This window comes from Pseudomonas sp. MWU347 (genome assembly GCF_017947305.1).
GTDB lineage: Bacteria > Pseudomonadota > Gammaproteobacteria > Pseudomonadales > Pseudomonadaceae > Aquipseudomonas > Aquipseudomonas putida_A.
The window spans coordinates 114098-226053 of the sequence record NZ_JAFGZB010000004.1; the positions used below are offsets into that span (position 1 = coordinate 114098).

At 60.6% G+C, this 111956-nt stretch carries 110 protein-coding genes and 2 tRNA genes (1 of these 112 cut by a window edge); 54 read left to right on the forward strand and 58 right to left on the reverse strand.

Translation table 11 applies throughout. The annotated features are described in order from the left end of the window. From KCG87_RS09780 to recX, 13 genes are all read left to right on the forward strand, one after another. Nucleotides 1-418 carry the end of a phage tail protein gene (locus KCG87_RS09780; protein WP_098967506.1) on the forward strand. The gene continues 623 nt to the left of window position 1, outside the view, so the window shows 418 of its 1041 coding nt (coding positions 624-1041); the start codon falls outside the window, past its left edge; its stop codon occupies nucleotides 416-418. A gap of 44 nt (nucleotides 419-462) precedes the next feature. Then, nucleotides 463-1044: a tail fiber assembly protein gene (locus tag KCG87_RS09785; protein WP_003222249.1), complete on the forward strand. Its 582-nt coding sequence runs from the start codon at nucleotides 463-465 to the stop codon at nucleotides 1042-1044. Nucleotides 1045-1124: 80 nt separating this feature from the next. After that, the gene (locus KCG87_RS09790; RefSeq protein WP_210558043.1) at nucleotides 1125-2051 is read left to right on the forward strand and encodes a hypothetical protein; all 927 of its coding nucleotides are present in this window, start codon (nucleotides 1125-1127) and stop codon (nucleotides 2049-2051) included. Continuing rightward, nucleotides 2051-2518: a phage tail assembly chaperone gene (locus KCG87_RS09795; protein ID WP_210558040.1), complete on the forward strand. Its 468-nt coding sequence runs from the start codon at nucleotides 2051-2053 to the stop codon at nucleotides 2516-2518. Before KCG87_RS09790 ends, KCG87_RS09795 begins: the two co-directional genes overlap by 1 nt. A 36-nt stretch (nucleotides 2519-2554) precedes the next feature. After that, nucleotides 2555-3295, forward strand: a complete 741-nt coding sequence (locus KCG87_RS09800; protein WP_210558039.1) for a hypothetical protein — start codon at nucleotides 2555-2557, stop codon at nucleotides 3293-3295. Between the two features lie 2 nt (nucleotides 3296-3297). Continuing rightward, nucleotides 3298-3729: a phage tail assembly chaperone gene (locus KCG87_RS09805; protein WP_210558036.1), complete on the forward strand. Its 432-nt coding sequence runs from the start codon at nucleotides 3298-3300 to the stop codon at nucleotides 3727-3729. Nucleotides 3730-3761: 32 nt separating this feature from the next. Beyond that, on the forward strand, nucleotides 3762-4964 hold the full coding sequence (locus KCG87_RS09810; protein ID WP_210558033.1) for a carbohydrate binding domain-containing protein: 1203 nt from the start codon (nucleotides 3762-3764) through the stop codon (nucleotides 4962-4964). Between the two features lie 9 nt (nucleotides 4965-4973). Beyond that, nucleotides 4974-5192, forward strand: coding sequence for a hypothetical protein (locus KCG87_RS09815; protein WP_210558030.1), 219 nt, complete (start codon nucleotides 4974-4976; stop codon nucleotides 5190-5192). A 33-nt stretch (nucleotides 5193-5225) separates the two neighbouring features. Continuing rightward, nucleotides 5226-5792, forward strand: coding sequence for a glycoside hydrolase family 19 protein (locus KCG87_RS09820; RefSeq protein ID WP_134785566.1), 567 nt, complete (start codon nucleotides 5226-5228; stop codon nucleotides 5790-5792). Next, the gene (locus KCG87_RS09825) at nucleotides 5771-6289 is read left to right on the forward strand and encodes a lysis system i-spanin subunit Rz (RefSeq protein ID WP_098967519.1); all 519 of its coding nucleotides are present in this window, start codon (nucleotides 5771-5773) and stop codon (nucleotides 6287-6289) included. The genes KCG87_RS09820 and KCG87_RS09825 overlap by 22 nt, the downstream gene beginning before the upstream one ends. Nucleotides 6290-6357: 68 nt before the next feature. After that, entirely contained in the window at nucleotides 6358-6858 is a 501-nt protein-coding gene (locus KCG87_RS09830; RefSeq protein WP_096795871.1) for a CinA family protein, read from the forward strand. Between the two features lie 83 nt (nucleotides 6859-6941). Continuing rightward, entirely contained in the window at nucleotides 6942-8000 is a 1059-nt protein-coding gene (recA, locus tag KCG87_RS09835) for a recombinase RecA (RefSeq protein WP_003222269.1), read from the forward strand. Between the two features lie 8 nt (nucleotides 8001-8008). Then, a complete protein-coding gene (gene recX, locus KCG87_RS09840; protein WP_027611085.1) occupies nucleotides 8009-8479 on the forward strand; it encodes a recombination regulator RecX in 471 nt (156 codons plus the stop codon). Between the two features lie 55 nt (nucleotides 8480-8534). Here the strand turns inward: recX and KCG87_RS09845 are convergent, their stop codons facing one another. Beyond that, nucleotides 8535-9653: a TIGR00730 family Rossman fold protein gene (locus tag KCG87_RS09845; protein ID WP_098967521.1), complete on the reverse strand. Its 1119-nt coding sequence runs from the start codon at nucleotides 9651-9653 to the stop codon at nucleotides 8535-8537. Between the two features lie 357 nt (nucleotides 9654-10010). Between KCG87_RS09845 and KCG87_RS09850 the strand changes: the two genes are divergently transcribed. Continuing rightward, the gene (locus KCG87_RS09850; RefSeq protein WP_027611087.1) at nucleotides 10011-10205 is read left to right on the forward strand and encodes a hypothetical protein; all 195 of its coding nucleotides are present in this window, start codon (nucleotides 10011-10013) and stop codon (nucleotides 10203-10205) included. Here KCG87_RS09850 and KCG87_RS09855 read toward each other — a convergent pair whose 3' ends face one another. Next, nucleotides 10206-10631 carry a PA3611 family quorum-sensing-regulated virulence factor gene (locus KCG87_RS09855; RefSeq protein WP_027611088.1) on the reverse strand — a complete coding sequence of 142 codons (426 nt, stop codon included), beginning with the start codon at nucleotides 10629-10631 and terminating at the stop codon, nucleotides 10206-10208. A gap of 189 nt (nucleotides 10632-10820) precedes the next feature. Here KCG87_RS09855 and KCG87_RS09860 point away from each other — a divergent pair, with 189 nt between their 5' ends. The 3 genes from KCG87_RS09860 to KCG87_RS09870 all read left to right on the forward strand — a co-directional run bounded on the left by KCG87_RS09860 (nucleotide 10821) and on the right by KCG87_RS09870 (nucleotide 12879). Then, a complete protein-coding gene (locus tag KCG87_RS09860; protein WP_177408950.1) occupies nucleotides 10821-11567 on the forward strand; it encodes a tRNA-uridine aminocarboxypropyltransferase in 747 nt (248 codons plus the stop codon). 224 nt (nucleotides 11568-11791) lie between these two features. Next, a complete protein-coding gene (erdR, locus tag KCG87_RS09865) occupies nucleotides 11792-12442 on the forward strand; it encodes a response regulator transcription factor ErdR (RefSeq protein ID WP_027611090.1) in 651 nt (216 codons plus the stop codon). A gap of 74 nt (nucleotides 12443-12516) precedes the next feature. Continuing rightward, complete coding sequence (locus KCG87_RS09870) at nucleotides 12517-12879, forward strand: diacylglycerol kinase (RefSeq protein WP_210558028.1); 363 nt, start codon at nucleotides 12517-12519, stop codon at nucleotides 12877-12879. Here the strand turns inward: KCG87_RS09870 and KCG87_RS09875 are convergent. After that, complete coding sequence (locus tag KCG87_RS09875; RefSeq protein WP_210558025.1) at nucleotides 12876-13802, reverse strand: LysR family transcriptional regulator; 927 nt, start codon at nucleotides 13800-13802, stop codon at nucleotides 12876-12878. The genes KCG87_RS09870 and KCG87_RS09875 overlap by 4 nt on opposite strands. A gap of 133 nt (nucleotides 13803-13935) precedes the next feature. On the opposite strand from KCG87_RS09875, the gene fpr reads away from it, so the two are divergent. Next, nucleotides 13936-14715, forward strand: a complete 780-nt coding sequence (fpr, locus tag KCG87_RS09880) for a ferredoxin-NADP reductase (protein WP_007908723.1) — start codon at nucleotides 13936-13938, stop codon at nucleotides 14713-14715. A 171-nt stretch (nucleotides 14716-14886) separates the two neighbouring features. Here fpr and tsaA read toward each other — a convergent pair whose 3' ends face one another. From tsaA to rimO, 5 genes are all read right to left on the reverse strand, one after another. Then, a complete protein-coding gene (tsaA, locus tag KCG87_RS09885; RefSeq protein WP_103367818.1) occupies nucleotides 14887-15585 on the reverse strand; it encodes a tRNA (N6-threonylcarbamoyladenosine(37)-N6)-methyltransferase TrmO in 699 nt (232 codons plus the stop codon). Nucleotides 15586-15770: 185 nt separating this feature from the next. Then, a complete protein-coding gene (locus KCG87_RS09890; RefSeq protein WP_027611093.1) occupies nucleotides 15771-16238 on the reverse strand; it encodes a DUF1456 family protein in 468 nt (155 codons plus the stop codon). 72 nt (nucleotides 16239-16310) lie between these two features. Then, nucleotides 16311-17021, reverse strand: a complete 711-nt coding sequence (locus tag KCG87_RS09895; RefSeq protein ID WP_210558022.1) for an rRNA pseudouridine synthase — start codon at nucleotides 17019-17021, stop codon at nucleotides 16311-16313. A gap of 189 nt (nucleotides 17022-17210) precedes the next feature. Beyond that, nucleotides 17211-17684: a GNAT family N-acetyltransferase gene (locus KCG87_RS09900; RefSeq protein ID WP_027611095.1), complete on the reverse strand. Its 474-nt coding sequence runs from the start codon at nucleotides 17682-17684 to the stop codon at nucleotides 17211-17213. A gap of 320 nt (nucleotides 17685-18004) precedes the next feature. Then, nucleotides 18005-19342, reverse strand: a complete 1338-nt coding sequence (gene rimO, locus KCG87_RS09905; protein WP_024011887.1) for a 30S ribosomal protein S12 methylthiotransferase RimO — start codon at nucleotides 19340-19342, stop codon at nucleotides 18005-18007. 289 nt (nucleotides 19343-19631) lie between these two features. On the opposite strand from rimO, the gene KCG87_RS09910 reads away from it, so the two are divergent. After that, nucleotides 19632-21533, forward strand: coding sequence for a potassium transporter Kup (locus tag KCG87_RS09910; RefSeq protein ID WP_210558020.1), 1902 nt, complete (start codon nucleotides 19632-19634; stop codon nucleotides 21531-21533). Nucleotides 21534-21729: 196 nt separating this feature from the next. On the opposite strand, the gene KCG87_RS09915 is transcribed toward KCG87_RS09910, so the two are convergent. Beyond that, nucleotides 21730-22056, reverse strand: a complete 327-nt coding sequence (locus KCG87_RS09915) for a DUF3077 domain-containing protein (protein ID WP_210558017.1) — start codon at nucleotides 22054-22056, stop codon at nucleotides 21730-21732. 356 nt (nucleotides 22057-22412) lie between these two features. Between KCG87_RS09915 and KCG87_RS09920 the strand changes: the two genes are divergently transcribed. Further along, nucleotides 22413-22574 carry a hypothetical protein gene (locus tag KCG87_RS09920; RefSeq protein WP_167797063.1) on the forward strand — a complete coding sequence of 54 codons (162 nt, stop codon included), beginning with the start codon at nucleotides 22413-22415 and terminating at the stop codon, nucleotides 22572-22574. A 198-nt stretch (nucleotides 22575-22772) separates the two neighbouring features. Here the strand turns inward: KCG87_RS09920 and KCG87_RS09925 are convergent, their stop codons facing one another. The 4 genes from KCG87_RS09925 to KCG87_RS09940 form a co-directional block, all read right to left on the reverse strand. Beyond that, the gene (locus KCG87_RS09925) at nucleotides 22773-24065 is read right to left on the reverse strand and encodes an AcvB/VirJ family lysyl-phosphatidylglycerol hydrolase (RefSeq protein ID WP_027611097.1); all 1293 of its coding nucleotides are present in this window, start codon (nucleotides 24063-24065) and stop codon (nucleotides 22773-22775) included. Beyond that, nucleotides 24065-26704, reverse strand: coding sequence for a bifunctional lysylphosphatidylglycerol flippase/synthetase MprF (mprF, locus tag KCG87_RS09930; RefSeq protein WP_007964392.1), 2640 nt, complete (start codon nucleotides 26702-26704; stop codon nucleotides 24065-24067). The genes KCG87_RS09925 and mprF overlap by 1 nt, the downstream gene beginning before the upstream one ends. Nucleotides 26705-26983: 279 nt before the next feature. Beyond that, nucleotides 26984-27060 (reverse strand) — tRNA-Met (locus KCG87_RS09935). A 220-nt stretch (nucleotides 27061-27280) separates the two neighbouring features. Next, nucleotides 27281-27357 (reverse strand) — tRNA-Met (locus tag KCG87_RS09940). 280 nt (nucleotides 27358-27637) lie between these two features. Between KCG87_RS09940 and dinB the strand changes: the two genes are divergently transcribed. Then, on the forward strand, nucleotides 27638-28699 hold the full coding sequence (gene dinB / locus KCG87_RS09945) for a DNA polymerase IV (protein ID WP_210558013.1): 1062 nt from the start codon (nucleotides 27638-27640) through the stop codon (nucleotides 28697-28699). Between the two features lie 118 nt (nucleotides 28700-28817). Here the strand turns inward: dinB and KCG87_RS09950 are convergent, their stop codons facing one another. The 4 genes from KCG87_RS09950 to KCG87_RS09965 form a co-directional block, all read right to left on the reverse strand. Continuing rightward, a complete protein-coding gene (locus KCG87_RS09950; RefSeq protein WP_210558010.1) occupies nucleotides 28818-29771 on the reverse strand; it encodes a hypothetical protein in 954 nt (317 codons plus the stop codon). 17 nt (nucleotides 29772-29788) lie between these two features. Next, on the reverse strand, nucleotides 29789-31504 hold the full coding sequence (locus tag KCG87_RS09955) for a proline--tRNA ligase (RefSeq protein WP_027614342.1): 1716 nt from the start codon (nucleotides 31502-31504) through the stop codon (nucleotides 29789-29791). A gap of 129 nt (nucleotides 31505-31633) precedes the next feature. Beyond that, the gene (locus tag KCG87_RS09960) at nucleotides 31634-33193 is read right to left on the reverse strand and encodes an AmpG family muropeptide MFS transporter (protein ID WP_210558009.1); all 1560 of its coding nucleotides are present in this window, start codon (nucleotides 33191-33193) and stop codon (nucleotides 31634-31636) included. Nucleotides 33194-33236: 43 nt separating this feature from the next. After that, complete coding sequence (locus KCG87_RS09965) at nucleotides 33237-33590, reverse strand: MGMT family protein (protein WP_135295090.1); 354 nt, start codon at nucleotides 33588-33590, stop codon at nucleotides 33237-33239. A gap of 166 nt (nucleotides 33591-33756) precedes the next feature. Between KCG87_RS09965 and KCG87_RS09970 the strand changes: the two genes are divergently transcribed. Then, nucleotides 33757-34764, forward strand: a complete 1008-nt coding sequence (locus KCG87_RS09970; RefSeq protein ID WP_007961919.1) for a DUF481 domain-containing protein — start codon at nucleotides 33757-33759, stop codon at nucleotides 34762-34764. Between the two features lie 116 nt (nucleotides 34765-34880). Here the strand turns inward: KCG87_RS09970 and KCG87_RS09975 are convergent, their stop codons facing one another. Then, the gene (locus KCG87_RS09975) at nucleotides 34881-35090 is read right to left on the reverse strand and encodes a cold-shock protein (protein ID WP_002554837.1); all 210 of its coding nucleotides are present in this window, start codon (nucleotides 35088-35090) and stop codon (nucleotides 34881-34883) included. Nucleotides 35091-35443: 353 nt separating this feature from the next. Here KCG87_RS09975 and dcd point away from each other — a divergent pair, with 353 nt between their 5' ends. Both dcd and KCG87_RS09985 read left to right on the forward strand, forming a co-directional pair. Then, complete coding sequence (gene dcd / locus KCG87_RS09980) at nucleotides 35444-36010, forward strand: dCTP deaminase (RefSeq protein ID WP_003222308.1); 567 nt, start codon at nucleotides 35444-35446, stop codon at nucleotides 36008-36010. Nucleotides 36011-36112: 102 nt separating this feature from the next. Next, nucleotides 36113-36322 (forward strand): hypothetical protein, encoded by a 210-nt coding sequence (locus tag KCG87_RS09985; RefSeq protein ID WP_027614346.1) that lies wholly within the window; start codon nucleotides 36113-36115, stop codon nucleotides 36320-36322. Between the two features lie 46 nt (nucleotides 36323-36368). Here the strand turns inward: KCG87_RS09985 and pdeM are convergent, their stop codons facing one another. From pdeM to KCG87_RS10035, 10 genes are all read right to left on the reverse strand, one after another. Next, the gene (gene pdeM, locus KCG87_RS09990) at nucleotides 36369-37025 is read right to left on the reverse strand and encodes a ligase-associated DNA damage response endonuclease PdeM (protein WP_098967537.1); all 657 of its coding nucleotides are present in this window, start codon (nucleotides 37023-37025) and stop codon (nucleotides 36369-36371) included. Further along, a complete protein-coding gene (locus KCG87_RS09995; RefSeq protein ID WP_210558006.1) occupies nucleotides 37022-39511 on the reverse strand; it encodes a ligase-associated DNA damage response DEXH box helicase in 2490 nt (829 codons plus the stop codon). Before KCG87_RS09995 ends, pdeM begins: the two co-directional genes overlap by 4 nt. 192 nt (nucleotides 39512-39703) lie before the next feature. Beyond that, nucleotides 39704-40468 carry an ATP-binding cassette domain-containing protein gene (locus tag KCG87_RS10000; protein ID WP_123586990.1) on the reverse strand — a complete coding sequence of 255 codons (765 nt, stop codon included), beginning with the start codon at nucleotides 40466-40468 and terminating at the stop codon, nucleotides 39704-39706. Nucleotides 40469-40481: 13 nt separating this feature from the next. After that, complete coding sequence (locus KCG87_RS10005; protein ID WP_202369512.1) at nucleotides 40482-41600, reverse strand: succinylglutamate desuccinylase/aspartoacylase family protein; 1119 nt, start codon at nucleotides 41598-41600, stop codon at nucleotides 40482-40484. An 11-nt stretch (nucleotides 41601-41611) separates the two neighbouring features. After that, a complete protein-coding gene (locus KCG87_RS10010) occupies nucleotides 41612-42322 on the reverse strand; it encodes an ABC transporter permease (RefSeq protein ID WP_097086541.1) in 711 nt (236 codons plus the stop codon). Next, a complete protein-coding gene (locus tag KCG87_RS10015; protein ID WP_003222319.1) occupies nucleotides 42319-43047 on the reverse strand; it encodes an ABC transporter permease in 729 nt (242 codons plus the stop codon). The genes KCG87_RS10010 and KCG87_RS10015 overlap by 4 nt, the downstream gene beginning before the upstream one ends. A gap of 57 nt (nucleotides 43048-43104) precedes the next feature. Continuing rightward, a complete protein-coding gene (locus tag KCG87_RS10020; RefSeq protein ID WP_003222321.1) occupies nucleotides 43105-43887 on the reverse strand; it encodes a transporter substrate-binding domain-containing protein in 783 nt (260 codons plus the stop codon). 425 nt (nucleotides 43888-44312) lie between these two features. Next, the gene (locus KCG87_RS10025) at nucleotides 44313-46001 is read right to left on the reverse strand and encodes an ATP-dependent DNA ligase (RefSeq protein ID WP_210558003.1); all 1689 of its coding nucleotides are present in this window, start codon (nucleotides 45999-46001) and stop codon (nucleotides 44313-44315) included. Continuing rightward, the gene (locus KCG87_RS10030) at nucleotides 45998-47032 is read right to left on the reverse strand and encodes a ligase-associated DNA damage response exonuclease (RefSeq protein ID WP_097086545.1); all 1035 of its coding nucleotides are present in this window, start codon (nucleotides 47030-47032) and stop codon (nucleotides 45998-46000) included. Before KCG87_RS10030 ends, KCG87_RS10025 begins: the two co-directional genes overlap by 4 nt. A gap of 264 nt (nucleotides 47033-47296) precedes the next feature. Further along, on the reverse strand, nucleotides 47297-49744 hold the full coding sequence (locus KCG87_RS10035) for a penicillin acylase family protein (RefSeq protein WP_210558001.1): 2448 nt from the start codon (nucleotides 49742-49744) through the stop codon (nucleotides 47297-47299). A 342-nt stretch (nucleotides 49745-50086) separates the two neighbouring features. Here KCG87_RS10035 and KCG87_RS10040 point away from each other — a divergent pair, with 342 nt between their 5' ends. Beyond that, nucleotides 50087-50644, forward strand: coding sequence for a cysteine hydrolase family protein (locus tag KCG87_RS10040; protein ID WP_134785583.1), 558 nt, complete (start codon nucleotides 50087-50089; stop codon nucleotides 50642-50644). Between the two features lie 148 nt (nucleotides 50645-50792). On the opposite strand, the gene KCG87_RS10045 is transcribed toward KCG87_RS10040, so the two are convergent. The 4 genes from KCG87_RS10045 to KCG87_RS10060 are packed head-to-tail and all read right to left on the reverse strand — an operon-like array spanning nucleotide 50793 to nucleotide 52509. Continuing rightward, nucleotides 50793-50996 (reverse strand): SEC-C metal-binding domain-containing protein, encoded by a 204-nt coding sequence (locus KCG87_RS10045; RefSeq protein ID WP_003198420.1) that lies wholly within the window; start codon nucleotides 50994-50996, stop codon nucleotides 50793-50795. Beyond that, nucleotides 50993-51487 (reverse strand): LEA type 2 family protein, encoded by a 495-nt coding sequence (locus KCG87_RS10050; protein ID WP_210557998.1) that lies wholly within the window; start codon nucleotides 51485-51487, stop codon nucleotides 50993-50995. Before KCG87_RS10050 ends, KCG87_RS10045 begins: the two co-directional genes overlap by 4 nt. 43 nt (nucleotides 51488-51530) lie before the next feature. Beyond that, entirely contained in the window at nucleotides 51531-52007 is a 477-nt protein-coding gene (locus KCG87_RS10055) for a YchJ family protein (protein ID WP_027614356.1), read from the reverse strand. A gap of 4 nt (nucleotides 52008-52011) precedes the next feature. Continuing rightward, nucleotides 52012-52509, reverse strand: coding sequence for a DUF6231 family protein (locus KCG87_RS10060; protein WP_027614357.1), 498 nt, complete (start codon nucleotides 52507-52509; stop codon nucleotides 52012-52014). A 197-nt stretch (nucleotides 52510-52706) separates the two neighbouring features. Here KCG87_RS10060 and KCG87_RS10065 point away from each other — a divergent pair, with 197 nt between their 5' ends. The 4 genes from KCG87_RS10065 (at nucleotide 52707) to KCG87_RS10080 (ending at nucleotide 55404) form a co-directional block, all read left to right on the forward strand. Further along, nucleotides 52707-53402, forward strand: a complete 696-nt coding sequence (locus tag KCG87_RS10065) for an OmpA family protein (protein WP_098967546.1) — start codon at nucleotides 52707-52709, stop codon at nucleotides 53400-53402. A 90-nt stretch (nucleotides 53403-53492) separates the two neighbouring features. Continuing rightward, the gene (locus KCG87_RS10070; RefSeq protein ID WP_007961895.1) at nucleotides 53493-54215 is read left to right on the forward strand and encodes an OmpA family protein; all 723 of its coding nucleotides are present in this window, start codon (nucleotides 53493-53495) and stop codon (nucleotides 54213-54215) included. Between the two features lie 162 nt (nucleotides 54216-54377). After that, nucleotides 54378-54653: a DUF1145 domain-containing protein gene (locus tag KCG87_RS10075; protein WP_027614360.1), complete on the forward strand. Its 276-nt coding sequence runs from the start codon at nucleotides 54378-54380 to the stop codon at nucleotides 54651-54653. Next, on the forward strand, nucleotides 54646-55404 hold the full coding sequence (locus tag KCG87_RS10080; protein WP_098967549.1) for a hypothetical protein: 759 nt from the start codon (nucleotides 54646-54648) through the stop codon (nucleotides 55402-55404). Before KCG87_RS10075 ends, KCG87_RS10080 begins: the two co-directional genes overlap by 8 nt. Nucleotides 55405-55586: 182 nt before the next feature. Here the strand turns inward: KCG87_RS10080 and KCG87_RS10085 are convergent, their stop codons facing one another. Beyond that, on the reverse strand, nucleotides 55587-56051 hold the full coding sequence (locus tag KCG87_RS10085; protein WP_095138445.1) for a DUF2269 family protein: 465 nt from the start codon (nucleotides 56049-56051) through the stop codon (nucleotides 55587-55589). Between the two features lie 99 nt (nucleotides 56052-56150). Here KCG87_RS10085 and dinG point away from each other — a divergent pair, with 99 nt between their 5' ends. The 5 genes from dinG to pdxH all read left to right on the forward strand — a co-directional run bounded on the left by dinG (nucleotide 56151) and on the right by pdxH (nucleotide 64171). Next, complete coding sequence (gene dinG / locus KCG87_RS10090; protein WP_210557995.1) at nucleotides 56151-58295, forward strand: ATP-dependent DNA helicase DinG; 2145 nt, start codon at nucleotides 56151-56153, stop codon at nucleotides 58293-58295. A gap of 94 nt (nucleotides 58296-58389) precedes the next feature. Next, nucleotides 58390-60885: a beta-galactosidase gene (locus KCG87_RS10095; RefSeq protein ID WP_210557992.1), complete on the forward strand. Its 2496-nt coding sequence runs from the start codon at nucleotides 58390-58392 to the stop codon at nucleotides 60883-60885. Between the two features lie 218 nt (nucleotides 60886-61103). Continuing rightward, on the forward strand, nucleotides 61104-62249 hold the full coding sequence (locus KCG87_RS10100) for a serine hydrolase domain-containing protein (protein ID WP_098967554.1): 1146 nt from the start codon (nucleotides 61104-61106) through the stop codon (nucleotides 62247-62249). 113 nt (nucleotides 62250-62362) lie between these two features. After that, complete coding sequence (locus KCG87_RS10105) at nucleotides 62363-63499, forward strand: OmpA family protein (protein WP_210557989.1); 1137 nt, start codon at nucleotides 62363-62365, stop codon at nucleotides 63497-63499. 24 nt (nucleotides 63500-63523) lie between these two features. Then, nucleotides 63524-64171: a pyridoxamine 5'-phosphate oxidase gene (gene pdxH, locus KCG87_RS10110; RefSeq protein WP_210557986.1), complete on the forward strand. Its 648-nt coding sequence runs from the start codon at nucleotides 63524-63526 to the stop codon at nucleotides 64169-64171. A 5-nt stretch (nucleotides 64172-64176) separates the two neighbouring features. Here pdxH and KCG87_RS10115 read toward each other — a convergent pair whose 3' ends face one another. Beyond that, nucleotides 64177-64413 (reverse strand): hypothetical protein, encoded by a 237-nt coding sequence (locus KCG87_RS10115; protein WP_210557983.1) that lies wholly within the window; start codon nucleotides 64411-64413, stop codon nucleotides 64177-64179. Nucleotides 64414-64580: 167 nt separating this feature from the next. Here KCG87_RS10115 and KCG87_RS10120 point away from each other — a divergent pair, with 167 nt between their 5' ends. Beyond that, nucleotides 64581-65045 carry a glycine zipper 2TM domain-containing protein gene (locus tag KCG87_RS10120; protein WP_007969461.1) on the forward strand — a complete coding sequence of 155 codons (465 nt, stop codon included), beginning with the start codon at nucleotides 64581-64583 and terminating at the stop codon, nucleotides 65043-65045. 71 nt (nucleotides 65046-65116) lie between these two features. Here KCG87_RS10120 and KCG87_RS10125 read toward each other — a convergent pair whose 3' ends face one another. Further along, nucleotides 65117-65371: a colicin E3-like toxin immunity protein gene (locus KCG87_RS10125; protein ID WP_097086746.1), complete on the reverse strand. Its 255-nt coding sequence runs from the start codon at nucleotides 65369-65371 to the stop codon at nucleotides 65117-65119. 8 nt (nucleotides 65372-65379) lie between these two features. Further along, on the reverse strand, nucleotides 65380-66606 hold the full coding sequence (locus KCG87_RS10130) for an S-type pyocin domain-containing protein (RefSeq protein WP_098967559.1): 1227 nt from the start codon (nucleotides 66604-66606) through the stop codon (nucleotides 65380-65382). A gap of 330 nt (nucleotides 66607-66936) precedes the next feature. Between KCG87_RS10130 and KCG87_RS10135 the strand changes: the two genes are divergently transcribed. Beyond that, on the forward strand, nucleotides 66937-68037 hold the full coding sequence (locus KCG87_RS10135; protein WP_210557980.1) for a PLP-dependent cysteine synthase family protein: 1101 nt from the start codon (nucleotides 66937-66939) through the stop codon (nucleotides 68035-68037). 139 nt (nucleotides 68038-68176) lie between these two features. On the opposite strand, the gene KCG87_RS10140 is transcribed toward KCG87_RS10135, so the two are convergent. The 3 genes from KCG87_RS10140 to KCG87_RS10150 all read right to left on the reverse strand — a co-directional run bounded on the left by KCG87_RS10140 (nucleotide 68177) and on the right by KCG87_RS10150 (nucleotide 71200). Next, nucleotides 68177-69790, reverse strand: coding sequence for an NAD(P)/FAD-dependent oxidoreductase (locus tag KCG87_RS10140; RefSeq protein ID WP_003222357.1), 1614 nt, complete (start codon nucleotides 69788-69790; stop codon nucleotides 68177-68179). 97 nt (nucleotides 69791-69887) lie between these two features. Continuing rightward, nucleotides 69888-70541 (reverse strand): hypothetical protein, encoded by a 654-nt coding sequence (locus KCG87_RS10145; protein WP_210557978.1) that lies wholly within the window; start codon nucleotides 70539-70541, stop codon nucleotides 69888-69890. 59 nt (nucleotides 70542-70600) lie between these two features. After that, nucleotides 70601-71200 (reverse strand): short chain dehydrogenase, encoded by a 600-nt coding sequence (locus KCG87_RS10150; RefSeq protein ID WP_210557975.1) that lies wholly within the window; start codon nucleotides 71198-71200, stop codon nucleotides 70601-70603. 103 nt (nucleotides 71201-71303) lie between these two features. Here KCG87_RS10150 and KCG87_RS10155 point away from each other — a divergent pair, with 103 nt between their 5' ends. After that, nucleotides 71304-72218: a LysR family transcriptional regulator gene (locus KCG87_RS10155; protein ID WP_027614374.1), complete on the forward strand. Its 915-nt coding sequence runs from the start codon at nucleotides 71304-71306 to the stop codon at nucleotides 72216-72218. Between the two features lie 107 nt (nucleotides 72219-72325). Here KCG87_RS10155 and KCG87_RS10160 read toward each other — a convergent pair whose 3' ends face one another. The 9 genes from KCG87_RS10160 to KCG87_RS10200 form a co-directional block, all read right to left on the reverse strand. Beyond that, entirely contained in the window at nucleotides 72326-72802 is a 477-nt protein-coding gene (locus KCG87_RS10160; protein WP_210557973.1) for a DoxX family protein, read from the reverse strand. Then, nucleotides 72799-73557, reverse strand: coding sequence for a DNA-binding domain-containing protein (locus tag KCG87_RS10165; RefSeq protein WP_210557971.1), 759 nt, complete (start codon nucleotides 73555-73557; stop codon nucleotides 72799-72801). Before KCG87_RS10165 ends, KCG87_RS10160 begins: the two co-directional genes overlap by 4 nt. Continuing rightward, nucleotides 73554-74441: a DUF692 domain-containing protein gene (locus KCG87_RS10170; protein ID WP_210557968.1), complete on the reverse strand. Its 888-nt coding sequence runs from the start codon at nucleotides 74439-74441 to the stop codon at nucleotides 73554-73556. The genes KCG87_RS10165 and KCG87_RS10170 overlap by 4 nt, the downstream gene beginning before the upstream one ends. Before the next feature lie 25 nt (nucleotides 74442-74466). Beyond that, a complete protein-coding gene (locus tag KCG87_RS10175) occupies nucleotides 74467-74775 on the reverse strand; it encodes a DUF2282 domain-containing protein (RefSeq protein WP_007969475.1) in 309 nt (102 codons plus the stop codon). A gap of 305 nt (nucleotides 74776-75080) precedes the next feature. Then, on the reverse strand, nucleotides 75081-75782 hold the full coding sequence (locus KCG87_RS10180; RefSeq protein ID WP_003222380.1) for an ABC transporter ATP-binding protein: 702 nt from the start codon (nucleotides 75780-75782) through the stop codon (nucleotides 75081-75083). After that, entirely contained in the window at nucleotides 75783-76550 is a 768-nt protein-coding gene (gene livG / locus KCG87_RS10185) for a high-affinity branched-chain amino acid ABC transporter ATP-binding protein LivG (protein WP_007969480.1), read from the reverse strand. Beyond that, a complete protein-coding gene (locus KCG87_RS10190; RefSeq protein ID WP_007969481.1) occupies nucleotides 76547-77803 on the reverse strand; it encodes a high-affinity branched-chain amino acid ABC transporter permease LivM in 1257 nt (418 codons plus the stop codon). The genes livG and KCG87_RS10190 overlap by 4 nt, the downstream gene beginning before the upstream one ends. Beyond that, entirely contained in the window at nucleotides 77800-78723 is a 924-nt protein-coding gene (gene livH, locus KCG87_RS10195; protein WP_027614381.1) for a high-affinity branched-chain amino acid ABC transporter permease LivH, read from the reverse strand. Before livH ends, KCG87_RS10190 begins: the two co-directional genes overlap by 4 nt. 230 nt (nucleotides 78724-78953) lie before the next feature. Beyond that, nucleotides 78954-80081 carry a branched-chain amino acid ABC transporter substrate-binding protein gene (locus KCG87_RS10200; RefSeq protein WP_098967574.1) on the reverse strand — a complete coding sequence of 376 codons (1128 nt, stop codon included), beginning with the start codon at nucleotides 80079-80081 and terminating at the stop codon, nucleotides 78954-78956. Nucleotides 80082-80432: 351 nt separating this feature from the next. Here KCG87_RS10200 and KCG87_RS10205 point away from each other — a divergent pair, with 351 nt between their 5' ends. Continuing rightward, complete coding sequence (locus KCG87_RS10205) at nucleotides 80433-80738, forward strand: DUF2288 domain-containing protein (RefSeq protein WP_047292130.1); 306 nt, start codon at nucleotides 80433-80435, stop codon at nucleotides 80736-80738. Between the two features lie 295 nt (nucleotides 80739-81033). Here KCG87_RS10205 and KCG87_RS10210 read toward each other — a convergent pair whose 3' ends face one another. After that, nucleotides 81034-83232, reverse strand: coding sequence for a hypothetical protein (locus KCG87_RS10210; RefSeq protein ID WP_027614384.1), 2199 nt, complete (start codon nucleotides 83230-83232; stop codon nucleotides 81034-81036). Nucleotides 83233-83427: 195 nt separating this feature from the next. On the opposite strand from KCG87_RS10210, the gene KCG87_RS10215 reads away from it, so the two are divergent. Beyond that, nucleotides 83428-84324 carry an NAD(P)-dependent oxidoreductase gene (locus tag KCG87_RS10215; RefSeq protein ID WP_210557965.1) on the forward strand — a complete coding sequence of 299 codons (897 nt, stop codon included), beginning with the start codon at nucleotides 83428-83430 and terminating at the stop codon, nucleotides 84322-84324. Here KCG87_RS10215 and KCG87_RS10220 read toward each other — a convergent pair. Further along, complete coding sequence (locus tag KCG87_RS10220; RefSeq protein ID WP_210557962.1) at nucleotides 84215-86497, reverse strand: bifunctional diguanylate cyclase/phosphodiesterase; 2283 nt, start codon at nucleotides 86495-86497, stop codon at nucleotides 84215-84217. The genes KCG87_RS10215 and KCG87_RS10220 overlap by 110 nt on opposite strands. 148 nt (nucleotides 86498-86645) lie before the next feature. Further along, the gene (locus tag KCG87_RS10225; protein WP_098967577.1) at nucleotides 86646-87014 is read right to left on the reverse strand and encodes a YkgJ family cysteine cluster protein; all 369 of its coding nucleotides are present in this window, start codon (nucleotides 87012-87014) and stop codon (nucleotides 86646-86648) included. A 301-nt stretch (nucleotides 87015-87315) separates the two neighbouring features. Between KCG87_RS10225 and KCG87_RS10230 the strand changes: the two genes are divergently transcribed. Further along, nucleotides 87316-88665, forward strand: a complete 1350-nt coding sequence (locus KCG87_RS10230) for an MFS transporter (RefSeq protein WP_027614388.1) — start codon at nucleotides 87316-87318, stop codon at nucleotides 88663-88665. A gap of 367 nt (nucleotides 88666-89032) precedes the next feature. Here KCG87_RS10230 and rapA read toward each other — a convergent pair whose 3' ends face one another. Beyond that, nucleotides 89033-91879 (reverse strand): RNA polymerase-associated protein RapA, encoded by a 2847-nt coding sequence (gene rapA / locus KCG87_RS10235; RefSeq protein ID WP_150370417.1) that lies wholly within the window; start codon nucleotides 91877-91879, stop codon nucleotides 89033-89035. A gap of 252 nt (nucleotides 91880-92131) precedes the next feature. On the opposite strand from rapA, the gene KCG87_RS10240 reads away from it, so the two are divergent. From KCG87_RS10240 to ccoM, 3 genes are all read left to right on the forward strand, one after another. Continuing rightward, nucleotides 92132-92473, forward strand: a complete 342-nt coding sequence (locus tag KCG87_RS10240) for a hypothetical protein (RefSeq protein WP_003222394.1) — start codon at nucleotides 92132-92134, stop codon at nucleotides 92471-92473. 112 nt (nucleotides 92474-92585) lie between these two features. Then, nucleotides 92586-92747: a hypothetical protein gene (locus KCG87_RS10245; protein WP_096797040.1), complete on the forward strand. Its 162-nt coding sequence runs from the start codon at nucleotides 92586-92588 to the stop codon at nucleotides 92745-92747. A 147-nt stretch (nucleotides 92748-92894) separates the two neighbouring features. Beyond that, nucleotides 92895-93008 carry a cytochrome c oxidase subunit CcoM gene (ccoM, locus tag KCG87_RS27565; protein ID WP_003222396.1) on the forward strand — a complete coding sequence of 38 codons (114 nt, stop codon included), beginning with the start codon at nucleotides 92895-92897 and terminating at the stop codon, nucleotides 93006-93008. 1059 nt (nucleotides 93009-94067) lie between these two features. Here ccoM and KCG87_RS10250 read toward each other — a convergent pair. Together KCG87_RS10250 and KCG87_RS10255 are read right to left on the reverse strand one after the other, a co-directional pair. Beyond that, entirely contained in the window at nucleotides 94068-95543 is a 1476-nt protein-coding gene (locus tag KCG87_RS10250) for an inorganic phosphate transporter (RefSeq protein WP_003222397.1), read from the reverse strand. Between the two features lie 376 nt (nucleotides 95544-95919). Then, entirely contained in the window at nucleotides 95920-96120 is a 201-nt protein-coding gene (locus KCG87_RS10255; RefSeq protein ID WP_003222398.1) for a hypothetical protein, read from the reverse strand. A 653-nt stretch (nucleotides 96121-96773) separates the two neighbouring features. Here KCG87_RS10255 and pcaR point away from each other — a divergent pair. The 11 genes from pcaR to pcaC all read left to right on the forward strand — a co-directional run bounded on the left by pcaR (nucleotide 96774) and on the right by pcaC (nucleotide 107862). After that, a complete protein-coding gene (gene pcaR, locus KCG87_RS10260; RefSeq protein ID WP_098967581.1) occupies nucleotides 96774-97616 on the forward strand; it encodes a pca regulon transcriptional regulator PcaR in 843 nt (280 codons plus the stop codon). 294 nt (nucleotides 97617-97910) lie between these two features. Further along, nucleotides 97911-99257 carry an MFS transporter gene (locus KCG87_RS10265; protein ID WP_098967582.1) on the forward strand — a complete coding sequence of 449 codons (1347 nt, stop codon included), beginning with the start codon at nucleotides 97911-97913 and terminating at the stop codon, nucleotides 99255-99257. A gap of 273 nt (nucleotides 99258-99530) precedes the next feature. Next, nucleotides 99531-100388, forward strand: a complete 858-nt coding sequence (locus KCG87_RS10270; protein ID WP_003222404.1) for a CoA transferase subunit A — start codon at nucleotides 99531-99533, stop codon at nucleotides 100386-100388. Beyond that, nucleotides 100388-101167, forward strand: a complete 780-nt coding sequence (locus KCG87_RS10275; protein ID WP_027614392.1) for a CoA-transferase subunit beta — start codon at nucleotides 100388-100390, stop codon at nucleotides 101165-101167. Before KCG87_RS10270 ends, KCG87_RS10275 begins: the two co-directional genes overlap by 1 nt. Beyond that, a complete protein-coding gene (gene pcaF, locus KCG87_RS10280) occupies nucleotides 101164-102369 on the forward strand; it encodes a 3-oxoadipyl-CoA thiolase (RefSeq protein ID WP_177408942.1) in 1206 nt (401 codons plus the stop codon). Before KCG87_RS10275 ends, pcaF begins: the two co-directional genes overlap by 4 nt. 37 nt (nucleotides 102370-102406) lie before the next feature. Next, nucleotides 102407-103111, forward strand: a complete 705-nt coding sequence (pcaH, locus tag KCG87_RS10285; RefSeq protein WP_027614394.1) for a protocatechuate 3,4-dioxygenase subunit beta — start codon at nucleotides 102407-102409, stop codon at nucleotides 103109-103111. Nucleotide 103112: 1 nt separating this feature from the next. Next, nucleotides 103113-103679 carry a protocatechuate 3,4-dioxygenase subunit alpha gene (gene pcaG / locus KCG87_RS10290; protein ID WP_003222412.1) on the forward strand — a complete coding sequence of 189 codons (567 nt, stop codon included), beginning with the start codon at nucleotides 103113-103115 and terminating at the stop codon, nucleotides 103677-103679. A gap of 269 nt (nucleotides 103680-103948) precedes the next feature. Next, the gene (locus tag KCG87_RS10295; protein WP_134785599.1) at nucleotides 103949-105244 is read left to right on the forward strand and encodes an MFS family transporter; all 1296 of its coding nucleotides are present in this window, start codon (nucleotides 103949-103951) and stop codon (nucleotides 105242-105244) included. Nucleotides 105245-105290: 46 nt separating this feature from the next. Beyond that, nucleotides 105291-106655 (forward strand): 3-carboxy-cis,cis-muconate cycloisomerase, encoded by a 1365-nt coding sequence (locus KCG87_RS10300; protein ID WP_210557960.1) that lies wholly within the window; start codon nucleotides 105291-105293, stop codon nucleotides 106653-106655. Nucleotides 106656-106667: 12 nt separating this feature from the next. After that, a complete protein-coding gene (gene pcaD / locus KCG87_RS10305) occupies nucleotides 106668-107459 on the forward strand; it encodes a 3-oxoadipate enol-lactonase (protein WP_210557958.1) in 792 nt (263 codons plus the stop codon). 10 nt (nucleotides 107460-107469) lie between these two features. Further along, nucleotides 107470-107862, forward strand: coding sequence for a 4-carboxymuconolactone decarboxylase (pcaC, locus tag KCG87_RS10310; protein WP_027614399.1), 393 nt, complete (start codon nucleotides 107470-107472; stop codon nucleotides 107860-107862). 122 nt (nucleotides 107863-107984) lie between these two features. Here the strand turns inward: pcaC and KCG87_RS10315 are convergent, their stop codons facing one another. The 4 genes from KCG87_RS10315 to KCG87_RS10330 form a co-directional block, all read right to left on the reverse strand. Beyond that, nucleotides 107985-108803 carry a methyltransferase domain-containing protein gene (locus KCG87_RS10315; RefSeq protein ID WP_210557955.1) on the reverse strand — a complete coding sequence of 273 codons (819 nt, stop codon included), beginning with the start codon at nucleotides 108801-108803 and terminating at the stop codon, nucleotides 107985-107987. 22 nt (nucleotides 108804-108825) lie between these two features. After that, the gene (locus KCG87_RS10320; RefSeq protein WP_027614401.1) at nucleotides 108826-109182 is read right to left on the reverse strand and encodes a DUF1641 domain-containing protein; all 357 of its coding nucleotides are present in this window, start codon (nucleotides 109180-109182) and stop codon (nucleotides 108826-108828) included. Nucleotides 109183-109208: 26 nt separating this feature from the next. Then, nucleotides 109209-110399, reverse strand: a complete 1191-nt coding sequence (locus tag KCG87_RS10325) for an FAD/NAD(P)-binding oxidoreductase (RefSeq protein ID WP_210557952.1) — start codon at nucleotides 110397-110399, stop codon at nucleotides 109209-109211. Between the two features lie 188 nt (nucleotides 110400-110587). Further along, nucleotides 110588-111847 (reverse strand): OprD family porin, encoded by a 1260-nt coding sequence (locus tag KCG87_RS10330; RefSeq protein WP_115988059.1) that lies wholly within the window; start codon nucleotides 111845-111847, stop codon nucleotides 110588-110590. Between the last annotated feature and the right edge of the window lie 109 nt (nucleotides 111848-111956).

Sequence of the window (111956 nt, forward strand, 5' to 3'; positions counted from 1 at the left end):
TGGCCGGGAAATGCTGCGTTCCGAATGGCCTTGGCTCTGGGATCACGCCGTGCAGTCCGGCATGTTGCGCGCAGAAGCTGCGCGGGCCGGCGGCTGGAGCAGCGGTGACGGGGTCAAGACATTTCGAGGCCCGGAGGTCCGTGGCGAATTTATCCGGGTGCTCGATGAACAGCGCAACATCGATACGGCGCGGGTCGCCGGGTCCTGGCAGTCCGGCACCAACATCACCGGTGACAACGGTAATGCTCCAGCGGTGCAGGGGATTGGTGATCTGGCGACGGTTGGCGTCGACCCGACATCGTTCGCCGGTCTTTCCTATTGGTCGGCTGCGGCGTTTGCCGAAAATCTGGTCAGTGGCTACTGGGGTATGACTCGCCCGCGAAATGTCGCCTATCCAGCTCGCATAAAACTCATCTGATGCCGGTGCCTCCGGCCCCTTGCAATAGCAAATGGAAGTGAACAATGCCTTATTACTATGTCGATGAAATGACGCGAGAAATTACCGGTCCATTCGAACCCATGCTCGTTCCCGGGATAGGTGTGCAAATACCCGGCAACGCAATCGAACTTCCGCAACCGCTGCCGGCCGTCGAGTCTGGTTATGCGTGGGTGTGGCGTGATGGGCAAGCGGCGCAACTGCTCGATTTACGTGAGCGCCTGGTGTTTCGCAAGGACAATGGCCTCTCGTTCTATTGGACCGAGTTCGGCCCATTGCCTGATCACCTGACTGTCACGCCTCGGCCCAACGAATATTACATCTGGAAGGATGATGGCTGGGTTCTGGATGCCGATGCCGAACGTGCGGGGCAGGCTGCCCAGGCGGACATCGAGCGCGATAATCGTCTGCGCACCGTGGTGATTCGCGTCGCGCCGCTGCAATACGCTTACGAGCTGGGCGAGGCGGCCAGTGAACAACTGACCGCATTGCAAGCCTGGAAGCGTTATGCATTGAACTTGGCGCGGATCGACCTGCAACCGGGTTACCCGGCAATCATCGAATGGCCGATCGCGCCGGAACAGAGCGTTGTTTCGCCAGCGATATAACTCGTCATTTCACTGAAAACGTTGCAGATGGCCTTTTGCTGCAGGCGTTCGGCTGTCTGTAAAAACTGGAGGGTTATGACGTGGATTATCCAAAAAGTATTCCCGGCGTTGGCCTGGTCAACGGCGGCTTTGTCGATGAAAACCCGATCGCCGGTTCCCCGGGATCGTTGATCCCGGCCGCGTGGGGCAACAGCGTCACGCAGGAAATTCTCAACGCGATCAAGGCTGCCGGGCTGACGCCTGATGAAGCCAGAACCGACCAGTTGGCAACGGCCATCGGCGCGTTGGTCGACTTCACCAAACTGAAAAACACCCCGACTACATTGGCCGGTTACGGCATCACCGATGCGGTGGGGCGGTTGTTGGCAGTTCGGCAGATCGAGACCGTCGGGATCACGGTTTACAAGCCCAATCCGAGGGCCAAACGGATTCGCGTGCGATTGGTGGGGGCGGGTGGTTCGGGTGGTGGTTGTGTGCCCATCGCAGCGACGTTTCAAGGAATCGGCGGCGGCGGAGGGGCGGGCGCTTACGGCGAGAGTCTGTATGACGTCACGCCGGAAATGCTCGCGGGCATACCTGTTTCGTTGGGAGCCGGAGGGGCCGCCCGTAATGCGATCGGCCAAGCGGGGGGCGGTGCATCTTTTGGCTCATACATGAGTGTTTCCGGCGGTATGGGCGGGCAGATGATTTCAGTCCCGACCGGAGCAGGTATGTCCGGTTTTGTGCAAGGTGGCGCGGGAGGCCAAATAGTGACGGGGGGCAATCTCTGCAGTGCGCGAGGTATCCCCGGAACTTATGCGATGTACAACGCCAATTGGGGAGTGCTTTGCGGAGGTGGCGGTCCTAGCCCGTTTGATGGCGGTGGTCCATTGGTGGGTGTGAACGGCACCGGCATCGCCGGCGTTCGAGGTTCGGGCGGCAGCGGTTCCTGCTCGACCAATGCTTCGGCATCTGTCCTCAGCGGCGCTGGCGGCAACGCCTTCTGTGAAATCTGGGAGTACGAATAATGGCCCGTTATGCACGAGTGGAAAATGGTGTCGCGGTCGAACTGATCGACACCGGCGACTACGCGATCACCCAACTGTTTGCTCCCGCTTTCGTCGAGACGATGGTGCAGGTGCCGGAGGGTATGCAGATCGAAATCGGCGCGCCCATCGGCGAACTGCGCCAGGAGATTGCGCCGTCGTCGGTGACGAGCAGTCCGGTCATTACCCCTGAAACAGTCCCCGATGAGCAAGATCCTCTGGCGGCAGCGCGGCTCTGGCGCCAGTCCAGTCTGTCGGCCACCGAATGGTGGGTGACGCGGCATCGTGACGAGCAGGAACTGGGGCGCGGGACGACGCTCAAGGCGGCGCAGTATCTGGAATTGCTGGAGTACCGCCAGGCGCTGCGCGACTGGCCGGATTCAAGTCATTTCCCGGCATTTGCTTTCCGTCCGTCAGTGCCGGAATGGCTGGGGGGCGTACATGTCTGAGGCCATGTTTTATGTTTTCAAACAGGGAGAAGAGTGATGGATTACCCAAAAAACATTCCCAGCGCAGGTTTAGTGAACGGCAGGTTTGTAGATGAAAACCCTCTCACCGGAACCCCGGGTTCATTGATTCCGGCGAGCTGGGGAAACGGCGTAACTCAAGAGATTCTTGAAGTCATCAAAAGTGCGGGCGCAGCCGCCGATGAAAGTGATAACACTCAGCTCAAAGCGGCAATCGATACGCTGATCTCGAAGAAACAAAGCGACAGTCTGGCCAGTCAGGAAGAAGCAGAGGCGGGCGCCAGCAATACACGGTTGATGACGCCGCTACGAGTGTTTCAATCCATAGCGAAAAAGATGCAACAGGCGACAGAGTCGCTGATGGGGATTGCAAAGCTTGCTTCTCAGGCAGAGGTCAACGCCGGTGTCAGTGATACCTCTGTCGTGACCCCTAAAAAACTCAGGCTCGGGTTCATGGTGAGACTGGGAGCATCCGGTTATATCGTATTCCCCTCTTGGATGGGCGGGGTGATTATCCAGTGGATCACCGGAGGCGCGAGCCAGGCGGGCAACAATGGTTACGGCGATCTGAATCTATGGCCGCTGGTCTTTCCAAATGCATTATTTCTTGCCGTCGCGACCCATGAGGGCACGGCACCCGGAACACAGCTGATCTGGAACAACAACGCGACCGTGAGTCGCCAGGCAGGCATCAATGTTCGTTGTCCTGAATGGCCGTCAGGCTCCATTTCCGCTCGGGTCATCGGAATAGGGTATTGAGCATGTATTACTTTTCTCCGAAAACTTCCGGCTTTTATCACGCCGATCTGCATGGCGCCAATATCCCCGCGGACGCGTTCGAATTGAGCGAGGGCGAGTATTGCGCGCTGGTCTCGAACGCTCCAAAGGGAACCGTTCTTTCCCTGACCGTCAGCGGGCGCCCTGAACGGGTGCTACTGGCAGAGCAAACCCCCGATGTCATGGAACGGACCTGGCGAGACAAGGTATTGGATCGTACCCAGTGGCTGGTCCTTCGCGATGCCGAAGAACTGGAAATGGGCGAGGGCACCACCCTGCGCAGCGAAGAGTTCAAGCAACTCCTGGCCTATCGGCAGGCGCTGCGCGACTGGCCCAACAATCCAGGGTTCCCAGATGCCCGTTCGCGTCCGATCGAACCCGATTGGCTGGAAGACTTGCTACGGACCAATGGGTGAGCGATTTGCTCATCGGCCGAGGATAAATAAATATGGATTACCCAAAAAGCATCCCGGGCTCAGGCCTGGTCGACGGAAAATTTGTCGATGAAGATGCCATTGCCGGCACGCCGGGATCGTTGATCCCGGCGAGCTGGGGCAACAGCGTCACCCAGGAGATTCTCGGCGCGATTACTGCGGCTGGTTTGAAACCTGATGAAGCACAAACCGATCAGTTGGCGCAGGCGATCCGCCAATTATCGAAGCCTGATCCACTGCAGCAATTTCCGGCGCAGGTGTATCGCCGGAATGTGCTGATCAATGGCGGCTTCGATATCTGGCAGCGCGGAACGACCAACCAAGGCCCCAATATTGGTGGGTATGTAGCCGATCGTTTTCGTTGCGACTGGAATGGCAATGCTGCCGTGGCCATCTCTCGCCAGGATTTTGCCCCTGGCCAGACAGACGTGGCGGGTGAGCCGAGCTATTTCTTGCGCTGGCAGCAAACCACGGCGGGCGTTGGCGCTACCGAGCACAAGATTTCCCAAAGCGTTGAATCCGTCAGGACTCTGGCTGGAAAAACCGCCACCGTAACATTTTGGGCGCGCTCCGACGCCGCGCGCCCGTTGAAGGTAACCATCGGTCAGTACTTCGGCAACGGTGGTTCGGAAGCCGTCGTCAAAGTGGTCGATGTCTTTGCATTGAGCACTGCATGGACCAAATTCAGCGCAACATTTCAGGTGCCAGTGATCGCTGGGAAAATGCTCGGTGCCAATGATTACTTGAGGTTGGCTTTTGATCTGCCACTTAACGTTTTGCAAACTGTGGATCTTGCGCGGGTTCAACTCGAGGAAGGACCGGTTTCCACGCCATTCGAATACCGCCCGGTTGGTGAAGAGCTGATGTTGTGTCAGCGCTACTTCGAGAAGTCCTTTGCCAGTCGTTTACAGATTCGTGCAAACAATGGTGTCGGAACCTGCATCGTTACGTTCACTCAGGCTGCGGCCGGGAATACCGGTCAATACGGCATGGTTACAGACATGCAGGTTCAGAAGAGAGTGCAACCCACCGTTATCCTGTATTGCCCTGGAAATGAAAGTAGTCAGGTCTGGAACTACTCGCAGGGAGTGGCATGCACGGGGACCACTGTGCAAAGTGTGACACAGCGAAGTTTCGCCATCGGTACCGTGACGCCTGTGAGCAGTCAGCCCGGTAACGGATTGCAGATTGAATGGACTGCGGACGCTGAAGTCTAGGGGTAGCTCATGACATATCAACTGACTGCTTGTGGCGTATTGCGCGTTGAAGATTCTGCGTTTATTCCGCAGGACACGACCAATCGTGACTGGCTTGAGTATCAGCAATGGCTGTTAACCGGTGGGCAAGTGCTGCCACTAAATGAAGCACTCGAAGAATCTTTGTCGAACAACACCCTGACAACTCTGGCAAAAAAATGGCTGGGGGCCGTTGTCCGTCAACCATGATTCAATCGGAGCATCCAGGGAGGATTACGCATCATGCAAATAACAGAAGACAACCTTAAAACCATCATGCCCAACGCCCGCTCCCAAGCGGGCGTTTTTGTTTCTGCACTGAATAACGCAATGAATCGCCGCCATATCGACTCGCCAAAACGCATCGCCGCGTTTCTTGCGCAGATCGGTCACGAGTCGGGCCAGTTGCAATACGTGCGCGAGCTGGGCAACAACCAGTACCTGAGCAAATACGACACTGGCACGCTGGCGTTACGTCTGGGCAACACGCCCGAGGCCGACGGCGATGGGCAGAAATACCGCGGTCGCGGGCTGATCCAGATCACCGGGCGCAGCAACTATCGGCAGTGCAGCCTCGGCCTATTCGGCGATGAGCGCTTGCTGTCCTTGCCGGAATTGCTTGAGCAACCGCAATGGGCAGCGGAATCGGCGGCATGGTTCTGGGAACAGAACGGCCTGAACGATCTGGCCGACCGCGACCAGTTCAACAGCATCACCCGCCGAATCAACGGCGGGTTGAATGGCCTGCAGGATCGGCTCGACATCTGGGCGCGGGCGAGGGCGGTGCTATGTCCGTCTCCTGGCGTTTAACCGGCTTTTTGTTGCTGACCTTGGGGGGCGCTGCGTTGGCCTGGCAGTTTCAGGACTGGCGTTACGAGCGACAACTCGCGGAGCAGGCGCGGTTAAACGCCGACACTCTCAATCAGCTGAATGTGGCCGCAGCCAGCGCGCAGCAGGTCGAGCAGGATAAACGTCTGGCCCTTGAGCAACGCCTCGCGGCCAGTGAACAAACCCACTATCGAGCACTCAGTGATGCCCAACGTGATCAGGATCGCCTGCGCGATCGTCTTGCCACTGCTGATCTGCGCCTGTCAGTCCTCATCGACGCCGGCGACGCTGCCCAAGGCTGCGGGGTGCCAGCCGCCACCGGCCCCGGCGGCGTGGATCATGCAGCCGTACGCGCCCGACTTGACCCGGCGCATGCTCAACGAATTATCGCCATCACCGACACCGGTGACCGCGGACTGATTGCCTTGCAGGCCTGTCAGGCCTATGTCAGAGCGCTGGCGCCCGAACATTTTGAATGAGTCTGTGTATTGAAAGCGCAACCGGGTCGTGTACGGTGGTAGTCATTCCATCCGATCCGGAGCGCACCGTGAAAGAGATCACTCAACTGGCTGCCGAGCTCGGCCGACGTTTGCAGTTGCTCAACGCCCACGTCACCACGGCCGAGTCGTGTACCGGTGGCGGGATTGCTGAAGCGATCACGCGGATTCCGGGGAGCTCGGCGTGGTTCGAGGCCGGTTACGTGACCTACTCCAACCGGCAGAAGACCCGGCAACTGAATGTCCCCACCGAATTGTTCGGCACGGTGGGTGCGGTCAGTCGCGAAGTCGTCGAGGCGATGGTGCGTGGTGCGCAGAAGCACAGTCTGGCGCGGTTTGCCGTGGCGGTCAGCGGCGTGGCGGGGCCCGATGGCGGTACACCGAACAAACCGGTGGGCACGGTGTGGCTGGCCTGGGGCGTGGGCGATGCGGTTTCCAGTGAGGTTCAGCACTTCCCCGGCAACCGCGATGAAGTCCGCCGACAAACGGTGAAGGCCGCGCTAGAGGGGCTGTTGCGACTAGCGGCACGAGAAATCGAAAATCAGGGGTAGGCGATCCGCGAACGCTGTGGAATAATACTGGCTACTTATACAGGTGTTGGCCGTCAGGCCTTATTGATTACGTGAGGACTTTAATGGACGACAACAAGAAGAAAGCCTTGGCTGCGGCCCTGGGTCAGATCGAACGTCAATTCGGCAAGGGTGCCGTGATGCGTATGGGCGATCAGGACCGTCAGGCGATCCCGGCTATCTCCACCGGCTCTCTGGGTCTGGACATCGCACTCGGCATCGGCGGTCTGCCAAAAGGCCGTATTGTTGAAATCTACGGTCCTGAATCTTCCGGTAAAACCACACTGACGCTGTCCGTGATCGCCCAGGCTCAAAAAGCCGGCGCGACCTGCGCCTTCGTCGACGCCGAACACGCCCTCGACCCTGAGTACGCCGGCAAGCTGGGCGTCAACGTCGACGACCTGCTGGTTTCCCAGCCGGACACCGGTGAACAGGCGCTGGAAATCACTGACATGCTGGTGCGCTCCAACGCAGTAGACGTGATCATCGTCGACTCCGTGGCTGCACTGGTACCGAAGGCTGAAATCGAAGGCGAAATGGGTGACATGCACGTGGGCCTGCAAGCCCGTCTGATGTCCCAGGCGCTGCGTAAAATCACCGGTAACATCAAGAACGCCAACTGCCTGGTGATCTTCATCAACCAGATCCGCATGAAGATCGGCGTGATGTTCGGCAGCCCGGAAACCACCACCGGTGGTAACGCGCTGAAGTTCTACGCTTCGGTCCGTCTCGACATCCGCCGTACCGGCGCGGTGAAGGAAGGCGACGAAGTGGTCGGCAGCGAAACCCGCGTCAAGGTTGTGAAGAACAAGGTGGCGTCGCCGTTCCGTCAGGCCGAATTCCAGATCCTTTACGGCAAAGGCATCTACCTCAATGGCGAGATGATCGACCTGGGCGTGCTGCATGGTTTCGTCGAGAAATCCGGCGCCTGGTATGCCTATGAAGGCACCAAGATCGGTCAGGGCAAGGCCAACTCGGCCAAGTTCCTGGCAGACAACCCGGAAGTCGCTGCCAAGCTCGAGAAGCAGCTGCGTGACAAACTGCTGTCACCAGCGGTGATCGCCGACTCCAAGGCTTCTGCGGTCAAAGAGACCGAAGACGACCTGGCTGACGCTGATATCTGATCGCAGCGATGACCACCGCTGTACTCGATACCCTCGTCGCGGTGCGGCGAACCGCCATGGACCTGCTCGCTCGACGCGAGCACGGTCGAGTCGAACTGACGCGTAAACTGCGTCAGCGCGGCGCTGAGGCGGAAATGATCGAAACAGCCCTCGACCGATTGACGGAAGAGGGGCTGCTTTCCGAAGCCCGTTACCTTGAAAGCTTTGTTTCCTACCGTGCCCGCTCCGGCTATGGCCCCTTGCGCATTCGCGAAGAGCTGGGTCAGCGTGGTTTGCAACGCGCCGATATCGAACTTGCCCTGCGTGAAAGCGGTATCGACTGGCAGGAGCAGCTTCGCGAGACGTGGCAACGCAAGTTCTCGGGACACTTGCCGATTGACGCCAAGGAGCGGGCCAAACAAGGCCGCTTCCTCGCCTATCGGGGTTTTTCGATGGAGATGATCAACCGCTTGTTCAGCGGCAGAAGCATGGACGATTAAGTCGGTTTAATAGAAACGGCCCGCTATGAAAATAGCGGGCCGTTTTTTTTTGCCTTCAAATTACCTTTGATGGCTCACGTGCACGTTGGGCGGTCTGCGGTTGGGTGTGAGCCCAGTTTTCGGGGAGGTTGATGTAATCCACCAGTTCCCTGAGACGGCCATGATTTCGGGCATTGAACGCGAAAGCCAACCGCACCAGGTGGCTGTACTGCGCTTCGTCATGTTCCTCGCCGCTGTAAGCGTGTTGATGGAACTGGTCACTCAGGCACAGATCGGCGAAAGCCTCCTGCATATGCGCCATCGCCACGTCACTGAGCTTGTGATGCATACGAATCACGAACTGACGCTTGAGCCAGCGACTGGAGTGGAAGTTGCTGTAGAACTGGTTGATCTGCTCCACCGCCTCATCGACGTTATAGACCAGACGCATCAGTTTCAGGTCGGTGGGCAGGATGTAGTGGTTTTCTTCGAGTTGCTGGCGAATGAAGTCCAGGGCGCCTTGCCAGAATGTTCCGCCCGGCGCATCCAGCAACACCACCGGCACCAACGGGCTTTTGCCGGTCTGGATCAGTGTCAGTACTTCCAGTGCCTCGTCCAGGGTGCCGAACCCGCCAGGGCACAGCACCAGCGCATCGGCTTCCTTGACGAAGAACAGTTTGCGGGTGAAGAAAAAATGGAACGGCAGCAGATTGCCGGTGCCGTCCACAGTCGGGTTGGCATGCTGCTCGAAGGGCAGGGTGATGTTGAACCCGAGGCTGTGGTCACGCCCGGCGCCTTCGTGCGCGGCGGCCATGATCCCGCCACCCGCACCGGTGATGACCATCATGTCTGATCGCGTCAGGGCCGCGCCGAGTTCACGCGCCATTGCATACAGGGGGTGCTCGACCGGCGTGCGCGCCGAGCCGAATACCGTGACTTTGCGTCGTCCCTTGAATTGTTCCAGCACCCGGAACGCCTGCTCCAGTTCACGCAGGGCCTGCAGGGTGATCTTGGCGTTCCAGCGGTTGTGATCCTCTTGGGCCATGCGCAGCACGGTCAGGATCATGTCGCGATAAATCGGCAGGTTCGGGCTGTCGGGGGAAATCTGCTTGAGCTGTTCTTCGACCTTGCTGATGAGGTCGGGGCCGCTTTCCTGAAAATGTCGGCTGAGCAGGTCATTCGGTTGGTAAGGCATTCAACGTCTCCTTCTGCACAGAGCGGGTGGCCCTGACGTGCGGCGTCAGTGCCGCGCTGCAAAAAACACACACTCGGCAGCTCCTTTTTCTGCCGTGAACAGGTGATCGGGAATACTTTGAATCTAGACCCTTGCGAGCCATTGCGCTGAGTTGATCTTTACGCCGCGCAGGCTTTCCTGGCAACCGTTGCGGGCTGGCTGGCAATGAATATTCACCACTCGTCCGAACGTACGCCGTAGAGCAATCACTCTGATTTACTAACCTACAGGCACTGTACGACAGCTTTGAGTCGGCAACCGTACGCAGGGTGCGCGCTTTTCAAGGATTCGCGGGTAGCAGGCATGGAGGCGGGAGAGATGGCCAGAGTGGTTCTGGAAATCGATACGCAGTTGTATCGGATGCTGAAAGCATCAGCCGAGACCAATCAAGTGAGTCTCGAAGAGGAGTGCTGCCGTCGGTTGGCAGGTGGAGAACGACGTTCTCGCTACTTGCAGGCCCTGGTGGCCGAATTGCGCGCCGAAGATGAACAACGGCGCGCCAATACCCGATGATTACTTCTTCTTCGCCGGGGCAGCTTTCGGGCAATCGGAATCCTGGTAGCTGGCCGAGCCGATGGCCTTGTTGGTTTTATATTCACTGAAGTCGTAACGCATGATCGCACCCTTGGCCATCAGCTTGCGGTACGACGGGTTATTGCACACCGAAGCACCCAGCTGGAAATACACGGCTTTTGGGTCAGCGCGCATCTTTTCGGCGTGGCTGGCCTGGACGCTCAGGTGGTTGATCAGGGTAACGCCCTCAACGGTGTAGCCCTGATCGAGAATGTCTTCATTGATCGCCCGTGGCGTGCCGACGCTGCTTTGTTCGGCGATGTTGCGCAGTTCTTTGTTCAGATTCTGCTCTTTCAAGGACGCCGCTTGTGCGCTGAAGGACAACGCCAGTGCGATGGCCGCGGTAGGAACGATAAGGCGCAGCATGAAACTCTCCTGATTCAGTGACTGGTGGTTCGACCAGCCCCGTGGCTGTGCGTTCAGTGGCGCCGGATTATAGGGGAGCCGGTCGGGACGGTACAGGTTTGCGCTCGTCGCTCTGGTAAACTGCCGCCCTTTATTGCCTTGCCGAGTGCTGTGTGTGTCGAGTTTTCCTGCCATAAGGCGTTGCCCGTGATCCATCATGCCCCCAACGCCGTAGCCCGCTTGCGTGACCAGCGCGAGGACGAAGGTATCAAGCCGATTCAGGCCCGTGGTTTTCGCTCCGAGCGTTGCCGCGACTGCCGGGTGATCATCAGCCACTGCCTGTGCGCCTGGCGGCCGACCGTCGAAACCCGTTCCGGTGTGTGTCTGATCATGACCGGCAAGGAAGTGTTCAAGCCGAGCAACACCGGTTGGTTGATCGCCGATGTGGTGCGCGACAACCACGCGTTCATCTGGTCGCGCACCGAACCCGACCCGCGGATGCTGGCGCTGCTCAACGACCCGCAATGGCAGCCGTACCTTGTATTTCCCGGCGAATATGTAGAACCGTCGCGGGTGACCAACACCGTCGTGCCCGATAGCAGCAAGCGTCCGTTGTTCATCCTGCTGGATGCGACCTGGACCGAGGCGCGCAAGATTTTCCGCAAGAGTCCGTACTTCGACCGTTTGCCGATTCTCAGCCTGCTGCCCGACAGACTCTCGCGTTATCGCCTGCGCCGCTCGACCCGCAGCGAGCACCTGTGCACCGCCGAAGTCGCGGCTTTGTGCCTGGAACTGGCCGGGGACAGCGATGCAGCGTCGGCGCTGGACGCATACTTCGATGTGTTCAGCCAGCACTATCTGGGCGCCAAACAACAGTTGCCGCTCAACGAGTCGACTCCGGCCCACGCCGAGCTCTTGCCTTATATACGAAAGCCGCAAGCGGTGTTGGCCCCATAGTGGCCCATACTTCACCCAGCGGCGGCCGTGCTGCTTGACCACCCCGGCTACGCTGGGCATGCTTGGCGCCGATTGGGGTGCGGCCAAGGTTTGAAACGCCGTGTTTGCTCGTGATTGGCGTTGAACGTGCCCCTGTGGATAGCGCTGTGCGGCGGTATCTCGAGTTGCTTTGGCGAGGCCCGAATGCGTCGGGTCTGCCATCAAAAAACAGGATCATTTGAAAAATGGCCACATACGACATCCTGATTGCCGATGATCACCCTCTGTTTCGTAGCGCGCTGCATCAAGCGGTGACACTGGGCCTTGGCCCGGATGTGCGACTGGTGGAGGTGGCGAGCATCGCCGAGCTGGAAGCGCGCCTGACCGAAAAATCCGACTGGGATCTGGTCCTGCTGGACCTGAACATGCCCGGCGCGTTCGGGTTTTCCGGTCTGGTCATGCTGCGCGGGCAGTACCCGCAGATTCCGGTGGTGATGGTTTCGGCGCAGGAAGAAGCCTCGGTCATGGTCAAGTCTCGCGAGTTTGGCGCCAGTGGCTTCATTCCCAAGTCCAGCGACCTGAATGTGATTCAGCAAGCCGTGCGCAAGGTGCTCGATGGCGATGTGTTCTGGCCCCCGCAGGCGTTCGAAGCCGTCAGTGTCTCCGATGAAGCCAAAGCCGCCAGCGACGGCCTGGCCAGTCTCACCCCGCAGCAGTTCCGCGTACTGACCATGGTCTGTGAAGGCCTGCTGAACAAGCAGATTGCCTACGAGTTGAGCGTGTCCGAAGCGACCATCAAGGCCCACGTCACGGCGATCTTTCGCAAGTTGAATGTGCGCACCCGGACTCAGGCGGCATTACTTCTGCAACAACTTGAGTCAATTCCGAGCCAATAAAGGCTGGCGTCTTCACGCTTTTTTGACTTTTGTTGCTCTAGCTTTCCCACTCCTTTCTGGTTGGTTTTTACGTTATGTCACCTTTCAAGGGCCAGACCGGCCTGAAACGCATCCTCAACGCATCCGGTTACTCGCTGGACGGTCTGCGCGCAGCCTTCACCGGCGAAGCCGCATTTCGCCAACTGGTCCTGCTCAATTTGGTGCTGATTCCGCTGACGTTCTTCCTGAATGTCAGTCGCGTCGAACAGGCACTGCTGATCGCCGTGTGCCTGCTGGCGCTGATCGTCGAGTTGCTGAACTCGGCGGTAGAAGCGGCGATTGACCGCATTTCCCTGGAACTGCACCCGCTGTCGAAGAACGCCAAGGACATGGGCAGTGCCGCGCAATTCGTGGCCCTGAGCATGATTGCCCTGGTGTGGGCGGTGATTCTGCTTTAAGCGATACTCGGCAAGACGATCTCGTCGCTGCGCTGCACCCCGGCGGTGAAGGCGCGGCACAGATCGAGAAACTCGCGCATGGCCGAGGTCTGGTACTTTTGCTTGTGCCAGATGAAGTAAAACTGCCGCGCCAGGTCCAGATCCGGCGTTTCCACCGCCACCAGGCTGCCACGCCGAAAGGCATCGCGCAGCGCCAGCCGCGATATACAGCCAATCCCCAACCCTGATTCCACCGCGCGTTTGATCGCTTCGGTGTGCTCCAGCTCCAGACGGATATTCAGCGCACTGCGATGGTGCCGCATGGCCTGATCAAAGGTCAGGCGCGTGCCGGAACCCTGTTCACGCAGAATCCACGCTTCGTGCGTCAACTCTTCCATGGTCGCGCTGTCACGTTTGGCCAGTGGGTGCTGCGGCGCGCAAAACACCACCAGTTCATCTTCCACCCAGCTCTGCACTTCGATGTCCGGATGGCTGCAGTCGCCTTCGATTAGACCCAGATCAATTTCGTAGTGGGCGACTTGATGCACGATATTGGCAGTGTTCTGTACGTGCAGTTTTACCTGGCTTTCCGGGTGGCGCTGCATGAAGCCGCCGATCAACAGGGTCGCCAGATAATTGCCGATGGTCAGGGTGGCGCCCACCGAGAGTGAGCCGAAACCGGATTTGCCGTTGAGCAGGTCTTCGATTTCCTTGGACTGGTCGAGCAGGGCCACCGCTTGCGGCAACAGCTGTTTACCGAGGGCGTTCAGGCTCAGGCGTTTGCCGGCGCGATCGAACAGCTGGCAGCTGGACTGGCGCTCCAGTTCGGTGATCGAGGTGCTCGCCGCCGACTGCGAGAGGTTGAGCAGACCCGCAGCACGGGATACGCTCTCCTGCTGGGCGACGGCGACGAAGACTTGCAGTTGACGAAGAGTAAATCGCATATCGATATAACCGATAACCCTTATCTTAATAATCCAGTTAACAGATATTGTCGTCGCTATTAGAATGCGATGCAATTGCGCACTGTTGGCCGCAAAGGCGAGCGCAGACCCAATATCCAGGAGTCCCACGTACATGAGCAACATGAACCACGAGCGTGTCCTCAGTGTTCATCACTGGAACGACACTCTGTTCAGCTTCAAGTGCACCCGTGATCCGGGCCTGCGCTTCGAGAACGGTCAGTTCGTGATGATCGGCCTGCAACAGCCCAACGGCCGCCCGCTTATGCGCGCTTACTCGATCGCCAGCCCGAACTGGGAAGAGCATCTCGAGTTCTTCAGCATCAAGGTGCAGGATGGTCCGCTGACCTCGCAGCTGCAGCACCTGAAGGAAGGCGACGAGATCATCATCTCGAAGAAGCCTACCGGCACCCTGGTGCTGGACGACCTGAACCCGGGCAAGCACCTGTATCTGCTGAGCACCGGCACCGGTCTGGCGCCGTTCATGAGCGTGATCCAGGACCCGGAAACCTACGAGCGCTTTGAAAAAGTGATCCTGGTGCACGGCGTGCGTTACGTCAACGAAGTCGCCTACCGCGAATTCATCACCGAGCACCTGCCGCAGAACGAGTTCTTCGGTGAAGCGCTGCGTGACAAGCTGATCTACTACCCGACCGTGACCCGCGAGCCGTTCGAGAACCAGGGCCGTCTGACCGACCTGATGCGCAGCGGCAAGCTGTTCAGCGACATCGGCCTGCCACCGATCAATCCGCAGGACGACCGCGCGATGATCTGCGGCAGCCCGAGCATGCTCGACGAGACCAGCGAAGTGCTCGACAGCTTCGGCCTGAAGATCTCGGCGCGGATGCGCGAGCCGGGTGACTACCTGATCGAGCGTGCATTCGTCGAGAAGTAACCCGCAATACCTGTGGGAGCGGGCTTGCTCGCGAAGGGGGCTGTCAGTCGACGTCAATGTTGAATGGCGCACCGCTTTCGCGAGCAAGCCCGCTCCCACATTGGTTTCGTGCTACACAGAAAAGCCCGCGTTGCCTGAGAAGGCAGCGCGGGCTTTTGCGTTTCCGGGGATTCAGGTGTTGGCGGGGATGACTTCCAGTACCCGGATCTGCTCCGGCGTCGGGTAATGCCAGCGCACGTCCAGATCCCAGAACTGCGCACCGTATTCGCGCTCTGGTGTCGGCGTCTGATACGCCGGACGCGGATCCTGGGCCAGACACTGCTCGATCAACTCGACCAAAGGCTCGCCGAGGCGCTGAGCATGGCCGTGCGCCTGTTGCAGTGCGGCGTCCGTCCACCGCACGTCAATCAGCTGTGGCGCGGCGCTGGCGATGCTGTTGGAGGCGTCAGCGATGATGTCGGCGTAAGGTACATAGGGTTTGATGTCGAGAATCGGTGTGCCATCGAGCAAATCGATCCCCGAAATGAACAGCCGATGGGCCTCGACCTTGTCCAGCTTCACCACAGACTGCCCGATGCCATTGGGCCGGTGCGTCGCACGGGTGGCGAACACGCCCATGGACTTGTTGCCGCCCAGGCGCGGTGGCCGCACTTTCAGACGCGGCTTTTCTTCCAGCGCCTGATGAAACAGGAACAGCAGCCAGACATGGCTGACCTGCTCCAGCCCTTGCACGGCGTCACCCTGATCGAACGGCGCCACCAGCTCCAGCACACCACGGGCAGCGGGGGCCAATTGCGGCTGGCGCGGGATGGCGAACTTTTCCTTGAAACAGGAGCGCACGAAGCCGATGGGGGAGACGTTGTAAGTCATGGTCTGGAGTCGAGGTGGGAGCGGGGTGGGGATGATAACCCGAGGTGGCCGGGCCGACGCCTTCGCGAGCAAGCCCGCTCCCACAGGGATCTCGAGTGGAGTCCGGTTTTGTGTCAGCCACAAAACCTGTGGGAGCGGGCTTGCTCGCGAAGGCCGCGCCGCCGATTCAGAGCTTGTGGCGCAGATCAGCCGCGAACGCGCAGGGTCAAGCCCTTGAGGAAGTTGCGCAGCAACTGGTCGCCGCACGCGCGGTAATTGGTGTGGCCGACCTTGCGGAACAGTGCGCTCAGCTCAGGCTTGGACACCGGGAACTCGGCTGCCTTGAGGATCGCGTGCATGTCGTCTTCCTTGAGTTCGAAGGCCACGCGCAGCTTCTTCAGGATGATGTTGTTGGTCACTGGCACTTCGATCGGCTGCGGCGGACGGCTTTCGTCCTTGCCGCGCTTGAACACCACCAGACCGTCGAGGAAGTGCGCCATGACTTCGTCCGGGCAGCGCACGAAGCCTTCTTCGTCTTCTTCTTTCTTGTCGAGGTACGCGACGACGTCTTTCAGCTCCACGTCCAGGCCGCCGAGCTTGATGATCTCGATGACTTTCTTGTCGCTGATGTCGAGCATGTAGCGCACGCTACGCAATACGTCGTTATGAATCATGTGGGTAATCCTGATAATCGTTGTGGGCAGCACGCAGGCGCGCTGCCGGAATGTGTGGCGGCAGTGGAAGCCTTAGAACTTCTCTTTGCCGGACAGGTAGCGCCATTGGCCCACCGGAACCTTGCCAATCGACACGCCGCCGATGCGGATGCGGCGGATGCCGACGACCTTCAGGCCAACCGCTTCGCAGAACTGCGCGATGATCCCCGGCTGCGGGTTCTTCATGGCGAAGCGCAGGCGGTTTTCGTTCTGCCAGCTGGCCTTGACCGGCGGCAGCTCCTTGCCCTTGTGGGTGAGGCCGTGCTGCAGGCGATTGAGGCCGTGGGCAACCATGTCGCCTTCGACCTCGACCACGTATTCCTGCTCGATCTTGGCCGCGTCGGCAGTCAGTTTGCGCAGCACTTTCCAGTCCTGAGTGAACACCAGCAGGCCGCTGGCCTTGGGCTGCAGATCGGCGCTGGCGGTCAAGCGCAGGAAGTGCCCGCGCAGCGGGCGTTTGCCGTAGCGGTGCTCGTCGCTGAGGGTGTCGGCGCTGAGCGACTGCATGGCGGTGTCGACATCCATGCCGGCCGGCACGTTGAGCAGAATCGTGACCGGCTCCGGCGCGGTGGCCTGAGCGTCCTTGTCGAGCTCGACCTTTTGGTTGCCGACCTTGAATTGCGGTTCGTCGATCACTTCGCCGTCCACGGTGACCCAGCCGCCCTCGATGAACAGCTCGGCCTCCCGGCGGGAGCAACCGACCAGTTCGATGAGGCGTTTGGAGAGGCGAATCGGGTCAGTCATGACAGGGCCGTAACAAAAAAGGGGTGGGCATTGTACCTGCCTGGCGCCGGTTAAGCCCGGTTCCATTTCGGTAGGTGGTTTTTTGTAGGAGTGAGCCTGCTCGCGATTGCCGTCTGACATTCAGCATTGATGTCGGCTGGTCCGGCGCTATCGCGAGCAGGCTCACTCCTACAAGGGTACTTTGGTGTGTCAGCCGTTACTTGAGCGCTGCTGGGTCTGCCGCAGGCGCATATGCAGCAACGGGTACGGCTGGCCCATGCCATCCACCTCCGAGCGGCCGATCACTTCAAAACCCTGCTTGAAATAAAATCCCAGTGCCTGCGGGTTCTGTTCGTTGACGTCGAGTTCATCGGCATTCAGATGTTGCATGGCGTAGTTGAGCAGTTTCTTGCCCAAGCCTTGGCCACGATACTCGGGATCGATGAACAGCATTTCGATCTTGCCCGCCGCCACCCCGGCGAATCCGGTGATGCGCTGGTTGGCGTCCTTGGTACAGATCAGCATCACTGCATCCAGGTAACGCGTGAGCACCAGATTACGCAGCAACTCGATGTAGCTGTCCGGCAGAAAATCATGGGTCGCGCGGACCGAGGCCTCCCAGACCCGGGTCAGTTCCTGATAATCGCTGAGTTTCGGCGTGTGAATGACCGAATGCTGACGCATGCCCGGCTGCCTCTTTTCAAATGGATGAGCGGGATTCCTTCCCACTGCAAACGATAGACGCAAAAAAGCCCCGCATCTCGTAAAAAGAGCGGGGCTTTTTGTATTTATTTCGGTGTCTGGCTGGCTGTTAATGTTGCCTGCAAGAGCTTCCCCCTCACCCCAACCCTCTCCCCCCCAAGGGGGGAAGGGAGCTGATCTTCATGCTGTTCAAAATCTGAGGTCGACTCGATATTTCAAGTCGCCGTCATTCGAAAGAGCAACTCAATCAGTTCCCTCTCCCTCAGGGAGAGGGTTAGGGTGAGGGGCTTTTGATCTTCAGATCAGATCTGCTCAGCCCACAGATCGTATTCGTCAGCGTCAGTCACCTTGCACCAGACCTTGTCGCCCGGCTTGAGGTTGCTGCCGTTGTCGATGAATACGTTACCGTCGATTTCCGGGGCATCGAAGAAGCAGCGGCCGACGGCACCTTGCTCGTCGACCTCGTCCACCAGCACTTCGATCTCGCGGCCGATGCGCATCTGCAGGCGTGCCGAGCTGATCGCCTGCTGGTGCGCCATGAAGCGCTCCCAACGGTCCTGCTTGACGTCGTCCGGTACCACTTCAAGGTCCAGATCATTGGCGGGCGCACCATCGACCGGCGAGTACTGGAAGCAGCCGACGCGGTCGAGCTGGGCTTCGGTCAGCCAGTTCAGCAGGTACTGGAAGTCTTCTTCGGTTTCGCCCGGGAAGCCGACGATGAAGGTCGAACGGATGATCAGGTCCGGGCAGATCTCGCGCCAGTTCTTGATCCGCGCCAGGGTCTTGTCTTCGAACGCCGGGCGTTTCATCGACTTCAGCACTTTCGGGCTGGCGTGCTGGAACGGGATGTCCAGGTACGGCAGGATCTTGCCGGCGGCCATCAGCGGGATCAACTCGTCGACGTGCGGGTACGGGTAAACGTAGTGCAGACGGACCCACACACCCAAGGTACTCAGCGCTTCGCAGAGTTCGGTCATGCGGGTTTTCACCGGCGCGCCGTTCCAGAAACCGGTGCGGTATTTCACGTCGACACCGTAGGCGCTGGTGTCTTGCGAGATCACCAGCAGCTCTTTGACGCCGGATTTGACCAGACGCTGGGCTTCGTCGAGTACATCACCCACCGGACGGCTGACCAGTTTGCCGCGCATCGACGGAATGATGCAGAAGCTGCAGCTGTGGTTGCAGCCTTCGGAAATCTTCAGGTAGGCGTAATGACGCGGAGTCAGCTTGATGCCTTGCGGCGGCACCAGGTCGATCAGCGGGTTGTGATCCTGACGCGGTGGCACGACTTCGTGCACGGCGTTGACCACTTGCTCGTATTGCTGCGGACCGGTCACGGCCAGCACGCTCGGGTGTACGTCGCGGATGTTGCCTTCTTCCACGCCCATGCAACCGGTGACGATCACCTTGCCGTTTTCCTTGATCGCTTCACCGATCACTTCCAGCGACTCAGCCTTGGCCGAGTCGATGAAACCGCAGGTGTTGACCACCACCACGTCGGCGTCCTGATAGGTGGACACCACGTCATAGCCTTCCATGCGCAGTTGGGTCAGGATGCGCTCGGAGTCGACCAGTGCTTTCGGGCAACCCAGAGATACGAAGCCAACCTTTGGATTGGCCGGCGCAGGAGTGGTGGACATGTCTAACCTCGGTGTTTTGTGACGTCGCTTGCCGTGTGGGAAAGCCGACGGATGGGCGCTTAGGGTGCGCCTCTGATCAAAAAGTGCGCAATTCTAGCGATGAGCAACGCACTTGACCAGCTTTATGCAGGGAAATACGACGAGTGCTGCGCTATGCTTCGCGCCGTTGAGCTTTACCAATTTTTTACAGTCAACAAAACGTCTGTAACAACAGGTAAAACAGCGCATGCTGCACCACAAAGCATAGTGCTTCATTCAAAGAAGCCGGTTCGAGAATCAGGAGTGTTGGATGGGTCAGGCAAGTAGTCAGGCGGCGGGCGCCGAGCATTCGGCTGCAAAACCGCTGAGCATGCTGGTCGCGGCAGTCGGGGTAGTTTACGGCGACATCGGCACGAGCCCGTTGTACACCCTCAAAGAAGTATTCGCCGGTCATTATGGGGTGCCGGTCAATCACGACGGCGTCTTCGGGATTCTGGCATTGATATTCTGGTCGCTGATCTGGGTCGTCACGATCAAGTACGTGTTGTTCGTCTTGCGGGCCGACAACCAGGGCGAAGGGGGGATCATGGCGCTGACCGCCCTGGCGCGACGCGCATCCAGCCGCTATCCCAAATTGCAGGCGGTGCTGGTGATCCTGGGATTGATCGGTGCCGCACTGTTTTACGGCGACAGCATGATCACCCCGGCGATTTCCGTATTGTCGGCGGTGGAAGGTCTGGAGCTGGCATTCGATGGCCTGGAGCGCTGGGTGGTGCCGATGGCGCTGGTGGTCCTGGTCGCACTGTTCCTGATCCAGAAGCATGGCACCGATCGCATTGGCAAGCTGTTTGGTCCGGTGATGGTGGCGTGGTTCCTGGTGCTGGGCGGTCTGGGTGTCAGCGGGATCGTCAGACACCCTGAAGTATTGAGCGCGCTGAACCCGATCTGGGGCGTGCGTTTCTTCATGGTTCACCCGGGCATGGGGGTGGCGATTCTCGGTGCGGTGGTGCTGGCGCTGACCGGCGCTGAGGCCCTGTATGCCGACATGGGCCACTTCGGGCGCAAGCCGATTGCCCGCGCCTGGTTGGCGCTGGTACTGCCGGCACTGGTGCTGAATTACTTCGGTCAGGGCGCATTGCTGCTGGAAAACCCGGAAGCGGCACGTAACCCGTTTTACCTGCTGGCGCCGAACTGGGCACTGGTGCCTTTGGTGGTGCTGGCAACCCTGGCCACGGTGATCGCTTCGCAAGCCGTGATTTCCGGTGCGTTTTCGCTGACCCGTCAAGCAATTCAGCTTGGCTACATTCCGCGCATGCACATTCAGCACACATCCAGTGCCGAACAGGGGCAGATCTATATTGGTGCGGTGAACTGGGCGCTGATGGTCGGCGTGATTCTGCTGGTGATCGGTTTCGAGTCCTCCGGCGCATTGGCGTCTGCCTACGGCGTGGCAGTGACGGGCACCATGCTGATCACCAGTATTCTGGTGGCTGCGGTGATCCTGCTGCTATGGAAATGGCCCCCGCTGCTGGCGGTGCCGATTCTGCTCGGTTTCCTGCTGGTCGATGGCATGTTCTTCGCGGCCAACGTGCCGAAGATCATTCAGGGCGGTGCCTTCCCGGTGCTGGCGGGGATCGTGCTGTTCATCCTGATGACCACCTGGAAACGCGGCAAGGAGCTGCTGGTCGATCGCCTCGACGAAGGCGCGCTGCCGCTGCCGATCTTCATCAGCAGCATCCGTGTGCAGCCGCCGCACCGCGTGCAGGGTACTGCGGTGTTCCTCACCGCGCGTTCCGACGCCGTGCCGCATGCGCTGTTGCACAACCTGCTGCACAACCAGGTGCTGCACGAGCAAGTGGTGCTGCTGACCGTGGTCTACGAAGACATCCCGCGTGTGCCGCCATCGCGCCGCTTCGAGGTCGAGGCCCACGGCGAAGGCTTCTTCCGCGTCATCCTGCACTTCGGCTTCACCGACGAGCCGGATGTGCCGCAGGCGCTGAAACTGTGTCATCTGGATGAACTGGATTTCAGCCCGATGCGCACCACTTACTTCCTCAGCCGCGAAACGGTGATCGCCTCGAAACTCGAAGGCATGGCCCGCTGGCGCGAGGCGCTGTTTGCGTTCATGTTGAAGAATGCCAACGGCAACTTGCGGTTCTTCAATCTGCCGCTGAACCGGGTGATTGAGTTGGGGACGCAGGTGGAGATGTAGCCGCGCCCTAACTGGAAAGCCCCCGTCAGCTTCAAGGCTGGCGGGGGCTTTTTTGTGCCCGCACATAAACCTCTAACCCACTGCAAATCCCCTGTGGGAGCGAGCTTGCTCGCGAAGGCCGAGTGTCAGTCGAGACATGTGGTGGCTGATCCACCGCATTCGCGAGCAAGCTCGCTCCCACAAGGATTCTGTGGTGTCAGTGGCTTTCAGGCAATTCTTCTTCAGATTCGGTCTTCGTCCGCGCAGGTCGCGGCATCAGCGCTTGGATCACGTCATCAATCAAGGCTTTGCCCATCACCGTCAGGTAATGCGCAGCCCAGGCATGACGGTCGGAGTCTTTGATGAAGGCAGCGTCCTCAGCGAAGGATTTGGCGAGGGACAGCAGGTCGGAGGATTGGGACAGGGCATCGATGATCGGGATGCCGGCGCGGACGTTGAAGAACGCTTGATCCGAGTGGTAGAGGAAGGGGGTGAAGCCGATGGTTTTAATGTTTGCGGGTCCGTGCAGATCAGTTTCGGTCATCGTGTTACTCCTTGGTTCGAAGTGCCGCGACTTTCGTTACCACACGAAAGGGAGGCGACTGTACGCAGGGTGGTAAACCGGGAACCAAGGAAACCGGCACGCTCGAAAGCGTCCCACGCACAGCCGCCATTACTCGATGAGCGGGCTCTTGCGCTGGGTTCTCCGGGTTACCACACCCGATCGCTGAATGGGTCAGCGACGTCCGGAGAGTATCTCGTCAAAAAACAGCGCAATAGAGCCGCAAAGCGCCCGAACACGAGTTTCGGAGTTTGCCTACAAGGTCTGTGGGCGTCATCTGATATTGAGAAACTGGAAGTAAACGATACTAAACGTCTGACACGAACTGGCGTGTGCAAATGAGCGAGACGCGTATGACTGCATCATCGAAACAAGAAAAGCAGGATGATCTCGAGAACCTTCGGATTGAAGCGCAAGCTATGGAGCGATTGATCAACTTCGATCCGGCACAAGCGATCAGCCATGACTATATGCGGGCAAGATACGCTTGCAAGGATTGATGATTATTTGAATTCAGCGCAATTCCCTTGTAGGAGTGAGCCTGCTCGCGATAGCGGTGTGTCAGTTGGCAACTAGGTGGCTGACACTCCGCTATCGCGAGCAGGCTCACTCCTACAGGGGAATGGGTTAGTCGTCCGAGATGTAAAAAGCCCCCGCAACTGCGAAGTTGCGGGGGCTTTTTGTTCTGCCGGCGCAGATCACTCTGTCGGCTGATCCTTGCTCTGACGCTTCTCGATCAGGTCCACCAGACGCTTGGCCAGCGCCGGGTAGTTCTCGTCGAAGTGGTGGCCGCCAGGCAGTTTCACCGCTTCGCCGACTGCCGTCTTGTCGGTGCAGCCGCTTTCGTCGGTTTCTTCGGCGCCGTAGATGCACACTACTTTGGCCGCTGGCAACTTGGCCATTTCCGGGCCGGTGGCGGCTTCTTTGCCGGCGTTGCCGAGCCAGCCTTCGACTTCGATTTCGAAGCTGCCGGTGCGGGCGAAAGCCAGCAGGATGATGGCGTCGACGCGTTGCTGCTCGGTGTCCGGCAGGCGGTTGTAGATCGCTGGCAGGACGTCGGCACCGAACGAGTAACCGGTCAGGATGAAGCGTTTAGTGCCCCATTTCTGCCGGTAGTGCTGCATCAGTTCGGTCAGGTCCAGGGCGCTTTGCTCAGGGCTCTTGTGCTGCCAGTAGTAGCGCAGGGTGTCGATGCCGACCACCGGGTAGCCAATCTTGGCCATCTCGCCCGCTACGTCGCGGTCGAGGTCGCGCCAGCCGCCGTCACCGGAGAGGAACAGCGTGACGGTGTCTTTGGCCTGACCGGCCGGCACTTCCACCACCGGGATTGCCAGACCGCCGTTGGCCTTGTCGCCGCCGACGAGGATCTTGCGCAGCTCGTTGTTCAGCACCTGCGGCAGGTTGATGTCGTAGTCGCTGATGCTGGTTTCGGCGTTCGGTTGATCGCGCACGAAACCGGCGCTGGTGTCGTCCGGGTTGTCGTTCCACGCCACCAGCCAGTGGCCATGAGCCGCGGATTTCGGCAGCAGGTGAGTGCAACCGGGTTTTTCCAGCGCCAGGTCAACCGAGATCGCCTGGGCCTTGTCGTCCTTCTGCTCGGACAACCAGCGCCAGGCCAGTACCGCGCCAGGGCCGATACCGCTGACCAGCGTGGCCGGGCCATTCAGTTCGCGCAGGCCGGTTTGCAGGGCGCGGCTCTGTTGCAGGCAGTCCTTGGGCAGAATCACCTGAACGATCTGCGCCGAGGCGCTGCGGCTCAGGGTGCTCAGTTGGTTGTCGGTCAGCTTCTGGTCGTCATTGACCGCGACCAGCACCTGCGCTTTGGGCTGAGTGCCGGGTATGACGCGGGTCATGACCGTGCCGTCGGCGGCCGTCAGTGGTTGCAGAGTCGGTTGCGGTGCCGGGCGTTTGAGGTACCAGTAACCGCCGCCGGCAATCACGGCCAGCACGATCAGTGCGGCCAGGATGTACTTCAGGGAGCGTTGAATCATCAGCGTTTCACCAATCCAGTCAAGCCGCCCGCGATCAGGGCAGCAGTATCGGCCAGCGCCACCAGCGGATCGAGTCCGGCGGGCACTGCCATATAACGGGGTTCCCAGTCAGGCTGGAACTTGTCTTTGAAGCGGCGCAAGCCTTGGAAGTTGTACAGCTGCTCACCACGGCGGAAGACCATCGAGCCCAGGCGCTGGGTCAGCGGTGCACCACGCCGGGGTTGCAACCCCGACAACGGCACCATGCCCAGGCTGAAGCGCGCGTATCCGTGACTCTTATAGTGTTGAATCAGGCCGACCATCAGGAACTCCATGGTCAGCTTGGGGGCGTCCGGGTGCGAGCGCATCAGGTCGAGACTGGCCAGGTCATGGCTGAAAGTCTCGAGCAGGTTGGCGAACGCCACCGGGCGACCTTCGAAGCGAATCACCGCAATACGGAAATGCTTCAGGTAATCGTCGCTGAAACGACCGAGGGAGAAACCTTTCTCGCGCACATTCTTGCCGGTCAGCCACGCATCGGAAATCACTTTCAACTCGTCCATCGGCGCCTGGCCCGGCTCATGGATTTCCAGCGACAGACCATCGCGAGTGCCACGGTTCCAGGTGTAGCGCAGGTCCTTCATCTCTTTGCCCTTGGCTTCCAGGTCAAAGCGCTGCAGATCGACCCGGGCTTCTTCGCCGAGCTTGATCGCGGTCAGGCCGATGTCCATGTAGTACGGCAGGTTTTCCGCACGTACCTGATAGAACACCGGACGCGCGTGATGGATGTCGCACAGGTCGCGGAACTGCCAGATCATCTCGGCGCGTTGCTGGCCGGGGCCGATCGGGTCGTACAGCGCCACCAGGCTGCGGCCACGGCGGGCGTACATCAGGAAGGCTTCGTCGTTTTGGTGAAACAGCAACGCCTTGTCACCGGTCAGCGCGAGGCCGCCATCGGGTTGCGACGAAGCCATCAGGATTTTCGCGGCGCGATCCAGTTCGTCCGGGGTCGGCAGGTGGATCACCGGGCGCGCGGTGCGCAGCAGCCAGGTCAGCGCGATCACCAGTAACAGCACGGCGGCGCCGAGCAACGAACGCAAGCCGCGCGGGGCGTCTGCGTCGAGGGTGAACTGCCACCACAGTTGATGGCTGTACGGCACGTCCTGATAGGCGAACAGCAGCAACCAGGTCGAAGCGCCGAGGACGCAGAGGCTGGCCACCAGATACAGCGGCGAGAACGGCAGTTCGGTCAGGCGGCTCGGGCGATAGAACGAACGGCGGAACACCCCCAGCAACGCTGCGGTGAGTGTCATCAGCGTGGCTTCTTCCCAGTCGAAGCCTTTGAGCAGCGAGAGTAGGGCGCCGACCAGCAACAGAATGGTGGTCAGCATCCACGCCGCCGACAGGCGCCGGCGCAGGCCCTGCGCCAGCATCAGACACAACACACCGATCAGGCTGGCGCCGAAGTGCGAGGCGTCAACCAGACGATGCGGGATCAGAAAACCGATGTGTTCAAGACGCGTGTCGATCTCCGGGGTGGCACCGGAAAACAGCAGCACCACGCCGGACAGGAACACCAGCACCGCCAGAATCGGCGCGGCCAGACCGGATGCGGCGCGCATGGTCTGGGTCTGGAACAGGCGCTGGCCTTCGTTGATCAGCAAGAACAGGCAGGCCACCAGCAGCGGCAGCACGACGTAGATCAGGCGGTAAAGCAGCAGGGCGGCGGCGAGTGGTGCGGCACCGAGTGTGTCGGCGAACGCTGCGAGCAGGATCGCTTCGAAGACCCCGACACCGCCAGGCACATGGCTGAGGACGCCGGCGGCCAGGGCCAGCAGGTACACCAGCAGGAAGGCGCCGAATGGCGGGGCTTCCGGCAGCAGCAGATACAGCACGGTGGCTGCTGCGGCGACGTCGAGGGCGGTGATGATCAGTTGCAGGAAGGTCAGGCGTCGGCCCGGCAGGCGCAGCGTCCGGCGACCGGCCCTGACCAGCAGGTTGTCGCGGTACGGCTGCTCCGGCAGGCGGCGGCGATAGATGCCGATCGCCAGAATCGCGCCCAGACCCAGCACCACCATGGCAATCGTGCCGAGCAGGCCTTCTGACAGGCCCAGTGCGGCGGAGGCGGCGGGCAGGTCGCTCAGGGTCGCGAGAGCCGCCAGCGGTGGCAGGGCGCAACCCAGCGACAGGCTGGCGAACAGGGTCATGTGCGCGACTTCTGAGGCGCCCAGCCCATGGCGTGCATATAAACGGTAGCGCACCGAGCCGCCGGACAGCAGCGACAGGCCGATGGCGTTGCCAATCGCAAATGCGGTGAAGCCACCCAGCGCCAGAGTGCGCGGCGGCAGTGTCACGCCGGCATAGCGGCTGGCCGACCATTCATAGCCCAGCAATATGATGAAGCCGACCACCGTAGCAGCCACTGCGCCGAGCAGGGCCGGTTTCGGCACCGCCAGGATCGAGTCATGCAGGGCATACAGATCGAGTTCGCTCAGCAGATGGCGGCAGGCAATCAGCGCAATGGCAAACAGCAGCAACGTGACCGCCAGACCGATCGGCTGGCGATATTTGCTCAACCGATCCAGCAAGCGCAGGCGCTCGGGTTTGATCGGATGTTCTGCTGTGACGGTGTCTTGTGAATCAGACGAGTTGGCGCGCATCAATCACCTCTTGGATTGTGCGCGACAGGATGGAGGTATCCAGCCAAGTTACCAATCCCTGTAGAAAAAAATAATCACAAAATACTACGCCTCTCATCCGGGATCGGCGAGGGCGGGTCATGGATTGCAGACGTCTTGCCTGCGACTCAAGCATAGTCGCAACTCGGCGGGTCTGATGATCCTGAGCGTTTCACTGCAGCGTGACAGATCATTGTTGCGAAAGGACTTTTTCCACAGATACAAAAAAGGCCACTCTTTCGAGCAGCCTTTTTTGATGTTTGGTTGCGGGAGCCGGATTTGAACCGACGACCTTCGGGTTATGAGCCCGACGAGCTACCAGACTGCTCCATCCCGCGTCTGTGTGGCGGCATTCTACAGGCGAACGGCGAGGTGTCAACCGCTAATCCCGTAAAGGGTCAAATAAGTGTGAATTTGCGTCAAACGGTCGCAGCGGCGCGGTAAGTTTCGGAAATGCAACGAATTCCTGTTCGCCCCGATGTGCGTGATGCGGAGGGCGGTCTGAAAAACAGACAGGCACAAAAAAGGCCACTCTTTCGAGTAGCCTTTTTTGATGTTTGGTTGCGGGAGCCGGATTTGAACCGACGACCTTCGGGTTATGAGCCCGACGAGCTACCAGACTGCTCCATCCCGCGTCTGTGTGTCGGCATTCTACAGAGGATCGCCGGGGTGTCAACCTTGAATCTGGATAAATCTGTTCCTGTTCAATCGGTTAGCGCTATTTTCGGTGCGGATGAAGAGGGCGCAGGGCAGGCGGGGCAAGGGTTTCAGCTCTATCGGTTGGTGATTCTCGATTGAGAAAATAAATTCATGGTTGTTTTCCCACAGGCTGAAAAGAACATTCAGACCACTGGTGCTATATACAGGTGTCAGTGAGATACTGCGTTTCCGGCTCGCCATGTTTCCTTTTCTGTCATGACCCAGCGAAAAATCATCCACGTCGACTGTGACTGTTTCTACGCCGCCATCGAGATGCGCGACGACCCGAACCTGGCCGGCAAACCGCTGGCGGTGGGCGGGTCGGCGGATCGGCGTGGGGTGATCGCCACCTGCAACTATGAAGCGCGGGCGTACGGCGTGCGTTCGGCAATGTCGTCCGGGCATGCCTTGAAGCTCTGCCCCGACCTGACCATCGTCAAGCCGCGCATGGAGGCCTATCGCGAAGCCTCGAAGGAAATCCACACTATCTTTCGCGATTACACCGACCTGATCGAGCCACTGTCGCTGGACGAGGCCTACCTCGACGTCTCCGACAGCGCGCATTTTGGCGGCAGTGCCACGCGCATTGCGCAGGATATCCGCCGGCGGGTGTCCAATCAGTTGCACATCACCGTGTCTGCGGGCGTGGCCCCGAACAAGTTTCTGGCCAAAATCGCCAGCGACTGGAAGAAGCCCAACGGGTTGTTCGTGATTACTCCGGACCAGGTCGAGGATTTCGTCAGTGGCTTGCCGGTGAGCAAGTTGCACGGCGTCGGCAAAGTCACTGCCGACAAGCTGGGCAAGCTCGGCATCGTCGATTGCCTGGAACTGCGCGAGTGGGACAAGTTGGCGCTGGTGCGCGAATTCGGCAGTTTCGGTGAGCGACTCTGGAGTCTGGCCCGTGGGATCGATGACCGGTTGGTGCACAACGACAGCCGCCGACAGTCAATCAGCGTGGAAAACACCTACGACGTTGATCTGCCCGATCTGCGCAGTTGCCTCGACAAGCTGCCGGAGCTGCTGGAAACCCTGAAAACCCGCATGGAGCGGATCGACAGCAGTTATCGACCGGGCAAGCCGTTCGTCAAAGTGAAGTTCCATGACTTTACCCAGACCACACTGGAGCAGGCCGGGGCAGGGCGCGATCTGGGCAGTTATCAGTTGATGTTGACCCAGGCGTTCAACCGGGGCGGGAAACCGGTGCGGTTGTTGGGGGTTGGGGTCAGGCTGGAGGATTTGCGGGGTGGGTTTGAGCAGATGGAGTTGTTTGAGCGCTAATTGCTGCGGTGTTGCTGATGCCGCTTTCGCGAGCAAGCCCGCTCCCACATTTGATCGAGTTCCTTCAGTGGAATGCAATCAACTGTGGGAGCGGGCTTGCTCGCGAAGCTTTTCAGGCTTAATTCGGTCCAGGATCAGCGACCAGACGCCCCGCATCCTTGGTCAGCGACTTGAGAAACTCGGCCTGCAACTCAGGATCGTTGCGCGTCAGTTCAATGAGGCTTTGTTCCAGCTCGCTGGCCTCTTCCTCCAGACCCAGTTCCGACAGACGTTTGACCCGGTGGACCCACTGGCTCACTTCGTCGTCTTCCAGATCGTCATAAATCAGCCCGTGCGCTTCGAGCAACTTGCTGCGCAAATGGCTGCTGATTGCCAGAGATGAATCGCTGTGCACGTCATCCTTGCCGTCTTCGACGCTGATCTGCAGTTTGCCGATATGATTCAGGTCATTTTCGGCGAACGGACTGTCCAGCAGGTTCAGGCGCAGCACGCCGTTGCGGTCGGTGGTCATGTCGAAGGTCTGCTTGCCGGCCTTGACCTGCACCGGACGCTCGCTCCACGGCAGGCTCGAATACTCCGTGCGCTTGTCGCGCTGGACTTCATCGATACCGGCCAGGTTCTGTTGCGCACGACCGTGGGACTGCACGTTCATGAACGGGTTGACCCCGGCAATGCCGTAGTTCAACCAGTCCTTGGTCACGCTGTCCGGCAGGTTGCCCAGAGCGAATACGTTGACCACATTGGCGCCAACACCGGCGACCACGGCCACTGCACCCAGCGGAATCTCGTAGATTTCGCGCCAGGGCTGATAAGGCGTGTAGCGATCGTAACGACGGGTGACCTCAAACTCGGTGACTTCGAAGGTCTTCTGTTCGTTGATTTTCACGCGACGCTGCGGCAGTTCGAGCACCTTAGGCTCACCGACATCGATCTGCAGGCTGTGATCGAGCAGTTTGCGCTCGACCCGCTCTTCGTGCTCGCTGCGCTGTGACATCTGATTGGCACAGCCGCTGACCAGCAGGGCGCCGCACAAGGCGGCGCCACCGAGGCCCAAGGTGTTTCGCTTGAACATGAGGTCTCTATCTGGATTCAGCGGCGGATACGGGCCTGAAGGAAGGACAGCACATCGGCAACCGGCAGCGCTTGCGCTTCGGCCTCGGTGCGGCTCTTGTATTCCAGGTTGCCTTCGGCGAGGCCGCGGTCACTGACCACGATCCGGTGAGGAATGCCGATCAGCTCCATGTCCGCGAACTTGATGCCCGGGCTGGTTTTCTTGTCGCGATCGTCCAGCAACACTTCGAAACCGGCCGCCGTCAGTTCTGCGTACAGCTTGTCAGTGGCTTCGCGCACCTGCTCGGTTTCATAACGCAGCGGTACCAGAGCGATCTGGAACGGCGCCAGGGTGTCGCTCCAGATGATGCCTTTCTCGTCGTTGTTCTGCTCGATGGCGGCAGCGACCACGCGGGATACGCCGATACCGTAGCAACCCATTTCCAGGGTGACCGGTTTGCCGTTCTCGCCCAGCACTTCGCACTTCATCGCCTTGCTGTACTTGTTGCCCAGCTGGAAGATGTGCCCGACTTCGATGCCGCGCTTGATTTCCAGGGTGCCTTTGCCGTCCGGGCTTGGGTCACCGGCCACGACGTTACGCAGGTCGGCAACGGTTGGAACCGGCAGATCGCGTTCCCAGTTCACGCCGAAGTAGTGCTTGTCGTCGATGTTCGCGCCGATACCGAAGTCGCTCATCAGTTCGACCGAGCGGTCGATGATGATCGGCAGCGGCAGGTTCAGCGGGCCGAGCGAACCGGCACCGGCGCCAATGGCGTCACGCAGCTCGGCATCGGAAGCCATGACCAGCGGGCTGGCCACGCCTGGCTGGTTGGCAGCCTTGATTTCGTTCAGCTCGTGGTCGCCACGGATGATCAGGGCAATCAGCTTGCCTGGCTCTTCGGCGTGGACGATCAGGGTCTTGATGGTCTTTTCAATCGGCAGATTGAATTTTTCCACCAGCGCGGCAATGGTCTTGGTGTCTGGAGTGTCGACCAGGCGCAGCTCTTCGGCCGGCGCTGGACGCGAGGTTTCCCGTGGCACGGCTTCGGCTTTCTCGATGTTCGCCGCGTAGTCGGAGCCGTTGCTGAAGACGATGTCGTCTTCGCCGGACTCGGCCAGTACGTGGAACTCGTGGGAGCCGGCGCCACCGATCGAGCCGTTGTCGGCTTCAACCGGGCGGAATTTCAGGCCCAGACGGGTGAATACGTTGCAGTACGCCTGATGCATGCGGTCGTAGGTGACCTGCAGCGACGCCTGATCGGCGTGAAACGAGTAGGCGTCCTTCATGATGAATTCGCGGCCGCGCATCAAACCGAAGCGTGGGCGGATTTCGTCACGGAATTTGGTCTGGATCTGGTACAGGTTGATCGGCAACTGCTTGTAGCTGCTCAACTCGTTGCGCATCAGATCGGTGATCACTTCTTCGTGGGTCGGGCCCGCGCAGAAGTCGCGACCGTGGCGGTCTTTGATGCGCAGCAGCTCAGGGCCGTATTCTTCCCAGCGCCCCGATTCCTGCCACAGCTCGGCCGGTTGGGTGCTCGGCATCAACACTTCAAGAGAACCGGCAGCGTTCATTTCTTCGCGAACGATGGCTTCAACCTTGCGCATTACCCGCAAGCCCATCGGCAGCCAGGTGTACAGGCCCGAAGCGAGTTTGCGGATCATGCCGGCGCGCAGCATCAGCTGATGGCTGACGACGACCGCATCGGAAGGCGTTTCTTTCTGTGTGGCGAGCAAAAATTGACTGGTGCGCATGGTTGGCCGTTGTCGGTTGCTATGACTGGAAATGACGGAGCAGTGTACCGGCGAGATTTGCCGACGTACAGGATTGCGCTCGGCGGTGAGGCTCAACGGCGGGAATCCTCCCGCCGTATCTGAATTGTCCTACGACTCTTCGACCACGGTGGTCGGCACAGGCTCGGGCGTTGGTGTCGGGCCTTCGCGGCGGTTTTCCTGAAACCAGTGCAGGGCGATCAGCACCAGGGTCGGCACGCCGAGCAGCGCCGTGATCATGAAGAAGTTGTGGTAGCCGAACTTCTCGACCATTACCCCGGAATAACCGCCGATCAGGCGCGGCAGCAACAGCATGATCGAGCTGAGCAGGGCGTACTGGGTGGCCGAGAACTTCAGGTTGGTCAGACTCGACAGGTAGGCGACGAAGGCTGAGGTCGCCATGCCCGAACTGAAGTTGTCGAGGGAGATGGTCACCACCAGCATCTGCAGGTTCGGGCCCATGTCAGCCAGCATCACGAACAGCAGGTTGGTTGCCGCCGAAGCTGCGCCGCCAATGAACAGGATCGGCAGGATGCCGAAGCGCACGATCAGCAGGCCGCCCATCCCGGCGCCGAGGAGGGTCATGATCAGGCCGAAGATCTTGCTGACGCTGGCGATCTGATCCTTGGTGAAGCCCTGGTCGATATAGAACACGTTGGCCATCACGCCCATCACCGTGTCGGACATCCGGTAAGTGGCGATCAGCCCGAGCAACAGCAACGCCTGCCAGCGGTAGCGCAGGATGAAGTCGTTGACCGGGGTCAGCACCGGCGCCAGGCCGCGACGGCCCATGGTCGACAGGCACAGGCCGGTGAGCAGGGTGTAGAGGATGGCGCGCAGGAAGGCGCGGTCTTCGAGCAACAGGTCGAGCGGGCTCATATTGCCGAACAGCACGCCGGCGAAATCGGTGTTGTAGAGCTGGGTGAACATCGCCGGAACCGACACCAGCAACACGATCAGCACGAATACCGAGGCCAGTTGATGCCCGAAACTGTAGCGGCCGGCCTGCAACTGCGTGCGCAGTGGCACTGGCGGTTCGCGCATCAGCAGCGAGGTCAGCAGGGCAGGCACCATCAACACGCCGAACAGGGCGTAGGTGCCGGTCCAGGCCGAGTGTTGATAGTTGAAACCGGTGGAGCCGAAGCCTTCGGCAAAGAACAGCGCGCCCGCCGTGGCGAGCAGGGCGGCGACGCGGTAGCCGGACATGTAACTGGCAGCCAGCGCGGCCTGGCGGCTGTCGTCAGCGATTTCCAGGCGATAGGCGTCGACCGCGATGTCTTGGGTGGCGGAGGCGAAGGCGACGATGACGGCAATGGCGATCAGCCAGGACAGGTGTTTCTGCGGATCACAGAAGCCCATGCCGATCAGCCCCAGAATCACCAGGGTCTGCGAGAGCACCAGCCACGAACGGCGGCGGCCAAGCTTGCCCAATAAAGGCAGGCGCCATTGGTCGAGCAGCGGTGACCACACCCATTTGAAGGCGTAGGCCAGGCCGATCAGGCTGGCGTAGCCGATGGTTTCACGGGCAACACCGGCTTCACGCAGCCAGACGGAAAGCGTCGAAAATACCAGCATGTACGGCAGGCCGGCAGCAAAACCGAGCAACAACAGCACGAGCGTCGAAGGACTGGCATAGGCGGCGAGCGCGGCGCGCCAGGTTTTACGGGGCATGGGCTGAAGTCTGCCTCAAGATTGCGAAAACAAAGCGCGCACTCTAACCGCTGTGCTCTATCGGACGCCAGCCATGGCGCTGAATATCCACACGATTGTTCAGGACGGTGACGCCTTCAGAACGCAATCGTGCCCGTTGTTCGTCCCCCGAGGGGCTGCCCAGTGGCAGACTGATCCGACCGCCGGCACCCAGTACCCGGTGCCACGGCAGTTTGGTATCGCCGGGCAATTGGCTCAGGGTCCGACCGACCCAGCGGGCGGCGCGCCCCAACCCTGCGAGTTCAGCTAACTGACCATAGCTGACCACCTTGCCCTCAGGCACTTGGGCCAGCGTCGAATAAAGCGCCGTGCGTCGGATTTGCGCTTGGCTTTCCTCGGGATGATTCGGCTCTTTCACCTGCGCGGTTCCTGAACAATAGTCATATCGATGGGCTCAAGCGTAATCGCTCGTTGGCCAGATGAGAAATGAACTCAATGGAAATCGCCCGGTCAGTCCTTGTCAGGGTCTTATTCCTACGGATAATGCCGACCTTTTTTCGCAAACTTGAGCCCTCGATCCACTTATGTTGTCCAGAACCCTGCTGTGCCTTGCTGTCTTCAGTGCCTCCACGCCGCTGCTTGCCGATACCGTCTGGTTAAAGAACGGTGACAAGCTGAGCGGTAAGATCTCCGTTTTCGATGGCGGCAAATTGCTGATTCAGACCCAGTATGCGGGTGCGGTCAGCATCGACTGGAAAGAGGTCAAGACGCTGCAAAGCGATCAGGAACTGCTGGTCAAACAGGACGCCTACAACGGTGAAAAAGCCAAGTCGCTGACCGCTGCCGATGACGGCAAGGTCACCCTGGCCAACGGCGAGGCGCCGAAGACCGTCGAGCTGGCGAGCATTCAGCAGATTCTCAAGCCGAAACCGGTGGTCGAGGATCTGGTGTGGAAGGGTAACGTTGGCCTCGCGCTGGATTATCAGCGTGCGGAAAAGGACACCGACGACTACGACATCGACTTCAAGACCACCGCGCGTCATGGCCGCTGGCGGCACACCGCCGAGGGCGAATACAACCGCGAAGTGCAGGACGAGCAGGTCACCACCAATAACTGGCGCGCCGAATACGCACTTGACCGCTTCCTCACTGACAAATGGTTCTGGCAGGGCCGCCTGAACTACAAGCGTGACTACGTTGAAGAGCTGTCGCGTCAGCGTGTGGTCGGTACCGGTCCGGGTTACCAGTTCTGGGACGACGAGCTGGGCGCGTTCTCGCTCGGTTCGTTGCTCAACCGCACCGATTACGAGTACAGCGATGGCGGCAAGGACAACTTCTATTCGGTCGCCATGAAGTGGGATTACAACCGCTACCTGATCGGCAAAAAAGTCGAGTTCTTCACCAACGGCGAGCTGGGCAAGCCGCTGTCTGACGTAGCCAATTACGCGCTGGATGCCGAGATGGGCCTGCGCTACAAGGTCACCGACTGGGCGTCGCTCAACCTCAAGGCCGAACGCGACATCATCAGTGGTACCAAGGATGCAGATTTGAACAAGACCCGCTACACCGCAGGGTTTGGCGTGGCCTGGTAAGGCAAGTCGAAAAAAAAGCAGCCGTGAGGGCTGCTTTTTTTGTGGCCGTTAAAAAACACACGCCCACAAAAAAGCCCCGCTTTGAGGGCGGGGCTCTTTTCTAAAGAAGCTACAAGTTAGATAACTTGTACTTCTTCAGCTTGCATGCCTTTCTGACCGCGGGTAGCGATGAAAGAAACCTGTTGGCCTTCTTTCAGGCTTTTGAAGCCGTCGGATTGGATAGCTTTGAAGTGAACGAACAGGTCGTCACCGGATTGTGGAGTGATGAAGCCGAAGCCTTTTTCATCGTTGAACCACTTAACGGTACCGGTTTGGCGATTAGACATGGTGTAACTCCTTGAACAAAGATAACTGCGACTCAGGAAGAACCCTGGCCGAGACTGAGTGCAAAGAGCAGGAAAAATTCTTGTAGATGGTTGGATCGAAATTCAACATATCGTGTAGAGATTCTCAGTGACACAAGCAACACAGTGGCGCCACCTTAACCCTTTTTCCGGAACGTGCCAATGTTTCTTGCGAAGGTTTCTCTGTTTTAGGGATCGACGGTGTGACGGTTCGTCGCCAGAGCCTGTATTTCCAGGGTGTTCGGCGAGAATTTCAGCGCGGACTTTGAACCCGGCGGCGCGCCCGGTAAGATGCCGGACAGATTTTTTCCACCTCGCTATTCAGGACACCCGCCATGAGCATCAAATCGGACAAGTGGATTCGCCGCATGGCGCAGGAACACGGCATGATCGAGCCTTTCGTCGAGCGCCAGGTGCGCGGCAGCGACGACAGCCGTGTGATTTCCTACGGTGTGTCGAGCTATGGCTACGATGTACGCTGCACCAACCATTTCAAGGTGTTCACCAACATCAATTCGGCGATCGTCGATCCGAAGAACTTCGATGCCGGCAGCTTTGTCGACATCCACAGCGACGTCTGCATCATCCCGCCGAACTCCTTCGCCCTGGCCAGCACCGTCGAATACTTCCGCATTCCGCGCAACGTATTGACCATCTGCCTGGGTAAAAGCACCTACGCGCGCTGCGGCATCATCGTTAACGTCACCCCGCTCGAGCCTGAGTGGGAAGGCCACGTGACCCTGGAATTCTCCAACACCACCAACCTGCCGGCGAAAATCTACGCCAACGAGGGCGTGGCGCAGATGCTGTTCCTCGAATCCGACGAGCAGTGCGAAGTTTCGTACAAGGATCGCGGCGGCAAATATCAGGGCCAGCGTGGCGTGACCCTGCCGCGTACCTGATCCATCCGGCAGTTCGCGGGAATTCTTTGGCGGGCAGACACTCTATGGGGTGTACTGCCCGTTTTTGCTTCTGGCAAAGCGGGCCTTCGCCGAGGAGGTTGCATGAAGATCGATCCGCATATCACCGCCCAACTGGCAAGGCTTGAGCCCAATCAGGTTGGCGTTTTGGCCTGGTCATTGTTGGCACACCCGGCTTTCCATATGGCAGGCGGCATTCCCGGTCAGCCTGATCCCGACACCCCTAACGAACAACCGACCGAACCCGGCGAGCCGACGCTGCCGGACGAGCCGCCACCCGCGCCAGTGGCCTGAGTCGCTACTCCATGAATGGCCAGTCGGCTGAGGTTTGCCCAAGACCTCAACTGACGGGCCATATTTCGTTGTCGCCGATGACGAAAATCCTGCACTGAGCGTCTTTCTCGACCTGATAACCACCGGTAAAGGCACCAAAGGCCGGCAGCAGGCTCAATCGCTCACCCAGTCGAAAACACGCCAGCCGCAAACGCTGCCGCCCCTTGCCGTTGAGCCGATAGACCGGATGCACATGCCCGGCCAGCACATGCCGCTCGGGATGTGGATCCGGTTCGTGTTGCAGGGCAAACGGCCCGAGCAGCAGGGGCTCCGGAACCACGCGGATATTCAGCGCCGCCGGGGGATCCCCGGCACGTTTGTCGTGGTTGCCGCGAATCAGCGTCATCGGCAGATCCGCGTGCCGTGCACGCCACTCGGCCAGGGCATTCAGCGTACCCGTCGCATGCGAACCGGGGCCGTGCAGAAAGTCACCGAGGAAAATCAGCTGCCGACAGGGCAGTCTGGCCAGCAAGCGGTCGAGCACTTCGATATTCGCCGTCGTGGTGCCCTGGGGTACCGGCTGGCCGAGGCTGCGATAGGCCGCGGCTTTGCCGAAATGCACATCGGCGATCAGCAGTGCTTGCTGCGCCGGCCAGTACAGGGCCTTTTCCGGCAGCAGCCAGAGTTCTTCACCGGCCAGGCGCACTGGATACGCTGCACTCATGAGGCTTGACCCTTGTCGGCGGATTTCTCCAGATCGCCGACCATGCGCCGGATGCGGTCAGCGAGTTTTTCCGAACTCATGCTTTCGCGCATGCGCTCCACCAGCAACGGAAAGCCTAGCGGTGTAGGACGTTTGATCAGGTGCATGTCCAGTTTCATCCGGTTGATCCGCTCCAATGTCTGTTCCAGACGACGAATATCCAGTTCTTCCCGTAAGACTTCTTCCCCGGCTTGAGCCAGCAGCAGGTTGTCAGCGTCGTATTGTTTGAACACTTCGAAGAACAATCCGCTGGAAGCCTGTACCTGGCGGGTACTTTTCGGCGCGCCGGGATAGCCGGCGAACACCAGCCCGGCGATCCGCGCGATCTCGCGAAAGCGCCGCAACGCCAGCTCCCCGGCATTGAGGCTGGCCAGCACGTCGCGCAGCAGATGCTCGGGGCTGAGCAGCGCCGCATCGAGTTGCTCGAACCAATCGACCGGCGTGGCGCTGAGCAACTCCAGCCCGTAATCATTCACCGCAATCGAGAACGTCAGCGGCTGGCGCTGACTCACGCGCCACGCCAACAGGCTGGCGAGCCCCAGATGCACCTGGCGCCCGGCAAACGGATAAAGGAAAAGGTGCCAGCCTTCACGGGATTTCAGCGCTTCGGCCAACAGACTGTCGGAGGTGGGCAGACCCGACCAGTGCGCCTGGGTTTGCAGCAACGGTTGTAGCGCCTGCATTTCCGGGCCGACGAACTCACCCCGCGCTGCTGCAGTAAAGCGGCTGACCACCGCGGCGGCCAGTTCGTTGGAAAGCGGCATCCGCCCGCCATTCCAGCGCGGCACGGCGGCTTTTTTCGCGGTGCTGCGTTTGACGTACGCGGTCATGTTCTCCACCCGCACCAACTCCAGCAGGCGCCCGGCAAACAGAAAGCCATCGCCCGGTTTCAGCCGCGCGATAAAGCCTTCCTCGACACTGCCCAACTGCTTGCCGCCGCCACCCTTGCTCCAGAATTTCAGGTTGATGCTGGCGTCGCTGACGATGGTGCCGATGCTCATGCGATGACGGCGCGCCAATCGCGCATCGGGTACCCGCCAGACGCCGTGTTCATCCGGTTCGACCCGACGGTAATCCGGATAGGCCGTCAGAGAAAGCCCGCCGTGACGTACGAAAGCCAGCGCCCAGGCCCAATCTGCCCGTGTCAGATCACGATAAGCCCAGGCACCACGCACTTCTTCGTACAGCTCTTCGGGAATAAAGCCACCGCCCAGCGCCATGCTGACCAGATGCTGCACCAGCACATCCAGCGGTTTGTGCGGCGACAGACGCGGTTCGATGAGTCGTTGCGCCACGGCGTCGCCTGCGGCAGCGGCTTCGATCAGTTCCAGGCTGTGGGTCGGCACCAGCGTCACGCGCGAGGTGCGCCCCGGCGCGTGACCAGAGCGCCCGGCGCGTTGCATCAGTCGCGCTACGCCTTTGGCCGAGCCGATCTGCAGGACCCGTTCCACCGGTAAAAAGTCCACGCCCAGATCCAGGCTCGAGGTGCAGACCACGGCTTTCAGCTTGCCGTCCTTCAACGCTTGCTCGACCCAGTCGCGGGTCTCGCGGGACAGTGAACTGTGGTGCAACGCGATCAGCCCGGCCCAGTCCGGCCGCGCTTCGAGCAATGCCTGATACCAGATTTCCGACTGTGCCCGGGTGTTGGTGAAGACCAGGCTGCTGGCGCAGGCATCCAGTTCGGCGACCACCTGCGGCAGCATCTTCAGACCGATGTGCCCGGCCCACGGAAACCGCTCGATGGCCGGTGGGACCAAGGTGTCGACATTGAGTGATTTTTCGCTCTGGCCCTGCACGCTGATCCCGCCGCCCTGTGGGATCAGCACCTGTTCGGCGTGGGCTTGATTACCGAGGGTGGCGGACACGCCCCAGACGATCAGTTCGGGTTGCCAATGGCGCAGGCGGGCGAGGGCCAGTTGCAGTTGTACGCCGCGTTTGTTGCCGAGCAGTTCGTGCCATTCATCGACAACGATCATCCGCAGGCTCGACAACGCAGTCCTGGCGTCGGCTCGGGCAAGCAGCAGGGTCAGGCTTTCCGGGGTGGTGATCAGCGTGGTTGGCAGGCGCCGGCCCTGACGCGCACGTTCGGCGCTGCTGGTGTCGCCGGTGCGCAGACCGATGCTCCACGGAATCTGCAAATCGCTGACTGGCGCTTGCAGGGCGCGTGCGGTGTCGGCGGCGAGGGCACGCATCGGCGTGATCCACAGCACGGTCAGTGGTTCGGCTGGTGCTTTGCGTTTTTTGCTGTCTGCAACGCTGGGTTTGATGCGGGCGAAGCGGTTGAGCGCGGCGAACCACACCGCATAGGTTTTACCGGCGCCGGTGCTGGCGTGGAGCAGGCCAGACTGACCTTTTTTAACGGCGGCCCAGACGTTTTTCTGAAAGGCGAACGGCTTCCAGCCGCGTGCGCTGAACCAGAGTTTTGCGAAGTCGGTGGAGGTCGGCATACCGGCGGCTTGCGCTCTGAAGGTGTTCCTTCAGTGACCGCGCCGTTGAGGGACAAGTTTAATTTTGTGCGAGTACATACACCCTTGTGGGAGCGGGCTTGCTCGCGAAAGCGGTGGGTCAGTCAAAACAATGCTGACTGACCCACCGCTTTCGCGAGCAAGCCCGCTCCCACAGGTTTTTATCTGCGTCTGTTACTTGAGGTTACCGCTGAGGAACTGCTTCAGCCGTTCGCTGCGCGGATTGCCCAGCACATCTTCCGGCGCGCCTTCTTCTTCCACCAGCCCTTGATGCAGAAACAACACCTGGCTGGAGACCTTGCGGGCGAAGCTCATTTCATGGGTCACCATGATCATCGTCCGACCTTCTTCAGCCAGACCCTGAATCACCCGCAACACCTCACCCACCAGCTCCGGGTCGAGCGCCGAGGTCGGTTCGTCGAACAGCATCACTTCCGGCTCCATCGCCAGCGCCCGGGCAATCGCCACCCGCTGTTGCTGGCCGCCAGAGAGAAACGCCGGGTACTGATCGGCAACCCGCGCCGGCAGGCCCACTTTATCCAGATAACGGCGGGCGCGGTCTTCGGCTTCCTGCTTGCTGCAACCCAGCACCCGGCGCGGGGCCATGGTGATGTTTTCCAGCACGGTCATGTGGCTCCACAGGTTGAAGTGCTGGAACACCATGGCCAGTCGCGTGCGCAGGCGTTGCAGTTCATTCGGGTCGGCGACGTGCATGCCGTGGCGGTCGGTGACCATGCGGATCGCCTGGCCATCGAGGCTCATGGCGCCGTCGTTGGGTTGTTCGAGGAAGTTGATGCAGCGCAAAAAGGTGCTTTTACCCGAGCCGCTGGCGCCGATCAGGCTGATCACGTCGCCGGTCTTGGCCTTGAGCGAAACGCCTTTGAGTACCTGATGGTCGCCATAGCTTTTGTGCAGACCTTCAACAGTCAATTTGTACATGGGGCAGACATCCTCAAGGCGAAAGTAGGTAGCCGCTGCGATAGGCTTCGGCGCCCGCCACGTGGGCGATCACCATGCCGGCAGTAGCCATGCGCCGCAGCGAGCGGGCGTACAGCAGGCCGGCGGCAGTGCAATGAATGGGGGTGACCCGGTCGTGGATCGGGTCGATGATTTCGGCAATCTGTTGCCCGGCTTGCAGGTATTGCCCGGCCGTAGCGGTGTACACCAGCAAGCCGCCCACCGGCGTGGTCACCGGTTCGACGCCGGCCAACGGCGTGGCGGGGAACGGCAGGGGCGGCTGCGGTTTGGTCTCGCCGACGATCGCATCGAACTGGATCAGGTAATCGATCAAGGCCTGGCAGTCACGACTGGCCATTGGGTGATTGACGTCACCCTGGCCGCGCAACTCCACGGTCACCGAAAAACTGCCCAGCGGAATCTCGAAGTGTTCGCCAAAGCGCTCCTGCAGTTGCCACCACAACAGGGTGAAGCATTCGTCGAATGACTGGCCGCCGGAATCGGTGGCCAGCAGACTGGCCTGAGCTTCGATGTAACGCGCCAGCGGCTCGACCTGCGGCCACGCTTCGGGCGTGGTGTAGAGATGAACCACGGATTCGAAATCGCAGTGCAGATCCAGCACCATGTCGGCATCGCACGCCAGCCGTTGCAGGGTCAGGCGCTGGGATTGCAGTTGCGTGCCGGGTGTCTGGCGGGCGAGGGCGTTGCGCAGGCTGGTGCGGATCAGCTCAAGGTTGCGCTGCGGGTCGTCGCCCAGCTTGCCCTCGATGTCGTTGCCGATTTCTTCGCTGAGGTCGACGAACCAGCGATTGAAATTCTGCCCGCTCTCCATCTCGTACCGGCCCAGCGGCACGTCCATCAGCACTTGTTCGAGGCCGACCGGATTGGCCACCGGCACCAGCACAATCTGGCTGCGCAGGCGCCCGGCGGCTTCCAGCTCCGCCAGTCGCTGCTTGAGGTGCCAGGCCACGAGCATGCCGGGCATTTCGTCGGCATGCAGCGAGGACTGGATGTAGATCTTGCCTTGGGCCTGCTCCGGGCCGAAGTGGAAGCTGTGGATCTGTCGTGCGGTCCCCGGCACCGGGGCCAACAGGTCATGGATCTGGTGTCGCATTACAGGTTTTCCTAGTGGGTCGGCCCGAGGAATGCCAGCCATCGGCGTTCGGCGAGGCGGAACAGGCCGACCAGCGCAAAGGTAATGGTCAGGTAGATCAGCGCGGCGATGCCGAACGACTGGAAGGTCAGGTAGGTCGCCGAGTTGGCGTCCCGCGCAACTTTCAGGATGTCGGGGATGGTCGCGGTGAAGGCCACGGTGGTCGAGTGCAGCATCAGGATCACTTCGTTGCTGTAATACGGCAACGAGCGACGCAGCGCCGAGGGCATGATCACGTAGGCGTACAGCTTCCAGCCGGTCAGGCCGTAGGCCTTGGCCGCTTCGACTTCGCCATGGTTCATGCTGCGGATCGCCCCGGCGAAAATCTCCGTGGTGTAGGCGCAGGTGTTGAGGGCGAACGCGAGGATCGTGCAGTTCATCGCATCGCGAAAGAAACTGTCGAGCAACGGCTGCGCGCGCACGGCGGCCAGGCTGTAGATCCCGGTGTAGCAGATCAGCAGCTGGATGTAGAGCGGCGTGCCACGGAACAGGTAGGTGTAGAACTGCACTGGCCAGCGCACATAGAAGTGCGAGGACACCCGGGCGATCGACAACGGGATCGACACCAGAAAACCGATGAAAATCGAGGCGCTGAGCAGCCACAGGGTCATCGCCAGACCGGTGATGTTGGTACCGTCGGTATAAAGGAAGGGTTTCCAGTATTCCTGTAGGAGTTCGATCATCGTACGGCCTCCCGGGCACCGGCGGCGTAACGGCGCTCGAGCCAGCGCAGGATGACGTTGGATGCACTGGTGATCAGCAGATAGATCAAGGCGGCGAGTACCAGGAAGTAGAACAGTTGATAGGTGCTTTTACCGGCGTCCTGCGCGGCTTTGACCAGATCGGCCAGGCCGATGATCGACACCAGCGCGGTGGCCTTGAGCATTACCATCCAGTTGTTGCCGATGCCCGGCAGGGCGAAGCGCATCATTTGCGGGAACACCACGAAGCGAAAACGCTGGCCACGTTTGAGGCCGTAGGCGGTGGCCGCTTCGACCTGACCGCGTGGTACGGCGAGGATCGCCCCACGGAAGGTTTCGGTGAAATACGCGCCATAGATGAAGCCCAGGGTGATCACCCCGGCGGTAAAGGAGTCGATTTCGATGTAGTCCCACTCCATGACGTCGGTCAGGGCTGTCAGCCAGGTTTGCAGGCTGTAGAAAATCAACAGCATCAGCACCAGATCCGGCACCCCGCGAATCAGCGTGGTGTAGAGCTGGGCAGGCAGGCGCAACAGTTTGGATTTCGACAGTTTGGCACTGGCACCCAAGAGGCCGAGCAACACGGCCACCAGCAGCGACAACGCCGACAATTTGATGGTCATCCAGGTGCCTTCCAACAGCAACGGGCCGAAGCCCTTGAGGCTGAAGGCGGAGAGCCCCAGATTTTGTAAGAGGTTTTCGAACATAAATCAGCAACCTGAGCGGATGGAAAAGGCGCCCATCGAACGATGGGCGCCAGGGCATTATTTACCGCTGTACAGATTCAGATCGCCAAAGTGTTTCTTTTGAATCTCGGCGTATTTGCCGTCATCGTGTAACGCTTTGATACCTTTATCTAAAAGCGCCTTCAGCTCTTTGTTACCTTTCTTAATACCGACAGCGGTTTTGGCTGGCAGCAATTCACTGTCGACCGGCTTGCTGACTTCGTAGTTGGCGCCATCAGGCGACTTCAAAAAGCCCAATTCGGCTTGCAGCATGTCCTGGATCGAGGCGTCGAGGCGGCCGTTTTTCAGGTCGGCATAGACCTGATCCTGGTTGGCGTACGCCTGGATTTTTACCCCGGCCTTCTCCAATACGGCCTTGGCGTAGGCTTCCTGGATGGTGCCTTGCTCGTAACCGACGGACTTGCCCTTGAGGGAAGCGACGTCATCGCTCAGGCCGGAACCCTTCTTGAACACGTAGGAAGTCGGGCCGGAGAACAGCTCGCTGGAGAAGTCGATCGCCTTTTCACGGGCCGGGGTCACGGTCATCGACGAGATCACACCGTCGAATTTGTTGGCGTTGAGGCCCGGAATCATGCCGTCGAAGTCACTTTCAACCCATTTGCACTTGACCTTCAGCTCGGCGCAGATTGCGTTGCCCAAGTCGATGTCGAAGCCCACCAGGCTGCCGTCGGCAGCTTTCGACTCGAACGGTGCGTAGGAAGGATCAACGCCAAAACGCAGCTCTTTGTATTCCTTGGCCAGCGCGGAGCCGGCAGCCATGCACAACGCCAGTGCAGAAAGGGTCAGCAATGCTTTTTTCATTATTCAATCCCTAAGAACCAATATGAGCGCTTGTGGCGCAGAATTATTGTTACTGGAACGCGTACGACCTATAGAAAGTAGCAATTTCCGAACCAGAGTCCCGAACAAGTGTTTTAAAAGGTTGGGGGAGGGAGGAGGGAGAGGGAATGGTGCACGGGAATGGGCGTGGGGATTGAGCTGCACCAAGTTGGGTCGATGCAGGCATTTTTTAGTGATTCAGAATACTTGTAGCGAGGGGATTTATCCCCGAACGGCTGCGCAGCAGTCGCAAATCCGGTACACGCGGTTTACTGAAAGAATGATGGGGGGCCGCTTCGCGGCCCATCGGGGATAAATCCCCTCACCACAAGATCTCCTCACCAGAAAATCCACTCACTACAGGATGTTCATTCAGGACGATTGGAGGTTTGTCCCGGAAAACCGGGTCAGGCCAGCAAATCCTGCAACGTTGCCAGGCTATCGGCCTCATCCACCGTCTTGTCCTGCCGCCAGCGCAGCATCCTTGGAAAACGCACGGCGATCCCGCTCTTGTGCCGCCGCGACAGGGCGATGCCTTCGAAACCCAGTTCGAACACCAGACTCGGCTTGACGCTGCTGACCGGGCCGAACTTTTCCACGGTGGTCTTGCGCACGATGCTGTCGACCTGGCGCATTTCCTCGTCGGTCAGCCCCGAATAGGCCTTGGCGAACGGCACCAGCGCTCGTTGGCTGGACTCGGGCGGGCCGTCCCACACGGCGAAGGTGTAATCGCTGTACAGACTGGCGCGCCGGCCATGTCCGCGCTGGGCATAGATCAACACCGCATCGACGCTGAACGGATCGACCTTCCACTTCCACCACACGCCCATGTCCTTGGTCCGGCCTACGCCATACAGGGCGTCGCGGGCCTTGAGCATCATGCCCTCGACACCGAGGCGCCGTGAGGCTTCGCGCTGCTGGGCGAGGTCGAACCAGTCACTGCCAGTGAGAATCGGCGAGGCCAGTAACACCGGGTTGTTACCGTGAGCGATGACCTGCTCCAGTTGTGCGCGTCGTTCGGCCTGTGGGCGGTTGCGCCAGTCTTCGCCCTGCCACTCCAGCAAGTCGTAGGCGAGCACCACCACCGGCACTTCTTCGAGGATTTTCTTGTCGAGGGTTTTGCGCCCGATGCGCTGCTGCAGCAGGGCGAACGGTTGCACCGCCGGCGGTGCGCTCGATTGCGGATCGAAGGCGTCTGCGGTGCTCGGATGGGTGCTTTTCCAGACCACGATTTCGCCGTCGATTACCGTGCCGTCGGGTAACGCGTGGACCAGTGTGTCGAACTCGGGGAAACGCTCGGTCACCAGTTCTTCACCCCGCGACCAGACCCACAGCCGACCCTCGCGCTTGACCACCTGCGCCCGGATGCCATCCCACTTCCATTCCACTTGCCAGTTGCTCGCCGGCCCCAGCAGCCCTTCAAATTCCTCCACCGGTTGTGACAAGCCATGCGCGAGGAAGAACGGGTAGGGTTGGCCGCCACGTTGCGCATGTTCATCGGCGGATTCCGGCGCGATCAGTTTCAGGTAGCTGGTCGCGTTCGGCCGGTTCGACAGGTCGGTGTAACCCACCAGGCGCTGCGCCACGCGTTTGCTGTCGAGGCCGGCCATCGACGCCAGAGCGCGGGTGACCAGCAGTTTCGACACGCCGACGCGGAAACTGCCGGTGATCAGCTTGATGCACAGCATCAGGCTCGGCCGATCCAGTTGCGCCCACAGCGCGGGCAGGTGGCGGGCGAGGTATTCCGGGGTTTCACCGCGCAGTGGCAGCAGCTTGTCTTCAATCCATTCGGCAAGGCCGGCCTCGGAGCTGTGCGAATTTTCCGGGAGCACCAGGGAAATGGTTTCCGCCAGATCGCCTACGGATTGATAACTTTCCTCGAACAGCCACGGTTGCAGTCCCGAGACTTCCACTGCCAGTTCGCGCAGGATGCGCACCGGCACCAGTTGCCGCGGGCGTCCACCAGACAGAAAGTACACCGCCCATGCCGCGTCCTGCGGTGCTGCTTGAGCGAAGTAGGTTTGCATCGCCGCCAGTTTGGCATTGCTTGACGTGGTGGCGTCGAGTTCGGCGTACAGCTCGGCGAAAGCTTTCATGCTTGCACCTCGGCGATAACCGGCTCGGCGCCAATGTTCTCCTCTTCATCGTCGCCGTATTCGGTGTTGAAACCCTGCGCGTCCAGGCCTTGTTCGCGCAGATGCCGGACCAGCACGCCGATCGAGCCGTGGGTGACCATCACCCGTTCGGCGCCGGTCTGTTCGATGGCCCAGAGCAGGCCCGGCCAGTCGGCGTGATCCGACAGCACGAAACCGCGATCCACACCGCGCCGCCGGCGGGTGCCGCGCAGGCGCATCCAGCCGCTGGCAAAGGCGTCGCTGTAGTCACCGAACCGGCGCATCCAGGTGCTGCCGCCCGCCGAGGGCGGGGCGATCACCAGCGCCTGACGCATGATCGGGTCGGATTTTTTGATGTCGCCGGCGTAGATCGTCGGCGGCAGGTACACGCCGGCCTCGCGGTAGACCCGGTTCAGCGGCTCGACCGCGCCGTGGCTGAGGATCGGGCCGAGGCTGGCGTCGATGCCGTGCAGGATCCGCTGAGCCTTGCCGAACGAATAACAGAACAGCACGCTGGCCTTGCCCGCCGCGATGTTCGCCTGCCACCACTGGTTGATCTCGCTGAACACCTGCGCCTGTGGTTGCCAGCGGTAGATCGGCAGGCCGAACGTCGATTCGGTGATGAAAGTGTGGCAGCGCACCGGTTCGAACGGCGCGCAGGTGCCATCGGGTTCGATTTTGTAATCCCCCGACGCGACCCAGACTTCGCCGCCGTATTCCAGACGCACCTGGGCCGAACCGAGCACATGCCCGGCGGGATGGAAACTCAAGGTCACGCCGTGATGGGTGAGCCGCTGGCCGTAGGCGAGGGTTTGCAGGTTGATGTCCTGACCCAGACGCGCACGCAAAATCCCTTCGCTGGCGCTGCTGGCAAGGTAGTGCTGATTGCCGTTACGGGCGTGATCGCCGTGGGCATGGGTGATCACCGAGCGCTCGACCGGGCGCCACGGATCAATGTAGAAATCCCCGGCAGGGCAGTACAAACCTTCGGGGCGGGCGATAACAAGGTCCATGTCGTTACCTGAATGGAGGGCTTGTTAGCTATGAGGTTGGCGCGAGTCCGGAAGTTCTATCGATTTTCAAAGCTCCCTCACCCCAGCCCTCTCCCGGAGGGAGAGGGAGCCGACCGAGGTGTCTGGCGAGCTTCATCGGCCTGAAAGTCCGCGTCGATTATGGATTCGGCGCGACGGTTCAGGTCGGTGTATTGCGAAAGAACAACTCCGTCGGTCCCCTCTCCCTTGGGAGAGGGTTAGGGTGAGGGGCTTTTGATCTGTGCCTTACTTGCCGGGGGTCAGGGTCAAACGCGTCTTGCCATACACCCGGTCAAAGTTCTGCGGCTGCATCGGCAAGCCGATGTACTGACCCTTGAGCCAAGCGTCGATGCCGTTGAGGTAGTTCGGGCTGGCCGGGTTGCCGGACTGGCCGGTGCCGTTCTGCCCCATCAGCGGCTCAGCCTGGCTGAAATCGACGATGAACCGCATCGACGGCGCCCGCGTGGTGTTGAAGTCCTTGCCCCAGGTAAACGCCGAGGTATTGAGCGTGGTGTGATCGCCACCGGCTGCCAGCGGGCCGCGAACGGTCTGGCCGTTGGCGTTTTTCCACGTGTAGCTGTGCAGTTTGCCCCACTGCCAGGCCTTGTGATCGCCACCCAACTGACTGTCGCCAGCGTTGATCGCGGCGGCCAGACTGCGCGCCAGAATCACGGCTTTGTCTTCTTTCTGCGGGGTACGCAAGTCATCCCAGAACGGGCTGTCTTCGCGCCCGAGCAGGTGATCGGCCTGCGCCGCGTAGGACAAGTCGCCATTGGCAACAAAGGCTTTCCACGCCGGACTCGACTCGGGGCCGAGCTCATCGAGGAAGATCTGCTTCATGCTTTCTTGCAGGAACAGTTCATAGATCGCCGCATCCGCCGAGGTCGGGCTGAGCTTGCCGTCAAACGCCATCAATCGGGTGAACGCCTCGCGCGCCTTGTTGCGATCGGCTTCCGGCAGGGCGTCGATCGCCTGTTTCAGCGGCTGCTTCATGCCCGGCGCTTCAAACATTTTCTTCAGCTTGGCAGCGAAGGTGGTGGTCTGGTCGTACTGCATGGCGATCACGCTGCGACCGTCCTGTTTGCCGCTGTTGGCCAGTTCCGCCAAGCGCTCACCGCGCTCCGGCGCCGCCCACGAGTTGGACAACTGCATGCCGTAGCCGTGAGGAATGACCCGCTGGTTGGCGGTGCCGAGCCAGCCCTGGGTCGGATCCTGATCGTACGGGTGCAACATCGGGTCGGCGTAACCGTCCCAGTCATAACGACCTTCCCAGCCCGGCGATGGCAGCAGGCCTTCGCCTTCGCGCCGGTTGGGGAAACGCCCGGTGACCTGCCAGCCGATGTTGCTGGCGTCGGCGAATACCATGTTCAGGGCGATGGCGCGGATCTCGCGGCTGGCGTCTGACGCGCGTTCAACGTTCTGCGCACGGGTCAGGTCAAAAAATGCGTCCAGCGATTTGTCGTCGGTGAAGCTCGGGGTTTGCAGGGCCAGACCAAAACCGTTGCCCTGTACGGCCTGAGCACTGTTGAGCAGCGCGCCGTGGCGGGTTTCGTACACCGCTTCGCGAATTGGTCGCTGGCCTTTGACGAAATAGGTTTCGTTGCGCACGCCCAGCGGCTGCCATTTGCCATTGACCTCATAGGTCAGGCTGTTGCCCTGACGGCGGATTTTTTCCAGGAACAGGTCCTGATTGTCGCCGAGCACGCTGGTGGCGCTCCACGCGACTTTGCCGTTGAAACCGTCGAGTATCATCGGCAGACCGGCGACGGTGACACCGGCAGCCTGATATTTCGGCGCGCGTATCTGCACGAAGCTCCACAGCGACGGTGCCGCCAGCGGGCCATGGCTGTCGCTGGCCAGAATGCTCTTGCCGCTGCGGCTGCGCTGCGGGGCGATCGCCCAGTTGTTCGACGTGCTGGCGCCCAGCAGATTCATCGCTGCCAATTGCTGGCTGGCATTGCTCAGCTCGGTGAGACCGGGGATCTGCCCGTTGAGCTTGAGGCCTTGCAGCTTGTCGGCCTCGGCCAGCGGCAGATTTTCATCGGGTGCGGACGGGGTCAGCCAGGCGAGTTTGTCGCTGGTCACGGTTTGCGCCAGCACCAGGGATGAGATCTCTTCCGGCAGGTTGGCCGACTGGCTGAAGTTCAGCAACGCGAACATCAGCGCCGAATCTTCCGGTTTCCAGTATTCCGGCTTGTAGCCGCTGGCGGCGAGATCGCCCGGCAGTTTGTCGGCGTAGCGGAACAGGTAGGCGTTGACGCCCCGCGCATAGACTTCGAAGAAACGCTTGAGGCGTGGCGACGAGGCCTTGTACAGCTCGTCGGCGCTTTTCTTCAGGTTGACCGCGCGCATGTAGCGGTCGGCGTCGAGCATCGAGGCGCCGGACATTTCCGCCAGACGCCCCTGGGCCAACAGGCGCAGGGTGACCATCTGGTTGATGCGGTCGCTGGCATGCACGTAACCGAGGGTGAACAGTGCGTCGTGGAAGCTGTTGCTTTCGATCAACGGCATGCCCATGGCATTGCGTCGCACCGAAACGTTCTGCGCCAGACCCTTGAGCGGTTGCACGCCGGAGGTGGGCGGGAGGGTGTCCTGCGCGTTCCAGGTCTGGCAACCGGACAGGCTCAAGACACCGGTCACTGCTGCGGCAACGCCGAACCGGGGAAGAAAATGTGTAAGGGCTGGCGAGGCCATGGCAAAGCTCCTGCGGGGGTGTAGAGGCTGGGGGCGCAATAAAGCCGCTACGTTAGTGAGCAGGAGATGGCCGCGCAAGCGGGGGACAAACTTATTTGTGAGGTGTGACAGAACCTGTGGTGAGGGGATTTATCCCCGATGGGCAGCGCAGCAGCCCCAAACCTGCCATCTCGGTGGGTCAGCTCTGTCTCGGTTGCAGGAATTAGGGCCGCTTCGCTGCCCATCGGGGATAAATCCCCTCACCACAAAGCGCTTCAATCTGCCGTGTTCGATAGCTTGCTTAATAAGTGGCGGTGATGCTGAACTGCGGAGCTCACTGACCCCGCATGAGAAAAAAACGCCATGGAGCTCAAGGCCAACGCCGCACTGATCATCATCGACCAGCAACAAGGCATTCTGCAGCCGCGACTGGGTAGGCGGAATAATCCACAGGCCGAAGAACGCATGCTCGATTTACTGAGGGCGTGGCGCAGTAGCGGGCGGCCGGTGATTCATGTGCAGCATCTGTCGCGTGAACCGGATTCGGTGTTCTGGCCCGGGCAGTCAGGGGTGGAATTTCAGCAGCGATTCATGCCGCAGGACGGTGAATGGCTGATCCAGAAACAGGTACCGGATGCGTTTTGTGCCACGGGGCTGGAAGCGCAGCTGCGTGAGGCGGGGATCGGGCAATTGATCATTGTTGGTGTAGCGACCAACAACTCGGTGGAATCCACAGCGCGCACGGCGGGCAATCTGGGGTTTGAGGCGTGGGTGGCGGAGGATGCGTGTTTCACCTTCGACAAGGCCGATTATTTCGGCACACCGCGTTCAGCCGAAGAAGTGCACGGGATGTCGCTGGGGAATGTGCACGGGGAGTATGCGACGGTGGTCAGCGCTGCGCAGATTCTGGCGGCTGTCTGAACATTTTGGGGTGAATGTACCGGCCCATTCGCGAGCAAGCCCGCTCCCACAGTCGACTGCGTTCAGTCAGCGGGAACGCGGTCAACTGTGGGAGCGGGCTTGCTCGCGAAGGCAATGTGTCAGGCGAAAAATATCTTCACCTGAAGCATCAAGCGCCGTGGCACTTCTTGAATTTCTTGCCGTTGCCGCATGGGCAAGGGTCGTTGCGGCCGACGTCTTTCAGGGCGTTGCGCACCGGTTCCTGGTGGGCGTGGCCGCAGTTCGGGCCGTGGACATGGCCATGATCGTGATCGTGATGATGGTCATGATCGTGGTTGCAGTCAGGGCCATGGACATGAGGTTGCTGAGTCATCGGTTGTGCTCCGGAATTAAATCGGCGGGGATTATCACGCCATTGCGCTCCAGGTGCACGTAGTGGGCGATGAATAAACCGGTTTCCATCTCGCCCTGCAATCGATAGGGCACCTGCTGGTGCTGACTTTTCAGCATTTTCACCACGTCCTTGACCCGCGGCCACAGGTTGGTGCGGATCGGTATCCGATAGAACGCGCTGCTTTTGGGGGGCACGGTGATCCAGTGTTCATGTTCGCCTTCGGCCAGCAGCAGATCCGCCAGATGAATGCGATATTCCATACCGCGCACGGTCAGGTCGCTGTCGTTGGGGTTGTCGATCCGAAAGTGCAGGATGAATTTCTGTTCGAGCAACTTGGCCCGCACTACCTCGACTTTCACCAGGTGCACGGCGGGGTCGACGCTGTCGTCGCTGAACCATGAGGCGCAACCGCCGAGGTTCAGGATCAGCATCAATAACAAGCCATGCAGTGTGCGACAGTGACCGAGCATCGAAAAAACTCCCTTTGTGCCCCAGTCTAGTCGGCACTTCCCTTTATGCGCCGAAATACCCCGCACAGCACTTCTTGAACTTCTGCCCGCTGGCACACGGGCACGCGTCATTGCGCCCCAGCTTCAACTGCACGGTCGGGTCGATGAAGTACCAGCGCCCGGCGTTTTGCACGAACGAGGAGCGCTCGCGGTGGCTGTGTTCGCCCTGGCTGTCGTGCCAGCGCGCGGTAAAGGTGACGAAGGCATGCTCGGGTTGGCCGCCGAACACTTCCGAGCTTTCGACCTCAAGGCCGAGCCAGGTGCTCTGCGCGCTCCAGGCGCTGATCGACTGGCGATCCAGACCGGCCTGCTGGGCGGGCAGGGTGGTGGCCACCAGATAATCGATCAGCCCCAGCACGTAGGCGCTGTAGCGCGAACGCATCAGCGCTTCGGCGCAAGGCGCCGGGTGGCCTTCGTGATAGTGGCCGCAGCAGGCCTCCAGCAGGTTGCCGCTGCCGCACGGGCAAATGGCTGTACTCATTGCATTACCACCAGTATTTGCCGAAGTTTTCCGGATTGGCCCAGAATCGCGAGTTGAGCCAGTCGGGGACTTGTTTGTAGTCAAGCAGATCATAGGTGAACAGGGTCAGTACCTGATCGTCACGCTGGAAGCGTTCACTGGCCTGCAGCGCCAGCGAGTAGAAATCGGTTTCCTGCCAGCCGCTGGCCGGCAGATCCGCCAGCACTGCAATGCGGCTGGCGTTGAGGTTGCGAATCCCGCCCAGCAGATTCAAGCCGTCACGCTTGGGCAGGTGCTCAAGGCAATCGACCACCAGCGCCAGGTCGAAGCGCCGCGCCGCGAGTTCGGCGGGCAATGCACCGGGTGCGGCGTGGGCCACGCAGGTGTCCGGATGTGCCTGCTTGAAAGCGGCGAGCGCCGGAAATTCGCTGGCGCCGATCAGCAGTAAACGCGCCGGGGCATAGCGATCCAGTAAAGCAGCCAGCGCCTGTTGCGGCGTGCGCGAAGAAATGGCGACGTTCATCGAAGCTCCTCAATCAGATCGCCAAGACTAGCGCGCCAGACGGATCCGGCCTAGACCCCGAATTGCCGCGCCTGGCAAAAGTGCCGAATCCCTGTGAACACGGTCCCAAATGCCAGTGGCCTATTGCTGGCGGAGATTAAAACTCCGGTCTTTACTCCGTGAATCGGTTCTAAGCCGATCCCTCAGGAGAAAACCAGATGAGCATAGTTCGGACAGCATTACCTTTGATTCTGCTAACCAGTGTGTTGACTGGTTGCGCAGGTTTGCAGAAAACCGACTGGCCGACCTGTGCGGCGGTCGGTGGTGTAGTCGGTGCCGGTCTCGGCGCGACGGAAAGTTCGGCGTGGGCCGGTTATGGCGCGCTGGTGGTCGGTGGTACGGCAGCCGCCTATTGCTGGGTGCACGGTGATGGCGACGAAGACGGCGATGGTGTGCCGGACAGTCGCGACAAGTGCCCGCACACGCCTAAAGGCGTGCAGGTCGATGCTGACGGCTGCCCACCACCTGCCCCTGCGCCAGTGGTAGAAGAGGCCGTTGTGGTCAAGGAAGAAACTATCGTCATTCGCGATGTGCACTTCCAGTTCGACAAAGCCACCCTGACCGGCTCCGACAAACAGGTGCTGGATAAAGTCGCCACGCGCCTGAAACAAGAGTCGTCCACGGCGCAACTGACCGTGACCGGCCACACCGACAGCGTCGGCAGCGATGCCTACAACAAAAAACTGTCGGATCGCCGTGCGCACTCGGTGGTGGAATACCTGATCCAGCAGGGTGTGCCGCGTGCCAGCTTCGTTTCGGTCTCGGGCATGGGTGAAAGCCAGCCAGTGGCGGATAACAAAACCGCAGACGGTCGCGCACAGAACCGTCGTACCGAAATCAAAATCGTCCGCTAGCCCCTCTCGCATCCGCGGCTTGTGCAGTCGCGGATGCGGGTCTTTACTCCTGTGTAACCGGTATGGGCCGGTGACACAGGAGCTTTCACAATGACTGTTTTCTCAAGGTCCGTCTTGCCGGTGCTGCTGCTGGGCAGCCTGCTCACCGGTTGCGCCACTCATAGCGATGGCGATGCCCCCCTCAATCAACGTACGTGGCCGATCTGCAGCCTGATCGGCGGGCTGGTCGGTGGCGGTCTTGGCGCCATTGAAAGTGGCGGCTGGGCCGGTGGCGGTGCGGCGTTGGGGATTCTGACTGGCGGGCTGATCTGTTATGCCCAGGATGGCGATGAAGACGGCGATGGCGTGTTCGACCGCCGCGACCGTTGCCCTGACACCCCGGCCAATACCCCGGTCGATCATCGCGGCTGTCCGCTGCCGCAATATCCGGTCACTGCAAAAGCTCCCGAACCTGCGCCGCAATCGGAAGTCATCACCCTCAGCGATGCCGGTAATGTGTTGTTCGATTTCGACAAGTCGGATCTGACCCCGGCCGCCAAGGCCCAGCTCGATACGCTGATGGACAAATTGCGCAACGCCGACGTGGTCAGCATCAAGGTTATCGGCCATACCGACAGCAAAGGTTCGGACGCCTACAACCAGGCACTGTCGGAACGACGCGCCAGCAGCGTGGCGGCGTACCTGCTGAGTCAGGGCCTGGCGCCGGACAAACTGACCAGTGAAGGGCGCGGCGAGAGCGAGCCGGTGGCTGACAACGCAACGGACGAGGGACGGGCAAAAAACCGTCGGGTGGAGTTGCATATCAATCGCTAGGACTTGTCTGTAGTCCGCAGGCTAGAGCTGCCGGTCGACGATCGTCGTCGAACCGGCAGCGATCCGACGACTGACAAATGTTTTTTCTTTTGCCCCTCTGGCTTATCCCCCGCGTAAGCCGTTACTGTGCGCCCAAAGAATAATTCCGACACGGGGGAGCGTATGAAGGTTTTCTGGGGGCTGGGGCGTTTGCTGACCCTGCTGTTCTGGTGCGTGGTGGTGGTCAATCTGCTGCTGCCGTTTGTGCATCCGCTGCATGCGCTGGTCAATCTGGCCGGTGCCTCGCTGCTGGCGCTGCATGTGCTGGAGTTGCTTTTCTCGCGCCTCAAAGGGCGTCCCAACCCGTGGCGCGACCGTCTGCGCATCCTGCTGTTCGGCGTTTTTCACCTGCAAACCATCCCGGCCCCGGCCGCTCCGGAGGCTTCTTCCCATGCGTAAACTTTGCCTGCTCGCTGCACTCATCAGTCCTCTGGCCTGCGCCCAGGTGGTCAGCGTCGAAACCAACTCCCTGATGCGTTTGCCCAACACCGCCAGCACCTTGCAGCTGGAACGGCTGGACGTGGCGGACTATGGCACCTTGCTGATTCCTGCCAATGTGACCGAGCTGACCGTCGGCGAATTGCGCCTGGGCCATGAAGCGCGCATTGCGATCGTCCCGAGTGAACAGGCGCTGGACATGAAAGTCATTCGTGCCGAACTGTCCGAAGGCAGCCTGATCACCGCACGTGGCGCGCCGGGCACCTATGAAAAAGCCGCCCGTGCCGGGCGCAATCTGAATTTGCAGTTCAAGGCACTGAACGCGCCAAAACTGTTTGTCGATGCCCGTGGCGGCACCGGCGCACCGGGTTTCGTCGGCCTGGATGGCGGCAACGGCGAAGATCCGGGCTGTACCTGGGGCGCGGCCGGTCATGGTTTTGATGGCAGCAACGGCAGCGACGGTCAGCCGGGCGCACCGGGTGCGTTGGTGCGTCTTGAAGTGCCGCGCGAGTTTCCGGCCGAGCTGATCAAGGTCAACGTTGCGGGCGGCGCCGGTGGTCCAGCGGGTGTTGGCGGCAAGGCGGGCAAGGGCGGCCAGTCCAAGGGCTGCCTGGTGTATCGCGCCGATGGCGGCAAGAACGGCAAGGCCGGTGCGGATGGTCAGCCTGGGCCGGTGGGTGCGGCGGGGGCTGTGACCGTACAGCGCCTCTGAATAACCGCGCTATTCACAATTGTGGTGAGGGGATTTATCCCCGATGGGCTGCGAAGCAGCCCACTCCAGATAGCGCGTTTCTTCAGATTGAACGCGTCAGCTGATTTGGGGCCGCTTCGCGCGCCATCGGGGATAAATCCCCTCACCACAACAGTGTTCACAGCGCAAAAAAATGGGGTGGGTCAGAACATCGGCCGCGCCGCCGCAATCGCCACCAGCACCAACCCGACAATCAGGTTGATCCCCACCACCCGGCGAATCCGCCCCAGCACTGCCGCGCCCGCCGGCCAGTCCTTGGCTTCCACCGCTTTACGCAATTCCGGCAGCATCAAACCCTGAATCCGGATGAACAGCGCCGTCATCACCACGTATAGCCCGATCATCACCTGGACGTACTTCGGCGCGGTCTCGAAACCGACCTGCTGTAAATGCAACATGCCCACGCCGCTGATCGGCAACAGGATCACCGCGACCCAGACCCAGCGGAAAAAACCTTGAAACACTTCCACCCACAAGGTCAGGCGAGCAGGGCCGTCGAGAGCCTTGACCGCCGCCGGGCGCAGGACCATCCAGGCGAAAAACATGCCGCCGACCCAGACCAGGGCGGACAGGACATGCAGCGGATAAACGAGGCTAAAAGGTGTCATTGGGGCACTCCGTTCTGCGCGGGATTAATTAGCGGGGTATGATAGCCGCCATCCGAAACCACTGAAAATTTATCCAGCGTTTTTAGCGCCCGACAATCAATGATCAGCACTGAACTCAAAACCACGATCCAGGGCGCCTATTCGCGTTTTCTTGAAGCCAAGAGCCTCAAGCCGCGTTACGGCCAGCGCCTGATGATCGCTGAAATCGCCAAAGTCCTCGGGGATATCGACACCGACGACGAAGGCCGGCGCAGTGGCGACCCCGCGATTGTCGCGGTGGAAGCCGGCACCGGTACCGGCAAGACCGTGGCCTACAGCCTGGCGGCAATCCCCACGGCGAAACTGGCCGGCAAGCGCCTGGTGATCGCCACCGCGACCGTGGCTCTGCAAGAGCAGATCGTCTACAAGGACTTGCCCGACCTGATGCGCAACAGCGGGCTGAACTTCAGCTTCGCGCTGGCCAAGGGCCGTGGCCGCTACATGTGCCTGTCCAAGCTCGACATGCTGCTGCAGGAAGGCCACGCGCAAACCGCCACCGCCCAGTTGTTCGAAGAGGAAGGCTTCAAAATCGAGGTCGACGAGGCCAGTCAGAAGCTGTTCACCAGCATGATCGAGAAACTCGCCGGCAATAAATGGGACGGCGACCGCGACAGCTGGCCCAACGCGCTGGAAGATGCCGATTGGGCGCGCCTGACCACCGATCACAGCCAGTGCACCAACCGCCACTGCCCGAACTTCGGCCAATGCGCTTTCTACAAGGCGCGCGAAGGCATGGGCAAGGTCGACGTGATCGTCACCAACCATGACATGGTGCTGGCTGACCTCGCCCTCGGCGGCGGCGCGGTACTGCCTGACCCGCGTGACACCATTTACGTGTTCGACGAAGGCCATCACCTCCCGGACAAGGCCATCGGCCACTTCGCCCACTACACGCGTCTGCGTTCCACCGCCGACTGGCTGGAAACCACCGCGAAGAACCTCACCAAATTGTTGGCCCAGCATCCGCTGCCGGGGGATCTCGGCAAGCTGATCGAGCAAGTGCCCGAGCTGGCGCGCGAGATCAAGACCCAGCAGCAGTTCATGTTCACCGCGTGCGAGCAGATTTCCGATTTCAAACCCGGCGAAGACGTCGAAGGCCGCGAGCGGCCACGCCATCGTTTCGTCGGCGGGGTGATTCCCGAGCACATGCGCGAAATGGGCATCGAGTTGAAAAAGGGCTATTCGCGGCTCAACGATCTGTTCACCCGCCTGACCGACCTGCTCAAGGAAGGCATGGACGGCGAGGTCAACATCGGCATCGCCAGCAATCAGGCCGAGGAGTGGTATCCGCTGTTCGGCAGCCTGTTGTCGCGGGCTTCGGGCAACTGGGAGTTGTGGACCGCGTTCACCGCCGAAGACCCGGAAGACAGCCCGCCTATGGCCCGCTGGCTGACGCTGGCGGAAAGCGGTTCGCTGTTCGACATCGAGGTTAACGCCAGCCCGATTCTCGCCGCCGAGACCCTGCGCCGCAGCCTGTGGAACGTGGCCTACGGCTGCCTGGTGACCTCGGCAACCTTGACGGCACTGGGCACTTTCGACCGTTTCCGCATGCGCGCCGGCCTGCCGAAAAAAGCCGTCACCGCCGTGGTGCCGAGCCCGTTCCATCATGCCGACGCCGGCGTGCTGCGGGTGCCGGATCTGAAGGCCGACCCACGCGACGCCGCAGCTCACACCGCGGCGATCATCCGCGAGTTGCCGGATCTGGTCGAAGGCTCGCGCGGCACGCTGGTGCTGTTCTCTTCGCGCAAACAGATGCAGGACGTGTTCGATGGCCTCGACCGCGACTGGCGCAAGCAAGTGTTCATTCAAGGCAACCTGTCGAAACAGGAAACCCTGAACAAGCACAAGGCGCGGGTCGATGGCGGCGATTCCAGCGTGCTGTTCGGTCTTGCCAGTTTCGCCGAAGGGGTGGACTTGCCGGGGGCGTACTGCGAGCACGTGGTGATCGCCAAGATCCCGTTCTCGGTGCCGGACGACCCGGTCGAGGCGGCGCTGTCGGAGTGGATCGAGGCCCGGGGCGGCAATCCGTTCATGGAAATCTCGGTGCCCGATGCCTCGCTGAAACTGGTTCAGGCCTGCGGGCGTCTGCTGCGTACCGAAGAAGACCGCGGCACCATCACCTTGCTCGATCGGCGCCTGGTCACCCAGCGCTACGGCAAGGCGATCCTCAATGCGTTGCCGCCATTCCGTCGTGAAATATCCTGAGACAACGGTGGGCAGTTTTGCCCGCCGCGTTGTCTATCTCTCTGCCATGCTTTTCCATTGGCCTTAGTTGGTCGTTAGGGAGAACTCCGTTCTTATGATTCGTCGTTCGTTGCCTGCCGTATTCGCCTTGATTTTCGCTGCCCCGTTACTGGCGGCGCCTGCGGGTCAGCAGACCCTGTTCAACTTCGTCCGTCCTGCCGACGTGGTGAAAGTCGTCACCGAAAACACTGACCTGCCACAAGCCAACGCCGAGCAAACCCCGGAAGGTGAAGTGTTGCGCCGAGTGACGTTCAACCCGGTAGCCCGTCCGACCCTGCGCCTGACTCCGCAAACCGGCGCCTGGGACTGGTCGCAGTCGGGCATGATGAGCCTGCGTCTGCAGAGTGCAATGAACTGGGCCGTGACGGTCTATGTGCAAATCCAGAGCAACAACGGCCAGACCCTGACCAGCCGCGTCGACCTGCCGGCCGGCCCGGCGCAAACCCTTTTGGTGCCGCTGGTGGCGACTTCGCCACTGAGCCAGGGCATGAAGGCCGGGCCGCCGATGCCGATGACCGTCGATGGCCAGCGGATTCTGCTGGCCAGCAGCAGCGGTGAACTCGATCGCAGCCAGGTGGTGTCGGTGAGCTTGTGGATGGATCAGCCGAAAGCCGCGCAGAGCCTGCTGCTCGAACGTTTCGGCGTGCAGGATGGCGATGCTGTGACCCAGGCCGTCTACGGCAATCTGGTGGATGCCTACGGTCAATCGACCCGCAGCAAATGGCCGGAAAAAGTCAGCAACGACGAACAACTGAAATCCGCCGCCGCCAAGGAACAGCAACAGCTGAAGACCTGGTTGGCCGAGCGCGAAAAGTCTTCGCTGGACAAGTTCGGCGGCTGGAACAAAGGCCCGGCGTTCAAGGCCAGCGGCTTTTTCCGCACTGAAAAACGTGACGGTCGCTGGTATCTGGTGACCCCTGAAGGACATCCGTTCTATTCGCTGGGGGTCAACACCGTCAGCCCGCAGGTCAACCAGACTTACGTGGCCGGGCGTGAGTGGATGTTCGAATCCCTGCCCAATGCCGACGAGCCGCTCGCCAGCCATTTCGGCGAGGGCGACAACCGTGGCGGCAACGGCGCCGATCAGGGCCGCGGCTATGGCAACGGGCGCTGGTACGACTTCTATGGCGCCAACCTGCAGCGGGTTTACGGCGAGCCCTGCAAACCGGACAGCGATACCGAGGCCGGAATTGCTGAAGCGGCCAAGGCTGGTGCGGTTGAAGAAACCGCATTAAAAGCTGCCGAGCCTGTGCCAAAGTCAAACGAGGCGAAGGCCGGTGTCGCCGCAGCGGCGAAAACAGACGCCGTAGCGACGACTGCTGAAAAGGCTGCCGATCAACCCGTCGCTGCGCCGTGCAAGGCCACGGTCGATCAGCAGAAGTGGGCCACGCACACCCTCGATCGCCTGCAGGCCTGGGGTTTCAACACCGTCGGCAACTGGAGTGCCGACTCGCTCGCCGACGCCGAGCGGGTGCCGTACACCTTGCCGCTGTCGATCGTCGGCGACTACACCAGCATCAGCACCGGCACAGACTGGTGGGGCGGCATGCCTGACCCGTTCGACCCGCGTTTCGCCATGGCTACCGAGCGTGCCGTGGCCATCGCTGCCCGTGATCACCGCGATGATCCATGGTTGATCGGGTACTACGCCGATAACGAACTGGCCTGGGCCGGTCCCGGCGACGATCCGCAGTCGCGCTACGCCCTGGCCTACGGCACGTTGAAAATGACCACCGACGTGCCAGCCAAACGCGCGTTCCTCAAGCAACTGCGCGACAAGTACCGCAACCAGGCGGGCCTGTCGAAAGCGTGGGGCATTGATCTGCCGGCGTGGGAATTGATGGAAGACCCGGGTTTCGTGCCGCCGATGCCGAATCCGGAGCACCCGGAAATCGAAAACGACTTCAAATACTTCCAGAAAGTGTTCGCCGACACCTACTTCAAAACCATCTCCGATTCGCTGAAATGGCACGCGCCGAATCAGTTGCTGCTCGGCGGCCGTTTCGCCACCAGCACTCCGGAAGCGGTGGCGTCCTGCGCGCAGTATTGCGACGTGTTGAGTTTCAACATGTACACGCTGAAACCACAGGACGGCTATGACTTCGCCGCTCTGCGCGCCCTCGACAAACCGGTATTGATCACCGAATTCAACTTCGGCTCCAGTGATCGTGGCCCGTTCTGGGGTGGCGTGACGCAACTGGCGCGGGAAGAAGATCGCGGCCCGGCGTATGCCAACTTCCTCAAACAGGCGTTGAGTGAGCCGTCGATTGTCGGCGTGCACTGGTTCCAGTATCTGGATCAACCGGTGACCGGGCGTCTGCTCGATGGCGAGAACGGGCACTTCGGCCTGGTGGGGATTACCGATCTGCCGTATCAGGGCTTTGTCGAGGCGGTACGCAAGAGCAACCTGCAGGCAGTTGATCAGTTGGGCAAAGAGGCTGAGAAGGCCGCGGCCGCCGCCGGTCATGAAGCGGAGGGCGGGCGCAAGGGTGAAGCTGGCAAAGGCCCGGGGGGCGGGCATGCCGGTGGGCATTCGGGCAATGGTCATTAAGGTTTAGACCGCGTCATCGTTCTTCGCGAGCAAGCCCGCTCCCACACTGATCTCCAGTGCCGCAGAGATCAAATGTGGGAGCGGGCTTGCTCGCGAAGGCGGCAGCCGTCTCAGCAAACATCTGGAAGTAACCGTCCGGCCCGCAGCTGTTCCCAAATCCCTCAAGGGCTGGAACAATGCGGGCCACTTTGTAGAGCGTTTTCGCGGGGGAGTTGCGGGTGCAGATTCAGGGACATTACGAGCTTCAATTCGAAGCGGTGCGCGAGGCTTTCGCGGCACTGTTCGACGATCCCCAGGAACGCGGCGCAGCCCTGTGCATCAAGGTCGGCGGCGAAACCGTCCTCGACCTCTGGTCCGGTACGGCCGACAAGGACGGAACCGAGGCCTGGCACAGCGACACCATCGCCAACCTGTTTTCCTGCACCAAGACCTTCACCGCGGTCACGGCGCTGCAACTGGTGGCCGAAGGCAAACTGCAGCTGGATGCACCGGTTGCCCGCTACTGGCCGGAATTCGCTGCCGCCGGTAAAGAATCCGTCACCCTGCGCCAACTGCTCTGCCATCAGGCCGGTCTGCCGGCCCTGCGCGAGTTGCTGGCGCCCGCCGCCCTTTACGAATGGCAAACCATGGTTGATGCCCTCGCGGCCGAAGCGCCGTGGTGGACGCCGGGTACCGGCCACGGTTATGCCGCCATCACCTACGGCTGGCTGGTCGGCGAGTTGCTGCGTCGCGCTGACGGTCGCGGGCCGGGCGAGTCGATCGTCGCCCGTGTCGCCAAGCCGCTGGGGCTGGATTTCCATGTCGGTCTGGCTGACGAAGAATTCCACCGCGTGGCGCATATTGCTCGCGGCAAGGGCAACGTCGGTGACGCTGCTGCCCAACGCCTGTTGCAGGTGACCATGCGCGAACCCACCGCCATGACCACTCGCGCCTTCACCAATCCGCCGTCGGTGCTCACCAGCACCAACAAACCGGAATGGCGCCGCATGCAGCAGCCGGCCGCCAATGGTCATGGCAACGCGCGCAGCCTGGCCGGTTTCTACGCCGGTTTGCTCGACGGCAGCCTGCTTGAAAGCGAAATGCTCGAAGAGCTGACCCGCGAACACAGCTACGGCGAGGACAAGACCCTGCTGACCCGCACCCGCTTCGGTCTGGGCTGCATGCTCGATCAACCGGACATGGCGAACGCCACCTACGGCCTCGGCCCGCGGGCGTTTGGTCATCCGGGGGCGGGCGGTTCAGTGGGTTTTGCTGATCCTGAGCACGATGTCGCGTTCGGTTTTGTGACAAATACCCTTGGGCCGTACGTCTTGATGGATCCGCGCGCGCAGCAACTGGCGCGGGTACTTGCCACTTGTCTGTAAAGCTTTACATGAGGTTCCAGGGTTGGAACCAGATCCGGTTTTTCGATTCAAAGCGTCAGTTTATCCGGGCAAAAGAGCTCTGATTTTTCATTACTTCACTTTGTGGATTTTCAATGTCATCCAAAAAAACTCTCGCCCTGGCCCTGTGTGTTGCGATCACCGGTTGTGCACAGACTCCTAAAAACGATGCGGACGGCGGTAGCTGGTGGCCGTTCGGGTCCTCCGACAAAGTGGCGGCCAAAGAGCCGGCCCCGGCTCCGGCTTCTGTCGCAGCCCCGGCGCCGCTCAAACCTGCCGCGACCGCACCGGTGGCCAAGACTGAAAGCAGCAGCCACTGGTACTGGCCGTTCGGCGGTTCCGATGATGCGGCGGCCAAAGCCGAGGTGAAACCCGAAGTCAAACCAGAAGCCAAACCGGCGGTAGTGGCCAAGGCCGATGCCGACACCGGCACGAAGTGGTGGTGGCCGTTCGGCGGCAAGGATCAATCCACTGCCAAAGTGGTGCCGATGCCTGATCCGAAAGTCACCCAAGCCTGGCTGGATGACTACGAGCCACGCCTGCGTGCAGCGATCAAGGACAGCAATCTGCAACTTGAGCGCCGTGACAACGTGCTGGTGGTGATCGCGCCGGTTGAAGGCTCGTTCAACCCGAAGCGTCCAGCGATGCTGCTGCCGGTGACCCTCAGCCCGTTCACCAATGTCGCGAAAATCCTCGAAGCTGACCCAAAAACCGCAGTCCTGGTGCTTGGTCACAGCGACAACACCGGTGCCGCGCCGGCCAACGTCAAACTCAGCCAGGAGCGCGCCCAGTCCGTGGCGGCGATCTTCCGCCTGAGCGGCTTGCAGCGTGATCGCCTGATGCTGCGTGGCATGGGTGGCGATGCCCCGCGTGCCGCCAACGACAGCGCCGAAGGCCGTGCCCTGAACCGTCGCGTCGAACTGCTGGTGACCCCGCAAAACACCATGGTTGCGCTGCTGAGCAAGTACAACATGCCAGCGCCGGCACCGACCACGATGCTTGCCGCACAGGACGTCAAGCCTGCAGCCAAACCGGTAACCCCGGCGCCGGCAGCGGCGAAAGCTGCGGTGCCTGCGAGCAAAAAGGCACCAGCGAAGAAAGCGGCGGCCAAGGCACCTGCGAAGAAGGCGGCAACCAAGGCTCCGGCGAAAACCCCTGCCAAGAAAACCGCTCCGGCCAAAGCCGCGGCGACTGACAAGAAAGTTGCCGCAAGCGATACTTCCAAGCAGTGATCCGCTAACGAAAAGGAATGCGCCATGACCCAGGCTCTGGCAGATATGCGTCGTGATTACACCCGGGACGGACTGACCGAGGCGCAAGCCCCGGGCGAGCCGTTTGCGCTGTTCCACCAATGGTTTGCCGACGCGGTGAAAACCGAACAGGCGCCAGTGGAAGCCAACGCCATGACCCTGGCCACGGTCGATGCGGACGGGCGGCCGCATTGCCGCATTCTGCTGCTCAAGGGTCTGGATGCGCAGGGCTTCACCTTTTTCACCAACTACGACAGCGCCAAGGGCCAGCATCTGGCGGCGAATCCTTTCGCGGCCATGACATTTTTCTGGCCAAGCCTGGAGCGCCAGGTGCGCATCGAAGGGCGGGTGGTCAAGGTCACGCCGCAAGAGTCCGACGCGTATTATCAGGTGCGACCGCTGGGCAGCCGGCTCGGCGCCTGGGCCTCACCGCAGAGCCGGGTGATCAACGGGCGTGGCGAGCTGGAAGATCTGCTCAAGGCGACTGAACAGCGCTTCAGCGACACCCAGCCCGACTGCCCGGAACACTGGGGCGGTTATCGTCTGCTGCCGGAGCGCATCGAGTTCTGGCAAGGCCGTCCAAGTCGTCTGCATGATCGCCTGAACTACCGTTTGCAGGGCGCCAACTGGATTCTTGAACGTCTGGCGCCTTAAGCAGTCTACCGAGCGTGATAGCCTGCCGCAGTGGCCTCAAGCCACTTCGGCAAGTCCCGACGCTTGATTTTCTGCGCCCGGGCATGGGCCAGTTGTTCGAGCATGAAGGCGCGCTTGCCCTCATCCTTGCCCGCCAGCGACAGGGCCAGATCACGATCCATCCAGCGTTTGATCCGCACGTACAGCCACCAATGGAAGTACAGACCGGCGACGGTGGTGACGAAAATGATCAGGTAATCCATGAAAATCCTTGGGTCGGCAGGGCGGATTGAGCGATTTGGCGCTACTGTTGGGTGAGTTTGCAGGTGCCTGTACCGGGCCTGAATAAAATCAAGTTTATCCGGGCTGCGTCGTGACAGGCGTCAAGCAGCGGGGTTTAATGAACACATGTTCTTTTGGAGTTGATGCTATGCGTAAGTCTGTTCTGCTGGTTGCTTCCTTTTCCACGATGGCGATGTTGCTGACCGGCTGCCAGTCGAGCCTGACCGGTGACTCCTACTCCCGTGACGAAGCGCGTCGTGTGCAGACGATTCGCATGGGCACCATCGAATCCCTGCGTCCGGTGAAAATCGAAGGCACCAAGACCCCGATCGGCGGCGCTGCAGGCGCAGTGGTCGGCGGTGTCGGCGGCAGCGCCATCGGTGGCGGCAAAGGCAGCATCGTCGCGGCGGTCATCGGTGCTGTGGCCGGTGGTTTGATCGGTTCCGCGACTGAAGAAGGCCTGACCCGCACCCAGGGCGTGGAAATCACCGTGCGCGAAGACGACGGCAGCATGCGCGCCTACGTGCAACAGGTTCAGGAAAACGAAGTGTTCCGTGTCGGTGAGCGCGTGCGCATCTCCACCGTCGGTGGCACCAGCCGCGTTTCGCACTAAGCGGCAACGAGCGGTAAAGAAAAACCCCGATCAGGTGACTGGTCGGGGTTTTTTATGATCTGAGGTGCCGCTTACCAGACGTCGCTGTAGTCGAACGAAATTTGATAGTCGTAAGTCGTTAGGGAAATATTATTTTGAAAGTAAGGTTGAAGGACAGGTTTCCAACTTTCGAGTACGTTGAAGCCGCCATTATTAATGTTGTTTTCCACCGGTATACCCAAGGCATTCAAAACGGTTTCATCGTCGCCTAAATCCTCGGAATATTCTTCGCCCTCGCATAGATGGGTTTGCTTGTCGTACCACTCCAGCCTTAGTTTTAATCCCATCATCACCCTCACAAGTATTTTTTTCTGATGCTTCTTTCATCTTTCGGGTCTTCTCGTCGCTCTCCTGTAAAAGGGTCAAAAGCGCCTAGGTGAGTTCCGTCACTTGCACGGTAAACTTCCAACTCGCCGTGCATCGAGTCCCACTCATAAATTCTCCTGCCTTTTGCATCCTTCCATCGCTCCCGAAGTCCGCCACCTCCTTGTACGGGATTCATTTTCTGTGCCTTTTTCAGGCCGGGAAACGCGGTAATTTCCTCTGCTTTCGGAGGTTTATGATAGCTGTGTCCTGCTGGTGGTAAGCCTTTGCGCGAGGTGTTGACCACGATGTATAGAGGCCGAACCCCCGAATCCGCCGGAAACACCAGAATGAAATCCCGATACTCCGGCGGATAAACCGGATTCACCAGAATCCCGTCCGCCGCTTTCGTTGGTGGGTACACCCAGATATGCGGTGCCTGCGGAGCGGCCTCCAGCGCGGGGATGCCGAGGATGTCGGAGCCGTCCACGGCGGGCGTCCAGATCAGTTCGATGCCTTCGCCGAGGTCTGCGACAAAGCGGTTATCACGTGCGGTGAACTGCGCGACATCGACCATTTCCCAGTCGCGATTCTTGCCGGTGTAGAAACCATAACCCTTGAGGCTGCCGTCGGCCTGTTGTTCGACATGTAGGCGCACGCGGGTTCGAGCCTGTCTGAGGGCGAGCAACTGGTCTTCGGTGTAGAGGGCGCTGTCGCCCAGGTTCGATGGCATGAGCAACGCCACCAGCCCGACCAAAGGGGTCACTACGGCGGCGGAAGCGATGGCGGGCAATGCCTTGAACGCCTCACCCGCAAGGGCGAAGGTGCCCAGGCCTGCCGGGATGGCAGTGCCGCTGATTTTCTTGAGTGGAACGCCGCCGCTGTCATCGGCTTCACGGCCGCCGAGCAGGGCCAGATCTCCGTAATCTTTCAGGCTGTCGGTGGGTACCATCCCCGAAGAATTCGAGTAATCGATGATCGCGTCCGGCAATTTGCAGGACTTGGCGAACACGCACCCGGCGCGTACGGGATCAGGCTTTTTCGCCGCAACCTCTCGACTGCGTTCGAAGGCCTCCTGCCGCGCCAGCATGGCGTCGTATGCATTTTGTCGGGCGTCGCGCTCGGCCAGTTCAGTGGCCGTCATGTAGCGCCAGGTGACGTGATGACCGTCGCCCGCCGGCGGGTTGGGGACCCGGGGAATGTCCTTGTTGCGAGCCACTGAGCGTCCTTTCGTTCATCCATCGACAACCCTTCTAAAGGGCTGTGCGACGTTAACGAAGCGGACAAATGCTGGCTGTAGGACGGATCTTTGATTAAGTGCGGATTGTTCGCTATTTGTCAGGCAGGGGGGCGAGCAGGCCGCTTCAGTTCAAAGAACGGGGGGATAGGTTCTGCGCAATTACAGCAAAAGCCTGATACCCATTTGCCCAGAACCTGGCAGTTGGTGGATGAATTGAGCCTCAGCTGTATCTGTGAGCCTTGCCGGTTTTTTCCTATGCTGGGGGACTGAGCCTGTGACAAGGCTACTCCTGCCCGACTCAACGAGAGCATGACCATGAGTGACAACCGCCAGTGGGCCCGCGAAGCCATCCGCATCATCGAAGCGGACTTCCAGCGCAGCGCCGACACCCATCTGATCCCCTTGCCGCTGCCAGGTTTTGCGGGAATTGAGCTGTACTTCAAGGACGAATCCAGCCATCCCACCGGCAGCCTCAAACATCGTCTGGCGCGGTCGTTGTTCCTGTATGCGTTGTGTAACGGGTGGCTCAAACCCGGCGCGCCGGTGATCGAGGCGTCCAGCGGTTCGACGGCGATTTCCGAGGCGTATTTCGCGCGTATGCTCGGTTTGCCGTTCATTGCGGTGATGCCGGCGACCACCTCGAAAGAGAAGATCGCGCAGATCGCCTTCTACGGTGGTCAGAGCCATCTGGTGAAAGATCCGACGCAGATTTACGCCGAATCCGAACGTCTGGCCCGCGAGCATGGCGGCCACTTCATCGACCAGTTCACCTACGCCGAGCGGGCCACCGACTGGCGGGCGAACAACAACATCGCCGAGTCGATCTTCCAGCAGATGCGTTTCGAGAAACACCCGGAACCGAGCTGGCTGATTTCCAGCCCCGGCACCGGCGGCACCACCGCGACCCTCGGTCGTTACGTGCGTTACCGCCAGCATTGCACCCGGGTGCTGTGCGCCGACGCCGAGCGCTCGGTGTTCTTCGATTATTACCAGACCGGAGACGCGAGCCTGCGTCTGGACTGCGGTTCGCGGATCGAAGGCATTGGCCGGCCTCGGGTGGAAGCGTCGTTCCTGCCCAAGGTTATCGATGCGATGGTCAAGGTGCCGGACGCCTTGTCGCTGTCGGCCATGCATTATCTGGCGCAGCGTCTGGGACGGCATGTCGGCGGGTCGAGCGGCACCAACCTGATCGGCGCGCTGATGGCGGCGCAGCAGATGAAAGCGGCGGGGGAGTCGGGGTCGATCGTGGCGATTCTGTGCGATGGCGGCGAGCGCTATGCCGACACCTATTACGATCAGGGCTGGCTGAAGGCGCAGGGCTATGAGCTGGAGGGATTGATTGCGGCGGTGGCGGCGAGTGCCGAACGGGGTGAGGCGCTGCCAACCACAGTGCTGCGCGCAAATATCTAAAGCCAGACTCGGAAACCAATGTGGGAGCGGGCTTGCTCGCGAAGGCGCTGTGTCAGTCAACATTGTCGTCGACTGACACAGCGCCTTCGCGAGCAAGCCCGCTCCCACAGGAGGTTGGTGTTACTTCAAGACAGATGTATCAGGCTTCCAGACCGAGAATGTCGCGCGCCACGGCCTCGGCAATCCGAATCCCGTCCACACCCGCCGACAGAATCCCACCGGCATAACCCGCACCTTCACCCGCCGGGAACAGACCTTTGACGTTCATGCTCTGCAGCGACTCGTTACGCGTGATGCGCAGCGGCGACGAGGTGCGGGTTTCGATCCCGGTCAACACCGCATCGTGCAGCGAGTAGCCGCGAATCTGTTTCTCGAACGCCGGCAACGCTTCACGAATCGCTTCGATGGCAAAGTCCGGCAGCGCCAGGGCCAGGTCGCCCAGGGCCACGCCCGGTTTGTACGACGGCTCGACTTCGCCCAGTTCGGTGGACGGGGTGCCGTTGATGAAGTCGCCGACCAGTTGCGCCGGGGCCTTGTAGTCGCTGCCGCCGAGGATGAACGCGTGGGATTCCAGACGCTCCTGCAACTCGATCCCGGCCAGCGGGCCGCCCGGGTAATCGACTTCCGGGGTGATGCCGACGACGATCCCGGAGTTGGCGTTACGCTCGTTACGCGAGTACTGGCTCATGCCGTTGGTGACCACGCGGTTCGGCTCGGACGTCGCTGCAACCACGGTGCCGCCCGGGCACATGCAGAAGCTGTAGACCGAACGGCCGTTCTTGGCGTGGTGCACCAGTTTGTAGTCGGCAGCGCCCAGCTTCGGGTGGCCGGCGTACTTGCCCAGCCGCGCACGGTCGATCAGCGATTGCGGGTGCTCGATGCGGAAACCCACCGAGAACGGCTTGGCTTCCATGAACACGCCACGGCTGTGGAGCATGCGGAAGGTGTCACGGGCACTGTGACCAAGGGCCAGAACCACGTGTTTCGAATGCAGGGTTTCGCCGCTCGCCAGCTCGACGCCGACCAGTTGGCCGTCTTCGATCAGCACATCGGTGACGCGCTCCTGGAAGCGCACTTCGCCACCCAGGGCGCGGATCTCTTCACGCATGGTCTCGACCATGCCGGTCAGACGGAACGTACCGATGTGCGGTTTGCTGACGTAGAGAATTTCTTCCGGCGCGCCGGCCTTGACGAACTCGTGCAGGACCTTGCGGCCAAGGAACTTCGGATCCTTGATCTGGCTGTACAGCTTGCCGTCGGAGAACGTACCCGCGCCGCCTTCGCCGAACTGCACGTTGGACTCGGGGTTGAGCACGCTTTTACGCCACAGGCCCCAGGTGTCCTTGGTGCGCTGACGAACTTCGGTGCCGCGTTCAAGGATGATCGGTTTGAAGCCCATCTGCGCCAGCAGCAGGCCGGCGAAAATCCCGCACGGGCCGAAACCGACCACGATCGGGCGCTGGCTCAGGTCGCTCGGCGCCTGACCGACGAATTTGTAGCTGACATCCGGCGCCACGTTGACGTTACGGTCGTCGGCGAACTTGCCCAGCACCTTGGCCTCGTCGCGCACGGTGAGGTCGATGGTGTAGATGAAGCACAGTTCGGAGGACTTTTTTCGCGCGTCGTAGCTGCGCTTGAACAAGGTGAAATCGAGCAAGTCATCGCTGGCGATGCCCAGGCGCTGCACGATGGCGGCACGCAGGTCTTCTTCGGGATGGTCGATTGGCAGCTTGAGTTCGGTGATTCGTAACATGGCGAGGATCCGGATTCGCGGGGCGCACAACTGCGCCAGGGCGTTTGAAGGCCGCGATTATAAGCCGCAAAGGCCGGATCCGGTGAGGCTAAAACGCTCAGTCGTTGCGCGATCCGCCGAAATACCCGCAACCACGCTCGACCTTGCCGTCGATGCGCAGTTCGGCGCTCATGTGCTGCACGCTGCCGGTGCTGCTGTCGACGCAGCGCTGCGGCGCGACCCACAACTCGATGCGTTGGTTGTTGGCTTCGCTGCTGAGGTTGAAGCGGCCGTCGCCCAGTTGCTCCTCGACATACGGCACGGCCAGTGCCGGCTGGCCTTCGCGGTCGATGACCATGCCCTTGCCGCTGACTTTGACGTTCCATTCGGGACCGTGGCCGGCGGCACGCAGGATCAACAGCTTGAAGTTCGGGTCATCGCACGCGGTGCCGGAGCGCTCGACGCGATACAACTGGCCAAGGTCGAGGCGGTCGCCGGCGATCCTCCCGCGCACATCGGCAAACAGCTTGCCCTGCTGATCGGCGAGGGTCGCAGCCTCTTGCAGCACGCTGGTGCCGCCGATGTCGTTGACCACGTACTGACGCTGTTCGCCACACGGCTGGAACACCAGTTTGCCCTCGGCTGCCGTCAACTGCCCCTGCATCCGGGTCTGCCCGACGTGGGACGCGCTTTCACGCGGGCCATCGAGCAATTGGCAGGCGGCGAACAACGGCAGCAGGGCAACAACGATCAACGAACGGGCAACACGCATCTTCGGCTCTCCAGACAAGTGCCGCCACGTTACGCAGGCTGACCGTTGATCACAAGGGTTTAGCCCACGTGAAAGGTCTGACCGGTTTGCAGGCCTTCGACACTTTTCGCGTAGGCCAATGCCACATCGGCTGCCGGAACCGGCTTGTAGCCACGGAAGTACGGGGCATAGCTGCCCATCGCTTCCAGCAGCACGGTCGGGCTGATCGAGTTGATGCGCAGGCCACGCGGCAATTCGATGGCGGCGGCTTTGACGAAGCTGTCCAGAGCGCCGTTGACCAGTGCCGCCGAGGCGCCGGTGCGGATCGGGTCGTGGCTGAGCACGCCGGTGGTGAAGGTGAACGAGGCACCGTCGTTGGCGTATTCGCGGCCGATCAGCAGCAGGTTGACCTGGCCCATCAGCTTGTCTTTCAGGCCCAGGGCGAAGCTGTCAGCGTTCATCTCGCCGAGCGGGGCGAAGGTCACGTTACCGGCGGCGCAGATCAGCGCGTCGAACTTGCCGGTCTGCTCGAACAGTTTGCGAATCGAGGCGCTGTCGCTGATGTCCACCTGGAAGTCGCCGCTGCTGCGACCGATGCGGATCACTTCATGACGCTGGCTCAGCTCTTTATCCACGGCCGAACCGATGGTGCCGGCGGCACCGATCAACAGAATCTTCATGGGCTGTTCCTCAATGGGTTGAACGAGGTTTCAGTCTAGAGTGGTTTTTTCTGCGGATAAGCGCACTAATAGGCAACCTTTGGTTTTCAAATGGAAACAATCCATGAGCGAAATGGATGATCTGGCGGCGTTCGCGGTGTTGATCGAGGCCGGCAGCTTTACCTTGGCGGCGCAGCAACTGGGTTGCAGCAAGGGCCAGTTGTCCAAGCGCATCAGTCAGTTGGAAGCGCAGTTTTCCGTGGTGCTGCTGCAGCGCACGACGCGCCGCCTGAGCCTGACTGCCGCCGGCGCCGCTTTGCTGCCGCAGGCGCAAGCGCTGGTCGTCCAGGTGGAGCGCGCGCGTCAGGCGCTGGCGCGTTTGAAAGACGACATGGCCGGCCCGGTGCGGATGACGGTGCCGGTGTCGCTGGGGGAAACGTTTTTCGATGGCCTGCTGCTGGAGTTCTCGCAGAAATACCCCGAGGTGCTGATCGAGCTGGAGCTGAACAACCACTATCGCGACCTGTCCCGGGATGGCTTCGATCTGGCGATTCGCTCCGAGGTGGCCAATGACGAGCGGCTGGTGGCCAAGCCGCTGCTGGCTTGGCAGGAAATGACCTGCGCCAGCCCGGCTTATCTAGAACAGTTCGGCGAACCGCTGACCCCGCAGGAGCTGGCCGAACACCGCTGCCTGCTCAACAGCCACTACAGTGGTCGCGAGGAATGGCTGTATCACCAACAGCACGAATTGCTGCGGGTGCGGGTGTCGGGGCCGTTCGCCAGCAACCATTACAACCTGCTGAAGAAAGCCGCACTGGCCGGCGCCGGTATCGCACGATTGCCGTCGTACCTGCTGCAAACGGAGTTGGCTGATGGCCGGTTGCGCTGGCTGCTGCGCGATTTTCAGACGCGGCGGATGCCGATGTATCTGGTGCACCCGTACCAGGGCGGTTTGCCCAAGCGCACGCAAGTGCTGGCGGATTATCTGATTGGCTGGTTCAAACGCAGCGGCGAGGCGTTGGATCGCCTTCAGCGCTAACTCATTTCCTGTAGGAGTGAGCCTGCTCGCGATTGCGTAAGCAAATTCAACAGAAATGTTGGCTGGATTACCGCTATCGCGAGCAGGCTCACTCCTACAGTTTGTGGTCAACTGACAAAACGTCGTGCGATCAGATGATCAATCGACAATTTCCCCGGCCCGGTCGCCATCAGGTACAGCAGCACCGCCGCCCAGGTGCCATGGGTCGGGTAGGCATCGGGGTAGACAAACACCTCGATGACCAGCGTCATGCCCAGTAGCGCCAGCGCCGAAAACCTCGTGGCGAAGCCGATCAATATCAGCACCGGAAAGAAGTGTTCGGCAAACGCCGCCATGTGCGCGGCGATTTCCGGTGACAGCAGCGGTACGTGGTATTCGCTCTGGAACAACGGAATCGTCGAGTCCGCCAAGCGTGGCCAGCCGAGTTGAACGGTGCCGTCGATCAAGTCGATGGCCAGCCCCTCGACCTTGGTCTGCCCGGACTTCCAGAACACCGCGGCAATCGAGAATCGCGCGATGAAGGCGATCAGGCTGTGGGGGATTTTTTCCATGAGTCCGATGGCGCGAATGATGAGGTTGTTCATGGCGATACCTTGGTGTTCAGGTCGGTGATGGCGTTGTGGCCGATCAGCAGGGCGAGCGTCTGCGGCAGATCGAAAGGTGGACTGTCTTGCGCGGCTTGCAGCAGCGGTCGGTGATGGAGCAGATGGCGGATGAATACGCTGTCGCCGTGATCGAGGGCAAACACCTCGACCTCCAGAGCGTTGCGCAGCACCAGTGCGTGTTGCCCTTGATGGATGTCGATGCCTGCCAGCGTCGCTTCTCCTTGATGCGCCGCCCAGATCGAAACCACCGCGTAAGCCGAATCGAGCAGGTGCAGCGAGGGATGCAGGGTGATGTCCAGTTCGGCGAGTGTTTGCGGATCGGCCAGTGCAGCGCTGATCTGTTGCGCACTGACCGTCGCGGCATCGGCGGCGTGATAAGCGCGGGTGCGCAAGCGTTCGAGCCGTGCGACATCGGCCAGATACGGCACCTCGGCCGCCGCTTCGAATGCGTCAATGAAGTCCGCCAGACCGTCGCCGTAACGGCTCATCAACGGACTGTGCGGCGGCTGCTGCTGGATGAATATGCCGGCCATGCCACGGAAGAATTCCTCGCCGACCAACTGCTGCACCACCGGATAACTGTCGGCCAGCGCGTTGATCAACGAACCTTGCACGTTATTGCGATACACCGAGAATCGGCTGGCAGGATCAGCACCGTTGGCGCTGCACAGGCCAGCGGGGCAGGGCAGGCGGGTGTCGAGCAGGGCGGCGCTGAAGTCGGCTTGCGTGCTCATGGCTGACTCCCTGCGTGCAGCAACAACGCTTCGGCCTGCTGCGCCTCGGCCAGCAGCACATTGAACGCCGGGACCTGATTGTCCCGCTCGATCAACGTTGCCACCGGGCCAACGCGTTCGAGCGCCTGTCGGTATAGCGCCCAGACCGCGTCATCAATCGGCGCGCCGTGATCGTCGATCAGCAAACGGTCGCCGAGGCTGTCGGCATCTTCGGCGAACCCGGCCAGATGAATCTCGCCAACCGCGTGCAAGGGCAGTGCGTCAAGGTACGCCAGTGGATCGCGTTGATGATTGATGCACGAGACGTAGACGTTGTTGACGTCGAGTAGCAGACCGCAGCCGCTGCGGCGGATCACCTCGGTGATGAACGCCGGCTCGTCGATGGTCGAGCGCTCGAAGCCGAGATAGGTCGCTGGATTCTCCAGCAGCATCGGCCGCTTGAGGCTGTTCTGCACTTGATCGATGTGTTCGCAGACGCGGTTCAGCGTCGGCGTGTCATACGCCAGCGGCAGCAGGTCATTGAGGAACACCGGGCCGTGGCTCGACCAGGCCAGGTGTTCGGAAAAGGCTTGCGGTTGATAACGCTCGATCAGTGTTTGCAGGCGTTGCAGGTGCTGAATGTCCAATGGCCCTTCGGCCCCGATGGACAGCCCGACACCGTGCAGCGACAGCGGATACTGCTCGCGGATCAACCCGAGAAAATGATGAAACGGACCGCCGTCGACCATGTAGTTTTCGGCGTGGACTTCGAAGAAACCTATGTCCGGTAGGGTGCCGAGCACTTCACGCAAGTGCCCGGTCTTGAGCCCCAGCCCCGCGCGGGGCGGGAGCCCGCAGAGGGCTGCCCGAGTGCGCGGTGGGACAGTTTCGTTGGTGGTGAACATGGGCGTCACTCGGGCAGGCAATGGATCAGGACTTGGCTTTGAAGGCTTCCATCTGACCGAAACCGGTCGGCGAGGTCTTGCTCTCGGTAGTGGTGCAGGTGCCTTTCGGCACGAACTTCCACGAGTTGGCCTGGTAGTCCATCTTCGCTGTGCCGGCACAGGTAGTGCCCGCGCCCGCGGCGCAATCGTTGTGACCCTTCATGGCCACGCCGAAGCATTTTTCCATGTTGCTGTTATCGGCGGCATTGGCGCTGGAAACGGCAGTCATGCTCAGGGCGGAACCAAGAGCCAGAACCAGTGCAGCGGCGGACAGGGTGCGAGTGGTAGCAGTCATGATGTTTCTCCAGATTTGAGCTTGGGTTTTACAAGCGAAGTGCGCTTGCTTACCCCACTAGAGAACGCTCATGGCGATGCGTTACAGCGCAGTGCAAAGTTTTTTCGAAAAGATTTTCGAACACTGCAATCCACTGTGGGAGCGGGCTTGCTCGCGAAGGCGTAGTGTCAGACACCATTGATGTCGGATGACACAGCGCTTTCGCGAGCAAGCCCGCTCCCACAGGGGATCTGTGTTGGATTCAATCTATCTGCCAGGCACAAAAAAAACGGCCCGAAGGCCGTTTTTCTGTTCAGCGAAAAGGATCAACCGCCGAGGTACGCCTCGCGCACTTTCGGGTCGGTCAGCAGCGCTTCACCGGTGCCTTGCATGACCACGCGGCCGTTCTCCAGAACGTACGCACGGTCAGCGATTTTCAGCGCCTGGTTGGCGTTCTGCTCGACCAGGAACACCGTTACACCGTCCTTGCGCAGCTGTTCGATGATGTCGAAGATCTGCTGGATGATGATCGGTGCCAGGCCCAGCGACGGCTCGTCGAGCAGCAGCAGTTTCGGCTTGCTCATCAGCGCCCGGCCGATGGCGAGCATCTGCTGTTCGCCGCCGGACATGGTGCCGCCGCGCTGGTTGAAGCGTTCTTTCAGGCGCGGGAACAGGCCGAGGACCTTGTCCATCTGCTCCTGATAGTCGCCCTTGTCGGTGAAGAAGCCGCCCATGGACAGGTTCTCTTCAACGGTCAGACGGGCGAATACCCGACGACCTTCCGGCACCACGGCGATGCTCTTGCGCATGATCTGCGACGAGTCCTGGCCGACCAGTTCCTCACCCATGTAGCGGATGCTGCCGCTGTGCGCCTGCGGCGAACCGCAGAGCGTCATCAGCAGCGTGGACTTGCCGGCACCGTTGGCACCGATCAGGGTCACGATCTCGCCCTGGCGGACTTCGACGTTGACGCTGTGCAGGGCCTGGATCTTGCCGTAGAAGGTGGAAACGTTTTCGAACTGCAGCATTTACGCTTCCCCCAGGTAGGCTTTGATCACTTCAGGATTGTCGCGGATCTGTTCCGGCGTACCGTCAGCCAGAGGTGTGCCCTGGTTGATCACGACGATGTGGTCGGAAATGCTCATGACCAGTTTCATGTCGTGTTCGATCAGCAGCACGGTGACGTTGTGCTCTTCACGCAGCACGCTGATCAGCGCCTTGAGGTCTTCGGTTTCCTTCGGGTTCAGGCCGGCGGCCGGTTCGTCGAGCATGAGGATCCGCGGACGGGTCATCATGCAGCGGGCGATTTCCAGACGTCGTTGCTGACCGTAGGCCAGGGTGCCGGCGGTACGGTTGGCGAACTCTTTCAGGTTGACCTTTTCCAGCCAGTATTCGGCGTATTCCATGGCCTCGCGTTCGCTCTTGCGGAACGCCGGGGTCTTGAACAGGCCGGACAGGAAGTTGGTGTTCAGGTGACGGTGCTGGGCGATCAACAGGTTCTCGACCGCCGTCATGTCCTTGAACAACCGCACGTTCTGGAAGGTGCGCACCACGCCCTTGAGGGCGATCTTGTGCCCCGGCAGGCCCTGGATCGGCTCGCCGTCCAGCAGGATGCTGCCGCCCGAGGGCTGGTAGAAACCGGTCAGGCAGTTGAAAACGGTGGTCTTGCCCGCGCCGTTCGGCCCGATCAGCGCCACCACTTGTTTTTCCTTGACGGTCAGGGCCACGCCATTGACCGCCAGCAAGCCGCCGAAGCGCATGCTCAGGTTTTCGACTTTAAGAATCTCGCGGCTCATTTTCGCAACTCCATGTGTGGGCGTTGCATCGGCAGCAGACCTTGTGGACGCCAGATCATCATCAACACCATCAGCGCACCGAACATCAACATCCGGTATTCGCTGAACTCACGCATCATTTCCGGCAACAGGATCATCACCACGGCCGCGAGAATCACGCCCAGTTGCGAGCCCATGCCACCCAGCACGACGATGGCGAGGATGATCGCCGACTCGATGAAGGTGAACGATTCCGGCGTCACCAGACCCTGACGGGCAGCGAAGAAGCTACCGGCGAAACCGGCGAAGCTCGCACCCAGGGTGAACGCCGACAGCTTGATGATCGTCGGATTCAGACCCAGTGCACGGCAGGCGATTTCATCTTCACGCAGCGCTTCCCACGCACGGCCGATCGGCATGCGCAGCAGGCGGTTGATGATGAACAGCGCTGCCAGCGCCAGCAACAGGGCAACCAGGTAGAGGAAGATCACCTTGTTGATCGAGTTGTATTCGAGGCCGAAATACTCGTGGAAGGTTTGCATGCCTTCCGCCGCTTTACGTTCGAAGGTCAGGCCGAAGAACGTCGGTTTCTCGATGTTGCTGATGCCGTTCGGGCCACCAGTGATGTCGGTCAGGTTACGCAGGAACAGACGAATGATTTCGCCGAAACCGAGGGTCACGATCGCCAGATAGTCACCGCGCAGACGCAACACCGGGAAGCCCAGCAGGAAGCCGAACGTCGCCGCCATCAGGCCGGCAATCGGCAGGCAGATCCAGAAGCTCAGGCCGTAGTAGTGCGACAGCAGCGCGTAGCTGTAGGCGCCGACGGCGTAGAAGCCGACGTAACCCAGGTCAAGCAGACCGGCCAGACCGACGACGATGTTCAGACCGAGGCCGAGCATCACGTAGATCAGGATCAGCGTGGCGATGTCCACCGCACCACGGGAGCCGAAGAACGGCCACACCAGTGCACCGAGGATCAGCGCAATGATGATGTAGCGTTGCGTGGTCGGCAGGGTCAGGAAGTTGCTGGCCTTGGCCGGGATCAACGGCAGGCCCGGCGAGGATTTCCACGCCTTGCTGATCTGCTGGTTGAACAGCACGCGCAGGAACATCAGCACCGAGCACACGGCGATGGTCGCCAGAATGGCCGGGCTGGTGCCGTGCACTTCGAGGTTGATGCCGACGATGGTCAGTTTCAGACCGAGTACCGGGTAGGCCACGGCCCATACCAGCAAGGCACTGAACAGTGCCTGTTTAAGATTCCTAGTCATACTTTCTCAACCTCCGGACGGCCCAGAATGCCGGTCGGACGGAACAACAGCACCAGAACCAACAAGCCGAAAGCCACGACGTCCTTGTACTGGTCGCCGAAGATATCGGCGCCAAAGGCTTCCGCCACCCCAAGCACCAGCCCGCCGAGCATGGCGCCGGGGATGCTGCCGATCCCGCCGAGTACCGCAGCGGTGAAGGCCTTGAGGCCGACGAGGAAACCGGCGTTCGGGTTGATCACGCCGTACTGCATGCTCAGCAGCACAGCCGCAACGGCTGCCAGCGCAGCACCGATGACGAAGGTCAGGGCGATGATGTTGTTGGTGTTGATGCCCAGCAGGTTGGCCATCTTGATGTCTTCGGCGCAGGCACGGCAGGCGCGACCCAGGCGAGAGCGGGAGATGAACAGCGTGAGGCCGAGCATGGCGACCAGGGTCACCACGAACACCACGATTTGCATGTAGGAAATCAGCACTTCATGTGCACCACCTGGCCCGATGGAGAAGTTGCCGGGGATCAGGTTGGGGATGGATTTGTCCTTGGAGTCTTGCGCGAGCAGAACCGTGTTCTGCAGGAAGATCGACATACCGATCGCGGAAATCAGCGGGATCAGACGGTTGCTGCCGCGCAGGGGGCGGTAGGCGATCCGTTCGATGCTGTAACCGTAGGAACTGGTGACGACGATGCTCGCGATGAACGCGGCGGTCATCAACAGCGGGACGTTGTCGATTCCCATCATGGCCAGCCCGGCGATGGCGATGAACGCCACGTAGGAACCGATCATGTACACCTCGCCGTGGGCGAAGTTGATCATTCCAATGATGCCGTAAACCATCGTATAGCCGATGGCGATCAGGGCATACGTGCTGCCAATGGTCAGGCCATTAACCAGCTGTTGGAAGAAGTGATAGATGTCAGGCATTACAACGCTCCTAAAAACCTGATACGCATTTCACTGGTGGAGTCATTTTCCCGCCCGGCCCCGTGGATCTTTATCCACTTCGAATCCGGGTTTTGCCAGCGAACCGCTGATGACGGTTTTGAGATTTTCAGGTGGGGAGACTGGCGGATCACGCCAGCGCGGCCCATACATTCGTAAAACAAAGCCCACGGCACGCCGTGGGCTTTATTGGCAGTCAGTCAGGGCGCGCCTTACTGAGGCGAAACTTCAGTTTTCGGTTTGCCGAAGTGCCACTCGTAAACCACAAATTTGAAGTCCTTCAGGTCGCCCTTGGCGTCGAAGCTCAGGTCGCCGGTAGGGGTCTTGAAGGTGCCGGCGTGGATGGCTTCGGCCACTTTGGCAGGGTCTTCGGATTTGGCTGCGGTGATACCGCCGGCAATCACTTCAACCGCCGAGTAGGAAGGGAACACGAACGGGCCGCTCGGGTCTTCTTTCTTCGCCTTGAATGCATCAGCCAGGGCAACGTTGGCCGGATCCTGGTCGAAGGATTTCGGCAGGGTCACCAGCAGGCCTTCGGAGGCGTCTTTGGCGATCTGCGAAATGGAGTCGTTACCCACGCCTTCCGGACCCATGAACTTGGCTTTCAGGCCTTTTTCCTGAGATTGACGCAGGATCAGACCCAGCTCCGGGTGGTAGCCGCCGTAGTAGACGAAGTCGACGTTGGCTTGCTTGAGCTTGGCGATCATCGAGGAGAAGTCCTTGTCGCCGGCGTTGACGCCTTCGAACACGGCGACTTTCACGCCTTTCTTCTCCAGAGTCGCCTTGACTGCGGTAGCGATGCCTTCACCGTATTGCTGCTTGTCGTGCAGGACGGCAACGATTTTCGGCTTCACGTGGTCGGCGATGTAGTTACCGGCGGCAGGGCCCTGGGCGCTGTCCAGACCGATGGTGCGGAAGACCATTTTGTAACCACGGGCGGTGATGTCCGGGCTGGTGGCAGCCGGGGTGATCATCACGACGCCTTCGTCTTCGTAGATGTCCGAAGCAGGCTGAGTGGAGCTGGAGCACAGGTGACCGACCACGAACTTGACGCCGTCGTTGACGACCTTGTTCGCGACCGCTACCGCTTGTTTCGGATCGCACGCGTCATCGTATTCAACGGCTTCGAGTTTCTTGCCGTCGACGCCGCCCTTGGCGTTGATCTGCTCGATGGCCATTTTCGCGCCACTGAACTGCATGTCGCCGTATTGGGCTACAGGACCGGTTTTAGGGCCGGCGATACCGATCTTGATGGTGTCAGCGGCGAACGAATGGCTGGCAACCCCGGCCAGAACCATAGCGGCAAACAGTTTGGAAATCTGCTTAGTAGCCTTAGTCATAGTGCTCCACTCTTACTGTTGTAATTTTTTTGAGTTCTGGCGCCGCAGCAGCAGAACCGGGTCAGATATCTTTGCGATACCCTCCGGAAATGCCCCCGGCAACTGTACCGGTACAGTGTAGAGCGCCGGTTGTTGGCCTGGGAAGCAGGCGCCGAGGGGCAAAACTTGGGGGTGTCGCATTTTTGAATGAAAAAGACAGAATTGCGGCGGGGCTTTCGTGGGCATATATCCCAAACACCAGCATTCCTTGGCGTTCCTGCTCTTTTCGTTCGGTGAAGCCATTTGCAACCGGGTTTTTCTGCCGGACCACCGACGTTATCATTCGCGTCGATTTCTTTTCCGGACAGTCCCATGAATCAAGAACCTAGCACCCTCTATGCCAAGCTGCTTGGTGAAACCGCATCTATTACCTGGAAAGAGCTGGAGCCGTTCTTCGCCAAGGGTGCCCTATTGTGGGTCGACCCGGCTCTGGATTTGATCGCCGCCGCCGAGGCCGTGGCCTCGGATGATGGCGAGAAAGTCGCCGCCTGGCTGGCCGAGGACAAGGTCGCCAAGCTGTCTGAAACGCGGGCGCTGGATATTTTCGAGCGTGATCCAGCGCTGTGGGCGGTGGTGGTGAGTCCGTGGATTCTGATCCAGGAAAGGGCGGTCGCCTGAGCTCGCGCACCTTTGTAGTGCGTGAGACCATCAGCGAAAAGTGTGTAGCCGAGTAGCGTGATGGCACGTTGCCGTAGAGAAAGGCCACAAGCGTGGGTGGCCTCACGGTGACGTAAACGTAACGGGAACAGTTTATTGAGCAGCCGGAGGGCTGCTTAATTGTTTCTGGATATTGGAAGGGCTGAGATTTTCAGGGAATTTGAGGGCCCCATCGCGAGCAGGCTCACTCCTACAGGGGAACGCATTTCAACTGTAGGAGTGAGCCTGCTCGCGATAGGGGCAACTCGGATCTGGATCAGACCGAGTAAGTCTTCCCGGTATGGTTATTCAAGGAAATAACCTTGGTCTTGCCGATCCGGTGACGGTAGATCTCGCGCAGGTACTTGATCGACTTCTTCACGCAATCGCGCGACAGGCGAATGTCGTTGATCGAGACGAACTTGTCCTTGTCGTTGATCAGCTCGCGGTACTTCTTCTCGTACATCGGCTTGATCGCGTACCAGTTGGTGTCGAGGATCTTCGCCGGGTTCTCGAACTCGTTGAGCAGATCGTCGATGCGGTCTTCGTCGAACTCTTCATTAATGATGAAGTCGAGGATCGAGTTGTCCAAAGTCTCGTCAAAACGGTACGGGGTCTTGGCGAAGCAGCGCTTGATGAACGCCACGATCAACGTCAGGAAGTCGTCCGACAGGCACGGGCTCTTGGCGATCAGGGTGGTCAGCGACAGGTTGGCCGAAGCGCCGATCACCAGCGCATAACGCTTGAGCGTGGTGTTGGGGAACAGGCTGTTGAGGTGGGTCTTCAACCGGTTCAGGTCCATGTACGACAGTTTGTAGTCCTTCGGCAACGAGACGATCGACACCACCGACGAGCAGTTCTTGAAGAAGTGCAGGTCGTGCAGCGCCGCGGCGTCGTAGCCGGAATTCTTGTACTGCTCGAGCGAGGCGCGATAGCGCTTGGATTCGATCGGCAGCAGGCTGATGCCTTCGATGGCCTGGGTGACCTTGTTGAAGTGCGGCAGGTCGATCGAGCGGAAGAACAGGTCGTCGATGTTCAGACGCTGTGGCTCTTTGTCGAAGACCTTGAACTTGTCGCTGCTCGGCGGCGGGGTTTCCGGCACCACCGATTCGGCGTAGGCAATCGCCACCGGGCCGGCCAGACTCATGAACAGGTCGTTGGCATCCAGGCGAATGGTTTCGCCGATGTCGATGCCGGCGCGGCGGAAGTAGTTCTGGTCGTAGTCGGTGGTCACCGCCTGCGCCGTCAGTATGTTGAAGATCTGCTGCGAGATGTACTGGTTGGCGTGCTTTTCCATCGCATTGACATCAATGTTCTGGATGTTGCCGTCATCGCTCTCTTCGGCGTAACGCATGATGTCGTTGGAGATCAGCATCATCGCGTTCCATGGGCGGATACGGCCCATGACGCTGGCTTCGCTGCTGTCTTCATTGGCGAAGTTGTAGGAGAAATCCCATTCCTCCGACAGGTATTTGCACAGCAGGCGGCCGGCGTTGATGTGCAGCGCCTCGGACATTTCACTGCGGTGGTCGGAAATGTTCGGCAGCACGCAGATGCCGCTGGTGAAGATCGGCTCGAACACGAACGAATGCCCGCTCTTGCCGTCGTGCTCGTCCATCGGCTTGGTGTCGAACGTCTTGTTCATGTACGAGTGCTGCTGGGCCAGGCCGAATTCCGAGGCCATGCCCGAACCGGTACCGCCGCCGGCACTGAAGATCGAGAAGTACAGGCGCGACTGGTTGGCCTTGATGCCGCAGCTGTCGATCAGGTACGAGTGGATCATTTTCCAGTCAGGGCTGGAGAAGCGCTGGGTGTCCTTGTTGAGGATGATTTTCGCCAGATACTGGCCGAGGATCGGCGCGTTACCGGCGCCACCGGCGTGGACTTCGGACAAGTCCATGATCTTCATTTTGCTGTAATCGCGCAGGAAGCCGCTTTTCTCGCCCTTGCGCGAGAAGCGGATGCGCCCGGCGATGTCCTTGTCGAGGTCGCCGAGCATCACCAGCGGTTCGACGAGGAACACCGGTTTGCTCGACTTGTTGGTGCCGATCCGCAGGTTGTTTTTGATCCACTGCGCCGGGCTGTAGCCCTTGTCGGCCAGACGGCGGTCAGCAGCGCGGTCTTCGTTGTTGAATTCGTTGAGGTAGAACTTGCGCGCGTTGTACACCAGCTCCGCGACGTCGAGTGCGATGTTCGAGCCGCAGCGACCGAGGCCGATCAGGCACACCGACGGAAACTCCTGATCGTTGTGCTGTTCGTTGTCGCCTTCCAGGTGCGGTGGACGCGGGAACACCAGATCACGCAGGCCATCGAGGTTGTCGAGGATGCGGTCGGTGTTGGTTTCGGTGTAGTACAGATATTGCTGAGTGCCCAGCGGGCGCGAGGGAGGCAATGGCTTCGATGATGACGGGCTGTTTGCGGCAGGGCTCAGGGTCAGATCGGATACCGCAGTGGCGGGATTGTTTTTAGAAGTCATTGTGCGCCATATACCTGGACTGGTTGGTCCGCTGACCAGTGTCAGCGAGCCTCACGGAATAAGATCTCGCGTCTTTTATTGCGCGAATTTGGCCCGGGCGTCAGGGGCTTGGCCTGATCGTCGCACGGGGGAATCCTTTCCTGATCGCTCATGAATCGGCCATTATTCAGTGATCTTTAATCAAAAAGAGGCGAAATGATGTCAACGCTCCCTTCGTTGGGTTTTGCCGGAATCGGCCTGATGGGCCTGCCGATGTGCCGCCGTTTGCTGGCTGCCGGCTACCCGTTGACCGTGTGGAATCGCAACCCGGCCAAGTGCGCGCCACTGGTCGAAGCTGGCGCCCGGCAGGTGGCAAGCCCCGCTGAACTGTGCGAACACGCGGACGTGGTGATGCTCTGTCTGGCCGACACGGCGGTGGTGCGCGAGGTGGTGTTTGGCGCCGGGGGTGTCGCTGAAGGTGCGAAAAGCGGCCAGTTGCTGGTGGACTTTTCCAGCCTCGAACCGACCGCTACCCGCGAATTGGCCACCGAGTTGGCCGACAAGACCGGGATGAGCTGGCTCGACTCACCGGTGTCCGGCGGCGTGGTGGGTGCCGAGGCCGGCAGTCTGGCGATCATGGTCGGCGGCGCGGTGGCGGATCTGGAGCGGGTGCGCCCGGTGCTGCTCAACCTTGGTCAACGGGTCACGCACATGGGTGGCATCGGCGCCGGGCAGGTCACCAAGGCTTGCAACCAGATGATCGTCGCCTGTAATGCGCTGGTGATCGCCGAAGTAGTGGCGCTGGCCGAACAGGCCGGGGTCGATGCGAGCCTGATTGCCGAAGCGCTGGCCGGTGGTTTTGCCGATTCGAAACCGTTGCAGATCCTCGCCCCGCAAATGGCCGAGAGCCGTTTTGAACCGGTGAAATGGCACGTACGCACGCTGCTCAAGGACCTCGATACCGCAGTGAAATTCTCCCGCGAACAAGGCTCGGCCACGCCGATCAGCGGATTGGCCGCACAATTGATGCGCCTGCATGGGGCGCAGGGCTTTTTGCAGAAGGATCCAGCGACACTGGTACAAATGTACCGCGCGCCAGACTCAACGGATTGACCGCGTGCGAGTGTTTGCGCTGATTGATTTCTTCCAGCACCGGGCGTAACTCGTCCAGCGGCACCGGGCGGCTGAGCAGGTAGCCCTGAATGAAATCGCAGCCTGAGCGCTCGAGGAATTCGTACTGTTCCAGGCTCTCCACGCCTTCGGTCACCACCTGCAAATGCAGGGTGTGGGCCATGACGATGATCGCCTGGACGATCTCCATGTCGGCGGTCGCCTTGGGAATGTCGAGGATGAACGAGCGGTCGATTTTCAGCGTATTGAGCGGCAGACGCTTGAGGTAGGCCAGCGACGAATAGCCGGTGCCGAAGTCGTCGATCGACAGCGAGACGCCGAGGGCGCGGATCTGCCGCAGCAGCACCAGGGTGTTGGCGATGTTGCCCATCAGCGCGTTTTCGGTGACTTCCAGTTCCAGCCGTTCCGGCGCAACGCCAGCGCTGCGCAGTGCGCTTTCGATCTCATCGGCCAGCTCTTCCCGGGCAAGGTTGAGCGGCGAGCAGTTCCAGGCGATTTTCAGGTCGTTGCAGCCATGCCGCGTCAGTTCGCCAAGGTCAGTGCAGGCCCGGCGCAACACCCAGTTATCCAGTTCGGCGATCAGGCCATTGGTTTCGGCAATCGCGATGAAGCGATCCGGGGCCAGCAAGCCATGCACCGGATGCTGCCAGCGGATCAGCGCTTCGAGTTTGGTCACTCGACCGGTTTTCAGTTCGAAGATCGGTTGGTAATACAGCGTCAGCCCGTTTTCTTCGCGCAGGGCCTGGCGCAGTTCTTCTTCCAATTGCAGTTCGAGGCTGGCGCGGGTCTTCATGTTGGCACTGAAAAAATGCAGGCCGTTACGCCCGGCGCCCTTGGATTGATACAGCGCCAGATCCGCGTGCTTGAGCAGTTCTTCGCAGGTGGTGCCGTCGTCCGGGAACAGGCTGATGCCGATGCTGGTGGTCATCACCATACGGCGGCCGGCCAGTTCGATCGGCTCCTTCATTTTCAGCATGATCCGTTGCGCCATGTTGCGCGCTTCCTCACGTTCACGCAGGCTGATCAGGATGCAGAACTCGTCACCGCCGAAGCGGGCGACCACGTCTTCATGGCTGCGCACCGAGCCTTTGATGTGATTGGCGATGACTTTGAGCAGGGCGTCGCCGGCGTCATGGCCGAGGCTGTCGTTGATTCGCTTGAAGTGGTCGATGTCGAGAAACATCACCGCGAGCATGCCGCCCTCGCTGGTTTTCTGGTTGAGTTTCTCGGCGAAAAGCTGGTTGAAACCGCGGCGGTTGATCAGGTTGGTCAGCGCGTCGTAATTGGCCACTTGCTGCAATGACATCCGCGCCTGATCGAGCTGGCCGAGCAGGGCGTTGACCCGGCGCAGATCGTGTTCCTTGCTTTGCAGTTTCTTGTCGGCGAGTGCCGCGCTGATCGCGCTGCCGAGAATCAGCAGGATGATCAATGCGACGGTCAGGCCCAGTTGCAGGTAATTGGTTTCGCCACTCAGGGGCGGCACTGCGCCCTCGGGCACCACCAGATTCAACGCGGCCATGCCGGTGAAGTGCATGCTGATGATGCCGGCGCCGAGGATCACTGCGGCGGTGTATTTGAGCAACTGATGAAAACGGCCGCTGCCTTCACGCAGATAACCGGCGACCCACAGCGCGGCGAAGCTGGCGCCGATGGCAATCACGATCGACAGGCAGAACAGCAGCGGCTGGTAATACGCAGTGGCCACCGAGTGCATCGCCGCCATGCCGACGTAATGCATGCCGGCGATGCCCAGGCCAATGACGATGGCGGTTTTCAGGTATTGCATCAGCGAGGGATGAGGCACGCTCAGGGTGTGCATCGCCAGCCATGAGGCGAGCAGGGCGATCACCAGGGAAAACAGGGTGGTGGCCAGTTCGTAATGGATTTCCAGCGGCGCCTGGAATGCCAGCATGGCGATGAAGTGCATGGCCCAGATGCCGCCAGCCAGACAGGTGGCGCCGATCCAGCGCCAGACCCGTTGCGAACCCGGATCTTCGGCGTGGCCAACCCGCTCGGCCATGTCGAGGGTGGCAAAACTCGCGGCGCAGGCGACCAGATAGGCCACCAGCACCAGCAAGGGATTGTGTGTGCAATCGAGAATGACCTGCCCGCTCTGCGGCAGCTCGGTAACAAACTGCAAACCAAGCCACTCCATAGCATCCCCGTCTGTGAAGTCGTCCCTGCTGCGTCAGCAACGCAGGCGAATGAGAGGAGTATAGAGGCGGTTTTTGCCATGCAAGCGGTAGTGGCACATTGGCGCCAACCATTTCGGCATGAGCGTTATAGCGATTGGCGCTAAACCATCAGGCGCTTTGGTCGTAAGGGATCTGATTCCATTCCGGTTCGAGCGGCGGCAAGCCGAAGCGGGCGCGCGCCTTGTCGCAATCGACATTCTGTTCGCCGTATTCCCAGGAAGCATCGAATTCGCGGCAGGGACTGGAGCGTTGCTCGTAAATCGAGCACTGCACGTTACTGCCCACTTCACCGATCAACGCCGTACACCGCGGCGATTTGCAGTCGGTGCCGTTCATCGCTACCCGACTGGGACTGATCTGCGTCACCAGTTCATCGGGCACCGTACCGCCGGAGGAGGCGCATTCACCCCAGAAAAAAGACACGCGAAAATGGGAACAGCAGGCACCGCAATTCAGACACGGACTGACTTCGGACATGGGGAGGGTATCAAAGGGGTTGATCGGCGAATCCGGACGGATCCGGCGGCTATTCTAGGCTTCGCCATGAACTTGGGAAGGGGGGCGCGAAAGTATTTTTTTGTAGCCGGATTTTGCCGCAAAACCCCAGGTTTATGGGGGATTGCTGACTTATCAAGGGCTTACGTTTCTTTACAGTGCCATGCCTCGTTATCAGCTTGACGAATGATCACAGACAGCCCCGGCAGGCCTGTCTAGATTGCAGGTTCCGGGCTCGGATGCGTCGGCAGTGAAGCCCACATAACAATAAAGAGACGGACCCATGCAGAACTCGACCCAAGCGGCGAATGCCTGGCGCATTCTGTTCCTGTTATTCCTTGCCAACCTGTTCAATTTCTTCGACCGCACCATTCCGGCGATCATCATCGAGCCGATCCGCATGGAATGGCACCTCAGCGATTTTCAACTGGGAATCGTCGGCACCGCGTTCACCCTGGTTTATGCGATCGCCGGCCTGCCGTTGGGACGCATGGCCGATACCGGTTCGCGCAGCAAATTGATGGGCTGGGGCCTGGCGACCTGGAGCGCGCTGACGGCGGTCAACGGGCTGGTCGGCAGTTTCTGGAGTTTTCTGCTGGTGCGCATGGGCATCGGCATTGGCGAGGCCAGTTACGCGCCGGCCGCCAACTCGTTGATCGGTGACCTGTTCCCGGCGCACCGTCGGGCGCGGGCCATGGGTATTTTCATGCTCGGCCTGCCGTTGGGCCTGTTGCTGGCATTCTTCACCATCGGCGCGATGGTCAAGGCCTTCGACAGCTGGCGCGCGCCGTTCTTTATCGCGGCGGTGCCGGGGCTGATCCTCGCGGTGTTCATGTTCTTCATCAAGGAACCCAAACGCGGCGCGGCGGAAACCGTGCAGGTGTCCCAAGAGAGAGTCGACAAGCCTATCCGCCGGGTGCTGGCGGTGCCGACATTCCTGTGGCTGGTGATGGCCGGTTTGTGCTTCAACTTCGCCACCTATGCCTGCAACTCGTTTCTGGTGCCGATGCTGCAGCGCTACTTCCTGATGCCGTTGCAGGAGGCGGCGGTGGCGACCGGCGTGATCGTCGGTGTCACCGGGTTGATCGGTCTGACCCTCGGCGGCTGGATCGCTGACAAGATTCATCAACGAGTCGCCAACGGCCGGCTGCTGTTTGCCGGCTTCAGCCTGATCATCTCGACCCTGTGCACCGCGTGGGCGCTGCACGCCGGACGGGTCGAGATCGGCGTGTTCGTCGCGGTGTTCAGCGTCGGCTGGCTGTTTGCCTATAACTTCTACACCTGCGTGTACACGGCGATTCAGGACGTGGTCGAACCGCGCCTGCGGGCCACGGCGATGGCGCTGTTCTTTGCCGGGCTGTACCTGCTCGGCGGCGGTTTGGGGCCAGTGGTGGTGGGGGCCTTGTCCGATCATTTCGCCAAATCGGCGATGCTCTCGGCGGGGGCCGAGCAGATGACTGAGGCGTTCAAGGCTGTGGGGCTGCATGACGCGATGTACCTGATTCCGGTGGCGCTGTTCTTCACCATGGTGTTTCTGTTTCTGGCGGCGCGGTGTTTTGTGCGGGATGCGCAGCGGATGAAGGAGGGGTTGGTGGCAGTGGTTGAGCCTGATGTTTCTGTGGCGACTGCATAACCGCCTTCGCGAGCAAGCCCGCTCCCACATGGGAACGCATTCCAAACTGTGGGAGCGGGCTTGCTCGCGAAGGGGTCATCAGCATCAACTGATAAATAGCAGACAAAAAAAAGGCCCGCATCACTGCGGGCCTATTCATTTATAGCGCTAGAGCGGGGACTTAACCCGCCACCAGCACCCGTATCGCTTCCAGACGCAATGCATCCAGCTCCCACATTCGACCGCATTGCTTCCTGAAACAACTCGGTCAACTGTGGGAGCGGGCTTGCTCGCGAAAGGGCCATCAGCATCAGCCGATAAATACCAGACAAACAAAAAGGCCCGCATCGCTGCGGGCCTCTTCATTTATAGCGGTAGAGCGGGGGACTTAACCCGCCACCAACACCCGTATCGCTTCCAGACGCAATGCCGCTTTATCCAGCATCGCCAGACCCAGTTCACGCTGCTTGCGCAACGCATCCAGTTCGCTGTCGCGCACGGTCGGGTTGACTGCTTGCAACGCGGTCAGGCGCGCCAGTTCTTCGTCGGTGTCCGCCGCTAGACGACGACGGGCCTCGGCCACGCGCTCGGCGTGACGCGGGGTGATCTTGTCTTCACCGGCGTTGATCCGTGGCGTCAGCTGATCGCGCTGGGCCTGGATGAACTTGTTGGCGCTGGCGCGGGGCACGCTTTCCAGTTGATCGTTCAAGGTTTCGAACGAGACGCGGGCCGACAGATCGTTGCCGTTGGCGTCGAGCAGGCAGCGCAGGGCGGCCGGCGGCAGGTAGCGGCCCAGTTGCAGCGAGCGCGGTGCAACCACTTCGCTGACGTAGAGCAGTTCCAGCAGCACGGTGCCCGGTTTCAGCGCCTTGTTCTTGATCAGGGCGACGGCGGTGTTGCCCATCGAGCCGGACAGCACCAGGTCCATGCCGCCCTGCACCATCGGGTGTTCCCAGGTGATGAACTGCATGTCTTCGCGCGACAGCGCCTGGTTGCGGTCGTAGGTGATGGTCACGCCTTCGTCATCGCCCAGCGGGAAGCTGGCGTCGAGCATCTTCTCGCTCGGCTTGAGGATCAGGGCGTTTTCCGAATGGTCTTCGCTGTCGATGCCGAACGCGTCGAACAGGGTTTCCATATAGATCGGCAGGGCGAACTGATCGTCTTGCTCAAGGATGTCCTCGACCAACTGATCGCCTTCGCCCGAACCGCCGGAGTTCAGCTCCAGCAGACGGTCGCGGCCGGTGTGCAGCTCGGCTTCCAGACGCTCACGCTCGGTGCGCGCTTCGTCGATCAGCGCTTGCCATTCGCCGTCATCGGCTTCTTCGAGCAGCGGCAGCAGGCGCGGGCCGAACTGGTGCTGCAAGGCGTTGCCGGTCGGGCAGGTGTTGAGGAACGCGTTCAGCGCTTCGTGGTACCACTGGAACAGACGCTCTTGCGGGCTGGTTTCCAGGTACGGCACGTGCAGTTCGATGATGTGCTTCTGGCCGATCCGGTCGAGACGCCCGATACGTTGCTCGAGCAGGTCCGGGTGCGACGGCAGATCGAACAGCACCAGGTGGTGAGCGAATTGGAAGTTGCGACCTTCACTGCCGATTTCCGAGCAGATCAGCACCTGCGCGCCGAACTCTTCATCGGCAAAGTAGGCGGCGGCGCGGTCACGCTCAAGGATGTTCATGCCTTCATGGAACACCGTGGCCGGGATGCCGGAACGCACGCGCAGCGCGTCTTCCAGGTCCATCGCGGTTTCGGCGTGGGCGCAGATCACCAGCACTTTGGTGCGCTTGAGCATTTTCAGCTGATCGATCAGCCACTCGACGCGCGGGTCGAATTTCCACCAGCGCTCTTCTTCGCTGGCGTCCGGCTGGGCCTGGAAGCTGACTTCCGGGTACAGCTCGGCGTGATCGCCCAGCGGCAGTTCGAGGTATTCGTCCGGGCATGGCAGCGGGTACGGGTGCAGTTTGCGCTCCGGGAAACCCTGCACCGCGGCGCGGGTGTTACGGAACAGCACGCGGCCGGTGCCGTGGCGGTCGAGCAGCTCGCGCACCAGACGGGCGCTGGCTTCGCTATCGCCATCGTTGACCGCAGTCAGCAGGGCTTCGCCTTCGTTGCCGAGGAAACCGTGGATGGTCTTGTGCGCTTCCGGCGACAGGCGCCCCTTGTCGAGCAGTTCCTGAACGGCTTCGGCCACCGGGCGATAGTTCTCGCTCTCGGCGCGGAACGCGGCCAGGTCATGGAAACGGTTCGGATCGAGCAGGCGCAGACGGGCGAAGTGGCTGTCCTGACCGAGCTGTTCCGGGGTCGCGGTGAGCAGCAGCACGCCGGGAATCACTTCAGCCAGTTGTTCGACCAGCGAATACTCGGGGCTGGCCTTGTCTTCGTGCCACACCAGGTGGTGGGCTTCGTCGACCACCATCAGGTCCCAGCCGGCGGCGAACAAGGCGTCCTGCGCCTTCTCGTCTTCGACCAGCCACTCCAGGGCAACCAATGCCAGTTGGGTGTCTTCGAACGGGTTGGTGGCATCGCTTTCGATGAAGCGTTCTTCGTCGAACAGCGCCACCTGCAGGTTGAAGCGGCGGCGCATTTCCACCAGCCACTGGTGCTGCAGGTTTTCCGGCACCAGGATCAGCACACGGTTGGCGCGGCCAGAGAGCAGTTGGCGATGGATCACCAGACCGGCTTCGATGGTTTTCCCCAGACCCACTTCGTCCGCCAGCAGAACCCGCGGCGCGATACGGTCGGCGACTTCACGGGCGATGTGCAACTGGTGCGCGATCGGTTGCGCACGCACGCCGCCCAGGCCCCAGAGCGAAGACTGCAACTGGCGGCTGGTGTGTTCCAGGGTGTTGTAGCGCAGGGAGAACCACGACAGCGGGTCGATCTGCCCGGCGAACAGACGATCGCTGGCCAGGCGGAACTGAATGAAGTTCGACAGCTGGGTTTCCGGCAGGGTGACGGCTTCGTTCTGCCCGTTGAGGCCGTGATAGACCATCAGCCCGTCGACGTCGTCGACTTCGCGCACGGTCATCTTCCAGCCTTCGAAGTGGGTAATGGTGTCACCCGGCGAGAACCGCACGCGGGTGAGGGGCGCATTCCGTAGCGCGTACTGGCGGGTTTCGCCAGTGGCCGGGTAAAGCACGGTCAACAAGCGGCCGTCCTGTGCCAGAACGGTGCCTAAACCAAGCTCTGCTTCGCTGTCACTGATCCAGCGTTGCCCCGGTTGATACTGCTGCGCCATGCTGCCTGACTCCCACCTTGAAAAAGCGGGCTATCTTAACGGAATGCAGGCTCCAGGGCCAAAGATTACTGGGCAGAAGCTGCCGCAGACAGCGATCTTCTGATCTTTGGAAACACTTGAGTTTTGTGATGTCCGATTAAAAGATCGCAGCCTGCGGCAGTTCCTGCAGTGCCAACCCGATCACAGATTTGCGACGGATGGCTCAAGGCGCCTTTGCCGCAGCCGATAGCCTGCTGACAGGAGACCCTTTATATGCTGCCACCGATGCTCCCCCTGAGCGCTGTGCCGATCACTTCCCAGCAGGATCCGATTCGCCAGCGGCCGGACATTCCTCCGGTGGTGCCGGTGCAGGAAAGCTCCAACGAAAGCACGATCGACCTGCAAAAACGCGACCCGGAAGAGGATCGACTGCTGGCGCGCGAAGAACAGCGTCGCCAACAGGAGCGTGATCGTCGCCGTCGCGAAGCCGACGAAGACCCGGAAGAACATCTGGCCGTGCCGGGTACCGAACTGAATGCCGACAACACGGTGCCGGTGGTGCCGCTGATGGAAGATCAGCCGCGTCAGGGCTTATGGGTCGATATCGAGATCTGAGTCTGCTTATTTACATCAATTGTTGTCGAGCGCTGGCGTCAGGCTGCATGATTGGCGCAGTCCTGCCTCTGATGCGGCAGTTGTGTTTTCTTCAAGTGATGCGCTGAACGTCATGAGCCAAGATGAAAAACTGATCGACCTCGGCACCGAGCGCGCCAAGCGTGTGCATGATCTCAACGAAAAGCGGCTGAACGAAGTGCGCAAGGCCTTCGAGCAAGCCATGCCGTTGGGAAAAGCTCAGAAAAAGCCGAAAAAGAAACCGAAAAAGCGTTGATCTTCCCCTGCATCCTTTGATGCAGGTCAGTTATTTCCCGCCTTTGCCTTCTGTGTTGTCCGGACTTGATCCTGGTCAATTTCTGCGCCTGCGCGATTGGTTAACTTAGCTCCATCGCAGCAAAGCAGGGGCCAGGAGGCCACAGTCATGTTTTTCGATAACGTGGTGTTTGCCGGGGTTCTGACCGTGGGGCTCATGGTTCTGTTTTTTGCAGGGTTTGGATTTTTTATCTGGAAGGATGCGAATAAGCGCAAGAAGTAGGTCTTTCCGGGTTTGATGAGCACGCAAGGCATTTTGGGCAACTTCGGTTGCCCTTTTTTTTTGTGTTTTTGGCGGCCGCTGGGCCGACCATGTTCTTGGGGTTTTGGGTGTATATCCGTTGCTGCGGGTGTTGCTTATTACGGTTCCGCCCTTACGGCGGGTCACCTTTTCCAAACGCCGAAAAGGTAACCCAAAAGGCTTTACCCTGACGTTCGGCCCTCGCTTAGGCTCGGGTTCCTTCGCTGCGGGATTCATCCGGGGGGCAGCGCCTACGGTTTGCTTCGCTGCACCTCCTCTCGCTGTGTTTGGCTGCGCCAAACGGTCGCTGCGCTCCCACCCCCGGACAAATCCCTCCACTCAGCCTGCCGACGGGCCCTCAGATCAAAAGCTTTACTCGAGCTAACGCTCATCGTGTTGAGTGGTGGAAAAGCGTGCGCTCGGCTTTTGCTTTTTTGTAGGAGCCAGCCTGCTGGCGATGGCGGCCTACGAGCCGACCGATCTCCAACTGAATACACCCACTCCAACTGTGGGAGCGGGCTTGCTCGCGAAGGCGTCCTGTCAGCCAACCAATCTCCAACTGAAAATACCCAATCTCAAGTAGGAGCTGCCGAAGGCTGCGATCTTTTGATCTGCTTTGGCTTTGGCTTTGGCTTTGGCTTTGGCTTTGGCTTTGGCTTTGGCTTTGGCCTTGGCTCTTGCTCTTGATGTGGCTTTTGATCTTCAGCCCCTTCGGCAGGCCGAGCGAAGGTGTCCATCAGGGGGTTAGGCGCGCAGCGCCATGCGGCGAAGCCGCATACATCGAGAGGAGGTGCAGCGAAGCAAACCGGAGGCGATGCCCCCTGATGGACACCGTAGCGAGGGAACACTGAGCCTAAGCGAAGTGCCGTACGCCGGGGGAAGCCTTTTTGGTTACTTTTTCGGCGTTTGGAAAAAGTGACCCGCCGTAAGGGCGGAACCATAGGAGGCCGTTACCGCAGCAACGGATATGCTCACAAAACCAAACCCAAAAAAAAAGGCGCGATCCTCAAGAATCGCGCCTTTCTCATGTGCTGCGGTCTATCAGCTACCCAACGCTTTGGACGCCAGCCAGAACAACCCAGCCGACAGCGCCACAGTCGCCGGCAAGGTCAGAACCCACGCCAGCAGGATAGTGCGAACAGTCCCACCCTGCAGGCCGCTCTTGTTGGCGACCATGGTGCCCGCCACGCCCGAGGACAGCACGTGAGTGGTGGACACTGGCAGGCTGAAGATGTTGGCCATACCGATCAAACTGGCGGTAGTGATCTGCGCCGACATGCCCTGAGAGTAGGTCATGCCCTGCTTGCCGATCTTCTCGCCGATGGTCAGTACCACGCGTTTCCAGCCGACCATGGTACCCAGGCCGAGGGCCAGGGCCACCGCGAGAATCACCCAGAACGGGGCGTATTCGGTGGTGGTGGTCAGGTCTTTGCGCAGTTTGTCCAGGTCAGCCTTCTCACGCGCTTCGAGGCCTGGCAGCTTGCCGACTTTCTTCGCGGTGTCGTCCAGGCACAGCAAGTAGCGACGGACTTCGATGCGGCTTTCCGAGGACAGCGAATGGTAGTCCGCTACACCTTTAAGGGTGCCAAGCAGGGCGTTGATGGTCGGTTCGGTCTGCTGCGGGTTGCAGCGGAATTTCTCCGGCAGATCGCCTTCAACACTTTTGCCCAGGGCCAGGAATTCGCCCAGAGAATCGGCATTGCGCTTGTAGAACTGGCTCAGGTGCAGGGTCGCGTCGCGGGTGCGCTCGATCTGGTAGGTGGTGCTGCTCAGGTCGAGGACGAACTGCGCAGGCACGATACCGATCAGTACCAGCATGATCAGGCCGATGCCTTTCTGGCCATCGTTGGAACCGTGCACGAAGCTCACGGCCATGGCCGAAATCACCAGAACCAGACGGTTCCAGAACGGCGGGTGCTTTTTGTCGTCGATCTTGCGGCGCTGTTCCGGGGTCTTGTGCATCTTCGACAGCGGGCGCCACCACTTCAGGCCGATCAGGATCAGCGCGGCAATCAGGAAGCCAGCCATTGGCGAAAACACCAGCGAGGCGCCGATGTCGATCGCTTTCTGCCAGTTCACGCCGTCGGCCAACGGGATGTTGTTGATCAGGGCATTGGCCAGGCCGACGCCGAGGATCGAGCCGATCAGGGTGTGGGAACTGGAGGCCGGGATACCGAAGTACCAGGTGCCCAGGTTCCAGGTGATCGCCGCGGCGAGCAACGAGAACACCATCGCCAGGCCATGGCCGGTGTTCACATTGATCAGCAGTTCTACCGGCAGCAGGTGAACAATGGCATACGCCACGCCAACGCCGCCCAGCAACACGCCGAGGAAGTTGAACACACCGGAGAAGAACACCGCCAGGTGAGGCGGCATGGCTTTGGTGTAGATAACAGTGGCTACCGCGTTAGCGGTGTCATGAAATCCATTGATGAACTCGAAGGCGAGGACAAACGTCAGGGCGAGCAAGAGGCTCACAAGCACCCAAGCATCCAGTCCGCTGAATAAATCGATCATGAAGGTTTTCTGACCCGGTCATAAGGGGGCGCGATTATGCCAGAAAAGACTGGAAATCGATCCCCTACCTGCTCATCGGTAGCAATCAATGTCGAATTAAATTGTTGCAAGGTGCAATGCCCGAGCGTGTTGCAGGGTTTTTCAAGTGCTTGATTGGCTTGGAAAAACTTTCAGGCAGCAGGCGTTTTGTCGAGCGCGCAGGGGCCTCAAACGTTTGTGTGAAATATCTCTGAAACGAGTCAGACACGCTCCTTTCCCGTGCAGGCCGGGGGAGGTGGGCCGCTGCCCGCGGATAGCGGGCGCGCAAGGCATGGTCGGGTCACCGTGCTTTTAGCCGGTGGCGACGCAGACCCTCGAAAATCTCAGGATCGCCCGTTCAGGGCTCTTCGGTTTTGAGTTCTTCTTCCATCTTTTTCAGTTCTTGCTGGAAAACCTGATCCTGAACGGTGGGGCGTTTGCGCCATGCCTTGCGTTCCGGTTCGGGTTGCGCGGCGTAGGTGGTGACTTCCCCGCCGTAAACTTCCTTGTAACGTTGTTCCTGGCGCTCAAGTTCCGCGCGCAGTTCGTCTTTCGTCACAGTGCTACCTGTTTGAGTTGAGATAAATATCTGGTGAAACGCACGGCAACGAGTCGATTGAACACGTCCACCAAAGGGCCATGCCGGTTCAGGCATTGGCGTTATCGGCAGGGCGATCAAGACTTCCATGTTGCAGGCGGCTACGGCACCAGATTAAAACTGACGCAGCATCAGTTTCCTGTTTCAGCAAGCGCGCTGGCGGTGCATGAATAATGAGCGTCAGGCGCTGGCCGGGCTGACGGCAATAGGCATCGGGTCAGCAGGCGGCACCCTCGGCCAGTGAAAACGTGGCGCCACTGAGGTGCATTATAGCGGTCGATTCGGGAATGACTATCTTTGCCAAGTTAAAAACGGTTCGGGATGTGTGATCGTTTTGTTACTGACAAGTTTTATCGCTAGTTGAAATTCGCCGAAACCTTTTAAGGACTCGCGTTCAGTTTCTGGCGCCATTAAGTCGATCAACTAATGAGGCATGCGAAGTTGGATGAAGAGGCAGGTGAACGAATGAAGAAGCCAAGAAGGACAGAGGCTGATGGATTGCGATAATCGGTCGGCGGTTCGATAATCGCCCGATGTTGGCGACTCGACTCTTGTACATCCGTCGGCGAGCCGCTTGTATAGCCATTGATCCGTGCCGGAAACAAGGACAAGAAATGAACGATCAAATGCGCAACTCCTTCAGCTCCGTGGCGCCGCCGATCGTCGCTTCGCCGGCCAAACGCATCCAGGCGCTGACCGGCGATCCGGATTTCATGACCTCGCTGGCCCGTGGCCTGGCGGTGGTGCAGGCGTTTCAGGAGCGCAAGCGGCACCTGACCATCGCCCAGATCAGCCATCGCACGGAAATTCCCCGCGCTGCTGTGCGCCGTTGCCTGCACACTCTGATCAAACTGGGTTACGCCACCACCGATGGCCGCACGTACTCGTTGTTGCCCAAAGTGCTGACCCTCGGCCACGCGTATCTGTCGTCGACGCCGCTGGCGGTGTCGGCCCAGCCGTACCTCGACCGCATGAGCGAGCAACTGCACGAAGCCTGCAACATGGCCACGCTCGAAGGTGACGACATTCTGTACATCGCCCGCTCGGCGACCACGCAACGGCTGATCTCGGTGGACCTGTCGGTGGGCGGGCGTCTGCCGGCCTATTGCACATCGATGGGCCGCATCCTGCTGGCGGCGCTGGACGACACCTCGCTGCGCGAATACCTCGACCATGCCGAACTGGTGGCCAAGACCAGCCGCACGCTGCACACCCCCGAAAGTCTGCTCGAATGCCTGCAGGAAGTACGGCAGCAGGGATGGTGCATCGTCGATCAGGAACTCGAACAAGGCCTGCGTTCGATTGCCGTGCCGGTTTACGATGCGTCGGGCCAGGTGGTCGCGGCGCTCAACGTCAGTACCCACGCCGGTCGCGTCAGTCGTACCGAACTGGAACAACGCTTCCTGCCGGGCCTGCTCAGTGCCAGCCGCGACCTCAGCGCGCAGTTGTTCGCCTGATGAAGCTGTTCGATAAACGCACAGTGTTGCGTTTATCGAATTGACGCTAAAAGCCCCGGATCATTAATGTCGCGGCAGCGTCATCCGGCGCAGATTTGAATGAGCCTGCCGGATTGTCGACTCCCATAATAATGACAAGAGGCAACTCACCATGCGCATGCTCCCCGACTGTCTCAGCTCCGTTCCCTGTTGCCGGATTCACCGCAACGCCTGATTTCGATCTTCTATTCTCGTGACCGTGCCGCTCTTCGGCCGGCCGCCGTTCGACTGCGTTTTTTGCGTGGAATAAAAATAATGAACCAGCCTGAGTCCGCTGTAGGTAACTGCCTCGATGTGCAGACCTTCATCAATGCCCAACCGATCTCGCGCTATCAGTGGCGGGTGGTGATCCTGTGTTTCCTGATTGTATTTCTCGATGGTCTCGACACCGCGGCGATGGGTTTTATCGCGCCGGCACTGTCCCAGGACTGGGGCATCGACCGCGCCAGCCTTGGCCCGGTAATGAGCGCCGCGTTGATCGGCATGGTCTTCGGTGCATTGGGTTCCGGCCCGCTGGCTGACCGCTTCGGACGCAAAGTGGTGCTGGTTGGCGCGGTGCTGCTGTTCGGCGCTTTCAGCCTGGCCTCGGCCTACAGCACCAACGTCGAGCAACTGCTGGTGTTGCGCTTCCTCACCGGCCTCGGTCTGGGCGCCGGCATGCCCAACGCCACCACGCTGCTCTCGGAATACACCCCGGAGCGCAAGAAATCCTTGCTGGTGACCAGCATGTTCTGCGGCTTCAACCTCGGCATGGCCGGTGGCGGTTTCATTTCGGCGAAGCTGATCCCTGCGTTCGGCTGGCACAGCCTGCTGCTGATCGGCGGGATCCTGCCGCTGATCCTCGCGGTGGTGCTGCTGTTCTGGCTGCCGGAGTCGGCGCGTTTTCTGGTGGTGCGCAATCGCGGCACCGACAAAGTACGCAAGACCTTGTCGCCAATCGATCCGGTCACCGTCGCGCAGGCCTCGAGTTTCAGCGTGCCGGAACAGAAAACCGTCAAGGCGCGCAATGTGTTCGCGGTGATTTTCTCCGGCACCTACAGCGTCGGCACCTTGCTGCTGTGGCTGACCTACTTCATGGGCCTGGTCATCGTTTATCTGCTGACCAGTTGGCTGCCGACCCTGATGCGTGACAGCGGCGCGAGCATGGAGCAGGCGGCGTTCATTGGCGCGTTGTTCCAGTTTGGCGGGGTGTTGAGTGCGGTCGCTGTGGGTTGGGCGATGGACCGCTTCAATCCGCACAAGGTCATCGGCACGTTCTACCTGCTGGCCGGGGTGTTTGCCTACGCGGTGGGGCAGAGCCTGGGCAACATCACGCTGCTCGCGACCTTGGTGTTGGTGGCGGGTATGTGCGTCAACGGCGCGCAATCGGCGATGCCTTCATTGGCGGCACGGTTTTATCCGACCCAGGGGCGCGCGACCGGGGTCTCGTGGATGCTCGGGATTGGCCGCTTTGGCGCGATTCTCGGGGCGTGGATGGGCGCGACGTTGCTGGGGTTGGGCTGGAATTTCGAGCAGGTGCTGACGGCGCTGGTGATTCCGGCGGCGTTGGCGACGACGGCGGTGGTGATCAAAGGCATGGTCAGTCATGCGGATGCGACTTGAGTCGAGTCATTTTGATTTGCGTTGAATGTTCCGGCGCCTTCGCGAGCAAGCCCGCTCCCACAGGGAAAACACATTTCAAATGTGGGAGCGGGCTTGCTCGCGAAGCTTTTGCTTGTGATTGATAGGGTGATAACAATCCGTTCGATAAACGAACACTCAGTCGATTATCGGATTGTTTGGCGATTTTCAGCGGCTTAATCTTCAGTGACTCCGGCGCTGAACCTCGCGCCTTTTTATCACTGGCGATTCACTACAAAAACGGGAGCCTGCTCCATGGCTGAGATCCTTTCGCTGCACGACGCGGTGAAGCAATTCGTCAACGACGGCGACACCGTCGCGCTCGAAGGCTTCACTCACCTGATCCCTACGGCGGCAGGTCATGAAATCATTCGCCAGGGCAAGAAAGATCTGACCCTGGTGCGGATGACGCCTGACCTGATCTACGACCAACTGATCGGTGCCGGTTGTGCACGCAAGCTGATCTTTTCCTGGGGCGGCAATCCGGGTGTGGGTTCGCTGCACCGTCTGCGCGATGCGGTCGAGAAGCAGTGGCCGCATGCGCTGGAAATCGAAGAGCACAGCCACGCCGACCTGGCCAATGCCTACGTCGCCGGCGCTTCCGGCCTACCGTTCGCCGTGCTGCGGGCCTACGCCGGTTCCGACCTGCCGAAGGTCAACCCGCTGATCAAGTCCGTGACCTGCCCGTTCACCGGTGAAGTGCTGGCGGCCGTGCCGTCGGTGCGTCCGGACGTCACCGTGATCCACGCGCAGAAAGCCGACCGTCAGGGCAACGTGCTGCTGTGGGGCATTCTCGGCGTGCAGAAAGAAGCGGCACTGGCGGCCAAGCGCTGCATCGTCACCGTCGAGGAAATCGTCGACAACCTCAACGCCCCGATGAACGCTTGCGTGTTGCCGACCTGGGCCTTGAGCGCGGTTTGCCACGTACCCGGCGGCGCGCATCCGTCCTACGCCCACGGTTACACCGAGCGTGACAATCGCTTCTATCAGGCGTGGGATCCGATCGCCCGCGACCGTGAGACGTTTACCGCGTGGATCAACGAATACATCCACGGCTGCGCTGACTTCAGCGAGTTTCAGGCCAAGTTGGCCGCTGCTTCGGAGGCCAAGTAATGACTTACACCACCAATGAAATGATGACCGTCGCTGCGGCCCGTCGCCTGAAGAACGGCTCGGTGTGCTTCGTCGGCATCGGCCTGCCGTCGAAAGCCGCCAACCTTGCGCGCCTGACTTCGTCGCCGGACGTGGTGCTGATCTACGAATCGGGTCCGATTGGCGCCAAGCCGAGCGTGCTGCCGCTGTCGATCGGTGATGGTGAACTGGCGGAAACCGCCGACACCGTCGTGCCGACCGGTGAGATTTTTCGCTACTGGCTGCAAGGCGGGCGCATCGACGTCGGTTTTCTCGGCGCGGCGCAGGTCGACCGTTTCGGCAACATCAACACCACTGTGGTCGGCGACTATCACGCGCCGAAAGTGCGCCTGCCGGGTGCCGGTGGCGCGCCGGAAATCGCCGGTTCGGCGAAGAGCGTGTTGATTATCCTCAAGCAGTCGGCGCGTTCGTTCGTCGACAAGCTCGACTTCATTACCTCGGTCGGTCACGGCGAGGGCGGCGATTCGCGCAAGCGTCTGGGCCTGCCGGGTGCCGGCCCGGTCGGGATCATTACCGACCTGTGCATCATGGAACCGGAGCAGGGCACCCACGAATTCGTGGTCACCGCCCTGCACCCAGGGGTGACCCGCGAGCAAGTGGTCGCCGCCACCGGTTGGGCCATTCGTTTTGCCGACAACGTTGAAACCACGGCGGCACCGACCGAAGTCGAACTGACCGCCCTGCGCGATCTCGAAGCGCGCACCGCCGCCGCCCACGGCCAGGCACCGGGAGAAGCATGATGCGTGACGTATATATCTGCGACGCGATTCGTACCCCCATCGGCCGTTTTGGCGGCGGTTTGTCTGCCGTGCGTGCCGATGACCTGGCCGCTGTGCCGATCAAAGCGCTGATGGAACGCAATCCCTCGGTGGACTGGAACGCGATCGACGAAGTGTTCCTCGGCTGCGCCAACCAGGCTGGTGAAGACAACCGCAACGTGGCGCGCATGGCGCTGCTGCTGGCGGGCTTGCCGGACAGCGTGCCGGGCGTGACCCTCAACCGTCTCTGCGCTTCGGGCATGGACGCGATCGGCACTGCTTTCCGTGCGATTGCCAGCGGCGAGATGGAGCTGGCGATTGCCGGCGGCGTCGAGTCGATGTCCCGCGCGCCGTTCGTGATGGGCAAGGCGGACGCAGCGTTCTCGCGCAACATGAAACTGGAAGACACCACCATTGGCTGGCGTTTCATCAACCCGCTGATGAAAGCCCAGTACGGCGTCGATGCGATGCCGCAAACCGCCGACAACGTCGCTGACGACTATAAGGTTTCGCGTGCCGATCAGGACGCTTTCGCCCTGCGCAGTCAGCAACGCACGGCCGCTGCACAAGCGGCGGGCTACTTCGCCGAGGAAATCGTCGAAGTGCGGATCGCCCACAAGAAGGGCGAAACCGTGGTCAGCCAGGACGAGCATCCACGCGCCGACACCACGCTTGAAGCGCTGACCAAACTCAAACCGGTCAACGGCCCGGACAAGACGGTTACCGCTGGCAACGCGTCCGGGGTCAACGACGGTGCTGCTGCGCTGATTCTCGCGTCTGCCGAAGCGGTGAAGAAACACGGCCTGACCGCCCGCGCCAAAGTGCTCGGCATGGCCAGTGCCGGTGTCGCACCTCGGGTGATGGGCATCGGCCCGGTGCCAGCGGTGCGCAAACTGATCGAGCGTCTTGGTGTGGCGGTCAGCGATTTCGATGTGATCGAACTCAACGAAGCCTTCGCCAGCCAGGGCCTGGCAGTGCTGCGTGAATTGGGTCTGGCCGACGATGCGCCGCAGGTCAACCCGAACGGTGGCGCGATTGCCTTGGGCCATCCGCTGGGCATGAGCGGGGCGCGACTGGTGCTGACTGCGTTGCATCAGCTGGAAAAGACCGGCGGCAAGAAAGGTCTGGCGACCATGTGCGTCGGCGTCGGGCAGGGTCTGGCTCTGGCCATCGAACGCGTCTGACGCAGCGCGTCGACTGATAAGAACTGAGGAAAGCGAAATGACTGACAAGCCTGGCTACCGTCGTCCGCAGGAAGGCACCCAGCCTGAGTACCTGCACCCGACGTATCAATCCACCAACCTGCGCTCGCCGTCCAAGCCGTTGGTGTTTCTGCCGCATTCGTTGTCGGAGATCACCGGCCCGACCATCGGTGCCGAACGCGTCGCCGAGAAAGACAACGACCTGACCGCGCAGCACGACGGCGAGCCGTTGGGCGAGCGCATCATCATTCACGGCCGTGTGCTCGACGAAAACGGTCTGCCGGTGCCGGGGATTCTGGTGGAGATCTGGCAGGCCAACGCCGCCGGTCGCTACAACCACAAGCGCGACCTGCACGACGCACCGCTGGACCCGAACTTCACCGGCACCGGCCGCACCGTGACCGACGCCGATGGCTGGTATCAGTTCCAGACCATCAAGCCCGGCGCCTATCCGTGGGGCAACCACCACAACGCGTGGCGCCCGGCGCACATCCATTTCTCGCTGTTCGGGCCGAGCATCCTCACCCGTCTGGTGACGCAGATGTATTTCCCCGGCGACCCGCTGCTGGCCTACGACCCGATCTATAACTGCGTGCCGGACACCTCCGCCAAGGAACGTCTGATCGCCGCTTTCGATCTGGAAAAAACCATTCCGTCCTACGCCCTCGGCTATCGCTGGGACATCGTCTTGCGCGGCCGCGACGCCACGCCGATGGAGAAATAAGATGACGCTGACTGCCACCACGTCCCACACCGTCGGGCCGTACTACCACATCGGCCTGACCTGGCTGAACCGCGAAAACCTCGCGGTCGAACAAACCCTCGGCGAGCGCGTGGCGATCACCGGCCAAGTCGTTGACGGCAACGGCGATGTGGTCAACGACGCGATGCTCGAAGTCTGGCAGGCCAACGCCGCCGGCAAGTACGCGCACCCGGAAGACGAGCAGGACAAACCGCTGGATCCGCACTTCGAAGGTTTTGGCCGGGTGCCGGTGGACGCCGAAGGGCGCTTCCGTTTCACCACGATCAAACCGGGCACGGTCGAAGGCCTGAAGGGCTCGACCCAGGCCCCGCATCTGGTGGTGCTGGTGTTTGCCCGTGGTCTGGTCAAGCACTTGCTGACACGCATCTACTTCGAAGGCGATCCGGCGAACGTCAATGATCCGCTGCTGGAATGTGTGCCGGCGGAGCGCCGCGGGACGTTGCTGGCGAAGCCGGATGCGGCGGGTGTTTATCAGTGGAATGTGATTTTGCAGGGCACCGAGGCGGAGACGGTGTTCTTCGATTATTGATCGCACCTCGTTCCATTGGAGTGAGTTTGTGGTGAGGGGATTTATCCCCGATGGGCTGCGAAGCAGCCCCAAGACCGGAGTTCACGGTGAAACTGACACACCGCGTCTGCCAGATTTGCGAGTGCTGCGCACTCGATCGGGGATGAATCCCCTCGCCACAAGCCCTCTTTCAGAGGAGGGGTTGCGTAATGCCTCGTGGATGTATCTGTGGAACGGGACTGTTGCGAAGTGTGTCTAGACTCTCACCTGTCCCTTCAGAGTAAAAAACAATGACCACTACCACCGCTCATTACACCGGCGAGGAGCGCAGCAAGCGCATCTTCGCCATTGTCGGTGCCTCGTCCGGCAACCTGGTCGAATGGTTCGACTTCTACGTCTACGCCTTCTGCGCGATCTATTTCGCCCCGGCGTTTTTCCCCTCCGACAACCCCACGGTGCAACTGGTCAACACGGCCGGGGTGTTCGCTGCCGGGTTTCTGATGCGCCCGATTGGCGGCTGGATTTTCGGGCGGCTGGCGGACAAGAAGGGCCGCAAGACCTCGATGATGATTTCGGTGCTGATGATGTGCTTCGGCTCCCTGCTCATCGCCTGTCTGCCGACTTACGCCAGCATCGGCGTCTGGGCACCGCTGCTGTTGCTGTTCGCGCGGCTGTTGCAAGGCCTGTCGGTGGGTGGCGAGTACGGCACCACCGCGACCTACATGAGTGAAGTCGCGCTCAAGGGCCAGCGCGGCTTTTTTGCCTCGTTCCAGTACGTGACGCTGATTGGCGGGCAACTGCTGGCGGTGTCGCTGGTGGTGATCCTGCAACAGTTCCTCAGTGAAGATGAACTGCGTGCTTACGGCTGGCGCATTCCGTTTGTGGTCGGTGCGGTGGCGGCGGTGATTTCGCTGTTCCTGCGTCGCTCCCTGAAAGAAACCACCAGCAAGGAAATGCGCGAGAACAAGGACGCCGGCAGCATCCGCGCGCTGTTCCGTGATCACAAAGCCGCGTTCATCACCGTGCTCGGTTACACCGCCGGTGGCTCGCTGATTTTCTACACCTTCACCACGTACATGCAGAAGTACCTGGTGAACACCGCCGGCATGCACGCCAAGACCGCCAGCTACATCATGACCGGCGCGCTGTTCCTGTACATGTGCATGCAGCCGCTGTTCGGCATGCTCGCCGACAAGATCGGCCGACGTAATTCGATGCTCTGGTTCGGCGCGCTCGGCACGCTGTTCACTGTGCCGATCCTGTTGAGCCTGAAAAGCATCAGCAGCCCGATTCTGGCCTTTGCGCTGATCACCGTGGCGCTGGCAATCGTCAGTTTCTACACCTCGATCAGCGGCCTGGTGAAAGCCGAAATGTTCCCGCCGGAAGTCCGCGCCCTCGGCGTCGGTCTGGCCTATGCGGTGGCCAACGCGATCTTCGGCGGTTCGGCGGAATACGTGGCCCTGAGCCTGAAGGCCGGGGGCATGGAAAACGCGTTCTACTGGTACGTCACGGTGATGATGGCGGTGGCGTTCCTGTTCAGCCTGCGCCTGCCGAAACAGGCGGCGTACTTGCACCACGATCTGTAAACCGATGTGCGCGGGCCGCATTGGCCCGCGCCGGCAAGGACTGTTTATGACTCAGCGACCGGGCAATCAATTGTTCGATGCCTACTTCACTGCCCGCGACATGCGCGAGGTGTTCTGCGATCAGGGCCGGGTGCAGGCCATGCTCGATTTCGAAGCGGCGCTGGCCCGTGCCGAGGCGCGGGTCGGGGTGATTCCGGCGTCTGCCGTGGCGCCGATTGCCGCCGCTTGCAATGCCGGTCTGTATGACTTCGCGGCGCTGGGCGAGGCGATTGCCACGGCCGGCAACTCGGCAATTCCACTGGTCAAGGCATTGGGCAAGCAGATCGCCGCGAGCAGTGCCGAGGCCGAGCGCTATGTGCATCTGGGCGCTACCAGTCAGGACGTGATGGATTCCGGGCTGGTCCTGCAATTGCGGCAGGCGCTGGAGCTGATTGAAAGCGATCTGGCAGCGCTGGCCGATTCGCTCGCCACCCAAGCCCAACGGCATGCGGCGACGCCACTGGCCGGGCGCACCTGGCTGCAGCACGCCACGCCCGTCACCCTCGGGATGAAGATTGCCGGTTGGCTCGGCGCGGTGAGCCGCAGCCGTCAGCGTCTGCGCGAACTCAAGCCACGGCTGCTGGTGCTGCAATTCGGCGGCGCTTCCGGCACCCTCGCGGCACTCGGCGAGCAAGCGCTGCCGATCGCTCAGGCGCTGGCCGAAGAGCTGCAACTGACTTTGCCTGAGCAACCGTGGCACACCCAGCGGGATCGCATCGTCGAGTTCGGCGCGGTACTCGGTTTGATCGCCGGCAGCCTCGGCAAGCTCGGGCGCGACGTCAGTCTGTTGATGCAGACCGAAGCGGCGGAAGTGTTCGAGCCGTCGGCACCGGGCAAGGGCGGTTCCTCGACCATGCCGCACAAGCGCAATCCGGTCGGCGCGGCGGTGTTGATCGGCGCGGCGACCCGGGTACCGGGGCTGGTCTCGACGCTGTTCAGCGCCATGCCGCAAGAGCACGAGCGCAGCCTCGGTCTGTGGCATGCCGAATGGGAAACCCTGCCGGAGATCTGCTGCCTGGTGTCCGGTGCGCTGCAACAGGCGCGCCTGCTGGCCGATGGTCTGGAGGTCGATGCCGAACGCATGGCGCGCAATCTGCAATTGACCCAAGGGCTGGTGCTGGCCGAAGCGGTGAGCATCGTCCTCGCGCAACGGGTCGGTCGCGACACCGCGCATCACCTGCTCGAACAATGCTGCAAACGTGCGGTGGCCGAACAGCGCCACCTGCGTGCGGTACTCGGCGACGAGCCGCAAGTGACCGCCGAACTGAGCAGCACCGAACTCGATCATCTGCTCGACCCCGCGCATTACCTCGGCCAGGCGCAAGCCTGGGTCGAGCGCGCAGTGGCCGAACACAACGCATTGTCTGTCTGAAAGGAGAGGGCTGTGGCTTTCGTTCAACTCGCCGATGGCGAACTGCATTACGTTATTGAAGGCCCGGTCGACGCACCGGTGCTGGTGCTGTCCAACTCGCTGGGCACCGACCTGCACATGTGGGACGCGCAGATGCCGGCGTTCACCGAGTATTTCCGGGTGCTGCGTTTCGACACCCGTGGTCACGGCCAGTCGCTGGTGACGCCGGGGCCTTACAGCATCGAGCAACTGGGCCGCGACGTGCTGAGTCTGCTGGATGCGCTGCACATCGAGCGTGCGCATTTCTGCGGATTGTCGATGGGCGGGTTGATCGGCCAGTGGCTGGGGATCAATGCCGGTCATCGTCTGCACAAATTGATCGTGTGCAACACCGCCGCGAAGATCGGCGACCCGTCGGTGTGGAATCCGCGCATCGAAACCGTGTTGCGTGATGGCCCGGCAGCGATGGTCGCATTGCGTGATGCGTCGATTGCCCGTTGGTTCACGCCTGATTTTTCCGCTGCCAATCCGGCCGCGGCGAAGAAAATTACCGACATGCTCGCGGCGACTTCGCCTGAAGGTTATGCGGCCAATTGCGCGGCGGTGCGCGATGCCGATTTCCGTGAGCAACTGGCCTCGATCAACCTGCCGCTTCTGGTGATCGCGGGTACCGAAGATGCGGTGACGCCACCGTCCGGCGGGCATTTCATTCAGGAGCATGTGCGCGGCGCCGAGTACGCCGAGTTCTATGCTGCGCACCTGTCCAACGTGCAGGCCGGTGCCGCTTTCAGTGATCGTGTGTTGGCGTTTCTGAACGCTCAGTGAGGGGAAGTTTGTGGACGAGAAACAACGTTACGACGAAGGCCTGCAAGTACGCCGCGCGGTATTGGGCGATGCCCACGTTGATCGCAGCCTGAATGCGCTGACCGAGTTCAACTCGGAATTCCAGGAGATGATCACCCGCCACGCCTGGGGCGACATCTGGACCCGCCCGGGCCTGCCTCGGCACACGCGCAGCCTGATCACCATCGCCATGCTGATCGGGATGAACCGCGAGGCCGAGCTGAAATTGCATCTGCGTGCGGCGGCCAACAACGGTGTGAGCCGGAGCGAGATCAAGGAAGTGATCATGCAGAGCGCGATTTATTGCGGGATCCCGGCGGCGAATGCGACGTTCCATCTGGCGGAGTCGGTGTGGGATGAGCTGGGAGTCGAATCCCGGGAGTGATGGTGCCTGAACTGACGCCTTCGCGAGCAAGCCCGCTCCCACATTCAGAATGCATTTCCCTGTGGGAGCGGGCTTGCTCGCGAAAGCGGCAGACGCCGTGATGCATCAATCAGCACAGACACTCAGACCTTGGCGACAATGAAAATCCGCTTGAACGGAAACAGCGTCTGCCCGTTTTCCTCCGGCGGGTAATGCTTATGCACCCGCATCAGGTAGTGGTAGATAAACCGCGCCTGTTCCTGTGACGTCAGCGTCTGCATCACCGGCCGCAGCGCCGAGACCTTCACCCAGTCGTACACCGGCGATTTGCCGCCAACCACCTGCAATTGCTCGGTTTCCCAGATCTCCAGCGACGTGGTCAGCGGCGCCAGCACGCGGTAATAGTCCTCCAGTGTCAACAATGACCGCGCAGCCATGCATCGGCGCAGTTGCGGTGTGCCGATGGGGGTGTGTCCCGGTCCCGCGTCGTCGAGGGTGTCGAGCATCAATCGATACCACAAGGCATCGCGCCAGTCCGGCATGTGCACCGCCAGACAGCCGCCCGGGCGCAGATACCCCAGCAGGCGCGGCAGCAGGTGTTGATGATCGCCAATGAAATGCAGCACCGCCGCCGCGAGCAGCAGATCGGCCGGTTGTTCAGGTTGCCAGTCGAGCAGGTCGCACTCTTGCCATTGGGCGTTGATCGGCAGGCACCGGGCCTGATCAAGCATCTGCCGCGAGCTGTCGACACCCAGCAACTGCGCACGCGGCCAGCGCTCGGCCAGCAGTTGAGTGGCGATGCCGGTGCCGCAGCCCAGGTCACAAATTCTTCTGGGGTCGGGCAGATCGATACGGTCGAGCAATTCGTTGACCGGGCGTTGCCTGAGACGGGAAAACTGCTGGTACGCCTTGGCGTCCCAGTGGGTGCTGGCGTTCCCTGCCGTTTCGAGTTTGGCGCTCATGAGGAGGTCCTCTCTGGCGGATTTACAGTTGTCGTCCAATGACGTTGAGGGTTTTCAGGACAACGGCCACGCCTTTGCGTGTGTCCTCTTCATTCAGCAGTTTGAGCAACGCCAGAGTGCCCGGCGCCGCTGACTGTGCCGATACTTCTGCTTTGGCTACGCGCACTGCATTACTGACTGTCCAGGTGGCGGCTGTGCTGCTCTCGAACAATTGCGCGAGTTTTTCCACCATGGCCGCGTCGAGCAGATCGGCGATATCGGAAACCAGGGAAAGCAGGTCGACAATATTCTCCAGGCGTCCGCCATCGATTAACGGTTGCAGTTTTGCCATCAAGGCAGTGAACCCGGGCGTGGCTGACATTTCCTCGGGCATGTTCATGAGCAATCACTCCTCCCTGTGCAGGGTCAAAGCATTCCCCGGGCCACCGCCCAGTAAAGACCGCGATTGAAACCGTTTCTGAGCAGACCGCCCAATTTGGTCGGGGGTGTCGGCAATACATCGTGGGCGTAGTCGTACCACAGTGGCATCCCGGCATTCAGGCCCATTTGGGCTACCGCCTGTACCCGACCGTCGTATACCGAGTTGGGTGCACCAAGACGGATCTGGGCCGTGATGTTGTTGGCGATCACCGGCGCCTGGTTATGACAGGCGCCGCCGGCCTTGCTGACCGGCAGGTCGACGGTGTCGCCGATCACGTAGACATTCTCCAGACCGTAGACCTGCAGCGTTTCGTGATTGGTCGGCAGCCATCCTTCATCATTGGCGGCTTGTGAGATGCCGCACCCACGCACCACCTCGACGGCCTGGATGGGTGGAGTAGCCATCAGAATGTCGAAGGGTTGCGCGTCGCCCTCGGCTGAGTGGGCGACTTTTGCATCGGGATCCACATGGCTCAAGGTGAAGCCACGCTGAAAATGAATGTTTTTCCGGGCAAAAATGCTCGGCAGAATTTCACTCGTGGGACGCTGCAAGAACAGACAATTGCGCAATAGCTGGGCAACCGTCGGGTAGGTGTAGATGATTTCCACTTGCTCGCGAACACCCCGGCGACGCAATAAATCATCCAGCATCAATGTCGTTTCCACGGGCGCGATTCCGCATTGGTGCGGTACGTTCGGTGTCTGCGGGAAGGACACGGTAATGAAAATCCGGCCTTTTTCGATGGTGTTCAGGCGTTGCGCCAGCTGCCGGGCAGGAAGGTATTGATAAAAGTGGTCGCCGGCTTCTTGCAGACCCTCGATGCGTTCCGGCGCCGGCACGCAGCCGGTGGCGATCACCAGAAAATCATAGTCGAAGCGCTTGCCGGTGCGGGTGCGCAATTGCTGCCCGGAAAAGTCGAAACGGGTGACGTCTTCAACGTGGAAACTGATTTCCGGGCGCAACAATGAGCGTTCCGGACGTTTGAGTTCCTCTTCGAAGAACTGACTGAACGCCACGTACATGAACGCAGGTTTGTAGTAATGATCGGGAGAACTGGACAGCAGTGTAATCGAGACGTCGCCGCGTAGAACTTCGGGATACAGCTTGCCGACCAGTTGATTGGCCAGCATGGTTCCACCTACACCGCCACCGACGATAACTATTCGCTTGCTCATACCTGACCTCCGTGGCCAAGGCAGCTTCGCGTACAGCATCCGGAGATAACGGAAGAAAACTAAGGGCTCCTACAGCAGGCTGGAGAATTTACACACTCTGTTGACTGTATCTGCGCCTCGACAAATCGCCAGTCCGGGCTGACCAGTGGTTGATGCCGGCGCCGCTTGTGCAGCGCCGGCGTGCGGGTTCAGAGCAGGCTGATCGGATAGCTGATGATCAGACGGTTTTCGTCGAACTCGTTGTTGCTGAAATCGCGGCGCATGGTCGAGTTGCGCCAGCGCACGTTGAGGTCGCGCAGGGCGCCGCTCTGCACGGTGTAGCCCAGTTCCGATTCGCGGCCCCATTCCTTGCCGTCGGTGATGGTTCCGGTGTGCACGTTGTCGCCGCTGATGTAGCGGTTCATCAGGGTCAGGCCGGGGATGCCCAGGGCGGCGAAGTTGTAGTCGTGGCGCACCTGCCAGGAGCGTTCCTGAGCGTTGTCGTAGCTGGCGTTGTAACTGTCGTTGGCGAGGGTGCCGCCGCTGGTGCCGTTGACGCGCATCCAGGCGCTGTCGCCGGTGAGTTTTTGCAGGCCGACGTAGAAGGTGCTGCCGCCGTAGCGGGCCGAGAACATCCCCGACCAGGTCTTGTTGTCGAGTTCGCCGGCGCGGGCGCTGCCGTCGTCCTTGCCGTAGAAGAAGCCCAGGTTGGCGCCCAGCGTCCAGTCGCCGAGTGGCTGGCTGTGAATCAGGTTGACGTATTGCTGGCTGTAGATGTCCTTGAGTTCGGCGTTCCACAGGCCGATCTGCGTGCGTTTTTCGTTGAAAACGTACTCGCCGCCCTGAAAGTTGAAGCGATCAGAGGTGAACGCCGCTTTGCCGGTCATCGACATGTCGCTCATGCTGCTGTCGTCGCGCGGGCTGTTGGCGCGGAACTGCCCGCCATACAGGGTCAGCCCGTTGATTTCCTTCGAAGTGATCTGCCCGCCACGGAAGGTTTGCGGCAGCGAACGGCCGTCATCCGAGCGCAGGATCGGCAGCACCGGCATCCATTCGCCAACCTTGATTTCGGTCTGAGAGAGCTTGGCCTTGAACGCGACGTTGGTGCGACCGAAGTTGTCCGCCGGCCGCCCGTCGTGATCCAGCGGCAGCAGTTGCGTGCCACCGGTGCCTTTGCCGCCATCAAGTTTCACCGAGTACAGGCCGAGCACGTCCATGCCGAAGCCAACGGTGCCTTGGGTGAAGCCGGATTTGGCGTCGAGGATGAAGTTCTGCGTCCACTCTTCAGCCTTGCCCTGAGCCTTGGTCGGGTTGGTGAAGTTGCGGTTGATGTAGAAGTTGCGCAGGTTGAGGTTGACCTTGGCACCTTCGACGAAACCGGCTTCTTCGGCTGCGGCGGGGAGGGCGACGCCGGTCAGGGCCAGGGCGATCAGGCCGGGGAGTGCGTACGGCGCAGTTGGATGAGTCATCGCAGGGTCTCTTGTTATTTTTTTTAGGTCGAACAGAGCCGTTGCCGCCATTTTCGGGGCGGGCACGAGCTTGCAGAATCAGGGATGAAGCAGCGGCGATCAGCCGGAC

Coding starts and splice junctions, on each gene's coding strand:
- KCG87_RS09785 (WP_003222249.1), top strand. CDS start 463: ATGCCTTATTACTATGTCGATGAAATGACGCGAGAAATTACCGGTCCA.
- KCG87_RS09795 (WP_210558040.1), top strand. CDS start 2,051: ATGGCCCGTTATGCACGAGTGGAAAATGGTGTCGCGGTCGAACTGATC.
- KCG87_RS09800 (WP_210558039.1), top strand. CDS start 2,555: ATGGATTACCCAAAAAACATTCCCAGCGCAGGTTTAGTGAACGGCAGG.
- KCG87_RS09805 (WP_210558036.1), top strand. CDS start 3,298: ATGTATTACTTTTCTCCGAAAACTTCCGGCTTTTATCACGCCGATCTG.
- KCG87_RS09810 (WP_210558033.1), top strand. CDS start 3,762: ATGGATTACCCAAAAAGCATCCCGGGCTCAGGCCTGGTCGACGGAAAA.
- KCG87_RS09815 (WP_210558030.1), top strand. CDS start 4,974: ATGACATATCAACTGACTGCTTGTGGCGTATTGCGCGTTGAAGATTCT.
- KCG87_RS09820 (WP_134785566.1), top strand. CDS start 5,226: ATGCAAATAACAGAAGACAACCTTAAAACCATCATGCCCAACGCCCGC.
- KCG87_RS09825 (WP_098967519.1), top strand. CDS start 5,771: ATGTCCGTCTCCTGGCGTTTAACCGGCTTTTTGTTGCTGACCTTGGGG.
- recA (WP_003222269.1), top strand. CDS start 6,942: ATGGACGACAACAAGAAGAAAGCCTTGGCTGCGGCCCTGGGTCAGATC.
- recX (WP_027611085.1), top strand. CDS start 8,009: ATGACCACCGCTGTACTCGATACCCTCGTCGCGGTGCGGCGAACCGCC.
- KCG87_RS09845 (WP_098967521.1), bottom strand. CDS start 9,653: ATGCCTTACCAACCGAATGACCTGCTCAGCCGACATTTTCAGGAAAGC.
- KCG87_RS09850 (WP_027611087.1), top strand. CDS start 10,011: ATGGCCAGAGTGGTTCTGGAAATCGATACGCAGTTGTATCGGATGCTG.
- KCG87_RS09855 (WP_027611088.1), bottom strand. CDS start 10,631: ATGCTGCGCCTTATCGTTCCTACCGCGGCCATCGCACTGGCGTTGTCC.
- erdR (WP_027611090.1), top strand. CDS start 11,792: ATGGCCACATACGACATCCTGATTGCCGATGATCACCCTCTGTTTCGT.
- KCG87_RS09870 (WP_210558028.1), top strand. CDS start 12,517: ATGTCACCTTTCAAGGGCCAGACCGGCCTGAAACGCATCCTCAACGCA.
- KCG87_RS09875 (WP_210558025.1), bottom strand. CDS start 13,802: ATGCGATTTACTCTTCGTCAACTGCAAGTCTTCGTCGCCGTCGCCCAG.
- fpr (WP_007908723.1), top strand. CDS start 13,936: ATGAGCAACATGAACCACGAGCGTGTCCTCAGTGTTCATCACTGGAAC.
- tsaA (WP_103367818.1), bottom strand. CDS start 15,585: ATGACTTACAACGTCTCCCCCATCGGCTTCGTGCGCTCCTGTTTCAAG.
- KCG87_RS09890 (WP_027611093.1), bottom strand. CDS start 16,238: ATGATTCATAACGACGTATTGCGTAGCGTGCGCTACATGCTCGACATC.
- KCG87_RS09895 (WP_210558022.1), bottom strand. CDS start 17,021: ATGACTGACCCGATTCGCCTCTCCAAACGCCTCATCGAACTGGTCGGT.
- KCG87_RS09900 (WP_027611095.1), bottom strand. CDS start 17,684: ATGCGTCAGCATTCGGTCATTCACACGCCGAAACTCAGCGATTATCAG.
- rimO (WP_024011887.1), bottom strand. CDS start 19,342: ATGTCCACCACTCCTGCGCCGGCCAATCCAAAGGTTGGCTTCGTATCT.
- KCG87_RS09910 (WP_210558020.1), top strand. CDS start 19,632: ATGGGTCAGGCAAGTAGTCAGGCGGCGGGCGCCGAGCATTCGGCTGCA.
- KCG87_RS09915 (WP_210558017.1), bottom strand. CDS start 22,056: ATGACCGAAACTGATCTGCACGGACCCGCAAACATTAAAACCATCGGC.
- KCG87_RS09920 (WP_167797063.1), top strand. CDS start 22,413: ATGAGCGAGACGCGTATGACTGCATCATCGAAACAAGAAAAGCAGGAT.
- KCG87_RS09925 (WP_027611097.1), bottom strand. CDS start 24,065: ATGATTCAACGCTCCCTGAAGTACATCCTGGCCGCACTGATCGTGCTG.
- mprF (WP_007964392.1), bottom strand. CDS start 26,704: ATGCGCGCCAACTCGTCTGATTCACAAGACACCGTCACAGCAGAACAT.
- dinB (WP_210558013.1), top strand. CDS start 27,638: ATGACCCAGCGAAAAATCATCCACGTCGACTGTGACTGTTTCTACGCC.
- KCG87_RS09950 (WP_210558010.1), bottom strand. CDS start 29,771: ATGTTCAAGCGAAACACCTTGGGCCTCGGTGGCGCCGCCTTGTGCGGC.
- KCG87_RS09955 (WP_027614342.1), bottom strand. CDS start 31,504: ATGCGCACCAGTCAATTTTTGCTCGCCACACAGAAAGAAACGCCTTCC.
- KCG87_RS09960 (WP_210558009.1), bottom strand. CDS start 33,193: ATGCCCCGTAAAACCTGGCGCGCCGCGCTCGCCGCCTATGCCAGTCCT.
- KCG87_RS09970 (WP_007961919.1), top strand. CDS start 33,757: ATGTTGTCCAGAACCCTGCTGTGCCTTGCTGTCTTCAGTGCCTCCACG.
- KCG87_RS09975 (WP_002554837.1), bottom strand. CDS start 35,090: ATGTCTAATCGCCAAACCGGTACCGTTAAGTGGTTCAACGATGAAAAA.
- dcd (WP_003222308.1), top strand. CDS start 35,444: ATGAGCATCAAATCGGACAAGTGGATTCGCCGCATGGCGCAGGAACAC.
- KCG87_RS09985 (WP_027614346.1), top strand. CDS start 36,113: ATGAAGATCGATCCGCATATCACCGCCCAACTGGCAAGGCTTGAGCCC.
- pdeM (WP_098967537.1), bottom strand. CDS start 37,025: ATGAGTGCAGCGTATCCAGTGCGCCTGGCCGGTGAAGAACTCTGGCTG.
- KCG87_RS09995 (WP_210558006.1), bottom strand. CDS start 39,511: ATGCCGACCTCCACCGACTTCGCAAAACTCTGGTTCAGCGCACGCGGC.
- KCG87_RS10000 (WP_123586990.1), bottom strand. CDS start 40,468: ATGTACAAATTGACTGTTGAAGGTCTGCACAAAAGCTATGGCGACCAT.
- KCG87_RS10005 (WP_202369512.1), bottom strand. CDS start 41,600: ATGCGACACCAGATCCATGACCTGTTGGCCCCGGTGCCGGGGACCGCA.
- KCG87_RS10010 (WP_097086541.1), bottom strand. CDS start 42,322: ATGATCGAACTCCTACAGGAATACTGGAAACCCTTCCTTTATACCGAC.
- KCG87_RS10015 (WP_003222319.1), bottom strand. CDS start 43,047: ATGTTCGAAAACCTCTTACAAAATCTGGGGCTCTCCGCCTTCAGCCTC.
- KCG87_RS10020 (WP_003222321.1), bottom strand. CDS start 43,887: ATGAAAAAAGCATTGCTGACCCTTTCTGCACTGGCGTTGTGCATGGCT.
- KCG87_RS10025 (WP_210558003.1), bottom strand. CDS start 46,001: ATGAAAGCTTTCGCCGAGCTGTACGCCGAACTCGACGCCACCACGTCA.
- KCG87_RS10030 (WP_097086545.1), bottom strand. CDS start 47,032: ATGGACCTTGTTATCGCCCGCCCCGAAGGTTTGTACTGCCCTGCCGGG.
- KCG87_RS10035 (WP_210558001.1), bottom strand. CDS start 49,744: ATGGCCTCGCCAGCCCTTACACATTTTCTTCCCCGGTTCGGCGTTGCC.
- KCG87_RS10040 (WP_134785583.1), top strand. CDS start 50,087: ATGGAGCTCAAGGCCAACGCCGCACTGATCATCATCGACCAGCAACAA.
- KCG87_RS10045 (WP_003198420.1), bottom strand. CDS start 50,996: ATGACTCAGCAACCTCATGTCCATGGCCCTGACTGCAACCACGATCAT.
- KCG87_RS10050 (WP_210557998.1), bottom strand. CDS start 51,487: ATGCTCGGTCACTGTCGCACACTGCATGGCTTGTTATTGATGCTGATC.
- KCG87_RS10055 (WP_027614356.1), bottom strand. CDS start 52,007: ATGAGTACAGCCATTTGCCCGTGCGGCAGCGGCAACCTGCTGGAGGCC.
- KCG87_RS10060 (WP_027614357.1), bottom strand. CDS start 52,509: ATGAACGTCGCCATTTCTTCGCGCACGCCGCAACAGGCGCTGGCTGCT.
- KCG87_RS10065 (WP_098967546.1), top strand. CDS start 52,707: ATGAGCATAGTTCGGACAGCATTACCTTTGATTCTGCTAACCAGTGTG.
- KCG87_RS10070 (WP_007961895.1), top strand. CDS start 53,493: ATGACTGTTTTCTCAAGGTCCGTCTTGCCGGTGCTGCTGCTGGGCAGC.
- KCG87_RS10075 (WP_027614360.1), top strand. CDS start 54,378: ATGAAGGTTTTCTGGGGGCTGGGGCGTTTGCTGACCCTGCTGTTCTGG.
- KCG87_RS10080 (WP_098967549.1), top strand. CDS start 54,646: ATGCGTAAACTTTGCCTGCTCGCTGCACTCATCAGTCCTCTGGCCTGC.
- KCG87_RS10085 (WP_095138445.1), bottom strand. CDS start 56,051: ATGACACCTTTTAGCCTCGTTTATCCGCTGCATGTCCTGTCCGCCCTG.
- dinG (WP_210557995.1), top strand. CDS start 56,151: ATGATCAGCACTGAACTCAAAACCACGATCCAGGGCGCCTATTCGCGT.
- KCG87_RS10095 (WP_210557992.1), top strand. CDS start 58,390: ATGATTCGTCGTTCGTTGCCTGCCGTATTCGCCTTGATTTTCGCTGCC.
- KCG87_RS10105 (WP_210557989.1), top strand. CDS start 62,363: ATGTCATCCAAAAAAACTCTCGCCCTGGCCCTGTGTGTTGCGATCACC.
- pdxH (WP_210557986.1), top strand. CDS start 63,524: ATGACCCAGGCTCTGGCAGATATGCGTCGTGATTACACCCGGGACGGA.
- KCG87_RS10115 (WP_210557983.1), bottom strand. CDS start 64,413: ATGGATTACCTGATCATTTTCGTCACCACCGTCGCCGGTCTGTACTTC.
- KCG87_RS10120 (WP_007969461.1), top strand. CDS start 64,581: ATGCGTAAGTCTGTTCTGCTGGTTGCTTCCTTTTCCACGATGGCGATG.
- KCG87_RS10125 (WP_097086746.1), bottom strand. CDS start 65,371: ATGGGATTAAAACTAAGGCTGGAGTGGTACGACAAGCAAACCCATCTA.
- KCG87_RS10135 (WP_210557980.1), top strand. CDS start 66,937: ATGACCATGAGTGACAACCGCCAGTGGGCCCGCGAAGCCATCCGCATC.
- KCG87_RS10140 (WP_003222357.1), bottom strand. CDS start 69,790: ATGTTACGAATCACCGAACTCAAGCTGCCAATCGACCATCCCGAAGAA.
- KCG87_RS10145 (WP_210557978.1), bottom strand. CDS start 70,541: ATGCGTGTTGCCCGTTCGTTGATCGTTGTTGCCCTGCTGCCGTTGTTC.
- KCG87_RS10150 (WP_210557975.1), bottom strand. CDS start 71,200: ATGAAGATTCTGTTGATCGGTGCCGCCGGCACCATCGGTTCGGCCGTG.
- KCG87_RS10155 (WP_027614374.1), top strand. CDS start 71,304: ATGAGCGAAATGGATGATCTGGCGGCGTTCGCGGTGTTGATCGAGGCC.
- KCG87_RS10160 (WP_210557973.1), bottom strand. CDS start 72,802: ATGAACAACCTCATCATTCGCGCCATCGGACTCATGGAAAAAATCCCC.
- KCG87_RS10165 (WP_210557971.1), bottom strand. CDS start 73,557: ATGAGCACGCAAGCCGACTTCAGCGCCGCCCTGCTCGACACCCGCCTG.
- KCG87_RS10170 (WP_210557968.1), bottom strand. CDS start 74,441: ATGTTCACCACCAACGAAACTGTCCCACCGCGCACTCGGGCAGCCCTC.
- KCG87_RS10175 (WP_007969475.1), bottom strand. CDS start 74,775: ATGACTGCTACCACTCGCACCCTGTCCGCCGCTGCACTGGTTCTGGCT.
- KCG87_RS10180 (WP_003222380.1), bottom strand. CDS start 75,782: ATGCTGCAGTTCGAAAACGTTTCCACCTTCTACGGCAAGATCCAGGCC.
- livG (WP_007969480.1), bottom strand. CDS start 76,550: ATGAGCCGCGAGATTCTTAAAGTCGAAAACCTGAGCATGCGCTTCGGC.
- KCG87_RS10190 (WP_007969481.1), bottom strand. CDS start 77,803: ATGACTAGGAATCTTAAACAGGCACTGTTCAGTGCCTTGCTGGTATGG.
- livH (WP_027614381.1), bottom strand. CDS start 78,723: ATGCCTGACATCTATCACTTCTTCCAACAGCTGGTTAATGGCCTGACC.
- KCG87_RS10200 (WP_098967574.1), bottom strand. CDS start 80,081: ATGACTAAGGCTACTAAGCAGATTTCCAAACTGTTTGCCGCTATGGTT.
- KCG87_RS10205 (WP_047292130.1), top strand. CDS start 80,433: ATGAATCAAGAACCTAGCACCCTCTATGCCAAGCTGCTTGGTGAAACC.
- KCG87_RS10210 (WP_027614384.1), bottom strand. CDS start 83,232: ATGACTTCTAAAAACAATCCCGCCACTGCGGTATCCGATCTGACCCTG.
- KCG87_RS10215 (WP_210557965.1), top strand. CDS start 83,428: ATGATGTCAACGCTCCCTTCGTTGGGTTTTGCCGGAATCGGCCTGATG.
- KCG87_RS10220 (WP_210557962.1), bottom strand. CDS start 86,497: ATGGAGTGGCTTGGTTTGCAGTTTGTTACCGAGCTGCCGCAGAGCGGG.
- KCG87_RS10225 (WP_098967577.1), bottom strand. CDS start 87,014: ATGTCCGAAGTCAGTCCGTGTCTGAATTGCGGTGCCTGCTGTTCCCAT.
- KCG87_RS10230 (WP_027614388.1), top strand. CDS start 87,316: ATGCAGAACTCGACCCAAGCGGCGAATGCCTGGCGCATTCTGTTCCTG.
- rapA (WP_150370417.1), bottom strand. CDS start 91,879: ATGGCGCAGCAGTATCAACCGGGGCAACGCTGGATCAGTGACAGCGAA.
- KCG87_RS10240 (WP_003222394.1), top strand. CDS start 92,132: ATGCTGCCACCGATGCTCCCCCTGAGCGCTGTGCCGATCACTTCCCAG.
- KCG87_RS10245 (WP_096797040.1), top strand. CDS start 92,586: ATGAGCCAAGATGAAAAACTGATCGACCTCGGCACCGAGCGCGCCAAG.
- ccoM (WP_003222396.1), top strand. CDS start 92,895: ATGTTTTTCGATAACGTGGTGTTTGCCGGGGTTCTGACCGTGGGGCTC.
- KCG87_RS10250 (WP_003222397.1), bottom strand. CDS start 95,543: ATGATCGATTTATTCAGCGGACTGGATGCTTGGGTGCTTGTGAGCCTC.
- pcaR (WP_098967581.1), top strand. CDS start 96,774: ATGAACGATCAAATGCGCAACTCCTTCAGCTCCGTGGCGCCGCCGATC.
- KCG87_RS10265 (WP_098967582.1), top strand. CDS start 97,911: ATGAACCAGCCTGAGTCCGCTGTAGGTAACTGCCTCGATGTGCAGACC.
- KCG87_RS10270 (WP_003222404.1), top strand. CDS start 99,531: ATGGCTGAGATCCTTTCGCTGCACGACGCGGTGAAGCAATTCGTCAAC.
- KCG87_RS10275 (WP_027614392.1), top strand. CDS start 100,388: ATGACTTACACCACCAATGAAATGATGACCGTCGCTGCGGCCCGTCGC.
- pcaF (WP_177408942.1), top strand. CDS start 101,164: ATGATGCGTGACGTATATATCTGCGACGCGATTCGTACCCCCATCGGC.
- pcaH (WP_027614394.1), top strand. CDS start 102,407: ATGACTGACAAGCCTGGCTACCGTCGTCCGCAGGAAGGCACCCAGCCT.
- pcaG (WP_003222412.1), top strand. CDS start 103,113: ATGACGCTGACTGCCACCACGTCCCACACCGTCGGGCCGTACTACCAC.
- KCG87_RS10295 (WP_134785599.1), top strand. CDS start 103,949: ATGACCACTACCACCGCTCATTACACCGGCGAGGAGCGCAGCAAGCGC.
- KCG87_RS10300 (WP_210557960.1), top strand. CDS start 105,291: ATGACTCAGCGACCGGGCAATCAATTGTTCGATGCCTACTTCACTGCC.
- KCG87_RS10315 (WP_210557955.1), bottom strand. CDS start 108,803: ATGAGCGCCAAACTCGAAACGGCAGGGAACGCCAGCACCCACTGGGAC.
- KCG87_RS10320 (WP_027614401.1), bottom strand. CDS start 109,182: ATGAACATGCCCGAGGAAATGTCAGCCACGCCCGGGTTCACTGCCTTG.
- KCG87_RS10325 (WP_210557952.1), bottom strand. CDS start 110,399: ATGAGCAAGCGAATAGTTATCGTCGGTGGCGGTGTAGGTGGAACCATG.
- KCG87_RS10330 (WP_115988059.1), bottom strand. CDS start 111,847: ATGACTCATCCAACTGCGCCGTACGCACTCCCCGGCCTGATCGCCCTG.